Raw genomic sequence first — 115,343 nt, forward strand, 5'->3', positions numbered from 1 at the left:
ATGTGCCGGGCCAGGACGGGGCCGACTCCCGGGAGGGTGTCGAGCTGTTCGGCGGTCGCGGAGTTCAGGCTGATCGGGCCACCGGGTGCCCCCGGCCCGGCCGGTGCGTTGGGTGCGTTTGGCCCGTTGGGCGAGTTGGGCCCATTGGGTGCGTTGGGTGCGTTGGGCGCGTTGGGCGCGTTGGGCGCGTTGGGCGCGTTGGGTGCGTTGGGTGCGTTGGGTGCGTTGGGTGCGTTCGAGCCACCGGCCGCCGCGCCAGGCGCCGGTGGTCCGGCCGCGGGGGCGCCGACCACGATCTGTTCCCCGTCCACCAGCGGGCGGGCGCGGTTCAGCCCGCTCAGGTCGGCGCCCGGCCGTACCCCGCCCGCCGCTTCCAGGGCGTCGGCGACCCTCGACCCGGGCGGCAGCTTGCGCAGGCCGGGGCGGCGGACCTTGCCCGTCACATCCACCACGACCTTCCGGCCGCCGCCGGACGAGGTGAGCTGCCCGCCCGGCGTCGGGCCGGGTTCGGAGGGTGCGGCGCGCGGGGGCTCCGGGTCCGGGGCGCGCACGGTCTGGGGACGGCCGGTCCAGAAGTGGTAGGCCGCGAAGGCCACCGCGGTGAGCAGGGCGATCACCAGGGCGGCGACCGTCTTCAGCTCCATGCCGCAGCGCAGCTGAAGCCACAACGGCAGCCGCTCGCGCAGGGCCAGCCCTGCCCGGTCGCGTCTGCGCAGCGGAGCGCTCTCGGACGCGCTCTTGGACGCGCTCTTGGACGCGTTCTCGGGCCCCTCCTCGTGCCCGTCCTCGGGCCCCTCCTCGTGCCCGTCCTCGGGCGGCTCCTCGAGCCCGTCCTCGGGCGGCTCCTCGTTCCGTGCCTCCTCCGCCGCCACAGCCGACCCCGCGACGCCCTTCGGTCCGTCCCTGCTGCCCAGAGCGATGGACCCGACCGCCACCGGGGACGCCCGAGGCGCCGACGAGGCCGTGGCGAAGAGCGCCGCCGCACGGCTCGAGCGTGAGGATGCGGCAGGGTGCGGCTGGCCGTGGGCGCTGCGGTGGCGGCTTCCGGCGCTGACCAGACTCGTGCCGGACGGCGGGCGTGGGCGGCGGCCCGCCCCGCCGTCGCGATGGCGGCCCCGCCCCGGACCCGTGGTTACTGTGCGTGATCGTGACCTCATGCCACCTGACGGTAGGCACGTGGAGCCGATCGCGCTGGTCCGCATCAATTTCCGGGGATAACCCCCGCGTTGTGGACAACTCCGTCACCCCGCCGGGTGAAGAGCCTCCCCCACCCTCCGCTATCGCGGAGAGACCACCGCCCCCAGCAGCCCCGGCCCGGTGTGCGCCCCGATCACCGCACCCACCTCGCTCACATACAGCTCCGCCAGCCCCGGCACCCGCTCCCGCAGCCGCTCCGCGAGCGCCGCCGCCCGTTCGCCCGCCGCCAGGTGCTGCACCGCGATGTCCACCGGGCTCCGGCCGGCCCGCTCCACCACGATCTCCTCGAGCCGGGCGATGGCCTTCGAGGCGGTGCGGACCTTCTCCCGCAGCTCGATCCGCCCCTCGTCGAGCTGGAGCAGCGGTTTGACCGCGAGCGCCGAGCCGAGGAGGGCCTGGGCCGCGCCGATGCGGCCGCCGCGCCGCAGGTAGTCGAGGGTGTCGACGTAGAAGTAGGCGGCCGTGCCGTCGGCCCGCTTCTCCGCCGCCGCCACGGCCTCGTCCAGCGTGCCGCCGCCCTCCGCCGTCTCGGCCGCCGCCAGCGCGCAGAAGCCGAGCGCCATCGCGACCATTCCGCTGTCCACCACCCGCACCGGAACGGGCGCGTCCCGCGCCGCGAGCACCGCCGCGTCGTAGGTGCCGGAGAACTCGGCCGACAGATGCAGGGAGACGATGCCCGTCGCGCCCTCCTCGGCCGCGGCCCGGTAGGCGGCCGCGAACATCTCCGGACTGGGCCGGGACGTCGTCACCGGCTTCCGCTTCTGCAGCGCCTGCGCGAGGGACCGGGCCGAGATCTCGGTGCCCTCCTCCAGGGCCCGGTCTCCGAGCACCACCGTCAGCGGCACGGCGGTGATGCGGTGCCGCTCCATCGCATCCTGCGGCAAGTACGCCGTGGAATCGGTCACGATCGCGACATGGCGGGACATGACTGGGAGGTTATCGGGGGATGGCGCCTGCCGACAGCGCGACCCCACCGGGTGATCAATTGCCTTGCCGATCATGCCCTGTTCAGACGTGACTCAGATCCTGTTCTCAGACCGGGTTCGTTCCGGGGTTCCGGGGTTCCAGGGGTTCCCGGGTTGCGGATTCCCGGGTTCCCGGGTTCCCCGGTTCTCAGGCCGTGTTCTCGGGACGGGGGGACTGCTGCCAGGGCTTCTGCCACGCCTGGGGCTCCGTATTCGGCCTCGTCCCGAGCGATGGCGACGGCCGGGGCGGCTCCGGCTCCTGCCCCGCCTCGGACCCAGGGCGCATCCTCGCCTCGGACCCAGGGCGCACCCCCGCCTCGGGCCCAGGCCGTGAACCCGCCTCGGGCGCCGCCAGCGGCTCGTCGGGCTCCACCGCTGTCCAGTGCCGCAGCGCCCCCGCCTCCATCTCGATCTCGCGGCCCAGCGAGTCCAGATCGTCGTGCGCCATCCGATGCGTCCGCTCCTGCACCGCCCAGCGCAGCGAGTCGGCCGAATGGGTGATCCGCTGTGTACGCTCCCGCATCTCGGGCAGCAGGGCGGCGAGCCTGGCCCTGTCGGGCTCCTGCTCCAGCCGCTTCAGATCCGCTTCGAGGTCCAGCGCATGGGTGCTCAGCCGCTGGAACAGGCCCAACGACTCCGACAGGGAGCGGTCTTGCGGAGCGGCCGCCTGCAGCGCCTGCCCGGTGGCGCGCATCGAGCCGCGCAGGGAGAGCCGCAGCTGGGCGAGCTCACCGGCCGGGCCAGGCTGGGCGAGCTGCCGGGCCCGGAGTCTGGTCTCCTCCACCGTGACACGGGCCTGCTGCACCGTACGGTCGATACCGCGCTTGGCCGCCCTGACCCCGCGGACGACCCCATAGACCCCCGCCAGCATGATCAGGACGAAAAGCGTCAACAGGATCCAGATGGCTTCCATGTGCGCTCCTTGGGGCGGCGGTCACGGCACGGTGGCGGTCGTCCTCTCAGCGTAAACGCGGCGAGCGGGTCAGAGGTTCCTGATGAACCCCCAACCCGCCCACACGTGAGAAGCCGATCAGGCCGGAACGATGTTCACCAGCTTCGGCGCGCGCACGATGACCTTACGGATGCCGGCGCCGTTCAGCGCCGCCACGACCGCCGGGTCACCCACCGCCAGCGCCTCCAGCTCCTCGTCCGAGACCGAGGGCGCGACCTCCAGCCGGGCCTTGACCTTGCCCTTGACCTGCACCACACAGGTGACGGTCTCGTCCACGACGTACTCCGGATCGGCGACCGGGAAGGATTCATGGACGACCGACCCGGAGTGGCCCAGCTTGCGCCACAGCTCCTCCGCGACATGCGGGGCCAGCGGCGAGATCAGCAGCACCAGCCCCTCGGCCACCGAGCGGGGCACCTCGCGCACCTTGGTGACGTGGTTGTTCAGCTCGGTGATCTTGGCGATGGCGGTGTTGAAGCGCAGACCCTCCATGTCCTGCCGGACGCCGTCGATCGCCTTGTGCAGGGCGCGCAGCGTCGCCTCGTCGGGCTCGGTGTCGACGACGGTGACCTCTCCGGTGCCCTCGTCGACGACATTGCGCCACAGCCGCTGCAGCAGCCGGTACTGGCCGACGACCGCGCGGGTGTCCCAGGGCCGCGAGACGTCCAGCGGGCCCATGGCCATCTCGTACAGCCGCAGCGTGTCGGCCCCGTACTCGGCGCAGATCTCGTCCGGCGTGACGGCGTTCTTCAGGGACTTGCCCATCTTGCCCAGCAGCCGGGAGACCTTCTCGCCGCTGTACCAATAGGCGCCGTCCCGCTCCTCGACCTCGGCGGCCGGGACGGCGATACCGCGGCTGTCCCGGTAGACATACGCCTGGATCATGCCCTGGTTGTACAGCTTGTGGAACGGCTCGACCGAGGAGACATGCCCCAGGTCGAACAGCACCTTGGACCAGAACCGCGCGTACAGCAGATGCAGCACCGCGTGCTCGGCGCCGCCGACGTACAGGTCGACACCGCCGTGCGGCTGCCCCTCGCGCGGCCCCATCCAGTAGCGCTCGGCCTCGGGGTCGACCAGCCGCTCGCTGTTGTGCGGGTCCAGGTAGCGCAGCTCGTACCAGCAGGAGCCGGCCCAGTTGGGCATGGTGTTGGTCTCGCGGCGGAACGGCCGCGGCCCGCGCCCGTCACCCAGGTCCAGCACCACGTTGACCCACTCCTCGTTCCGGGACAGCGGGGTCTCCGGGGAGGTGTCGGAGTCGTCCGGATCGAAGGTGCGCGGCGAGTAGTCCTCGACCTCGGGCAGCTCCAGGGGCAGCATCGACTCGGGCAGGGGGTGAGCCACGCCCTCCTCGTCGTAGACGATCGGGAAGGGTTCGCCCCAGTAGCGCTGACGGCTGAACAGCCAGTCGCGCAGCCGGTAGTTGACGGTGCCCTCGCCGATGGAGCGGGCCTCCAGCCACTCGGTGATCCGGGCCTTGGCCTCGGTCACACCCAGGCCGTCCAGGGAGATGCCGTCACCCACCGAGTTGACGATCTTGGCATCGTACGAGCCGAACGCGTCGTCCCAGGTGGACGGGTCGGTGCCGCGATCGTCCGAGGGTTCGACGACGCAGCGCATGGGCAGCTCGAAGGCTCGGGCGAAGGCGAAGTCACGGCCGTCGTGGGCCGGGACGGCCATGATCGCGCCGGTGCCGTAGCCCATCAGGACGTAGTCGGCGATGAAGACCGGCACCCGCTCACCGCTGACCGGGTTGACGGCGTACGCGCCGGTGAAGACGCCGGTCTTCTCCTTGACCTCGGCCTGCCGCTCGACGTCGGACTTGGCCGCGGCCTGCTTGCGGTAGGCGTCGACGGCCTGGGCCGGGGTGGCGTGGCCGCCGGTCCAGACGTCGTGGGTGCCCTCGGGCCAGGCGGCCGGGACGATCTCGTCCACCAGGCCGTGCTCGGGTGCCAGGACCATGTAGGTGGCGCCGAACAGGGTGTCCTGGCGAGTGGTGAAGATCGTGATCTTGGCGTCGGGGTGCTCGGCCACCGGGAAGTCGACCCGGGCGCCCTCGCTGCGGCCGATCCAGTTGCGCTGCTGCAGCTTGATGGCCTCGGGCCAGTCCAGCTCGTCCAGGTCGTCCAGCAGCCGGTCGGCGTAGGCGGTGATGCGCATGTTCCACTGGCGCAGCTTGGCCTTGAAGACCGGGAAGTTGCCGCGCTCGGAGCGGCCGTCCGCGGTGACCTCCTCGTTGGCCAGCACGGTGCCCAGGCCGGGGCACCAGTTGACGGGCGCGTCCGAGGCGTAGGCCAGGCGGTAGTCGCCCAGGAGGTCGGCGCGCTCGTACTCGGTCAGCTCGGCCCAGGGGCGGCCGTCGGGGGTGGGATGCTCACCGGAGGCGAACCGCTGGACCAGGGTGTCGATGGGGCGCGCCGTCTTCGCCTCGGGGTCGTACCAGGAGTTGAAGATCTGCAGGAAGATCCACTGGGTCCACTTGTAGTAGTCCGGGTCGATCGTCGCGAACGAGCGGCGGTTGTCGTGACCCAGGCCCAGCCGGCGCAGCTGCCGCCGCATGTTCTCGATGTTGGCCTCGGTGCTGACCCGCGGGTGGGTGCCGGTCTGCACCGCGTACTGCTCGGCGGGCAGGCCGAAGGCGTCGAAGCCCAGGGTGTGCAGGACGTTGTGGCCCGTCATGCGGTGGTAGCGGGCGAACACATCGGTGGCGATGTAGCCCAGCGGATGGCCCACGTGCAGTCCCGCGCCCGAGGGGTACGGGAACATGTCCATGACGAACTTCTTTGGCCGGGCGACGGCCTCGGCGTCGCCGGCCAGGTCGCCGCTCGGATTGGGCGCCTCATACGTGCCGTGCGCGTCCCAGAAGTCCTGCCAGCGGGCTTCGACGTCGGCGGCCAGGGCGGCCGTGTAGCGGTGCGGCGCGGCCACCTCGGCCGCGGCATTGGTCTCGCTCATGGTCCTCAAAGCTCCATCGGTCGTCTCTGCCTGCGGCAACGCAGCGGATCCCTGCTTCCGAAACAAAAAGACCCCTCGCACAGGAGGGGACGCCGCGCTGATACCGACCGGAGCTGTACTCGGTTGGTACTGATCAGCGCGGCCCGCTAAGCAGAAGGCGTACGGCACGCATGGGGCCAGGTTACCGCAGGGCGCAGACGGGCCGCACGGAGGCGGTCCCTCGTCACGCGACGCAAAAGGCGGGGCGCCCTTACGGACGACCCGCCTCCTTGATGTGGAGCTAAGGAGAATTGAACTCCTGACCTCCTGCATGCCATGCAGGCGCTCTACCAACTGAGCTATAGCCCCAGGTCTCGCTCCGCCTGGTTTCCCCGGCGGCGACGCCTACATTACACGGACGCCCCGGCCTTCCGCCAAATCGATTAGCCGGAGGCCGGAGCAGATCCCCGTTACGCCGTCGCGAACGAATAGAAACGCTTCAGCGTGCAGTGGTCGTCGAGGAGCCGGCCGTAGATCGGCTCCCCTTCCAGCTCGCGGTAGGTCTCGATGGGATCGCCCCTGATGATCAGCGCCCGTGCGCACTCCGCGCACCAGTACTGGTAGTCGGAGTTGAGCGGCTCCATGTCGCGGACGATCGGTGTACCGGTGCCGCACCAGTCGCACTTCCGGCTGTGGGCTCCCATCTCACTCAGCTCCAGCTATGGCCGCAGGCCGTACACACGTAGGAAACACCGCCGTTGTCACCGAGGACCTGTGCCACGTGTCCGGAGCCGCAGGACGGGCACACGATGCCCGCTCGTGCCCTGCGGGACGGGTCCTCGATCGCATCGAGGATGCTGGTCCGCATCCCACCTGCCCTCCCCATCGGACGTGTCGGCCCCATCCCCCTCCGGCCGTCCGATTCTGCCACGGGACGACGCGCAGGTCAGCGGAGATGCCCCACTCGTCTCACCAGACTCATCAGCGCTCCGCACAGCGCGGCCCCGGCCAAGGCGACGCAGGTCACCCACAGGGCGTCCGCGGAGGCACCCGCACTGGGCACCGTACCGTCCGCAGCGCTCAGGAACACCGCCCCGAAGACCGCGACGCCGGTGAGCAGGCCGAGTTGAGCCGCAGTCACCAGCACCCCGCTGGCGTCCGCCGCGTCCTGCTGCCTTACGGTCGCCAACGTCCGCGTGAGCAGGGGGCTGTAGGCCAGCGAGAGCCCCGCGCCGGAGGCCGTAAGGGCGACGAGGAGCCATGGGCCGCCGTCCGTACCGTCGCGCAGGGCCAGACCGGCCCCGGTGAACGAGGCGGCCGCCAGCAGGAATCCGCCCGGGACGGTGGCGGCGTGCCAGCGGGCGGGCAGCCGCTGCCAGTTGAGGCCCACGACGCCGAACGCGACCGCCGTGGGGACGAATGTCAACCCCGCCCGCAGCGGGCTGTAGCCGAGCCCGCCCTGCACATGCAGGGTCAGGGCGAACAGGAACCCCGCGTTGGCCGCCATCCCCAGTGCGATACGGATCACCGCGAGCGGTATCCCCGGTGCCCGCGCCACGCTGGGGGAGATCAGCGGCGCACCGCCGCGCCGGGCCAGCCGGGTCTCGTACGCGGCGAAGAGCGCCACCAGGACCGCGCTCAGCCCGAGCGTGATCCAGCACCACAGCGGCCAGCCCCGCTCCTGCCCGAGCACCAGCGGCACGGTGAACAGCAGCACGGCGGCCGCGAGCAGCACCAGTCCGGGCAGGTCCAGGCCGCTCCGGCGGACGGCCGCGCCCTCCCCGCGAGGGCGCGGCGCGTCGGCCGGGCGCTGGGCCTCGGCGGGACGCGGCGGATCGGCCGGTTCGTGCAGCAGCCGCGGGCCAATGGCCAGCAGCGCGAGCCCGATCGGCACGTTCACCAGGAAGACCGGACGCCAGCCGGAGCCGAGGAGATCGGCCTCGACCAGCAGCCCGCCCAGGATCTGCCCGCCGGCGGCGCCGGAGGCCAGCACCGCGGAGTACGCGCCCAGCGCCCGTGCCCGCGAACCGCCCGTGAACGTCCGCTGGATCAGGCTCAGCACCTGCGGCAGCATCAGCGCCGCACCCGCGCCCTGGACGAACCGGAAGGCGATCAGCTGTCCGGTGGTGGCGGCGAGCCCGCAGGCCAGCGAGGCGCCGGTGAAGACCGCGAGCCCGGTCAGGAACATCCGCCGGTGGCCGATCAGAGCGCCCAGCCGCGCACCGGTGATCAGCAGCACGGCGTAGGAGACGGTGTAGCCCGCGATGACGAGCTGCAGCCCGGCGCCGGAGGCGTGCAGATCGGCACGCACGGTCGGGGCGGCGATATTGACGATGAAGACGTCGAGGACGGCCATGAGCTGGCCGGTGAGGACGATCGCGAGCAGCCAGCCGGGGCGCGGAGGGCGCCGGAGGACAGGGCGCCGGGGGGCAGGGCGCCGCGCGGCCCGGTGGTCGGCGGCCGAGCTGCCATTGGCCCGGTTGTCAGCGGCCCGGTTGTCAGTGGCCCGGTTGTCAGTGGCCTGGCCTTTACTGGATCCACCGAGGTCCCCCGTCGGAGGGAGGGTGGTCGGGGTGGTGTGTTTCATGGGTCGAGCCTGTGGCCGGGCGGATACCGGTAACGAGAGCCCGCCGATGCTGGTAGTGGCAGCACCTGGCAGCCGCCCGCCGCCCCCGGGAGCATGGGACCGTACGGCTCGACGGGGGAACCGTACGGCTCGGCGGGGGACCGACCGTGCGGCCCGACGGCACGGGGGATGGGGAGAGCGACCATGACCGCGAACACTCGGCGCAGAAGGCCCGAGCTGGCCGCCTTCCTGCGCAGCCGCCGTGCCCGGGTGACCCCCGCCGACGTGGGCATGGCACCCGGCCTGCGGCGCCGCACCCCGGGGCTGCGCCGTGAGGAGGTCGCCCAGCTCTCCGGCGTCGGCGTGACCTGGTACACCTGGCTGGAGCAGGGCCGCCCGATCAACGCCAGCGTGCAGGTGCTGGACGCGGTCGCGCGCACCCTGCGGCTGGACCAGACCGAGCGCGAGCACCTCTACCACCTGGCTGAGGTGCCGTATGTGCCCGGCCGGGAGCGCGATCCACGCAGCGTGAGCCCGGAGGTGCAGGGCATCATCGACGCGGTCGACCCGCTCCCGGCGGTGGTCTACAACGCCCGTTACGACGTCCTGGCCGCCAATGCCGCGTACGGCGGCCTGTTCCCGGAGATGCTGCTCTCCGCCGCCTCCGAGCGGAACGCCCTGTGGCAGCTGTTCGTGGCCCGCCGCTGCTGTGCCCCCTATGTGAACCTCGCCGAGGAGCTGCCGCTCCTGGTGGCCACGCTGCGCGGCGGGTACGGACGCCATGTGGGCGAGCCCGCCTGGGAGGACTTCATCGCCCGGCTGCTGGAGGCCAGCGACGACTTCGCCCGGCTATGGCAGAGCGGGGACGTGGCACCGCCGGGTTCCCGGATCAAGGTGGTGCGGCACGCCTCGGTCGGCGAGATCCGGCTGACCTCGACCTCGATGCAGGTCAGCGGGGTGCCGGAGACCCGGATCGTGGTCTACACGCCCTGCGACGAGGAGAGCCGCGACCATGTGCGGCGGGTGCGCCTCCTTCACGACCCGCTGATCGGCTGCACGATGCACGCCAAGCCGCTCTCCGTACTGCGGGAGGAGAGGGCCGCGGCGGAGACCCGGGGCGGAAGCGGTGCGGAAAGCAGCGATCCCGCCTCCCTGTGAGGGAGACGGGATCCTGGTCCTGTGGAGCTAAGGAGAATTGAACTCCTGACCTCCTGCATGCCATGCAGGCGCTCTACCAACTGAGCTATAGCCCCGCTCTTCTCCGCGCCGGAGCGCTTCGAACGAGAAGGAGCATAGCCGGTGACCTGCCGGGAAAGGAAATCCGCTCAGTCGTCGTCGCCGAGCACCGGCTCGGGCAGCGACCCGGCGTTGTGCTCCAGGAGCCGCCAGCCCCGCGCGCCCTCGCCCAGAACGGACCAGCAGCAGTTGGACAGGCCGCCCAGCGCCTCCCAGGTCCGGGGCTCCAGGCCGAGCAGCCGGCCGATGGTGGTGCGGATCGTGCCGCCGTGGCTGACCACCACGAGCGTGCCGTCGTCCGGCAGCTTGTCGGCGCTCTCGAGCACCACCGGCGCCGCCCGGTCGGCGACCTCGGTCTCCAGCTCACCGCCGCCGCGCCGGATCGGCTCCCCGCGCTTCCACGCCGCGTACTCCTCGCCGAAGCGCTCGATGATCTCCTCGTGGGTCAGCCCCTGCCACTTGCCCGCGTAGGTCTCCCGCAGGCCCGCGTCATGCGCGATCGACAAACCCGTGACGGCGGACAGCTCGGCGGCCGTGGCCGCCGCCCGCCTCAGATCGGAGGCGATGATCGCGTCCGGCTTCAGGGCTGCCAGCAGCCGGGCCGCGCGGTGCGCCTGGGCGACACCGGTGTCGGTCAGCTCGATGTCCAGGGAGCCCTGGAAGCGGCGTTCTATGTTCCAGGCCGTCTGGCCGTGGCGCCACAGGACGATGCGGCGGCCACGGGCGCCTTGGATGCCGTTCAGCTCAGCTCACCGCCCGCGCCGCCGTCCGGGCCTTGCGCCTGCGCGTACTCCTGCGCCTTGCCACGGGTGGCCTCGGCGTCGGCCGGGAGCTCCAGCTGCGGGCAGTCCTTCCAGAGCCGCTCCAGGGCGTAGAACACCCGCTCCTCGCTGTGCTGGACGTGCACCACGATGTCCACGTAGTCCAGCAGCACCCAGCGGGCCTCGCGGTCGCCCTCGCGACGCACCGGCTTGGCGCCCAGGTCCTTGTTCAGCCGCTCCTCGATCTCGTCGACGATCGACTTGACCTGGCGGTCGTTGGGCGCCGAGGCCAGCAGGAAGGCGTCGGTGATGGAGAGCACATCGCTGACGTCGTACGCGATGATGTCGTGCGCGAGCTTGTCGGCGGCCGCCTGGGCGGCGGCGTTGATGAGCTCGATGGAGCGGTCCGTGGCGGTCACAGGCAAGGCTTTCGGTCGGTGGTACCTCGAAGATCTGGCTCCCCCCAGGGTCTCACGCCCCACCGTCACGCCGGGCGGCCGAGGAACGACCGCCCGGAGTGCCCGGGGAGAACGCCCGGAGTGCCCGGGGAGAACGCCGGGAGTACCCCGGGGGAACACCCGGGGTGCCATGGGGTGCCCCGGGGCACCCCATGGCGGGCAGACGGCTCAGCCCGTGGCGTCGTAGTCCGGGCCGAGGAGGACCGTGATGTCCGCGTTGGCCGCGCCCTTGCCCTTCCGAACCGCCGACTCCGGCAGCCCGAGCGTCTTGGCGACCTCCTTGGCCTGGCCCGCCTGGGCGTTGTCCGCGTAGGTCACCCGCGAGGCCGACTGCGCATCGCCGCCCTCGGTGGCCGTGACGACCGTGAAGCCGCCGTTGACCAGCGCCACCCGCGCGGCGCTCGACGCGTCCTTGGCGCCTCCGGCGTTGGTCACGCTGACCCGGGGCGCGGTGCTCTTGTCGGAGTTCTTGACCGTACCGCCCAGGATGTCCTTGACCACATGGTCGGTCGCCTGGCTGCTGAGCGTCCCGTCCGGCTGGACCGGCAGCATCGCGGTGTCGTACGCACCGCTCTTGGCCTGCCCGGCCAGCTTCGCCAGCGACGCGCCCAGCTGCTGCTCGGACAGCGACGGGTCGGGGATCTGGGCCAGCGACTCCACGGTGCTGGTGGCGCCCTTCGCATCGCTGGAGAGCTTCTTCAGGGCCGCGTGCATCACCTGCCCGAACCGCGCGAGCTGCTTGGACTGTGCCTCGCCGGGGGCGCGGTAGGTGGCGTACGCCACGGCCGCCTGGCCGCTCACGATCTGGTCCTTGCCTCGCTTGACCAGGGGATCCTCGCCCTTCTGGGGGCTGGGGACGGTCGCGTCGGTGTCGATGCCGATCCCGCCGACCAGCTCTACGAGGTTCTCCAGATAGGGCGTGTCCAGCCGCCAGGTGCCCTGGATCCTCGACCCCAGCAGGGTACTCAGGGAGTCCCGGGTGGAGTCCGAGCCCTCGTCGGTCACGGACTTGCCGAGCGTGGTGGAGGCGCCGTCCTCGGTGGAGACGGCCAGCGAGTTCGGCAGCAGGACGGTGGTGCCCTTCCTGGTGGTCTCGTTGTCCACCAGGAGGGCCGTGGAGGTCCGGCCGCCCTTGGTCTCGCGCAGATGGACGACGATCACATCGCGCTTCTGCGGACCGCCCGCGGCCGCCTGGTCCTGAGCGTTGTCGGACAGCCCCGGGAGCTTGCCCGCGTGCCAGAGGTAACCGACCCCGCCCGCCGCGGCGAGGACCAGGACCACGACGAGCGCGATGAGCCGGTTGCGGCCCTTACGGCGGCGTTCGTCACGGCGCTCGGAGCGGGTCTCGGCGAACTTCAGCCAGTCGATGACATCGTCGGATTCCTCGTCCTGTTCCTCGACGAAGGAGAACTGCTCGGTGTGGTACTCCTCCTGATCGGCGCCCCCGGGACGCTTCCGCTCCGCGGACCGGGGCCCGGCGGAACGGGGCTCCCCGGCCGGAGGCGGTTCGGACCCGGGGCGCAGCTGCTCCGGGCTCAGCTCCTCGTAGGGGTTCGCCTCCGGGCTGGGCTCCTCGCGCTGCGGGGGGACGCTCGGGGCGGTGGCGGCCTCTGGGTAGCCGTAGCCGTAAGCCTGTGGTGGCTGTTGTTGGTACTGCTGTTGCTGTTGTTGGTACTGCTGCTGTTGTTGCTGCTGAACGTACGGGTCGTAGTTCTGCGTCCGGGACTGCTGCTGGGGCTGCTGGTGCTGGTGCTGCTGCGGCTGGCCGTAAGGGTCGTACCCGTACCCGTCGTGTTGCTGCTGTTGCTGCTGTTGCTCCCCGTACTGCGCCTGCTGCTGCGCGTACGGGTCGTAACTCTGCTGCTGTTCCGCCTGCGGCTGGTAAACCGGACGCCCATAGGCGTCATAGCCGTAGATCTGCGGCTCCTGGCCATACGGGTCCTGTGCGTACGGGTCGTACGGATCCTGCCGGTCGTTCACCGGTACCCCTTCAGCAGTCGTGCCGGTACAGCTCGCGCTTGTCGATGTAGCGCACCACGCCGTCCGGCACCAGGTACCAGACGGGGTCGCCATGAGCGACCCGCGCCCGGCAGTCCGATGACGAGATCGCCAGAGCCGGGACCTCCACCAGCGACACCCCGCCCTCCGGCAGCCCCGGGTCGGCCAGTATGTGCCCGGGTCTGGTCACCCCGATGAAGTGGGCCAGCGAGAAGAGCTCTTCGGCGTCGCGCCAGGTGAGGATCTGGTTGAGTGCGTCGGCCCCGGTGATGAAGAACAGATCGGCGTCACCGTTGAGCGCGCGCAGTTCCCGGAGCGTGTCGGTGGTGTAGGTGGGCCCGCCGCGGTCGATGTCGATACGGCTGACCGAGAACTGCGGGTTCGAGGCGGTCGCGATGACCGTCATCAGATAGCGGTCCTCGGCCGGGGAGACCTTCTTGTGACTCTTCTGCCAGGGCTGCCCGGTCGGCACGAACACCACCTCGTCGAGGTGGAACTGCGAGGCCACCTCGCTCGCCGCGACCAGGTGGCCGTGGTGGACCGGGTCGAAGGTCCCGCCCATCACACCCAGTCGCCGCTTGCCGGACCCTTTCTGCTCTTCCATGCGTGCAGACCCTACTGGGCCCGGCCCGGAGCCGGGGCCCATAGGGGCAATCGCCCAGGTCAGCGGTCCCGATTGAAGCGCGTGGTGATCCACAGCAGCAGGAAGAGGATCACCAGGGCCGCACCGCCGGTCATGAAGGGGCTGATGCTCGGGTGGGTGTCGGTGTGCTCACCGCCCTCGGACGCGAGCGTGGTCAGGGCGGCATGTGCGGTGCTGAAAGCGGTCATCGCGGCAGTACCTATCCGGGTCTAGGCGTCACAACACGTCGGCCACATCGTATGCGAGGCGGTTTTCGGTCCCGATGTCCGTCCTGCTGGTGGCAGCCCCGCACGTATCAGTCCTGCTTGTATCAGTCCTGCTTGTATCAGTCCTGCTTGTATCCGTCCTGCTGGTAACCGCTCAGTCCTGCTTGTAACCGCGCAGCAGGAACCAGGCGAGCAGAGCGGCGCCCACCACGCCGACCACGATGACGATGCGCAGCAGCGCTCCCGGGCCGTCGTTGCTGTGGGAGGTGGCGGCGAGGGCTTCGGTGAGGCCAGTCATTTCGGGCATGTCTCCACGCTAACCCCCAGGCGCTCAGGGCCTAGGCTGGGGGCCGCCGGACGAGGGGCCCGGACCGGGCGCCCCGTCGAGCGGGCAATCACGAGGGGGCGATATGAGCGACAGCCACGAGACCGGTGGTGGAAACGGGACGGGAGACGCCCGGGAGCATGTGCCCGGCCGGGAGCGGCGGCGGTTCCCCGGGATCTCCTCACGGGCGTACGAACATCCGGCGGACCGCTCCGCGCTGGTCGCGCTGCGCAAGCTGACCGGCTTCGACACCGTCTTCAAGGCGATGAGCGGTCTGCTGCCCGAGCGAAGCCTGCGGCTGCTCTATCTGTCCGACTCGGTGCGGGTCAGCGAGCGGCAGTTCACCCATCTCCACGACATGCTGCGGGACGCCTGCTACATCCTGGACCTGGAGCGGGTCCCGGCCATGTACGTCACCCAGAACCCGCAGCCGACCGCGATGTGCATCGGCATGGACGCGCCGATCATCGTGGTCTCCACCGGTCTGGTCGAGCTGCTCGACGAGGAGGAGATGCGGGCGGTCATCGGCCATGAGGTGGGCCATGCGCTGTCGGGGCACTCGGTCTACCGGACGATACTGCTCTTCCTCACCAGTCTCGCCATGAAGGTCGCCTGGATTCCGCTCGGCAATGTGGCGGTGCTGGCGCTGGTCACGGCGCTGCGCGAGTGGTTCCGCAAGTCGGAGCTGTCGGCGGACCGGGCGGGGCTGCTGGTCGGGCAGGATCTGCGGGCCTCGATGCGCGGGCTGATGAAGCTCGCGGGCGGCCACCACCTCCATGAGATGAACGTGGACGCCTTCCTGGAGCAGGCGGAGGAGTACGAGTCGAGCGGCGATCTGCGGGACTCCGTCCTCAAGATCATGAACATGCTGCCGCGCAGCCATCCGTTCACCACCGTGCGCGCCGCCGAGCTCAAGAAGTGGGCCGCGACCCGCGACTACCAGCGGCTCATGGACGGCCACTACCCGCGCCGCGACGAGGACCGGGACACCTCGGTCGGCGACTCGTTCCGGGAGTCCGCGAGCCACTACGCGGAGTCGGTCCGCAACAGCAAGGACCCGCTGTTCGCCTTCGTCAGGGACGTGGCGGGCGGCGCCGGGGACCTGGGCAGCAAACTGCGCGACCGGTTCACGGGTGGCGCGGGCAGGCACGGTGAGACCGCCGAGGAGGGCACGCCGCCCCGGGAGGAGCCCCGTGACGAGCCCCCGGGCGAGGCCGAGGGCGGGCCTCAGGGCGGGGCTCAGGACGCGGCTGAGGACCAGCGCCCCGGAGACGGGCCGGAGGAGCGACCGGGGAACGAGGGGAACGAGGGGCCCGGGGACACCCCGCCGCAGCGCTGAGACGGCCCCTGACGGCCCTCAGGACCGCCCGTCGACGGCGGGCTGGGTCCCGGGGGCCATGACGCCGCACAGCGAGACCGTGGTCCGGCCCGTCGTGTACGGGTCGGTGCCCGTCGGGGCGTCGCCCTTGGCGCTCTGACCGGCGAGCATCGGCCGCAGATAGCCGGCGGCGTTCGCGGCGCAGGCCTGCGGGCCCGCCAGCGCGGTGCTCTGCACCAGCTCCAGATGGTGGTCGCGCAGATCGTCCCGGTCGAAGCGGAACCGCGTCTCACGGCGCACGGTGAACAGCGAGGCATGGTCCGGTCCGCGCTCATGGGCCGGCTGGAGCGCGTAGACGAAGACGTGGTCGGCGGCGACCTCCAGGGTCGCGGCGCTGCGTTCGATGACCGTAAGGGTGCCGCGGACCCGCACCGGAGTGTCGGCCAGGGTCACCTCGGCCGGGTTGAAGCGGTTCAGCCAGCCGGTGGCCGCATGCCGTCCGTCGTCGACCGGGTGTTCGAAGCTCTGGTCGAACTGGGCCTGCTGGGCGGGATCCAGCAGCAGCCTTACGGCCTGCACCGGGCCGCCGGTGAGCACACCCGGGTCGATGGCGGACCTGACCAGGTAGTCCTTGGCGGTGGTGAGCGCCGTCATCACCTGGCTCTCGGAGAAGCTCTGGGTGCGGCGGGCGCCGGGCACGGTGACCCCTTCGGCGCCGGTGCGGAACTCGGCGGCCGGGCTGTTGCGGAACAGCCGGTCCGGCGGCCCTCCGGGCACCTCACCGCGCGGCGCGAGCGGCACCACGCTGCTGTGCAGTGGCTCCACGGTCTGCGGCTGCGGCGTCTGGTACGGGTGGCGCACCCCCATGTAGACGGCCGCCGCGAAGGCGATGGCGATCAGCAGGACGAGCGCGACGGCCTGGCGCGACGCCCCGGCCCTGGCCCAGGCGTGCCGACTGCGCACCGCCCGTGCGTGCTCGCCCATGCGCTCGTCGGCGGAGAACTCCTGGAGCCGGGCAGCACGGACGAACGACTCGTCGAACACGACGGAGCGGTACTCGTCCTCACCACCTCCCGGGACGCCCTCGGGTGTCCCCTCGGGAGGGTCTCCACGCCCGGTCATATCTCAAGAGTAGGTCGCCAGGGGCGACGGTAAACGCGGTGGTACTCCACAACTTGGGAGGCGAGTGCGGAGGAAACGTCCCATAGGCCGCGACGTGCTAGCGAGGTGCGAGGACGTCACCGCGACGGTGGTACGGCGGAGGCGGTCGGGCCCTTGGCCCCGGTCGGCTCCGGGGCCGACTCCGACCCCGAGGGCTCCAGGCGCGGCTGCCCCGCGGGCGAGCCGTCGACACCGCTGGTGGCGGGTGGCGGGGCGGGGTCCTGGCGGTTGCCCGAGGCGCCCCGGTAGACCGCCGTGAAGGCCAGGGCGACCACCCCGATGCCCATCAGGACGGCCAGCAGCCAGGCCACCGGGCGATGCCAGCGGGCATGGCCGCGGTAAGGGCGCCCCGCGCTGCCGTAGCGCCCATAAGGGCCGTAGGCGTCGTCCCCGTCCCGTCCGGGGCCGAAGCGCCCGTCGGGGTCGTCCGCGCCGTAGAAGTCGGCCTCCGCCCCGTACCCGTCCTCGAAGAGCTCGTCCTCGGGCGGGACACCGGCCCTGCGGCGCCGCGACGCCTCGGCCTCGGCACGGGCCTCGGCGGCGGCCAGCATCCGCTCGATGGCGGTGGGCTCATGGATCGGGGCCGACCGTACGAAGTCCTCGTCGAAGACCACGGCGGCGAACTCGTCGTTCGTCTCGCCGTGGCTGCGGTCGTCGGGCTCGTCGCCGTCCGGGAACGGCTTGCCCCCCACGTCGTCCGGCACCCATTCAGAGTAGACCGGACGGGTCAATTTGGGCAGGGTGAAATGGTATTCGGGGGAAGATCCACCCCAGCGGCGCCGGAAATCGACTATCCCCCGAACGGGTGACTCAGCGGGTGTGGCCGTCGCCGGTGACGATGTACTTCGTCGAGGTCAGCTCGGGCAGCGCCATGGGCCCCCGGGCGTGCAGCTTCTGGGTGGAGATGCCGATCTCGGCGCCGAAGCCGAACTGCCCGCCGTCGGTGAACCGCGTGGAGGCGTTCACGGCGACCGTGGTGGAGTCCACGAGCTGGGTGAAGCGGCGGGCGGCCTGCTGGGACGTCGTGACGATGGCCTCGGTGTGCCCGGAGGACCACAGGCGGATGTGGCTCACCGCGGCCTCCAGGGAGTCCACCACGCCCGCCGCGATGTCGTACGAGAGGTACTCGGTCTCCCAGTCATCGACCACCGCCGGGACCATCGTGGCCTTGGAGCCCTCCGCGAACGCCATGACCCGCTCGTCCGCGTGGACCGTGACCCCGGCCTCGGCGAGCGCGTCCAGGGCGCGGGGCAGGAACCGGGCGGCGATGTCCTGGTGCACCAGCAGCGTCTCCGCCGCGTTGCACACGCTCGGCCGCTGGGCCTTGGAGTTCACCAGGATCTCGACGGCCATGTCGAGGTCGGCTTCGGCGTCCACGTACACATGGCAGTTGCCGGTGCCGGTCTCGATGACGGGGACCGTGGACTCCTCCACGACCGTACGGATGAGGGACGCGCCGCCGCGCGGGATCAGCACGTCCACCAGGCCGCGGGCGCGCATCAGCTCACGCACCGACTCCCGGCTCTCGCCCGGCACCAGCTGCACCGCGTCCGCCGGCAGCCCCGCCCCGCCGACGGCGTCGCGCAGGACCTTCACCAGCGCGGCGTTGGAGTGGGACGCCGACGAGGAGCCACGCAGCAGCACCGCGTTGCCCGACTTCAGGCAGAGCGCCGCGGCGTCCACCGTCACATTCGGCCGGGCCTCGTAGATGATCCCGACGACGCCGAGCGGAACGCGCACCTGGCGCAGGTCGATCCCGTTGGGCAGTGTGGAGCCGCGCACCACCTCGCCGACCGGGTCGGGCAGCGCGATCACGTCGCGGACATCGGAGGCGATGGCCCGCACCCGCTCGGGGGTGAGCGTCAGCCGGTCCACGATGGCGTCGCTGGTGCCGGCCTCGCGGGCTCGCTCCACATCGGCCGCGTTGGCCTCCACGATCTCCTTGGTGCGCACCTCCAGGGCGTCGGCCATCGCGAGCAGCGCGTCGTCCTTGACGGCGCGCGGCAGTGGCGCGAGATCGGCGGCCGCGACCTGGGCCCGGTAGGCGGTCTGGAGGACCGGGGACTTCGGCCAGGGGTCGGTGAGCGGCGACGTGGGTGCGCTGGTCATGTCCGAAGCGTACTGAGCCGGGAGCGGGGATCCACGCACTATTCCGCAGTTCGAGATGGCATTCTCACATCTCGGCGTCGCACATCCGTCCTCAGAACGGATGTACGCCCACCGGAGAGGCCGGTGGCGGCCCATACCCCTCCGCGACCCGGTGGTGATACGTATCACGGTCGATGACCTCGAGCCCCACGATCTCCCAGGGCGGCAGCTTGGCCGAGGCCCGGTGCTCGCCCCACAGCCGCAGCGCGACCGCCGCGGCGTCATGCAGATCACGGGCCTCTTCCCAGTAGCGGATCTCGGCGTGATCGTTGGCATAGCGGCTGGTCAGCAGGAACGGATGGTCATGGGCCAGCTGCTCGAGCGCCCTGCGGACCTCCGGCAGCGGCGCCTCGCTCCCCGAGACACTGAGGGTGATGTGCCACAGCCGGGACGCCTCGCCACGCCCGGCATCGTGCGCCACGGCTTCGCCGACCCCGGCGTCACCCGCTCCGACACTGGTCAGCGTGCGCTCCGCCGCCCCTCTGGGCGACGCCCCCGGGCGCCCTCGTCTCACCGACGGCCTCCTGTAACTCGCTGCTCCGCTCACGCGCGGGCGGAGCATCTCGTGACGGTGCCATGGCCGCGGCCTTCCGCTCGGACTCCGCCGCGTCTCCCACAGCCGGCGCGCTGCCCCGCGCGACCCCGTTGAACAAAGTTGACCAGCCCACGCCCGCCCGCGGGGCGCTTTTGAGGTTTTTCGGAGGGGGGTTATTTTCCGGCGGCTCGGTCCGCCCCGAGGGCGCCCGTGCCGCCGGAGCGGCTCAGTCCAGGACGACGAGGTCGTCGCGGTGGACCACCTCGCGTTCATAGGCCGGACCGAGCTCGCGAGCCAGGTCCCTGGTCGAGCGGCCGATCAGCTGCGGGATCTCCTTGGCGTCGAAGTTGACCAGTCCACGGGCCACGGGGCGGCCCTCGGTGTCCCTCAGCTCGACCGGGTCACCGGCGGTGAATTCGCCCTCCACGGCCGCGATCCCGGCGGGCAGCAGCGAGGTGCGGCGCTCCACGACGGCCCGCACCGCGCCGTCGTCCAGGGTGAGGGCACCACGTGGCGCGGAGGCGTGGGCGAGCCAGAGCAGCCGGTTCGCCGAGCGGCGGCCGGTGCGGTGGAAGTACGTGCCCGTATGGCGGCCGAGCAGGGCGTCCCCGGCCCGGCTGGCGGAAGTGAGCACCACCGGGACCCCGGCCGCGGTGGCGATCCGGGCCGCCTCGACCTTTGTGACCATGCCACCGGTGCCCACCCCGGAGCGGCCCGCGCTGCCGATGGAGACGCCGTCCAGGTCCCGAGGACCCCGGACCTCGTCGATCCGGGAGGTGCCGGGCGTCCTGGGGTCCCCGTCGTACAGGCCGTCCACATCGGAGAGCAGCACCAGCAGATCCGCCCGGACGAGATGGGCGACCAGGGCCGCGAGCCGGTCGTTGTCGCCGAACCGGATCTCGTCCGTGGCCACCGTGTCGTTCTCGTTGACGATCGGCAGCGCGCCCATGGCCAGCAGCTGGTCCAGGGTGCGGGTGGCGTTGCGGTAGTGGGCGCGGCGGCTGGTGTCGTCCGTGGTGAGCAGCACCTGGCCGACCCGGCGCCCGTAGCGCGCGAAGGAGGCCGTGTAGCGGGCCACCAGGAGCCCCTGTCCGACGCTCGCGGCCGCCTGCTGGCGGGCGAGGTCGCGGGGGCGCCGGTCCAGGCCCAGCGGCGCCAGCCCGGCGGCGATGGCGCCGGAGGAGACCAGGACTATCTCCTTGCCGTTCGCGCCGCCCTTGCCGTCGCCGCCCTTACTGTCGCCGCTCCTACCGTCGCCGCCCTTACTGTTGCCGTCCCTGCCGCCGTCACCCTTACCGTCGCCGTCGAGCACCTTGGCGAGCACGTCGACCAGCGCGTCCACCCGGTCCGCGTCCAGGCCCCCCGCCGCGGTGGTGAGGGAGGACGAGCCGACCTTGACCACGATCCTGCGGGCGGCGGCCGCCTCGTCCCGTACCGCCGACCCGTCCTGCTCCGCCACGCCGCTCCCTCGTTCGTCCCCGTCTCACCACACGTCCCGAAGAAACGCATGCCCTACACACTCATCATGACAAGGGGGCAATCTACGACAGACGAGCCGCGCCCGCCTCGGCATTTCAGCCTCCGGACACCGCCCGCGCACACCGCCTCACCCACCGCCATGAGCGCCCCGCGGACACCTCACGGGGGACCTTTGACACCGATTGCGACCGGTTGGCACCGGCGCGGATTGTCACCGGGCGGGGCGTCGGCATACGGTCAGGGGTCCCCCCAGTCCGTTGCCCTCCTGCCAGGAGCCCACCCCGTGCCCTCTGCCGGAATCGCCCCACGCCGGGTCGTACAGCTGACGGCGCTGCTCGCGATGCTCGTGTTCTTCGCCACACAGCTCGTCGGCGCCGTGCTTCCGAACGTACCGCTTTTCATCGCCGCCTCGGCGTGCGGTCTCGCGCTCGATCTCTTCCTGCAGCACAAGCAGCCCGGTCTGCTGTCGCTGCTGGGGAAGATCCGCCTCGACGTCACGGTGCGCCAGCTGTTCCGCGACATGCTCATCATGGTCGGGCTGCTGCGCATCGAGGGCATCAATCCCCTGCACGAGCAGGCGCCCCTGACCGTGGGGCTGCTGCTCTTCTACCTGGTGCACTTCGCCTGCCAGGCGGCGGCCATCCTGGTCCGCCGGACCCGGCAGCTGCCGTTCGTCACCCGCAACATCGACGCGTCCGCGCTGCGCCTGAGCGACGCCCCGCCGCGGCTGTTCGCCCGTCAGCACGGGCGCCGTCTGCTGCGGCTGGCCGCGCCGGCCACCGCCGGTCTGCTGGTCACCGCCGCCACCAAGAACGCCGTCTGGGGCGGTGTCGGCCTGACGATCGCGCTGCTGATCGGCATCGGCGGCACGGCCCACCTGGCCAGCTGGATGCTGCCGCGCAAGCGCGTGGCGAACGAGGCCACGGCCCTGCGCTGGCTGGACCAGTGGCTGGCCGACTACCAGCCGACCGTGGGCATGTACTTCTCCGGCGGCAACTCCTCGGCGTACCAGGCGAACATGTGGCTCTCCACGCTCGCCGCGCTCGACGGCAAGCCGATCATCGTGCTCCGTGAGCGGTTCATGGTGCAGAAGGTCGAGGCGACGGACGTGCCGATCGTCTGCCTCCCCAAGGTCGCGCATCTGATGCGGCTGGAGCACTCGACGCTCAAGGTGCTGCTGCACCCGGCGAACTCCGGCAAGACCTCGCAGGTGCTGCGCATCCCCTCGATCAAGCACGCGTTCATCAACCACGGCGAGAGCGACAAGCTCTCCAGCTGCAACCCGTACGCCAAGGCGTACGACGAGGTGTGGGTAGCGGGCCCGGCGGCGCGCGAGCGCTACCAGCTCGCCGACATCGGCGTCGAGGACAAGGACGTCGTGGAGGTCGGCCGGCCGCAGCTGGCCCCCATCCGCCCCTACGCGGGCGTGCCCACCGGTGAGTTGACGACGGTGCTGTACGCGCCGACCTGGGAGGGCTGGGACGGGAACCCCGGCAACACCTCGGTGATCCTGGCCGGTGAGAACATCGTCCGCGAGCTGCTCGCCGACCCCAAGGTGCGCCTGCTGTACAAGCCGCACCCCATGACCGGCTCCGTGGACCCGCGCGCGGGCCGTGCCAACGACCGCATCAAGGCGATGATCGCCGAGGCGAACACCAAGCGCGGCGGCGACCGCCCCGGCGCGGAGGCCGCCGCCGAGCTGGCCCGGTGCGCCGATGAGCTCAACCGGCTCACCAGCGCCTCCTTCCGCCCCAGCGCGGACGAGTCCGAGCGTATGAAGCTCCAGGGGGCCCCGGACGGCGACCGCGCGGCGGCCGTCGCCGCGGCCACGGCCGCCTGGGAGAGCGCCTACTGGGCTTCGCTGCCGGTCTGGGAGCACCAGATCATCACCGGCCCGCGTCCGGCGATCTTCACCTGCTTCAACCAGGCCGACGTGCTGATCAGCGATGTCTCCAGCGTGGTCTCGGACTACCTGACGAGCGAGAAGCCGTACGCCGTGGCGAACACCAGCGGGATGACCGAGGAGGAGTTCCGGGCGGGTTTCCCGACCGTGCGCGCCGCCACGATCCTCACGCCGGAAGCCGTGGGTGTGACCGGGCTGCTGGAAGCGGTCCGCGACCCCGAGAAGGACACCCTCGCGAGCGCCCGCGCCGAGCTGAAGGTGCATCTGCTCGGCCCGTCCGACCCGCCGTCGCTGGTGCGCTTCGACCAGGCCACGCAGGATCTGTGCCGCAAGGCCGACGAGCGCAGGGCGCGGATGGCCACCCGGCTCACCGACGAGATCCCCTCGCAGCGCGAGGCCCGGGACGCGGCGGAGGAGATGGAGCTGGAGTCCGGCTCGGCGGAGCCGGAGGAGACCGCGGCGGTCTGACGTCCCACGGTCCGAGCCGACGACAGGCACCGAGAGCGTGACGAAGGGCCCGGGAGATCCCTCCCGGGCCCTTCGTCATGCCACCTGCCGCGCGGCGCCGAGAAGCCTGCTCAGAGCCCGCTCGGGGGCCCCTGAGCATCCGGGGCGCAGAGGCGGGCCCGGCTAACGGCCGCGCGGCCCTCAGAACGGCTTGAACGTGTCGAACTCCTCGTCCGCCTCGTCCCGCTCGGCATCCCGGTCCCGCCGCCGCTGCGCGGCCGGGCGCGGGGTGTCGAAGCGGTGGTCCTCGCCACGGCGGCCCAGCATCTCCGCGCCGGTCGCCAGGGTCGGCTCCCAGTCGAAGACGACCGCGTCGTCCTCGGGGCCGATGACGACCTCGTCGCCCGAGTGGGCGCCCGCCTTCATCAGCTCCTCCTCGACGCCGAGGCGCGCCAGGCGGTCGGCCAGGTAACCCACGGCCTCGTCGTTGGCGAAGTCGGTCTGGCGGACCCAGCGTTCGGGCTTCTCGCCCAGTACACGGTAGAAGCCCTCCTCGGCGACGACCCTGAAGCCCGCGTCGTCCACGGCCTTCGGCCGGATGACGATCCGGGTCGCCTCGTCCTTCGGCTTCGCCTCCCGCGCCTCCGCGACGATCTTCGCCAGGGCGAAGGACAGCTCCTTGAGGCCGAGATGGGCGACCGCCGAGGCCTCGAGGACCTGGTAGCCGCGGGCCTCCAGATCGGGCCGGATGATGTCGGCGAGGTCCTTGCCGTCGGGGATGTCGACCTTGTTGAGCACGACGACCCGCGGCCGGTCGTCCAGACCGCCGTACTGGGCCAGCTCCGCCTCGATGACATCGAGGTCGGTCAGCGGATCGCGCTCGGACTCCAGCGCCGCGGTGTCCAGCACGTGCACCAGCACCGAGCAGCGCTCGACATGGCGCAGGAACTCCAGGCCGAGGCCCTTGCCCTGGCTGGCGCCGGGGATCAGACCGGGGACGTCGGCGATGGTGTAGACGGTCGAACCGGCCGTGACCACACCGAGGTTGGGCACCAGCGTGGTGAAGGGATAGTCGGCGATCTTCGGCTTGGCCGCCGAGAGCACCGAGATCAGCGAGGACTTGCCGGCGCTCGGGTAGCCGACGAGGGCCACGTCCGCGACGGTCTTGAGCTCCAGGACGACGTCCCCGGAGTGGCCCGGCTCGCCCAGCAGCGCGAAGCCGGGGGCCTTGCGGCGGGCCGAGGCGAGCGCGGCGTTGCCGAGGCCGCCGCGGCCGCCCTGGGCGGCGATGTAGGTGGTGCCCTGCCCGATCAGATCGGCCAGGACGTCGCCCCGCTTGTCGAGGACGACGGTGCCGTCCGGGACCGGCAGGACCAGGTCGGTGCCGTCCTTGCCGGAGCGGTTGCCGCCCTCGCCGGGCTTGCCGTTGGTGGCCTTGCGGTGGGGGCTGTGGTGGTAGTCGAGCAGGGTGGTGACGGACTGGTCCACGACCAGGATCACATCGCCGCCCCGGCCGCCGTTGCCGCCGTCCGGTCCCCCGAGCGGCTTGAACTTCTCGCGGTGCACGGAGGCGCAGCCGTGGCCTCCGTTACCCGCGGCGACATGCAGTTCGACGCGGTCCACGAAGGTGGTCATGACGGGTGCCTCCAGTTACATACGGGTTCGGGGATGTGCTGATGTGCCTCACGCTCGTAACGCGCCGAGGGCGGACCCGCTTCCCGTCACGGGAAGAGCGGTCCGCCCTCGGAAAAGGCTGTGCGATATCGCCCCGGGCTGATTACTCAGCGACCGGAACGATGTTCACGACCTTGCGGCCACGGCTGGTGCCGAACTGCACCGAACCGGCGGCCAGTGCGAACAGCGTGTCATCGCCGCCGCGGCCGACGCCCGTGCCCGGGTGGAAGTGCGTGCCGCGCTGGCGGACCAGGATCTCACCCGCGTTGACGACCTGGCCGCCGAAGCGCTTGACGCCGAGCCGCTGGGCATTGGAGTCGCGACCGTTCCGAGTGGACGATGCGCCCTTCTTGTGTGCCATGTCTCCTCAGTCCCTTACTTCGCAGCCTGGTCGATGCCGGTGATCTTCAGCGCGGTGTGCAGCTGGCGGTGGCCGATCCGCTTCCGGTAACCGGTCTTGTTCTTGTACTTCAGGATGTCGATCTTGTCACCCTTGTGGTGATCGACGACCTCGGCGTGAACCTTCACACCGGCCAGGACCCACGGGTCGCTGGTGACGGCATCGCCGTCGACAACGAGCAGAGTGGAAAGCTCGACGGTGTCGCCGACCTTGTTGCTGGCCAGACGGTCGACCTCGATGACATCGCCCACGGCCACCTTCTGCTGGCGGCCGCCGGTGCGCACGATCGCGTACACGCGGTTCTCACTCTCTCGCTAGAAAACGGGACCTCTGATGCCAGCCGCCCAACACGGCCCACAAGGGTCGTGACAACCGAGTGATCATGCGATTCACCATCGGCCGAACGGCCTCTTCCGGCGAAGCGGAAGGGATCTGCTCAGGGGTTTGGCGTACAAACGCCGAAGGTTAAGGCTACCAGAGCCCGAAGGGCACAATGTCACGTGACAGTGTGCCCTTCGGGTCGGCCGGGCGACCGGGCGGCCGGTCGCCCGGGTCAGTCGTCGGCGGCGGCCGAGACCGACTGCGGAGTCTGCTGCTCCGCCGCCGCGGTCTTCTTCGCCGCCGTCTTCTTGGCGGTCGTCTTCTTGGCCGTGGTCTTCTTGGCGGCCGTCTTCTTCGCCGGCGTCTTCTTCTCGGCGGTCTTCTTGGCCGCCGTCTTCTTGGCGGGGGCCTTCGTGGCGGCCTTACGGGCGGTCTTCTTCGCCGGTGCCTCGGCCTCGGCCTCGCCCTCGGCGGACGCGCTCTCGGGCGCCGCCTCCGGCTCGGCCTTCGACTCCGGCTCCGACTCGGCGGAAGACCCGCTCACGACCACCACGGCCGTCTGCTCGGAGCCCGTCGGCGAGCCCGCGGGGGCGCTCACCTTACGGGTCGCACGGCGGCGCGTACGCGGCGCGGGAACGCCCTCGAGCGGGGCCGGCTCCTCGGCGGGAGCGGCGGCGGGGGCCTCGGCGGCCGCCTCCGGCTCCGCCTGGGCCGCCTCCCGACGCTCGTCGGTCACCACGACCACCACGCCCTCCGGCTCCCTGGCGGCCTTCGGGGCGCCCGCCGGGGCGGACACCTTACGGGTGGCACGGCGGCGCGTACGCCCACGGGTCGCGGCGGCCTCGGCCTCCGCGGCGCTGCTGTACAGCTCCTCGTCGGCCGCGAAGACCGGCTCGGGCAGCGGCTTGGGCTGGGTGGCCTCCGCCGCGATCTCGGCCGCCGCCTCGGTGACGTCCTCGGACTCCGCCTCGGCTTCGGCCTCGGCCTCGGCCGCAGCGGCGGCGGCCCGCTCCTGCTGCTGAGCGGCACCGGCAGCGGACTTCTTCTTCTTGCGCTTGCCGCCACCGCCACCGGCGGACGACGCCTGGTCCATGTGGACGATCACGCCGCGGCCATTGCAGTGCACACAGGACTCGGAGAAGGACTCCAGCAGCCCCTGGCCGACCCGCTTACGGGTCATCTGGACCAGGCCGAGCGAGGTGACCTCCGCCACCTGGTGCTTCGTACGGTCCCGGCCCAGGCACTCCAGCAGCCGCCGCAGCACCAGATCGCGGTTGGACTCCAGCACCATGTCGATGAAGTCGATCACGATGATGCCGCCGAGGTCGCGCAGCCGCAGCTGGCGCACGATCTCCTCGGCCGCCTCCAGGTTGTTCCTGGTGACCGTCTCCTCGAGGTTGCCGCCCTGGCCGGTGAACTTGCCGGTGTTGACATCGATGACGACCATCGCCTCGGTCCGGTCGATCACCAGCGAGCCGCCGCTGGGCAGCCAGACCTTGCGGTCCAGCGCCTTCATCAGCTGCTCGTCGATCCGGTAGGTGGCGAAGACGTCGACGTCCGAGGTCCACTTCTGGAGCCGGTCCGCGAGGTCGGGCGCCACGTGCGAGACATAGCCGTGGATGGTCTCCCAGGCGTCGTCACCGCTGACGATGACCTTGGAGAAGTCCTCGTTGAAGATGTCGCGGACGACCCGGACGGTCATGTCGGGCTCGCCGTAGAGCAGCGACGGGGCGTTACCGCTCTTCGCCTTCTTCTTGATCTCCTCCCACTGCGCCTGCAGCCGGGCGACATCGCGGGACAGCTCGTCCTCGCTCGCACCCTCGGCGGCGGTGCGGACGATCACGCCCGCGTCCTCGGGGACGATCTTCTTGAGGATCTGCTTCAGCCGGGCCCGCTCGGTGTCGGGCAGCTTGCGGCTGATGCCGGTCATGGAACCCTCGGGCACGTACACCAGGTAGCGGCCGGGCAGCGAGACCTGGCTGGTCAGCCGGGCACCCTTGTGGCCGATCGGGTCCTTGGTGACCTGCACCAGCACGGACTGGCCGGACTTCAGGGCGGTCTCGATGCGGCGCGGCCCGCCCGAGAGCCCCAGCGCCTCGAAGTTCACCTCGCCCGCGTACAGCACGGCGTTGCGGCCCTTGCCGATGTCGACGAAGGCGGCCTCCATCGACGGCAGCACGTTCTGGACCTTGCCCAGGTAGACGTTGCCGACGTAGCTGGTGGCCTGCTCCTTGTTGACGAAGTGCTCGACGAGGACGTTGTCCTCCAGCACCCCGATCTGGGTGCGATCGCCGTTCTGCCGGACGACCATGACCCGCTCGACCGCCTCGCGGCGGGCCAGGAACTCGGCCTCGGTGATGATCGGCACACGGCGGCGGCCCTGCTCACGGCCCTCGCGACGGCGCTGCTTCTTGGCCTCCAGACGCGTCGACCCCTTGATCGACTGCACCTCGTCGGCACCGGACTCGGTTTCCTTGCCGCGCCGCTCCCGGGGCTCGCGGACCTTGACGACCGTGCGCTCCGGGTCGTCACCGGTCGCCTCGGACTCGGCGGCGTCGCCGCTGCGACGGCGACGACGACGGCGACGACGGCTGCTGCTGGAGCCGCCGGGCTCATCGGCCTCGGCACCCGACTCGTCCCGGCCCTCGCCCTGCTCCTCGGCGCCCTCGCCCTCGGCGGACGACTCGTCCTCGTACCGCTCACCGGTCTCGGAACGCCCCTCGGCGCCCTCGCCCTCGGCGGTCTCGCCACGGCGGCGTCGACGGCCGCCACGGCGGCGGCGACGGGCCGGACGGTCGCCCGACTCCTCCTCGCCGGACTCGCCGTCGGGCTGACCGGCCTCGGCCTCTGTCTCGCTCTCCTCGGCGGCCTCGGGCTCCTCGGCCTCCGGCTGCTCCTCGGCGGGCGCGGCGCCACGGCGGCGGCGCCGGCGGCGGCCGGCGGGCGCCTCGGGCTCGACGGCCTCGGCCGTCGGCTGCTCCTCGTCCTCCTCCTCGGGCTCCTCCAGCGCGGCGGCGGCCTCGGCGGCGGCGCTCTCCGGCGTCTGGAAGACCGGCTCGGTGAAGACGGGCGCCTGGAACACGGCCGTCGGCGGGTGGGCCGCCCGGCGCCGCGAACGGGGCGCGGGCTCCGGCTCGGACGCGGCCTCGGCGGCCGGGGCCTCGCCCTCGGCGGCCTGCGACTCCTGAGCGCCGCTCGGCTCCTCGGCGGCGGGTGCGGTGCTCCGGGTGGCACGGCGGCGGGTACGGGCGCGCGGCGCCTCGTCCTCGGCCCGCGTACCGGCCGTCTCCTCGGCGCTCTCGCCGCGCTGCTCGGCGGCGGTCTCCTCGGCGGCCTCGCCCTCCGCGGGCGCTCCGGCGGGGGCGGTGGCCTTACGGATCGCACGGCGACGCGTACGGGCGGGGGCCGGAGGCACGGTCTCGGCCTCGGCCTCGGCAGCCGCCGGGGACTCCTCGGCCGCCGCCGGCTCCTCCGGCGCCACGACCTCCGCGGCCCCGGCCTCCGCGGGGGCACCGGCGGGAGCGGTCGCCTTACGGGCCGTACGACGGCGCGTACGGGCACGCGGGGCCTCATCGGCCTGGGCATCGGCTGCGACTGCGGCTGGGGCCGTGGCCTCGTCACCACTGCCGCCAGCGGCCGCCGCAGACGACGCGTCCGCGTCGGCCGCCTCCGCCTGTGGCGCGCCCTCGGGGGCGGTGGCCTTACGGGTCGCACGACGGCGTGTACGGGCGGGGGCCGGGGGCACGGTCTCGGCCTCGGCAGCCGCCGAGGACTCCTCGGTCTCTTCGGGCTCCTCCGCCGCCCCCGGCTCGTTCGACTCGTTCGGCGGCACGGCCTCCGACTCCGCGGGGGCACCGGCCGGAGCGGTCACCTTACGGGTGGCACGGCGACGCGTACGGGCGGGCGGAGCGGCCTCGGCGGCGGCCTCCACCACGGGCTCCGCCACAGGCTCGGCGGCGGCGTCGGTCTCCTCGCCGCCACGCCCGGCGTCGGCCGGGACCACGGTCTCCGCGGCATCCGGCGAACCCGCCGGGGCGGTCGCCTTGCGGGCGACCCGGCGCCGCGTACGGGCGGGCGGGGCCGGGGATTCGGTGTCGGACCCGGATACGGATCCACTCGCGGCGGCCATGGCGGCACCGGCGGCGACGGGCTCGGAAGCGGCCTCGGCGGCGGCGAAGGCACCGGTCTGCTCAGCGGCTATGGCCGGTACCGAGGGCGTGGTGACCTCGGCCTCGCCCACCGCGCCGGGCGGCGGACCGGCCGGGCGGGAGGCCGCGCGGCGGCGGCGCGGCGGCAGCGTGTCGCTGGGCGTGTTCTCGATGGGTTCCCCGGGTACCGCGACACGTGGCGCGGGCGACCCCAGGGGCTGGACAGGTTGGGTCGGCTCAATAGGTTCGAGCATGCGGGCGTTTCTCCCGTCACGCTCCCGGGCGCCGCGCCTGCTTCCGGCCGGTCACCCGCGCACTGTGCGCGGGTGCCGCCGTCCGGGGCGCGGGCGCCGCACGGGAGCTGTCGTCTCGCTCGCCGGGACCGGTTCTGTCGGGACCGGCGAAAGTCTTCTGGTCAGTGCGCCAGCCGGACCCAGGTGGCTCCCAAGTGCATCGGCGGCGCATCGACGGCGGCCCTACGCGGGACCTTCCGGCGCCATCGCGGCGGTCAGCTCGGCGGCCGTGGATAGTGCGGCCTGAGCTGCCTCGCGATCGGGCGCGAGCGGGTCGGTCACCGTGCCGGACTCCTCATCGAGCAGCCCCTGCGCCAGCCTGGTCACCGCTGCGGGGACCGGCGGCGCCAGGTCGGCCGTAGCGCGGAGACCGGACAGGACGTCGTCGGGTCGCACGGCAGGTGTCAGATGCCGTACCACCAGCCGCAGTATCGCACAGCCACCGTCGCCGGGCCTATCGGCCCGAGCCGGAACCGTCTCCAGCCGGGCCACCGCGGCACGGGCGTCGAAGGTTCGCAACCCGTTTTTCGTCCGGCGTTCCACCTCGACCGTGTCGGCCTCCAGGAAGGCCGCGACGGCCCGCTCGGCATCCGCCGGGGCGACCTGGTCGAGCCGGATCTCCCATACGGACGCCTGCAGCCGGTCGGCGAGCCCCGAGGTGCGGGCCTCCACGGACTCGATCACATCGAGTCCCTCGGGCAGCGACTCGTCGAGGATCGCCCGCAGCTTCTCGGGGTCGCGCTCCTCGGTCAGCTGGATCTCCAGGTACTCCGCCTCGCTGCCGGTGCCGGTGGGTGCGGCATTGGCGTAGGACACCTTCGGATGCGGGGTGAACCCCGCCGAGTACGCCATCGGCACCTCGGCGCGGCGCAGCGCCCGCTCGAAGGCGCGCTGGAAGTCGCGGTGGCTGGTGAACCGGAGGCGGCCGCGCTTGGTGTAACGCAAACGGATGCGCTGCACCGCGGGTGCGGGCGGCGGGCCTTCGGGCTGTCGCTTGCCCAGGGGACTGTCTCCTTGTGCTTCCTTGCCGTCGAACACCGGGGCCACGGGGCCCCGATGTCTTCCAGCCTACTTTGTGGGCGGCGCGGGCGGCCCGGTCACGGAGGGCCGCCGGGCGGCTACGTCACCGCCGGACCAGCTACGTCACCGCCGGTCGGGTACGTCACCGCTGGTCGGCTACTTCACCGACAGCGGCAGCAGCTTCCGTCCGGTGGGGCCGACCTGGATCTCGGTCTGCATCTGCGGGCAGACGCCGCAGTCGAAGCAGGGGGTCCAGCGGCAGTCGTCGACCTCGGTCTCGTCGAGGGAGTCCTGCCAGTCCTCCCACAGCCAGTCCTTGTCGAGGCCAGAGTCGAGGTGGTCCCAGGGCAGGACCTCCTCGTAGGTGCGCTCGCGCGTGGTGTACCAGTCGACGTCGAGGCCGAAGTCGGGCAGGGTCCGCTCGGCGCACTCCATCCACCGGTCGTAGCTGAAGTGCTCGCGCCAGCCGTCGAAGCGGCCGCCGTCCTCGTAGACGGCGCGGATGACCGCGCCCACCCGGCGGTCCCCGCGCGAGAGCAGGCCCTCGACGATGCCGGGCTTGCCGTCGTGGTAGCGGAAGCCGATCGAGCGGCCGTACTTCTTGTCGCCGCGGATCTTCTCGCGCAGCTTCTCCAGCCGGGCGTCGGTCTCCTCGGCGCTCAGCTGCGGGGCCCACTGGAAGGGGGTGTGCGGCTTGGGGACGAAGCCGCCGATGGAGACCGTGCAGCGGATGTCGTTCTTGCCGGACACCTCGCGGCCCTTGGCGATGACCTTGGTCGCCATGTCGGCGATCTGGAGCACGTCGTCGTCGGTCTCGGTGGGCAGACCGCACATGAAGTACAGCTTCACCTGCCGCCAGCCGTTGCCGTACGCGGTGGACACCGTACGGATGAGGTCCTCTTCCGAGACCATCTTGTTGATGACCTTACGGATGCGCTCACTGCCGCCCTCGGGGGCGAAGGTGAGGCCTGAGCGGCGCCCGTTGCGGGTCAGCTCGTTGGCGAGGTCGATGTTGAAGGCGTCCACCCGGGTCGACGGGAGGGACAGGCCGATCTTGTCCTCCTCGTACCGGTCGGCGAGGCCCTTGGCGATGTCTCCGATCTCGGTGTGGTCGGCGGAGGACAGCGACAGCAGGCCGACCTCCTCGAAACCGGTGGACTTCAGCCCCTTGTCGACCATCTCGCCGATTCCGGTGATCGACCGCTCGCGCACCGGGCGGGTGATCATGCCCGCCTGGCAGAAGCGGCAGCCCCGGGTGCAGCCGCGGAAGATCTCCACCGACATCCGCTCGTGGACGGTCTCGGCCAGCGGCACCAGCGGCTGCTTGGGGTAGGGCCACTCGTCGAGGTCCATGACGGTGTGCTTGGACACCCGCCACGGCACGCCCGAGCGGTTCGGCACCACGCGCGAGATCCGCCCGTCGGCCAGGTACTCCACGTCGTAGAACTTCGGAACGTAGACGCTGCCGGTGCGGGCGAGGCGGAAGAGCAGCTCATCGCGGCCGCCCGGACGGCCCTCGGCCTTCCAGGCGCGGATGATCCCGGTCATGTCGAGCACGGCCTGCTCACCGTCGCCGATCACCGCGCAGTCGATGAAGTCGGCGATCGGCTCGGGGTTGAACGCGGCGTGGCCGCCCGCGACCACCACGGGGTGGTCCTCGGTGCGGTCCACGGCGTCCAGGGGGATACCGGCGAGGTCCAGCGTGGTGAGCAGGTTGGTGTACCCCAGCTCGGTGGAGAAGGAGACGCCGAGGAAGTCGAACGCGGACACCGGGCGGTGCGAATCCACGGTGAACTGCGGCACCTTGTGCTCGCGCATCAGCTCCTCGAGGTCCGGCCACACGCTGTAGGTGCGCTCGGCGAGCACGCCCTCGCGCTCGTTGAGGACCTCGTAGAGGATCATGACGCCCTGGTTGGGGAGCCCGACCTCGTAGGCGTCCGGGTACATGAGCGACCAGCGGACGTCGCACGCCTCCCACTCCTTGACGGTGGAATTGAGCTCACCGCCTACGTACTGGATGGGCTTCTGCACATGCGGCAGCAGGGCCTCGAGCTGTGGGAAGACCGACTCGACAGACATCGCGGACTTTCGTGAAGCTGACAGGGGTGACCCTCAAGCGTACCTGCCCCGCCGGGCGCCCTCGCCACGGATCAGGCCTCCAGGTCCGCCCGGTGCTTCTTGCGCGAGATCTCGGCCCACAGGTCCGGCAGCTCACGCTCGCGGGCGGCCGCCCGCGCCTCCTCCCTGCCGTACAGCAGCCCGAAGGCGAAGTCGCTCTCCCCCGCCACATGCGCCTGGGTGGCCAGCTGCCGCAGCGCCTCGCGGGCCACGACGCTGTCCTGGTGGTCGCCGAGCACATCCTGTACGGCCCGCATACGGCGGGCGAACCGCTTGGCGGACTTGCCGAGCGCGGGCCGGGCCGTCTCGGCGGCGTAGCGCACGCGCTTGGCGGCCTTACGGGCCTGGTGGATGGCGATGTCGCGGTCCGGTCCCGGGGGCGTCTCCAGCGCGGTGGCCATACGGCCCGCCAGCCGCTCGTAGTCGCGCAGCACGGCCTTGGCGACCACCGGCGCGGCCGGCTTCGCGGCGTCGCGCCGCAGCGGCGGATCGGCCATCAGGGCGTCGAGGGTGTCCAGGAGCGTCAGGTAGCGCTCGCTGTCCAGCGCGCCCAGGACGGTGGCGCGGGCGCCGTCGCGCCGCCCGTGCGACCAGTGGTGCAGCCGTTCGCGCACCGGGCCGCGCCGGAGCTCCTCCAGCAGCTCGGCGAGACGGCCTTGGAGCCGCTCGGTGAGCACCTCGCGGTCGCGTTCCACGCCGAGCTCACCGGCCAGCCACTTCAGCTCGTCGCCGGTCGGATCGGTCACCGAACGGTCCAGGACCTTGCGGTAGGAGCGGAACGCGCTGCGCAGCCGGCGGGTGGCGACCCGCATCCGGTGCACCGCGTCCGGCACATCCCCGCGCACGGCCGGGTCGAGCCGCACCAGGGCGTCGATCTGACGGCGCATGTAGTCCAGGACGACATCGTCGGCGCCGAGCGGCCGACTGGGCTCCGACGCGGCCTGTGCGACCTGGCGGGCGGTCTTCGCGGGCTTACCGGGCTTGGCGGGCGTGCCGGGCTTGGCGGGCGCACCGGGCTTGGCAGGCGTGCCGGGCCCGCCTCCGCCGCGCTCGACCGCGACCGCGGCCTTCTCCGTCTCGACCAGGGCCTTGGCGAGCTTGGAGGGGGTGTCGGCACGGTGCAGACCGCCGTCGCGCAGCCGCGCCTCGACCGCGTCGAGCAGCCGCAGATCGTGGCCACGGCCCTCGGCCAGCTCGACCTCGACCTCGGTCCACCGGGCCGGCTCGCTCTCCTCTGGCGCCAGCCGCCGGGCCGTCACGCGGTCGACGGACACCTCGGCGAGCACCGTGCCGTCGGCGTCCACCAGATCCTTGCGGTCCCGCTCGGTGTGCAGATGGGCGAGCGGGCGCAGCGGATCGTGGCGGACCCGCGAGCGCAGCAGGGTGGCCATCTCGGCGGGCACCTCGTCGCCGAGCGGCGCCCGCAGCTCCTCCCGGGTGTCCGGGCCGACGGGCAGCTTCAGATGCCAGCCCTCGTCGTCGCCGCCGGTGCGGTGGCGCAAGGTGATGCCGTCGGCCAGCAGCCGCCGCCCCGGGGTGTCGTAGTAGGTGGCTTCCAGGGTGGCGACTCCCCGGCTCACCACGGTCGCGACCGGCCCCGCTCCGGTCAGTTCGGGCAGGCCCGGCAGGTCGGGCCGCCCGGACGGACCGGCTTCCTCGGCGGTGGCCTCGTACTTGCGCTCTATCTCCTGCTTCGTGTCCACCATGTGAGTCACGTACCCAAACTCGGGCTTATCAGCCCCAAGCGGAGACACCACGCCAGGCGGGCCAGGCGGACCCTATGCGGAGACAGGTCTCTGCACCCGGATGGACTGGAGCAACCCGATCGCGATCCATACGGCGAACATCGAGGACCCGCCGTAGGAGACGAACGGCAGCGGCAGACCGGCCACCGGCATGATGCCCAGCGTCATCCCGATGTTCTCGAACGCCTGGAAGGCGAACCAGGCGATGATCCCGGCCGCGACGACGGTCCCGTACAGCTCCGTGGTGTCGCGCGCGATCCGGCAGGCGCGCCACAGCACGACCCCCAGCAGCAGGATGATCAGGCCCGCGCCGAGGAAGCCGAGCTCCTCCCCCGCGACCGTGAAGACGAAGTCGGTCTGCTGCTCGGGGACGAACTGACCGGTGGTCTGGGTGCCGTGGAAGAGCCCCTTGCCGGTGAGCCCGCCCGAGCCGATCGCGATCCGCGCCTGGTTGGTGTTGTAGCCCACTCCGGCCGGGTCGAGCGCGGGGTTGGCGAAGGCGGCGAAGCGGTCGATCTGGTACTGGTCGAGGACGTGCAGCTGCCAGACGAGCAGCGCGCCCACCACGGCCGTGAGGATGAGCCCCGCGATCCAGCGGTTGGACGCGCCGGAGGAGAGCAGCACGGCGAGCACGATCATCGCCATGACCATCACCGAGCCGAGGTCCGGCATCAGCAGCACGATCGCGATGGGCAGCCCGGCCAGGCCGAGCGCCTGGACGACGGTGCGGTGGTCGGGGTTGAGCCGGTCGCCCGCGTCCACGCGCGCGGCCAGCAGCATCGCCATCCCCAGGATGATCGTGATCTTGGCGAACTCACCCGGCTGCAGGGAGAATCCGCCGCCGACCACGATCCATGCATGGGCGCCGTTGATCGTCGAGCCCAGCGGGGTGAGCACGGCGAGGACGAGGATGACGGACAGCCCGTAGAGGACCGGGACCGCGCCGCGCAGGGTGCGATGGCCCAGCCAGATGGTGCCGATGGCGAGCAGCAGCCCGATGCCGGTGTTGAGGGCGTGCCGGACCAGGAAGTAGTACGGGTCGCCCTGGTTGAGCTCGGTGCGGTTGCGGGTGGCTGAGTAGACGAGCGCCCCGCCGATCGCGGACAGGGCCAGAGCGGTGAGCAGCAGCACCCAGTCGAGGCGGCGGACGACCGAGTCGCGCGCCATGAGCTTGCTCCAGGCGCCGCGCTCCGGGGTGAAGCGGCGGACGGAGTACCCATGCGTGGACGCGCTCATGAATCAGCTCCCCGCCGCCGCTCCCGCGCGGCCGCCTCGAACTGCTTGCCGAGCGGCTGGGACTCGATGGAGCCGTCCGACGAGATCTTCGGCAGTTCGGCCTGCGGCTGGGGCAGCAGCGCCTTCTTCTTGTCGATGCCGCCCTTGGCGTCGACCCCGTACAGCGCGTTGTAGATTTTGCGCACGGCGGGGCCGGAGGCGCCGGAGCCGGTACCGCCCTGGGCGATCGTCATGACGACCGTGTAGTCCTTGGTGTACGTGGCGAACCAGGAGGTGGTCTGCTTGCCGTAGACCTCCGCGGTACCGGTCTTGGCATGCATCGGGATCTTGTTCTGCGGCCAGCCCTGGAACCGCCAGGCGGCGGTGCCCCGGGTGGCGACGCCCGCGAGCGCGCTGTCGATCTTGTCGCGGGTCTGGCCCTTCATCGGCAGCTTGCCGTGCGCCTGCGGCTTGATCTCCTGGATGTCCTTGCCGTCGGGGCTGACGATCGCCTTGCCGACGGTCGGGTCGTGGAGCGTGCCGCCGTTGCTGATGGCCGCGTAGATGGTGGCCATCTGGATCGGGGTGACGAGGGTGTCGCCCTGGCCGATGGAGTAGTTCACGGAGTCACCGGCGCGCATCTTCATGCCTTCGAGGCAGTTCTCGTAGGCGATCCGCTGGCCGTAGCTCCCGTCCTTCTTGCCGGTCTTGCACCAGGCGTCCTTGTTGGCCTTCCAGTAGTCCTTCTTCCACTGGCGGTCCGGGACCCGGCCGGTGACCTCGTTGGGGAGGTCGATGCCGGTCTCCTTACCGAGGCCGAACTGGTGGGCGGTCCGGTAGAACCAGTCCCCCGGCTTCTTCTTGGGCTTGTTGCCACCGTCCTTCTTCCACTGCTCGTAGGCGAGGTGGTAGAAGACGGTGTCGCAGGAGACCTCCAGCGCGCGGCCGAGGCTGATCCCGCCGTAGTTCTCGGACTCGAAGTTCTTGAAGACCTGGCTGCCGATGTTGAACGAGCTGGTGCAGGGATACGGCCCGTTGAAGGAGTAGCCGGCGTTGATCGCGGCGGTCGTCGGGACGACCTTGAAGATCGACCCCGGGGCCGCCTGGCCCTGGATCGCCCGGTTGAGCAGCGGGTAGTTGGACTTCTTGCCGGTGAGCTGCTTGTAGTCCTTGCCGGAGATACCGCCGACCCAGGCGTTGGGGTCGTACGTCGGGTTGGACGCCATGGCCACCACCCGGCCGGTCTTGGCCTCCATGACCACGACCGCGCCGGAGTCCGCCTTGTAGTTGGTGCCGGTGTTGCGGTCGTGCTGCTTGCGGGCGTCCCGCATCGCCTGGTCCAGCTCCTTCTCGGCGACGGCCTGGACCCGCGAGTCGATGCTGGTGACGACGTTGTCGCCGGGGCGGGCCCGCTGGCTCTCCCGCTGGCCGATGACCCGGCCGAGGTTGTCGACCTCGTAGCGGGTCACCCCCGCCTTGCCGCGCAGCTCGCTGTCGTACTGACGCTCGAGGCCATTGCTGCCGACCTGGTCGGAGCGGAGCAGGGGCGACTTGGTGTGCTCGGCCTCCTTCACCTGCTCATCGGTGACCGGGGAGAGATAGCCGAGCACCTGGGCGGCGTTGGAGCCGGCGGGCGCGGCATAGCGGCGCACGGCGGTGGGCTCGGCGCTGACGCCGGGGAAGTCCTCTTCGCGCTCGCGGATCTGGAGCGCCTGCTTGGCGCTGGCCTCGTCGGTGATCGGGATGGGCTGGTACGGGGAGCCGTTCCAGCAGGGCTGCGGGGTCTTGGCGTCGCACAGCCGTACCTTGTCCATGACGTCCTTGGGCTTCATGCCCAGGACGTCGGCGAGGCGGGTGAGGACGGCCTTGCCGTCGTCCGGCATCTTCATCAGCTCGGTGCGGCTGGCGGAGACCACCAGACGGGTCTCGTTGTCGGCCAGCGGCACCCCGCGGGCGTCCAGTATGGAACCGCGCACGGCGGGGTGGACGACCTGCTGGACGTGGTTGTTGGCGGCTTCGGCGGTGTACTCGTCGCCATTGCGGATCTGGAGGTACCACAGGCGTCCGCCGAGGGTCAGCAGCAGCGAGAAGACCAGGATCTGGAGGCCGACGAGCCGGATGGTGACCCGGGAGGTCCGACCGGTCTCAGGAATATTACTCATGGCGTCCCCTGAGGGCGGTGGCGGGAGACGGGTGGGCCGAGGGCGACGAGTGGGGGGCGGGAGACGGGCGGGCGGCGGGCGATGGGAGGGCATTGCTCACAGGCGCTTGACCCCCTTGATGCGTGCCGTCCTGTTCTTCCCCGTGCGGGGCAGCAGCCCGCCGCGCTGGCTGCCGATCCGGGGCGCCCGGCCCGTGCGCCTGAGCCGGCTCATCCGGCCGATCCGGCCGGTGCTGACGCCGCCCGCCGTGCTGATCCAGCGGGACGGGCTCTCGCCGCCGCCCGCGCTGTCGGCCATCGGATCGTTCTCACTCCGTCTGGCGATCCCCATGATCAGCGGCACCGTGAAGGGTGCCAGCAGCAGGTCGTAGAGGGCCGCGGTGAACAGCAGCTTGCCCAGGCCCACCTGACGGGCCGCGTCGTCGCCGACGAGGATGCCGACCCCGGCGTACAGCAGCGTGGCGCCGATGGCCGCCGCCACGACCACCAGCATCGGCCCGGTGGCCGACCTGAGCTGGCCGGTCTCCGGCTTGGCGAGCCCGGCCAGATACCCGATGACGCAGAGCACCAGGGCATAGCGGCCCGCGGCGTGGTCGGCAGGCGGGGCGAAGTCGGCGAGCAGCCCCGCACCGAAGCCGATGAGCGCGCCGCCGGTATGGCCGTAGACGAGCGCGAGACCGAGCACGACGAGCAGCAGCAGGTCCGGAACGGCGCCGGGCAGTTGGAGGCGGGCCAGTACGCAGATCTGGACGACGAGGGCGAAGACCACCAGGCAGGTCGACAGGACGATCCGGTTGAGGTGCAGCATCGGTCAGCTCCTGTTGGCGGCCGGGCTGGTGGCGGTGGCGGAGGGGTTGGCCGTGACGGTGACCGTGGGCGTCGGCTTGGGCTTCGCGGGCTTGGGCGGGAGCACGCTGTCCCGCGGGTTGACCCGCGGCGGCTGGACGACGACCCCGACGATGTCCAGCTTGCTGAACCGGACGTACGGGCGCACCCGGAGCGTGCGGGTCAGATCGCCTCCGGTGGGATCGACACCGACGACCTTGCCGACCGGGACGCCGGGGACGAACGGCTTGTCCGCCTGCGAGCCGAAGGTGACCATCCGGTCGCCCTTCTTGATCCGGGCCTTGCCGTTGAGGAGCTGCACATGGAGCGAGCGGTCGCCGCGCCCGGTGGCGAAACCGAGCTCGCCCGATCCCTCCATACGGGTGCCGACGGTGAAGTCCGGGTCGATCGCGAGCAGCACGGTGGCCGTCGAGGAGCCGACGGTGGTGACCCGGCCGACCAGCCCGTCGCCGTTGATGACGGTCATGTCGCGGCGGATGCCGTCGCCGCTGCCCATGTCGATGGTGACGGTCCAGGAGAAGCCCTGGGCGGCGCCGATGCCGATGACCTGGGCGCCCTTGATGCCGTATTGACCGGCGCCGGCGGTCTTGAGCAGCTTGTCGAGCTCGGCGGAGCGGGCGCGGTCGCGGGCGTTGTTGCCGAGCCGCTGCTTGAGCTTGGTGTTCTCCTCCTCCAGCCGGCGGACCCGGTCGTGCCGGTCACCGGATTCCCGTACGGCCGCGACCGCGTTGCCGACCGGATCCACGGCGGAGGCGACACCGTCCTCCACAGGCCCGAAGACGGAAGCGGCGGCATGCCGGGCGCCGTCGAGGGGTGAGTCCTCGCCGCCGCGGATATCCACCGTGATCAGCGCGAACGCGATGGCGACCAGCAGCACCAGGAGCAGCCGGCTCTCTCGTGTGTCCCTCACGTGCGGCGACGTGCCTTCCTCGTCGAAGTCGGACCGGTGCCGGAGATGTGATGACCGGTCGGTCCTGGGGAGCCTTATGCCTGTATATCAGCGTTCCGCCGCACGGGCAGCCAACCACCCGTACGGCCGGTCCGCCGGGTTGTCATCTGCGGGGCTGGGCGTCCAGCACCTGCTGGAGCGCCTCGAACTCCTCCACACACTTGCCGGACCCGAGTGCGACGGAGTCCAGCGGGTCCTCGGCGATGTGGATCGGCATCCCGGTCTCGCGGCGCAGCCGCTCGTCCAGGCCGCGCAGCAGCGCACCGCCGCCGGTGAGCACGATGCCGCGGTCCATGACGTCGCCGGAGAGCTCCGGGGGGCACTTGTCGAGGGTGGTCTTGACCGCGTCGACGATCGAGTTGACCGGCTCCTCCATGGCCTTGCGGACCTCGGCGGCCGAGATCACGACGGTCTTGGGGAGGCCGCTGACGAGGTCACGGCCGCGGATCTCGGTGTGCTCCTCCTCGTCGCCCTCGTACGCCGAGCCAATGGTGATCTTGATGTTCTCGGCGGTGCGCTCGCCGAGCAGCAGGCTGTACTCCTTCTTGATGTGCTGGATGATCGCGTTGTCCAGCTCATCGCCCGCCACCCGGATGGACTGCGCGGTGACGATGCCGCCCAGCGAGATGACGGCGACCTCGGTGGTGCCGCCGCCGATGTCCACGACCATGTTGCCGGTGGCCTCGTGGACCGGAAGGCCGGAGCCGATGGCCGCGGCCATGGGTTCCTCGATGATGTGCACCTGACGGGCGCCCGCCTGGGTGGACGCCTCGATGACGGCACGGCGCTCGACCCCGGTGATACCGGACGGCACGCAGACGACCACTCGGGGCCGGGCGAGATACCGTCGCTTATGGATCTTGAGGATGAAGTACCGCAACATCCGCTCGGTGATCTCGAAGTCGGCGATAACGCCGTCTTTGAGCGGACGCACAGCGACGATGTTGCCAGGAGTGCGGCCGATCATCTTCTTCGCCTCGGCGCCCACGGCGAGAATTCCGCCGGTGTTGGTGTTGATGGCGACGACGGATGGCTCGTTGAGGACGATCCCGCGGCCCCTGACGTACACCAGCGTGTTGGCGGTCCCGAGGTCGACAGCCATGTCACGGCCGATGAACGACATGTTGTTCCCCATGAGGATACGTCAGGCCTTCCCTGCTGGAGCGATTGCTTGCTAGAGGTCGGCAGGATGGGTGTGCGCTGCGAGGCGCAGAGACTTCATCGTAGTCACGCCCGCTCGAACACGCTGCGGGGGTCCTCCGCCATTGTCAGCAGAACACGACCCCGCCTCCTCTAATGGTGACGTCGTGTCGCGGAGATGCGTTCCCCCGATCGGCTCGCATATGCCAAAGGGCGGCCGGGTAATTCGGCCGCCCCCAGGTCAGCAGGGGTGTGGCAACCTGATGATCAAACTGATGGCCGATCAGTAACGATCGGATCGGGGTCAGGCGATCCCGGGAAAGAAAATCTTGATTTCCCGTTCGGCGGACTCCGCCGAGTCGGAGGCATGGATCAGATTTTCCCGAACGATGGTGCCGAAATCGCCACGGATGGAGCCCGGCGCCGCGGCGATCGGGTCGGTCGGCCCGGCCAGCGCCCGGACGCCCTCGATCACCCGCTCGCCCTCGACCACCAGCGCCACGGCCGGACCGGAGGCCATGAACTCCACCAGCGGCTCGTAGAACGGCTTGCCGACATGCTCGGCGTAGTGCTGCTCCAGAACCTCACGCTCCAGCTGACGCAGCTCGAGGGCGCTGATCGTCCAGCCCGCCTTCTTCTCGATCCGCCCCAGAATCTCGCCCACCAGTCCGCGTCGGACGGCGTCGGGCTTGAGCAGGACGAGCGTGCGCTGGCTCACGGTGCGGGCTCCTTTGGGAAAGACATGCGGCGGGGCTGTGAGGCAGAGGCTACATGGGGGAACGACGGCCACGTCACACAGCGTCAGGCGAGGCGGCCGAGGACGCGGCGAACCGCGCCTTGGCCTCGTCGACCTTGCGGCCGAAGTGGACCGAGGCCCACCACAGCGCGGCGAAGACCGCCCCGAGGAAGAACATGGTGGGCACCACGAAACCGCTCAGCACCAGCCCGATCTGCAGGGCCCAGCCGATCTGCACCGCACCCGGACGGCTCAGCAGCCCGCACAGCAGCACGCACAGCCCCATGGCGATTCCGCTGACCGTCCAGACGGTGCCCGTGGACAGCCCGGACGTCTTCATCGCGACCAGCCCGGCGAAGCCGATCACGAAGAACTCGCCGATGAGGGTGGAAGCGCACAGCGTTCGCATATCAGCCCTTTCCCAGGAGGAGCCGGGCCTCGCCGACCGTGATCACCGACCCGGTCACCAGAACGCCCGCTCCGGCGTATTCGCCCTCTTCCTCCGCCAGGGTGATGGCGGCCTCCAGAGCGTCGTCCAGCCGCGGCTCGACCTGGACCCGGTCGGAGCCGAAGACCTCGACGGCGATCGCGGCCAGCTCGTCCGGGTCCATGGCGCGATGGCTGGAATTGCCGGTCACCACGACCTCGGCGAAGATCGGCTCGAAGGCTTCCAGCAGACCGCGCACGTCCTTGCCGTCACTCGCCCCGACCACGCCGATCAGCCGGCTGAAGTCGAAGGACTCGGTGACCGCCGCGGCGGCGGCACGGGCGCCCGCGGGATTGTGCGCGGCGTCCAGCACCACGGTGGGGCTGCGGCGCACGACCTCCATCCGGCCGGGCGAGGTCACGGAGGCGAAGGCGGAGCGGATGGTGTCGATGTCGAGCGGACGGGCGTGCTGGGAGCCGACGCCGAAGAACGCCTCCACGGCGGCCAGCGCCATCGCCGCGTTGTGCGCCTGATGGGCGCCGTGCAGCGGGAGGAAGACATCGGTGTACTCCCCGCCGAGGCCGCGCAGGGTCAGCAGCTGACCGCCGACCGCCACCTCCCGGGACAGCACACCGAACTCCATGCCCTCACGGGCGACCGTGGCATCCACCTCGACCGCGCGCTTGAGCACCACCGAGGCGGCCTCCACCGGCTGCTGCGCGAGCACCACGGTGGCGTCCTGCTTCACTATCCCGGCCTTCTCGACGGCGATCTGCTCCGGAGTGGTGCCGAGCCGGTCGGTGTGGTCCAGCGAGATCGGCATGATCACCGCGACGCCCGCGTCGATCACATTGGTGGCGTCCCAGGAGCCGCCCATGCCGACCTCGACCACCGCGATGTCCACCGGCGCGTCCGCGAAGGCCGCGTACGCCATGCCGGTGAGCACCTCGAAGAAGGACAGCCGGTGCTCCTGCTGGGCGTCGACCATCTCGATGTACGGCTGGATGTCCTGGTACGTCTCGATGAACCGCTCGGCGGAGATCGGCGTCCCGTCCAGGCTGATCCGCTCGGTGATCGACTGGACATGGGGGCTGGTGTAGCGGCCGGTGCGCAGCTCGAAGGCGCCCAGCAGCGACTCGATCATGCGGGCAGCGCTGGTCTTGCCGTTCGTACCGGTGATGTGGATCGACGGATAGGCCCGCTGCGGCGAGCCGAGGATGTCCATCAGCGACTCGATCCGCACCAGCGACGGGTCCAGCTTGGTCTCCGGCCAGCGCCTGGCCAGCTCGCCCTCCACCTCCCGCAGGGCGCGGTCCACCTCGGGGTCGGCCGGGCGGGCCGGGATGCCGTCCCCCTGCGGCGGCCCGGACTGCGCACGCAGCGTCCGGCTGCCGGCCTCGATCACCGCCAGATCGGGGTCACGGTCGGTCTCGGCTCCGACGATCTCTTCGAACTCGTCGGACTCGTTCTGGGGACGCTCCTCGCTCACGCGGACCAGTCTACGAGGGAGGGGTGACAACCCGGCCCAGCGCCATCCCCACCCAGGTCACGAGCCGGTATCTGTGACAAGGCGGCTCGCCTCCGGGGCGCTTCAGTCTCCCCCAGCTACCGCTGGGAGGTGCCCCCTGTCGACGGTCGACGTGCTCGGTCGCCCACGCGGCGGAGCCGCACATCGATCGGAGCCCTCGCTCCCTGCGCGCGTCTCCCTTACGACAGCGACGCGCCCCTTCGGCTCACTCGCCGGCCAACGCCGCATTCATCATCGACTTGGCGATCGGCCCCGCCAGGCCGCCGCCGGAGATGTCGGCGCGGGCCGCGTCGCTGTCCTCGACCACCACCGCGACCGCGACCTTGTGGCCGCCGCCGGCGTCCGCGTAACTGATGAACCACGCGTACGGATTGGCGCTGTTGTTCTCACCGTGCTGGGCGGTGCCGGTCTTGCCGCCCACCGTCACCCCGGAGATCTTGGCGTTGGTCCCGGTCCCCTGGTCCACGACCGTCCGCATCGCGGACTGCAGCTCGGACGCGGTGTGCCGGGACATCGCCTGGCTGTAGGTCTTGGCCGAGCTCCGGTCCAGGGCGGACGCGCTGCCGTCCGTGGTGCGGTCGACCTCGTACGGGGTCATCAGCTTGCCGTCGTTCGCGATGGCCGAGGAGACCATCGCCATCTGCAGCGGAGTGGCCGTCACATCGAACTGCCCCATGCCGGTCAGGGCCGTCTGCGAGTCGTTCATACCGCTCGGGTAGGTGCTCTTCGCGGCGCGCACCGGGATGTCCAGCTCGGCATCGTCGAAGCCGAGCTTCTTGGCCTCCGCCGCCACCTTGGACTGGCCGAGGTCCACGGCCATCTTCGCGAAGACCGTGTTGCACGAGTACTGGAGGGCGGTGCGTATGTTCGCGTTCTTACAGGGCGCCGACCTGTTCTCGTTGTGCATATCGGTGACCGTGCCCGGCAGCCGGTACGGATCCGGGCTCTTGGTCGGCTCGTCCACCGACGAGTACAGCCCGTTCTCCAGCGCCGCGGCGGCGACCAGGACCTTGAAGGTCGAGCCCGGCGGGTACGTCTGGCGCAGCGCGCGGTTCAGCATCGGCTGCTTGTCGTCCTTCTGGAGCGCGGTCCACGCCTTCTGGTCCGCCGTGGAGGAGCCCGCGAAGGTGCCGGGGTCGTACGAGGGGGTGCTGGCCAGGCCCAGGACGGCGCCGGTGGTGGGGTCGAGCGCCACGGCCGCGCCGGTCTTGTTCCCCAGCCCCTCGTAGGCGGCCTTCTGCACGGCCGGGTTGACCGTGGTGATCACGTCGCCGGGCTTGGACCGCTCCCGCGTCACCGCCTCGAGCGGGTTCTTCAGCCGGCTGTCGGAGCCGTCGAGCACCTGCCGCTCCAGGGCCTCCACCTGAGTGCTGCCGTAGGACTGGGAGGCGTAACCGGTGACCGGCGCCCAGAGCTTCCCGTCCGGGTAGGTGCGCTTGTACTTCAGATCGCCCTTGGTGGCCGCCGAGCCGGTGACCGGCTTACCGCCGGCGATGATGTCGCCCAGCGGCCCGGCGTACTCGGAGATGGCCACCCGGGCGTTGCGCGGGTCCTCCCGGAGACTGTCGCCTCTCGCCAACTGCACATAGGTGACCCAGGCGAGCAGGGCCAGCACGAGCAGCAGCGAGAACACCGATGCCCTTCTCAGGGGCTTGTTCATGGAGGGGGAGCTCCTTCCGGGACGTACGGCCGGATAACTCCCTGAAGGCAGTGTTTGGTTCCCGGTGGGGTATTGCTGTGTGGCGCCTGTGAGGCGTCTGTGGGGCCTCTCCAAGGGCCCGTGAGGCTTCTCCGGGGTGTCTGTGGCATATCGCACACACCTCACGCGCGAGCGCCCCCGCCGGAATCCGGCGGGGGCGCTGTGGTGCGATCGGTACTCCTCGGTGGTCAGCCCTTGGGGAGGGCCGCCAACTGGGCGGTGATCCGGGCGATATCGGCCTCGGCGGTCGCCTGCCGGGTGCGGATCTTCTCCACGACATGGTCGGGGGCCTTGGCCAGGAAGCCCTCGTTGGACAGCTTCGCGGTCGTCTGCGCCTTGTCCTTCTCGGCCGCGGCGAGGTCCTTGGCCAGCCGCTTGCGCTCGGCCTCGACGTCGATCGCACCGGACAGGTCCAGCGCCACGGTCGCGCCCGCGACCGGCAGCGACGCGGTGGCCGTGAAGCCCTCACCGGCCGGCTGGAGCCGCAGCAGGGAGCGCATCGCGTCCTCGTGTGCGGCCAGCGAGGTGCCGGACAGCTCCAGCCGGGCGGGAACCCGCTGACCGGGCTGGAGGCCCTGGTCGGCGCGGAACCTGCGGACCTCGGTGACCACCTGCTGGAGGTTCTCGATCTCCCGCTCGGCCGCCTCGTCCCGGAAGCCGCTGTCGCCCGGCCAGTCCGCGATGACGACGGACTCCTGGCCGGTCAGCGAGGTCCACAGCTTCTCGGTGACGAACGGGACCACCGGGTGCAGCAGCCGCAGCGTGACGTCCAGGACCTCGCCGAGGACGCGCCGCGCGGCGTCGGCCTCCGCGCCGCCCTTGGCGAAGGTGGTCTTGGACAGCTCGACGTACCAGTCGAAGACCTCGTCCCATGCGAAGTGGTAGAGGACGTCGGAGAGCTTGGCGAACTGGTAGTCCTCGTAGTAGGCGTCGACCTCGGCAACCACCGCGTTCAGCCGGGACAGGATCCAGCGGTCGGTGGCCGACAGCCGCTCGGGGGCGGGCAGTTCGCCCTCGACCGTGGCGCCGTTCATCAGCGCGAAGCGGGTCGCGTTCCAGATCTTGTTGGCGAAGTTGCGGGACGCCTGGACCCAGTCCTCGCCGATCGGGACGTCCACGCCGGGGTTGGCGCCCCGGGCCAGGGTGAAGCGGACCGCGTCCGATCCATAGGTGTCCATCCAGTCCAGCGGATTGACCGCGTTCCCAAAGGACTTGGACATCTTCTTGCCGAACTGGTCACGGACCATGCCGTGCAGCGCGATGGTGTGGAACGGCGGGGTGCCGTCCATCGCGTACAGGCCGAACATCATCATCCGGGCGACCCAGAAGAAGAGGATGTCGTAGCCGGTGACCAGGACCGAGTTCGGATAGAACTTCTCCATGCTCTCGGTCCGCTCGGGCCAGCCGAGCGTGGAGAACGGCCACAGGCCGGAGGAGAACCAGGTGTCCAGGACGTCGCTGTCCTGGTGCCAGCCCTCGCCGCCCGGCGGCTGCTCGTCCGGTCCGACGCAGACGACCTCGCCGTTCGGCCCGTACCAGACCGGGATCCGGTGGCCCCACCACAGCTGGCGCGAAATGCACCAGTCGTGGAGGTTGTCGACCCAGTCGAAGTAGCGCTTCGACATGTCCTCCGGGTGGATCCTCACCCGGCCGTCGCGGACCGCGTCACCCGCGGCCTTGGCCAGCGGGCCGACCTTGACCCACCACTGCATGGACAGCCGCGGCTCGATGGTGGTCTTGCAGCGCGAGCAGTGGCCCACGGAGTGGGTGTACGGACGCTTCTCGGCCACGATCCGGCCCTCGGCGCGCAGGGCGCCGACGACGGCGCTGCGCGCCTCCAGCCGGTCCAGGCCCTGGAAGGGGCCGTGGGCGGTGATGACCGCGTGCTCGTCCATGACGGTCAGGTTGGGCAGGCCGTGCCGCTGCCCGATCTCGAAGTCGTTCGGGTCGTGGGCCGGCGTGACCTTGACCGCGCCGGTGCCGAACTCGGGGTCGACGTGCTCGTCGGCGACGACCGGGATCCGGCGGCCGGTCAGCGGCAGCTCGATCTCGGTGCCGACCAGGTGGCGGTAGCGCTCGTCGTCGGGGTGGACGGCGACCGCGGTGTCGCCCAGCATCGTCTCGGCACGGGTCGTGGCGACGACGATGGACGCATCCCCCTCGCCGTACCGGATCGAGACGAGCTCGCCGTCATCGTCGTCGTACTCCACCTCGATGTCCGAGATGGCCGTAAGGCAGCGCGGGCACCAGTTGATGATGCGCTCGGCGCGGTAGATCAGCTCGTCCTCGTAGAGCCGCTTGAAGATCGTCTGGACGGCCTTGGAGAGCCCCTCGTCCATGGTGAAGCGCTCGCGGTTCCAGGCCACGCCGTCGCCCAGGCGCCGCATCTGGCCGGAGATCTGCCCGCCGGATTCGCTCTTCCACCGCCAGACGCGCTCGACGAACGCCTCGCGGCCCAGGTCGTGGCGGGAGACGCCCTCCTTGGCCAGCTCGCGCTCGACCACGTTCTGCGTGGCGATACCGGCGTGGTCCATTCCCGGCTGCCAGAGCGTCTCAAAGCCCTGCATTCGCTTGCGCCGGGTGAGCGCATCGATGATCGTGTGCTCGAAGGCATGGCCGAGGTGGAGCGAGCCGGTCACATTGGGGGGCGGGATGACGATGGTGTAGGGCTCTTTGTCGCTCTTCGCGTCCGCCTCGAAGTAACCGCGCTCTACCCAGCGCTCGTACAGCGGCCCCTCTACATCGGCCGGCGCGTACTGGGTCGGCAGTTCGGGGTGGCTGTTCGGCCCGCTCGCGGGGCGCTGCGAAGAGTTCTCGGTCACCTCCGCAGTCTAAAGGGCCGCGGCCTTCCGTTACGAACCCGTTGTGGCCCCGGCGCCAAGGCCCCCGAGGGCGTCGGGAAGGATGTTTGGAACCTGTCATGCGCATAAGGAGAGGCACATGAGCCATCAGCAGCCGCCGCCGCAGCCCGGCCCCTACGGGGGCCAGCCAGGGCCGTACGGCGCCGGTCAGCCTCCCGTGCCCAATCCGTACGCGCAGCAGCCCGGTCCCTACGGACAGCCTCCGCAGCCGCCCCAGCCAGGCTACGGCTACCCCGGACAGCCGCAGGGCCAACCCGGCCCGTATGGACAGCCCGCGAACCCTTACGGTCAGCCGCCGCAGCCGCCCCAGCCGGGCCCCGCGCCCCAGCAGGGTCCTGGCTACTACGGCGGGCCGCAGACCCCGCCGCCCCCGGGACCGGCGGCCGGTGGCAACGGCAAGGGCAGGAAGGTGGGTCTCGCGGTCGGCGCGGTGGTGGTCGTGGCGGCACTGGGGGCGGGGGCGTTCGCGCTGTTCGGCGGCGGCAGCGGCGGCCCGTACAAGCTGACCACGCCCGACACCGTGGCCTCGGACTACGAGCGCCAGGGCTCGGGCACGGACGACAGCGATCTGTCCGCGGCGGGCCGGAAGGACCTCCAGCAGGTGCCGGTCGTCAAGGACCCGCATCTGGTGGCGGCCGACTACCAGACCTCCGGTAAGGAGATGCTGAAGTTCACCGGCGTCTGGGGCGAGGTGACCGACCCGGAGCGGGGCGCGGACCTCGCGCTGGCGGTCATCGTCAAGACGCTGCAGGACAACGGCACCGCGCAGGCCAAGGGCAGCCCCCAGACGTTCTCACCGGACGGTTTCGACGGGGACGTCCTGAAGTGCCAGTCCATGAAGTTCACCTCGGATCAGGGATCCATGGAGGCCCCCGCGTGCGTCTGGGGCGACAAGGACACCCTGGGCGTCACGGTCATGGCGGATCCGGCGGCCGCGGTGCTCGGTGGTGGCATGTCCCTTGAGGACGCCGCCGGCATCACGGCCAAGGTGCGCAAGGACGCGCGCGTCGAGATCGACGGCTAGCCCGCGGCCGGCGCACAGCAACACAACAGCACGATTTCTAACGAGGGATACAGATGAGCTACAACCAGCCGGGCCCCTACGGCCAGCAGCCCCAACAGCCGGGTCCCTACGGACAGGGTGGAGCGGCCGGCCAGCCCGGCTACGGCTACCCGCAGCAGCCGGGTCAGCCGGGTCCCTACGGACAGCCGCAGCAGCCGCCCCAGCAGGGCTACGGCTACCCCGGGCAGCCGCAGCAGGGCCAGCCGGGCCCCTACGGCCAGCAGCCGAACCCGTACGGCCAGCAGCAGCCGTACGGCCAGCCGGGCATGCCGGGGCCGTACCAGCCGGGTCCGGGCCAGGGCGGCGGCAAGAAGAAGGGCCTGGCGATCGCGATCGGCGCGGTGGTCGTGGTGGCCGCGGTCGTCGGCGGTGTCCTGGTGTTCAAGGGCGGGGACGACAGCGGTGGCGGCGGTAAGGTCGCCGACGACGGCAAGCGGTACAAGCTCACCACCCCCGCGACGGTGGCCGGCGACTACACCAAGAGCTCCTCCGGCGGTGGCGGGCTCACCTCCTCGGACGCGGACGACTTCGAGAAGTTCGGCGTCACCAACCCCAAGACCGAGAGCGCGGAGTACAAGTCCGGCGAGGGCATGAGCGCCAAGCAGCTGCAGCTCAACGGCGTCTGGGGCGAGGTGAAGGACCCCGAGGCGGTCGTCGACGGCGCCTTCTCGAAGATCGCGCAAGAGGCCGAGAAGGACCCCTCCACCAGCAATGGGATGAAGGCCGAGCTCGTGGGCAGCCCGGAGACGGTGACGCCCAGCGGCTTCGAGAACGCCGTGATGAAGTGCCAGAACACCAAGTTCACCCCGACCGGGGACTCCGGCTCCAGCGGCATACCCACCAAGGGCTTCTCGATCCCGATCTGCATGTGGGGCGACAACAGCACGGTGGCCTATGTGGTCGTCTCCGACGCGGCCGCGGCGCTGTCCGGCAAGAGCATGTCGCTCGACGAGGCCGGTGACATCACCGCGAAGGTCCGCAACGACGCGCGCGTGGAGATCAAGTAGCCGAGCGGGCCGCGCAGTTCACAGGCCACAGCCGATCCGGAGGGGGACCCCCACAGCCATGAGCCACAACCAGCCACCGCCGCCGGGGCCCTACGGCGGCGGACCCGGCCCGTACGGGGGCGCCCAGCCCAATCCGTACGGCGGGGGGCAGCAGCGGCCCGCGGAGCCCAACCCGTACGCGCAGACGCCGGGGTACGGCTATCCGCAGGCGCAGCCCCCGCAGGGCTACGGCTACCCGCAGCAGGCGGGTCAGCCGGGTCCCTACGGCCAGCCGCCCTACCCCGCGCCGCCCGCGGCCGGCGGGGGCGGCAACCGCACCAAGATCATCGCGGTGACGGTGGCCGGGCTCGTGGTGGTGGGCGCGATCGTCACCGGCGCCGTGGTGCTGTCCGGCGGCGACGACGGCCCGAAGGCGATGAAGCTGGTCACCCCCAAGACGCTCGCCGACGGCACCTACACGCTGGACAAGGGCACGGACGACCTCGACAACGAGGGCACCAGCGTGCAGGGCAGCATGCCCGAGGGCGCGACCTCGGTCCTGGCCCAGTACAAGCGGTCGGACGACGACAATTCGGGGCTCGCCTTCTCCGGTATGTACGGCGACATCAGCGACCCGGACACGGTCCGCGACGAGATGTTCAAGGGCTTCGCGGGCGGCGACGGCTCCCCCACGGTGGAGCGGAAGCGCAAGCGGTTCCAGCCGAAGGGCGCTGACGGCCCGTCGGTGGAGTGCGAGGTGGTCAAGCTCTACGACCGGGTCTACGCCCCGGCCTGCGTCTGGGCGGAGGAGACGGACGCGGCGATGGTGCTCGACGTCAACGCGGAGAACACCTCGGCGTCGGACGCCGACATGGAGTCCTTCGCCAAGGTGACCGCGGGCATCTACCAGGACACCCGCAAGCCCGCCTGAACCGCCCGCAAAGCGGCCACAGGGCGCGTACGACACGAAGAGGGCCCCGGGAGACCGGGGCCCTCTTCGTACGCCCTCAGCGGGGCGGCTACGCGTGCGGGGGCGGCTACGCGCTCTTCTCGTGCCGCTCGCCCGGCTCGGTGCCGCGGGTGCGGGGCACCAGCGTGGGGTTCACATTGGAGTGCACGACGTCCTCGGTGATGACGACGCGGGCCACGTCCTTGCGGGACGGCACCTCGTACATCGCCGACATCAGCACCTCCTCGATGATCGCGCGCAGGCCCCGGGCCCCGGTGCCGCGCAGGATCGCCTGGTCGGCGATGGCCTCCAGGGCCGGGCGGTCGAAGTCCAGCTCCACCCCGTCGAGCTCGAACAGCCGCTGGTACTGCTTCACCAGGGCGTTCCGCGGCTCGACGAGGATCTGCAGCAGCGCCTCGCGGTCGAGGTTGTGGACGGAGGTGATGACCGGGAGACGGCCGATGAATTCCGGGATCATTCCGAACTTCACCAGGTCCTCGGGCATGACCTCCTGGAACTGGTCGCTCGCCTCGATCTCGCGCTTGGAGCGGATCGTGGCGCCGAATCCGATGCCCTTGGCACCCGCCCGCGCCTCGATGATCTTCTCCAGACCGGCGAAGGCGCCGCCCACGATGAACAGCACATTCGTGGTGTCGATCTGGATGAACTCCTGGTGCGGATGTTTCCGGCCGCCCTGCGGCGGCACCGACGCCGTGGTCCCTTCCAGGATCTTCAGCAGCGCCTGCTGAACGCCCTCGCCGGACACATCGCGGGTGATCGAGGGGTTCTCGCTCTTGCGGGCCACCTTGTCGATCTCGTCGATGTAGATGATGCCCGTCTCGGCCTTCTTGACGTCGTAGTCGGCGGCCTGGATCAGCTTGAGGAGGATGTTCTCCACGTCCTCGCCGACATAGCCCGCCTCGGTGAGCGCGGTGGCGTCGGCGATGGCGAAGGGCACGTTGAGCATCCGGGCGAGGGTCTGCGCGAGCAGCGTCTTGCCGGAGCCGGTGGGGCCGAGCAGCAGGATGTTGGACTTGGCCAACTCGATGCCGTCGTCGCGGTTGCTGCCGCCGTTCTCGCCCGCCTGGACCCGCTTGTAGTGGTTGTAGACGGCGACCGAGAGGGCCTTCTTGGCGGCCTCCTGGCCGACCACATAGCCCTCGAGGAATTCATAGATCTCGCGCGGCTTGGGGAGTTCCTCCCAGCGCACTTCGGAGGTCTCGGCGAGCTCCTCCTCGATGATCTCGTTGCAGAGATCGATGCATTCATCGCAGATGTACACACCCGGGCCCGCGATGAGCTTCTTCACCTGCTTCTGGCTCTTCCCGCAGAACGAGCACTTGAGCAGGTCGCCGCCGTCACCGATGCGTGCCACGAGGTGCTTCCCCTTCGCCTTGGATCCGCTTTGCTGCGCGGAACCGGGTGCTTGCGCTGCGCTTTCTGCTTCTTTCCCGTGGGCCGGGGCCCTCAGCCCTCTACGACGGTACCTTGCCGGGCCCCCGGTTCGGGCCCCCCTTGGACCTACTCGGTCCAAGGGGGGTGTTTCCACCGAAGATTCAGCCGAGACCGACCGAGGTCTTACGGGTGGAGACGATCTGGTCGACAAGACCGTACGCCAGGGACTCCTCGGCCGTGAGGATCTTGTCCCGCTCGATGTCGTCGCGGATCTTCTCGATGGGCGTCGTGGAGTGCTTGGCCAGCATCTCCTCGAGCTGCGAGCGCATCCGCAGGATCTCGTTGGCCGCGATCTCCAGGTCGGAGACCTGACCCCGCCCGGTCTCACTGTACGGCTGGTGGATCAGGATCCGGGCATTGGGCAGGGCCATCCGCTTGCCCGGCGTCCCGGCGGCGAGCAGCACGGCCGCGGCGGACGCGGCCTGGCCCATGCACACCGTCTGGATGTCGGGCTTGACGAACTGCATCGTGTCGTAGATGGCGGTCAGCGCGGTGAACGAGCCGCCGGGAGAGTTGATGTAGACCGAAATGTCACGGTCCGGGTCCATCGACTCCAGGCACAGCAGCTGCGCCATGACGTCGTTGGCCGAGGCGTCGTCGATCTGGACGCCCAGGAAGATCACGCGCTCTTCGAAGAGCTTGGCGTACGGGTCGTACTCGCGGATGCCCTGGGAGGTGCGCTCGACGAAACGCGGAACGACATAGCGAGATTCGGCCATCGGGCCGTCGTACAGGCCGCTGCCGGGGAAGTTGCTCATCTGGGTCTTCACCATCCTGTGGCGATCTGGGGGCTGGAGGTCGGCTACGGGACGGCGGGCCTCAGGCCCCGGTGCCGCCCCCGCCCGGAACGCTGGAGGCGGACGTCATGACGTCGTCGACCAGGCCGTACTCCTTGGCCTCGTCGGCGGAGAACCAGCGGTCGCGGTCGGAGTCACGGACGATCTGCTCAACCGTCTGACCGGTGTGGAAGGAGGTCAGCTCGGCCATGCGCTTCTTGGTGTGCAGCAGTCGCTCGGCATGGATCTTGATGTCCGAGGCGGAACCCGCCAGACCCGCGGAGGGCTGGTGGATCAGGATCTCGGCGTTGGGGAGCGCGAAGCGCTTGCCCGGGGTGCCCGCGCTGAGCAGGAACTGGCCCATCGACGCGGCGAGGCCCATGGCGATGGTGACCACGTCGTTCTGGATGTACTGCATGGTGTCGTAGATCGCCATGCCCGCCGAGATCGAGCCGCCCGGGGAGTTGATGTAGAGGTAAATGTCCTTTTCCGGATCGGCGGCGAGCAGGAGCAGCTGAGCCGTGATCTTGTTGGCGATGTCGTCGTCGACCGGCTGGCCGAGGAAGATGATCCGCTCGCCGAGCAGCCGGTTGTAGACCTGGTCGCCGAGGCCACCGACGGTCGGCTCGCCGGCGGCGGAAGGCATCGTATTCGTCACGTATCCACCTGCTCGTCTCTGACGGCTGACTGGCCGTCTCAGCGTCTTCTTCTGGGGTGTGGGGGCCTGGCCGCCGATGGGCCGGCGGGCTCGCGAGACTCCCCTGCCCTCGTATCTACGGACCCTAACGCGCTGGTCGGCGGGCGCCATCCCGCATCAGGAACTGTTCGCTCTGAGCGCATGTCCCGGCACCGGACCGGCGTCGCGGAACACGAACGGGCCCGGACGCGTGCAGACGTTCGGGCCCGTTCGTACGGGCTGTGGAGCGGACCGGGATCAGCTCTCGGCCTTGTCCTGCTTCTCCTCGGACTCCGCGGGCGCCTCGACGGCCTCCGCCTCGACCTCGGCGGGCTCCTCGGCGGTCTCGGAGGTGGCCTCGACCGTCTCGCCGGTCTCGTCCTCCTCGTCGTCCAGGTCCACGGTCTCGCCCTTGTCGTCGACGACCTTGGCGGCCTCGACGACCACGGCCAGCGCCTTGCCGCGGGCGACCTCGCCGACGAGCATCGGCACCTGGCCGCCCTCGACGACGGCCTGGGCGAACTGGTCCGGGCTCATGCCGGAGGACTGCGCACGGCGCATGAGGTGCTCGGTGAGCTCCTCCTGGCCGACGGACAGCTGCTCCTTGTTGACCAGCTCGTCGAGGACGAACTGGGTCCGGATGCCCTTCTCGGCCTGCTCCTTGAGCTCGGCGTCGAACTCCTCGGCGGTCTTGCCCTGCATCTCCAGGTAAGAGTCGAGGTTGAGGCCCATCTGGCCCAGCTGGTGGTGCTCGAGGTTGTGCTTACGGGTGTTGATCTCGTCCTGGAGGAGCTTCTCCGGGACCGGCACCTCGACCAGCTCCAGCAGGGCGTCCAGCACCTTCTCCTGGGCCTGGGTGGCCTGCTCGAACTTCTTCGACTGCTCCAGGCGCTTACGGCTGTCGCCGCGGAGCTCCTCGAGGGTGTCGAACTCGCTGGCCAGCTGGGCGAAGTCATCGTCGAGCTCGGGCAGCTCACGGGCCTTGACCTCGGAGACCTTGACCGAGACCTCGGCCTCCTTGCCCTGGGCGGAGCCGCCCTTGAGCTCGGAGGCGAAGGTGGCCTCGACACCCGCCTCCAGGCCGGTCACGGCCTCGTCGATGCCGTCCAGCAGCTCGCCCGAGCCGATGGTGTAGGTGACGCCGGTGGCGACGCCGTCCTCCAGGACCTCGCCGTCCACCTTGGCCTCGAGGTCGATCACGACGATGTCGCCGTCGGCGGCGGCGCGCTCCACCGGGCTGGTGGTGGCGAAGCGCTCCCGCAGCTGCTCGACGGACTTGTCGATGTCCTCGTCCGAGACCTCGACGGAGTCGACGGTGACCTCGATGCCGGAGTAGTCCGGGATCTCGATCGCCGGGCGGATGTCCACCTCGGCGGTGAAGGTCAGCAGCTCGTTGTCCTTGAGCTCGGTGATGTCGACCTCGGGCTGGCCGAGCGGGTTCAGCTCACCCTCGTTGACCGCGTCGGTGTAGAACTTCGGGAGCGCCTCGTTGACGGCCTCTTCCAGCACGGCGCCACGACCGAACCGCTGGTCGATGATGCGGGCCGGGATCTTGCCCTTGCGGAACCCAGGCACCGTGACCTGCTGGTTGATCTTCTTGTACGCCGCGTCGAGGCTGGGCTTGAGCTCCTCGAAGGGCACCTCGACAGTGAGCCGAACCCGGGTCGGGTTCAGGTTCTCCACGGCGCTCTTCACGGTTCGGTCTCCTTGGGGGCTGACGTGTGGTGTTCAGCTGCGGTGCGCTGTCGCGTCGCAGCGGATTCGCGTCCGGTTAAAAAGACACAGACGCGCAGCTTGCATAGTAACCGCAAGCATGACGGGCCCCACAACGCGATCTTGACGTCTGTGGATGGTCGGGGTGGCCGGATTCGAACCGACGACCTTCCGCTCCCAAAGCGGACGCGCTACCAAGCTGCGCCACACCCCGTCGGTGCGACACGTAGGGTACATGCCCGCGGACGCCCCGGCTGCCGGTTATTCGACTGGTGGGCAAGGGTGTGCGGGGAACGGTCGGGAACCGCTACGATGCATGCCGTGCCGCGATCCGGGCGATCATGCCTGGGCGGAGGTGTCCGGGAGACCGGTCCATCCGTGTACGCGGCGTGTGCGGGCGTAGCTCAATGGTAGAGCCCCAGTCTTCCAAACTGGCTACGCGGGTTCGATTCCCGTCGCCCGCTCCACGGCTTTCGGCCCGGCCCGGGGAGTTCCCCGGAGCCGGGCCGTTCGCTTTTGCGCACACTCGCGCGTCCGGGCACCCGCTCCGCGGGACGCGGGGGCGGATGCCTCGGGAGCCGGTGCCAGGGGTCGGCGATCAGGGGTTGATGTCGGCGATGGCCTCGGCGGCCGAGTCGAGGAACTTCTGGATGTCCGGCGCGACATTGGACGAGGCGAGCAGGAACCCGAAGAGGATCGCGACCAGGGCCGGTCCCCACTTGACCCGGCCATTGCGGATCATGAACACCAGGATGATGCCCACCAGCAGTACCAATGACAGGGAAATGGCCACAACATCCCACCCTCGGTCGCACACGTCTCACAGGCCCCGGAAGCACGCGACCCCGCACACCCCCGCAGCCACCATCGTGCCATCAACTCCCGCCGCTCAGCAGTGGGGTGGAGCGATAAACGGTCACATGTGCACACGACACCCACCCTGCCGGTACCCGTCCGGTAACCGTTCATTCAAAGGGTTACGGGTGACGCTCCCCACAACTCGGCGAGCCGCCCGAGCGGTGAATTCCGATCACCCCGGATGATCTCGGGCAGGAATTCGGAATTCACTCGGCGGTCACTCGGCAGGGTGACAAAACATCAATGAATCAGACATTCCGCCAGAGCCTCCTGCGGGGCATATGCCCCAATTAATCAGGATGAAAGCCATCAGAACGGACAGTCTGCGCCCGGATATCGAATGATCACATCGCTTTGTCGACCCCTCGATCGACTTACCGGGGTCGACTATCGGCCGCGATACGAAGGCTATGAACGGAAAGCAAACAGAACGAGGTTTTACGCAATACAGGTTTCGGCGCTATCGTGCCTCAGATGTTTCACGCTGCCATGACTCCCCCACGCGCAGTGAGGTGCCGGGTCGTCTCCCCCAGTTCCTGGTGGGAGGGCCTGTGACCAACTCCCTGCGCCCGCACGGTTATCAGCGGACCCCGCTCCCCCAGGAGGCGGCGCCCACTCCCCCCTCGCCGCGGGCCGAAGAACCAGGGCAGCAGGCGACCACCCCGCCAGCCGCCTCCCCCGCCGGGCAGAAGCCCAAACAGCGGGACGCGTTCTTCGACAACGCGAAGTACCTCGCGATCGTGCTGGTCGCGATGGCCCACTCCTGGGAGCCGCTCACCGACAGCAGCCGCACCGCGGAAGCGCTGTACATGGTCGTGTACACCTTCCACATGCCGGCCTTCATCGTGATCTCCGGCTACTTCTCACGCAGCTTCGACATGCGGCCGGACCGGCTCAAGCGTCTGATCACCGGCATCGCGGTGCCCTATGTGATCTTCGAGGTCGCGTACACGCTGTTCAAGCGCTGGGCGGACGACGACCCGACGTACGACTTCAGCCTGCTGGACCCCTGGTACCTCACCTGGTTCCTGGTCTCGCTGTTCGTATGGCGGCTGACCACTCCGATCTGGAAGCTTGTGCGCTGGCCGATCCCGCTCGCGCTCGCCGTCGCCACGCTCGCGGCGGTCTCGCCCGACATCGGCGACGACCTGGACATGCAGCGGCTGCTGCAGTTCCTGCCGTTCTTCATCCTCGGCCTGTGCATGAAGCCCGAGCACTTCCAGATGATCCGCCGCCGCTCGGTGCGGATCGCGTCGGTGCCGATCTTCGCGTGTGCCCTCGTGTTCGCCTACTGGGCGGCACCGCGGATGAGCTCGGCGTGGTTCTACCACCGCGACAGCGTCCAGGAGCTGGGGGCGCCGCCGTGGACCGGCCCGGTGATGACGCTCGCCCTCTTCGGCTGCTCGGTCGTGCTCGTCAGCTGTTTCTTCGCCTGGGTGCCGCGGCGCCACATGTGGTTCACGGTGCTGGGCGCCGGGACGCTGTACGGCTATCTGCTGCACGGCTTCCTGGCCAAGGGCTCCCGGTTCTGGGGCTGGTTCGACGAGTACCAGTGGCTGCACAAGCCGCTGGGGGAGATCGCGGTCACGATCATCGCCGCCACCGTGGTCACCGCGTTGTGCACACCTCCCATCCAGCGCGCCTTCCGCTTCGCCATGGAGCCGAAGATGGCCTGGGCCTTCCGTAAGGACCCCGCCGAACAGGCGCGCAGCCGTACGAAGACGGCGGCCTAGCGCGCCAACGGCCGCCACGACGCGAAGGGCTGGACCGCGGATCCCCACGGGCCAGCCCTTTCTCGGCTCTTCCATGGCTCTTCCATGGCTCTTCCATCGCACTTGCATGGCTCTTCTACGGCTCTTCTACGGCCCTTCTACGGCTCAAGGCAGCACCGCACGTGCCCGGCGGTCGGCGAACCAGATGAGCGGCCCATCAGGCCCCCTCCACGGCCCAGGCGCCCGCGAGGGCGGGGTCCCGAGGCGGGCGCGGCGCAACGCGGTGAGCCTGTTCTCACTCATTCCGGTGATTTCCCTACCGGCGGCCGCGAGGCGCCCTTACTGGCGGCAGATCAGCAGCAGGGCGCGGTCGTCGTTGACGTCCTTCGCGACCGTCTCGATCAGATGCCAGGCCGCACCGTGGAAGCCGGAGCCGACATAGCGGTCCGCCTCGCCGGTGAGGCGGTCGATGCCCTCGCTGATGTCCCGGTCGGCGGTCTCCACGAGGCCGTCGGTGAAGAGCATCAGGACGTCGCCGGGCCGCAGCGTGCCCTTGGTGGGGTCGAATTGGGCGCCGTCGTAGACGCCCAGCAGCGGGCCATCGGCGGACTTCTCCTCCCACTTGCCGGTGCCCGCGCTCAGCTGGAGCGCGGGCAGATGTCCGGCGGAGAAGAGCTCGAAGTCGCCGCTGTCGAGGTCGAGGACGAGATGGATGGAGGTCGCGAAGCCCTCGTCCCAGTCCTGGCGCAGGAGATAGCCGTTGGCGGCCGGGAGGAAGCCGTGCGGGGGCAGGGAGCCGAGGAGGCCGCCGAAGGCGCCGGAGAGCAGCAGGGCGCGCGAGGCGGCGTCCATGCCCTTGCCGGAGACGTCGGTGAGGACGACTTCGAGGGTGCGGCCGCCGCCGGTGCGGGCGGCCACGACGAAGTCACCGGAGAAGGACTGCCCGCCGGCCGGGCGCAGCGCCATCTCGCGGTGCCAGCCGCGCGGCAGGTTGGGCAGCTTGCTCTGGACGCGGATGCGCTCGCGCAGGTCGAAGAGCATGGTGCCGCCGCGCCGCCAGGGCACTCCGACGCGGCTGCGGAACTGTGCGATCAGCAGGCCGAAGAAGCCGACGGCGGCGACGACCAGGATGGTGCCGGGAGTGACCCGGGAGGAGGCGTCCTCCTCGGTGTACGGGCCGAGCACGGCGGACTCCACGATCAGGGCCGTGGCGGCCGCCGCGTACAGGGCGAGCAGACTGGCGGGGCGCAGCAACAGCCCGCCCGCGACGATGGGCAGGACGAGGGCGGACGGGGAGCACCAGTCGGGCTGGGCGATGGTGCCTCCGGCGATGGCGGGGACGCCGAGCAGCAGCGCGGTCAGGGCGAGCCGGTCGGAGCCCTCACCACGGAAGTAGTCCACTCCGGCTTTGCGCACGCCTGTGCGAGCCCGGTGCAGAACTCTGCGCATCCGGGCCCACGGAGTGTCCACGCCGCCAGTCATTGCATCGGGACCCTACCCACCCGTTCGGACGCGCGTCGATTCGTGGCGCGTTGAACCACCCAGCCAGGGGGGCAATCGTAAGCGAAATTCGTTCGCGTGTACGGGAAACGGCTGCTAGGGATGGGAATATGAGGACTGAGCTGCGTGTGCTCGACCCATCGGTTTGGGATGATTGGTACGCAAAACTGGTACTCGCATTCGGAGGAGTTCCCGAAGCGCCGGAGGAATCCGCGCTCTGGCGGGAGTTGACCGAATGCGAGCGCTCGGTCGGCGCCTGGGACGGCGCCGACATCGTCGGCACGGCGGGGCTGTTCAGCTTCCGGCTGTCGGTCCCGGGCGGCGGCATCGTCCCGGCGGCCGGGGTCACGATGGTGAGCGTGCAGGCCACCCACCGGCGGCGCGGGGTGCTCCGGGCCATGATGCGGCGGCAGTTGGACGACATCCGCGCGGCGGGCGATGAGCCGCTGGCCGTTCTGACCGCGTCGGAACCGGACATCTACGGACGGTTCGGCTATGGCGCGGCCACTCAGAACGCCTCCGCCGAGATCGACACCACTCAGGTGCGGCTGACCGTCCCCGAAGGCGCCGACGACGTACGGCTGCGCGCCGTGCCCCTGGAGTCCGCCGCCGAGGCGTGCGAGGCCGTCTACGCCCGGCGGGTGCGCACCCGGCCGGGCATGCTGGAGCGGATCCCCGGCTGGGAGCGGGTGCCGCTGCTGGACCCGCCGGGCGACCGCGAGGGGGCGTCCCCGCTGCGCTGTGTGCTGGCCGAGTCGGGCGGCGAGGTCAGCGGCTATGCGCGGTTCGCGGTCAAGCCCGACTGGGATCTGGCCGGGCCGAAGGGCACGGTCCTCCTGCGCGACCTGGAGGCCCTGGATCCGGCGTCCTACGCGGCGCTGTGGCGCTTCCTCTTCGACCTCGACCTGACCTCGGTGATCCGGACCGGCTCCCGTCCGGTCGACGATCCCTGGCAGCTCCTGGTCTCGGACATCCGGCGGTGCGCCGTAAGGCTGCGCGACTCGCTGTACGTCCGCCTGGTGGACGTGGGGGCCGCGCTCGAGGCGCGGACGTACACCACGCCCGTGGAGACCGTCCTGGAGGTCACGGACCCCTTCTGCCCCTGGAACGAGGGGCGCTGGCGGCTGAGCGGCGACGCCAAGGGCGCCTCCTGCGAGCGCACGGACGACGCCCCCGATCTCCGGCTGGGCGTGCGGGAGCTGGGAGCGGCGTATCTCGGCGGCGTCTCGCTGACCGCGCTGGCGGGTGCGGGGCGCGTCCAGGAGGCCCGTCAGGGCGCCCTTACGGAGGTCACGACCGCGTTCGCGACCCCGGTCGCCCCGTGGCTGCCCCACGGCTTCTGAGGGCTCAGGTTCTGAGAGCTCAGGTTCTGAGAGCTCAGATTCTGAGAGCTCAGATTCTGAGAGCTCAGGCTCTCTGGCAGTCAGGGCACCAGAAGAGATTGCGGGCGGCGAGATCGGCGGCGCGGATCTCGCCACCACAGATGTGGCAGGGCTGTCCGGCGCGCCGGTAGACATAGACCTCGCCGCCGTGGTCGTCCACGCGCGGCGGGCGGCCCATCGCCTCGGGGGTGTGCTCGGGGCGGACCGTGTCGATCCGGTTGTTCCGCACCCCCTCGCGCATCAGCGCCACCAGATCGGCCCATATCGCGTCCCATTCGGCGCGGGTCAGCGCACGGCCGGGCCGGTAGGGGTCGATCCCGTGCCGGAAGAGCACCTCGGCGCGGTAGACGTTCCCGACCCCGGAGATCACCTTCTGGTCCATGAGCAGCGCGGCCACGCTGACCCGGCTGCGGGAGATCCGGGCCCAGGCCCGCTCGCCGTCGTCCGCCGGGCGCAGCGGATCGGGGCCCAGCCGGTCGTGGATCACCTGCTTCTCCCCGTCCGTGATCAGGGCGCAGGCGGCCGGGCCGCGCAGATCCGCGTATCCCTCGGGGTTGGCCAGCCGCAGCCGGACGGTGTCGGTGGGCGGCGGGGCCGGGGCCGGGCCGAAGGCGTACGTACCGAAGAGCCCCAGGTGGACATGGACCCAGCCGGTGGCCGCGAAGTCCAGGAAGAGGTGCTTGCCGTGCGCCTCGGCGTGGCGCAGCGGCTGGGCGTCGATCAGCCCGGCGCCGTCGGCGAACTTCCCCTGTGGGCTGGTGGCCCGGACGGGCCGGCCGCCGAAGGTCTCGAGGTGGTCGGCGGCCAGCCGGTGGATGGTGTGCCCTTCGGGCATCAGTCGCCTTGCGGGTGGTGGGCCGGGATGGGCGGCAGCTCGCCGGTGGTCTCGTAACCGTTGAGCATCTCGATACGGCGGGTGTGCCGCTCCTCGCCCGAATACGGGGTGTTCAGGAAGATCTCGACAAATTTGGTGGCCTCGTCCTGGGTGTGCATCCGGGCGCCGACGCTGATCACATTGGCGTCGTTGTGCTCACGGCCGAGGGCCGCGGTCTCCTCGCTCCAGGCCAGTGCCGCGCGCACCCCCTTGACCTTGTTCGCCGCGATCTGCTCACCATTGCCGGATCCGCCGATGACGATGCCGAGGCTGCGCGGGTCGGCGGCGGTCCGCTCCGCGGCGCGCAGGCAGAACGGCGGGTAGTCGTCCTGGGCGTCGTAGATGTGCGGGCCGCAGTCGACGGGCTCATGGCCGGCCGCCTTGAGCCACTCCACGAGGTGGTTCTTGAGTTCGAAACCGGCATGGTCGGAGCCGAGGTACACGCGCATGTACCGAGTGTGTCATGGCCGTGTGGTCCTCGCCGCCCAGGGTAGGCATCGCATAAATCCCTGTAATGCCAAAGAACCTCATGAAAACCTCAAGTAACAATCTGGATTCAAAGGTTCTACTGGCCGACCTCCTGAGATTCACTGGCGTCGCTCGTAACGCGAGAGCAAAGGAATCGAGCACATGAGCGCACAACCTGCGACCACGCCGGAGCAGCAGCGGCCCCCCGGCGACCCGGGCTCGCCCGACGGCCTCAAGGCGGGACTCAAGAACCGCCATCTTTCGATGATCGCGATCGGCGGCGTGATCGGCGCCGGCCTCTTCGTCGGCTCCAGTGCGGGTATCGCCAAGGCCGGCCCCGGCATTCTCGTCTCGTATGCGCTGGTCGGCCTCATGGTCGTCTTCGTCATGCGGATGCTCGGCGAGATGTCCGCCGCCAATCCCACCTCCGGCTCCTTCTCCGCCTACGCCGACCGGGCCCTCGGCCGCTGGGCCGGTTTCTCCATCGGCTGGCTGTACTGGTTCTTCTGGGTCGTGGTGCTGGCGGTCGAGGCCACCGCCGGCGCCAAGATCCTGGAGGGCTGGTGGCCGGCCGTCCCGCAGTGGGGCTGGGCGCTGATCGTGATGCTGGTGCTCACCGCGACCAACCTGGTCTCGGTCGGCTCCTACGGTGAGTTCGAGTTCTGGTTCGCCGGGATCAAGGTCGTGGCGATCGGCGCGTTCATCGTGGTCGGCGGGCTCGCGGTGTTCGGGCTGCTGCCGCATTCGAACAACGAGGGCGCGGGCCTGGCCCACCTCAGCGACCACGGCGGCTTCCTGCCGAACGGGCCCGGCGCCATCCTCACCGGTGTGCTGCTGGTGGTCTTCTCCTTCATGGGCAGCGAGATCGTCACCCTCGCGGCCGGTGAGTCCGAGGACCCGCAGCGGGCGGTCACCAAGGCCACCAACAGCGTGATCTGGCGTATCGCGGTCTTCTACCTGGGCTCAATATTCGTCGTGGTCACCCTGCTGCCCTGGGACTCCAAGGCGATCGCCGACAAGGGCAGCTATGTCGCGGCGCTCGACTCGGTCGGCATACCGCACGCCGGCGACATCATGAACGTGATCGTGCTGACCGCCGTGCTCTCGTGTCTGAACTCCGGCCTCTACACCGCCTCCCGCATGGCCTTCTCGCTCGGCCGGCGCGGCGACGCCCCGGCCGCCTTCGCCCGCACCAACTCCCGCGGCGTCCCGCAGGCCGCGATCCTCGGCTCGGTCGTCTTCGGCTTCGTCGCGGTGTGGTTCAACTACCAGTGGCCGGACACCGTCTTCACCTTCCTGCTGAACTCCTCGGGTGCGGTCGCGCTCTTCGTATGGCTGGTGATCTGCTTCAGCCAGCTGCGGATGCGCGGGATGATCCTGCGCGAGAGCCCCGAGAAGCTGATCGTCCGGATGTGGCTCTTCCCGTACCTGACCTGGGCGACGATCGCGATGATCTCGTTCGTCCTGGTCTACATGCTCACCGACAAGGACGGGCGCGAGCAGGTGATCCTCTCCGCGCTGGTGGCCGTGCTCGTGGTGGCCCTCGCCCTGGTCAAGGACCGCCTCACCGCCGGCCGCGGCCCCGCCCCGGCCGCCTCCTCGGAACCCGCTCCCAAGGAGCGGGCGGCCCCGTAGGAACCGCGCTCCGCTGATTCTGATTCCCCTGTGCCCCTGGGTGGCGGCTGCTACATCGCCGCCCGGGGGCACAGCCGGGTCTGTCGTGTCTGTCGTGTCTGTGGGCGCATCGGGCCCACAGAGCTCAGACGACGCGCGGAAGGACCCGCTCCGCGAAGCGCCGGACCGCGTCCAGCACTCCCATCCCCCGGTGCCCGACGCCGGGCACGATGTCGAGGGTGACGTCGATGCCCAGCTCGGTGTAGTTGTCCCGCAGCGCGCTGATGCGCTCCACGCGGGTGTGCCCGACGGCGTCGGCGCCGTCCATCCAGTTGGAGTCGCCGGGGTTGTTGATCTCCCAGGTCTCGGTGTCCTCCGCCCCGACCACCATGTGCACGGGCACCTTACGGATGTCCTGGAGTCGCAACGGGGTCCCGAAGCGCTGCTCGAACCCCTTCGTACCCAGCCACCACTCGCGGTCCGAGTCGATCAGCGTGACCCGGCCCGGCGCGCCGATGGACACTCCGCACAGCCGGTCGGGGTGCAGATACAGGAAGCGGTGCGCGAACTGCCCGCCGCCCGAGAAGCCCTGGAGCAGAAAGCGCTCGGTGTCGATGTGGAACCGCTCCCCCGCCTCGGCCACGATCGCGAGCAGCTGCTCGTCGTAGCGGATGCCGCGGTACTCGATGAACTTGAAGTTGTGCAGGTCCTCCGGGTCCTCGATGCCCGCCGGGAACATCGGGGTGAGCACGACGCAGCCGTGCCGCTCGGAGAACTCGGCCATCGCGTCCCGGTACTGGGACGCGGTGCGCCCGGTGCCGTGCTGGATCACCATGAGCGGCAGCGGGGTGTCGGCGGTCTCGTGGACGGACGGGATGTGCAGGCCGTACGAGAACCGCTGGTCGTGCCGGGAGGCGAACCAGGTGGTGGAGCCGGTGCGGTAGAACGCCTTGGTGGTCTTGACGCGGGGGGTGGTCACGTATCGCTTCCTTCTGCCGTCGCGGGTGCCGCCACGATCCGCAACGGTCGGCGCACGCTCAAGATGATTGCCGCCTGAGCGTCAATACCTCCGCCGACATTTCCCTCAACGCTCTGTCATCGGTGCAGCGCGGAGAGCAGGTCGACTCCGAGGTTGCGCACCGCCGCCTCGTCCAGCTGGTAGTGCACCCGCGCCCCCTCCCGGTGGGTGTGCACCATTCCGGCCTCCCGCAGCTTGCGCAGATGCCGCGACATCTGCGGCGGCGTCATCTCGAACTGGGTGGCCAGCTCCGTCGTCGTCATCGACTGCCGCAGCAGCGCCCGGCACATCCGGATGCGCAGCGGCTCGTCCAGCGCCCGCAGCCCGCGCATCACCACGTCCAGGGCGGTCGGCTCCGCGCCCGCCCCGTCGCGCACCGGGTACTGCACCACGACCGGGTAGCCGGGGTAGTGCTTGATCGCGAGATGCGGGTTGATGTGCAGCGACGGCACCAGCAGACAGGGGCCGTCGGCGAGGCTGGCCCGCGCGTTGTAGAGCTTGTCGAAGACCACCCGGGGCGGGTCCTGCTCCATACGGGCGGTGGGGAATCCGGCCAGCACCGCCGCCCCGTAGCGGGAGTGTTCATGGGAGCGGACCCGGGCGTCGGCCTCCAGGGCGGGGCGCAGCCGCGTCCACTCCGCCTCGAAGACCTCCTCGGCCACGGCGGACAGGAAGGCGAGGAGGCCGTCCCGGAATCCGGCCGGATCGGCCAGCAGCCGCAGCCCCAGGGCGAATCGGCGCTCGGAGAGCTGCCGCAGCCGGGCCAGGAAGCGCTCCGGCGAGCGGCCGCCGCGCCGGGAGCCGGAGCCCGGACCGTGGCCGGACCCCAGGGCGTGGCCGGAGCCCGGACCATGACCGGGCCCCGGGCCGTGGCCGTTCTTGCCGACGAGCGCCTGCTCGGTCATGGTCGCGAACGTCTCCTCGTCCAGCCGCGCCACCTCCGCCAGCTCCTCCTCCAGCTCGCGCTCCGGGCCCTGGGTGAGGGGCAGCAGATAGCGGGCGCGGAAGGCGCCCCACAGCGGCGCCCATCCGCCGGCCCGCTCCAGCAGCCGCTCGTCCGCGCCCTGCAGGACCGCACCCACCCAGCGCCTGCTGGCCGGATGGTGGCGTGGCCCGTCCAGCGCGTGCAGACAGGCGCACAGCTCGGCGAGCGGGGACAGACGGGTGCTGATGCGGTGCTCAGGGGCGGACCCCAGCTCGATCACGACGGGCATCCGGGCAGCGTCGGCCATTGATGCCTTCGAGTCAATCGTCTTGTCCGGGCCGCCGGCGGAGGCGCAAGCTCCAGCCCACTTCGGCTTCCCCTCCCCCGCCTGGAGCGTCCCCAATGCCTCCTCTCCTCAGGAACGGCCCTCGTCTGGCAGCGGTGGTCGCCCTCGTGGCCACGGTGAGCAGTGCGTGCACCATCGGTTCGCTGGACGACTCGGGCGCCGTCGCCGACTATCCGTCCCGGGGTCTGTCGATCCTCGCTCCCGGGAGCGTCGGCGGCGGCTGGGACTCGCGGGCGCGCGGCATCGGCTCCGCGCTCACCAGCTGCAAGATCATCGACGAGGACGTCACGGTCACCAACGCCCCGGGCGCGGGCGGCACCATCGGGCTCGCCCGGATGGCGGGGCGGGAGGGCGATCCGTACCAGCTGATGACCATGGACACGGTGACCATGATCGGCGGCGCCATCCAGAACCACTCCCCCGTGAAGCTGTCCGAGCTCACCCCCGTGGCGGGGCTCACGGTGAGCACCTCCGCGATCGTGGTGCCCGCCCGATCCCCCTTCCACGACCTGCGCTCGGTGCTGGCCGCCATGCGGAAGGACCCCAAGCGGACGTCCTGGGTGGGCGGGTCGCTGGGCGGCCCGGATCACATCATGGTGGCCGGCCTCGCCAAGGCCGAGGGCGTCTCGGCGCGCAAGGTCACCTATGTGCCCACCGGTGGCGGCGGTGAGGTGCTCAACCTGCTGCTGAGCGGGGCGTCGAAGGTCGGTATCTCCACGCTGACGGAGGTCCGGCCGCAGATCGAGGCCGGGAAGCTGCGGGTCCTCGCGGTCAGCGGCGACAAGGCTCCCGAGGGCATCGACGCTCCCACCTTCGGCGAACTCGGCTACGGGGACGAGTCCGTGGTGAGCGTCGGCGGGGTCATGGCCCCGCCCGGACTGAGCGACGACGAACAGCGGGCGATCGTGAGGGTGGTGGACCGGATGCGCCGGACTTCGTGCTGGAAACGGGCGTTGCGGCAGAACGACTGGAAGGACGTGTGGGTGCCGGGAAAGAAGTACGGCGCCCTGGTCGACAAGCAGCAGCGCCAGGTCGGCCAGGCGCTCACGGCCGTGGGACTCGGCTCATGAGCGGGCACGACGAAGCGGTGAGCGCCCGGGGCGGGACGGTGAGCGCGCGGAACAAAGCGGCGAGCACGCGCGACGAAGCGGCGAACCCGACGCAGGACGCCACGGCGAGCCCGGCAGAGGGCGGCGCGGCGAACAACGCCACCGACAGCACGGCCCCACCCCACGAGCGGCCCTGGAGCCCCCGGATAGCCGCACTGCTCTTCCTCGCGGCGGGCATGGCCGTGCTGGGCTGGGCCTTCGCCATCCCCGAAGGGGCCATCGACCAGGACGTGGGCCCCCGGGCGTTTCCCCTGCTGGTCGGCGTGGGGCTGTGCGTCGCGGCTTCGCTCGCCGTCGTCCAGGCGTTCCGCGGCAGCGACCCGGCGCTGACCGAGCAGGCGCGCGAGGAGGCCCGGCTGACCGAGTGGCGCCCGGTGGCGGCCATGCTGGCGCTGCTGGTCTGCTATCTGTTCGCGCTGGCCCCCTGCGGCTACTGGCAGTCGACGGCCGTGCTCTTCGCGCTGGTGGCGCGGGTGCTCGGCAGCCGCCGGATCCTCCGTGACGCCCTGATCGGCCTGGTGCTCGCGCTGGCCGTGTACTTCCTCTTCGACCGTCTGCTGGGCATCCACCTGCCGCCCGGCATCGTCCGATTGGCGTTCTGACCATGGATGTCCTCAACGACCTCATGGGCGGTTTCGGCAGCGCGTTCAGCCCCCTGCACCTGCTGCTGGCGTTCGCGGGCTGCACGCTCGGCTCGCTGGTCGGCGTGCTGCCCGGCCTGGGCCCCGCCACCACGGTGGCGCTGCTCCTCCCGCTCACCTTCGTCTTCGACCCCACCGGCGCACTGGTGCTCTTCGCGGGCATCTACTACGGCGGGATGTACGGCGGCTCCACCACGGCCATCCTGCTGAACGTGCCCGGCGAGACGGCGTCGGTCCCCACCACCCTGGAGGGCCATCCGATGGCCCGCTCCGGGCGCGCCGGGGCCGCGCTCGCCACGGCCGCCATCGGCTCGTTCGTGGCGGGCACGATCTCCACCGTGGGGATCACCTTCGCGGGCCCGGCCATGGCGCAGATCGCCGAGAAGATCCAGCCCGCGGAGTACTTCGCGGTGATGGTCCTCGCCTTCGCCACGGTCACCGCGGTCGTGGCCGACGCCCCCGCGCGCGGCCTGTGCAGCCTCTTCCTGGGCCTGGCCATCGGGCTCGTCGGCATCGACAGCCTGACCGGCCAGGCGCGCTACACCTTCGGGGTGCCGGAGCTGTACGACGGCGTCCAGATCGTGGCCGTCGCCGTCGGCCTCTTCGCGATCGGCGAGGCGCTCTACACCGCGGCCCGGATGCGACGGGCGCCCGAGGAACAGATGCTCCCGGTGGGCGGCAGGATCGGGATGAGCCCGGAGGACTGGCGGCGGTCCTGGAAGCCGTGGCTGCGGGGTACGGCGATCGGGCTGCCGATCGGCGCCCTGCCCGCGGGCGGCGCGGAGATCCCCACGTTCCTCAGCTACAACGTGGAGAAGCGGCTGTCCCGGCACAAGAAGCAGTTCGGCAAGGGCGCCATCGAGGGCGTGGCCGGCCCCGAGGCCGCCAACAACGCCGCGTTCTCCGGGGTGCTGATGCCCCTGCTCACACTGGGCATCCCCACCTCGGCGACGGCCGGTGTGCTGCTGATCGCGTTCCAGATGTACAACGTGCAGCCCGGCCCCCAGCTGTTCGAGACCCAGTCGGCGCTGGTCTGGACGCTGATCGCCAGCCTCTACATCGGCAATGTGATGCTGCTGGTGCTCAACCTGCCGCTGATCCCGCTGTGGGTGAAGCTCCTCCGGCTGCCCCGCCCGCTGCTCACCGCGGGCATCCTGGTCTTCGCCGCCCTGGGGGTGTACGCGCTCTCCCAGAACGCGGTCGACCTCGGCATCGCGGTGCTCTTCGGACTCCTGGGCTTCGGCATGCGCCGCACCGGCTATCCCGTCGCCCCACTGATCCTTGGCGCCGTGCTGGGCCCGATGGCGGAGACCCAGTTCCGCCGCGCGATGGCCTTCAGCGAGGGCGACTGGACGATCTTCTTCACCCGCCCGCTCTCCGCCGCGATCCTGTGCCTGTCCCTGATCGCCCTGGTCGGCCCGATGGCCGCCCGCGCACTACGCCGGACCCGGGAACGCGAGCCGGAACCGGCGGGCTGACCGCCGAACGGAACGGCAAGGGCCCGCGCGCGGTCGACCGCGCGCGGGCCCTTCGCGGAGATGACCGCCTTCGGGCTCAGCCGCGCGACCACCGCCCGCCGGGCCAACGGATGACCTGCCCCTCGTCCGGCGTCACGGTGATCTCGAACCGGTCCAGCGCCGGTGCGCCGTCCGAGCGCCAGCGTGCGACCTGGTCCTCCACCGCGTTCCAGAGCCGGCCGGGCCCGCCCTGCCGGACTGTCCAGCCTCCGTCGACCTCCGTCAGCACCGCCCAGGCTCCGGCCTCCACGTCGATGAGGATCTGCTGCGTCCGCCCCTCGATGGTCATGCTGATGTGCTGGGCGCGGGGGGCCGCGAGCTGGGCGACGAACCGGGCCGTCCAGTCCCCTGTCAGCAGGTTGGGGCCGAGTGTCGTCAGCCGCTCCTCCCCGCTGCCGAGGTCAGGGAGCAGACCAAGTGGCGGGGGCAGGTGCGGGCGGGCCAGCATGAACGAGATCTGTCCGCCTAGGAATCGGCCGGAGGCCGTGCCGTCGCCATGAACGGTGAGCCGGGCAAGTTCGGAGGCATACAGCCAGCCGCCCACTGTGGCGAGCACGATTCCGTCGGGCTTGGTCTGGTCGATCCAGCTCCCGGGCATGGTCAGGACCCCGCAAGTGGCGATCACCCGGTCGTAGGGAGCGCCCTCCCGGTGCCCGGCCAGACCGTCGCCGACTACCAGCTCTGGCTGGTAGCCGCAGGCTCCCAGGGGAGCGGCAGCTCGCCCGGACACCTCACGGTCCACCTCGACCGACACCACCGATCCATCGCCGAGCCGATGGCACAGCAGGGCGGTCGAGTAGCCGGTGCCGGTGCCGATCTCCAGGACACGGTGTCCGTACTCGACCCGTAGCTCTTCCAACATCCTCACGACGAGGCTCGGCATCGTGCTGGACGAGGTGGGGGCACGCATGATCTCTCCCCGGAGATCTCCGGGAACCACCGTGCCTGCGACCTGAGTGACCAGGGATTCATCGGCATAACAGCGTTCCAGCCACCGCCCGTCACCGTCCGGGAGTACAGGGCGCCATGCGGTTGGTGAGGCCCCTGGGAGCTGCTCGAAGAATCCGCCCCGCAGAAATTCATGACGTGGGACAGCCTCCACGGCCGCCTGCCATGGCGCGGTGCGCAGACAGCCTGCTTCCTTCAGACGCTCTCCGAGCCCCACCCGAAGCCTTTCGTCGTCCCTCATCGCGGCTTCCTCTCCAGCAGGTCGGCCATCGCCGCCACCATCGGCAGCCCGGTCTCCGGTTCCAGCCACGCCCACTGGCCTGAAGGATTGCATTCCAGAAACCACCATCGCCCGTCCCGGTCCACCGCGAAGTCAAAAGCTCCGAAGACCAGCCCGAAGTGGTTGAGGTAGCCGAACAGCGCCTCGGTGATCCCGTCCGGTGGCTGGACGACGTCGTACGTCAATCGGCTGTAGTCGATGCGCCAGTCCAACAGGTCGGAGCCGATTCGGACGCAGAACGCCTGCCTGCCGATCACCGTCACCCGGACGTCCGCCACCTTGTCCACGCGTTGCTGGAACAGATGGGCGGTACCGGCCACGCCCTGCTCGATCTCGTCAGCCGCGACATCGGCTACTTTCACCGTGCACGACACACCACCGACGCGGTACAGCGGCGTGGACAGCGGTTTGTAGATCACCGGGGCATGGCGCCTGACGAACGCCCGAGCCGCGTCCGGGGCACTGGTGATCAGCGTTGGCGGGATATGGAAACCGGCCTCGGCGGCAGCAGCGAGGCCGGAAGGTTTGAACTCGGCGTCTCCGATGCGGTGCGGATGGTTGACGTAGAAGCAGCCGGGCAGGGCGGCCAATACGCCGCCCAGGCCGTATCGGGCCTGGGCGATGGCGAAGCGTGCCGTCTGGTCGTCCAGATGCGGAAAGGCGAACCCGGAGGGCCTCCGGTAGTACAGAGACCGTATGCGGGTGAGATCGGCGGTCCTGGAAGGTGTGGTCAGCGTTCCGGCGATGCCGGTCCGTGTGACGGTGGCCGCGACCGACAGGGTGGAGGGGAAATCCCCGGAGTCGAAGCGCACGACCGGGACGCCCCTGCCGTGCAGTTCCTCGATCACCAAGTCGGTAGTGGGGTCGTCCAGATTGGTGACGACCATTACCGGGCGTGTGTCGATCACTGGTCGCTGTCGTTCCCGGTGTCCTGGTCGCCGCCGCCGGAACCGCCCGGCCCGGCGCCGTCCGACGGGTTGCCAGTGTTCGTGGCGGGATTGGTGCCCGTGCTGGTTCCATGGCCCGGCATCTCCATCACCTGACCGCAGGCGTTGAAATAGCGGGTCGTCTGAGTCACCGGATCCAGTTCCGCGCGAGCGTAGTCCGGGGCGAAGGCCGGATAGGGGGCCATACGTCGTAAGCCCCAGGGGACGGGACTGATGGTGCCCGAGGGCAGGGGCGTCCCGGCGGGGAGCCGGTCGGAGTGAGAGAACATGGCGTATGCCTCCTGGCGGTCGTGGATCACTTTTCTTCGCGGGGCGCGCGTAAATCGGCCCAGACGCGCTTCCCCCAGGGCAGCCGATCCGTGCCCCAACGGACACTGATGGCCTCGACGATCGCCAGACCCCGCCCGCTCTCGTCGTCGGCGTTCGCCGTGCGCTGCACCGGCTGGGCGCGGGACTTGTCGATGACCGCGACCCGCACCCAGCGCGCGTCCGGACGGGAGACGGTGACGCGAAGACAGCGGCTACCGCTGTGGGCCACGGAATTGGCGACCAACTCCGAGGCGATCAGCGCCCCCGCCTCGGCGAGAGGGGCCAGCCCCCATGCGGTGCACGCGGCACGCACCAGACGCCGGGCCCGTATCGCCGATTCCGCCTCGCACGGCAGGGACTGGCTGTAGGCGGGGTGGCCGGTCGCGGCGGGGCGCGTGCCATTCGAGGGCTGCACGGGCATGGTCGGTCCTTCCTGGAGAGCGGAGCATGGAGCGAAGCGCGTCCGCGGACAACCAGGTAACCGAGAGGAGTTCTTTGTGTGCATGCCGTATCCGTCGGTGGCCCGCAGGCTGAGCCCTGTCGTTTTGACGCTTTCGGAACCCCCGGCCGCGACTCGAATCCTCTAACGTTCCGTCATGGCGCGAACACGCAACGAGGCGCTTGCCGCCTGGATGGCCGAGCACAAGGTCACCACCACTGAGCTTGCCGAGCGGCTGAATTCCGTCATCGCCGAATTCACGGGCTCGTACGGCACATGCACCGAACGCGGCGTCTTCCGCTGGCTCTCGGGTGAAATCGCCTGGCCCCATGCCCGCCAGCGAATCGCCCTGGAACGGGTCACCGGCCACACGCCCGTCCAGTTAGGGTTCCAACCGAGGGGCCGCCCAACTGGCCCGATTCCTGCCTCTCCTGAGGAGGATCCCTTGTACCGACGCGCCTTCCTTACGGCGGCAGTCGCAGGCGCGCCCACCACTCCATTTCTGGGGCCGCCCCGTCGCGTTGGTATGTCTGACGTGGACCGCCTCCAGATCAAGCTGGACAAACTGATCGTTGCCGACCATCAGCAAGGCAGCAGTCCTGCTCTGGAAGCTGAGGCCCTGATCTACGCGCAACGCGCTCTCGACCTTCAGGAGGCTGGGACCGCGTCCCAGCGAGTGCGCGGACACCTGTACCGGCTGGCCGCCTCCTTCACCAACACTGCCATGTGGGCAGCCATCGACGCGCGTGACCCTGCGCGAGCGCGGCCCCAATTTGAGCGCACGCTGGCTTTGGCTGGTTTGTCCGGGGACGGTGCCGTGCAGCACCGCACTTGGCTGCGGGGGTCCATCCTCGCTGGACAGCTTGGGCGCGAAGCAGAAGCTACGGCTGCGATGGATGCCGCACGGTCCGCGTCGATCAATCGTCGAAATCCTCTGGTCACATCACTCAGCCATGCTCATGCGGGGACCCTCGCCGCATACCAGGGCGACCGGAGAACCGCACTTCGCTACTTGGACCATGCCCACGATGCGCTGACCCGCGCTGAACGAGAGCAGCCTCGACCCCTGTGGGTTCATACGTACGACCAGGCTGAGCTCGAAGGCTTGACGGCCATCGCGCGACTTCAACTCGGAGATGCAGTTGAAGCCGAGGCCCACGCTCATCGGGCTCTCTCCCTGCTCGGTCCTGGCTTGCACCGCAATCGCGCTCTTTACACGGTCCAACTTGCCCTGGCGCAGCTCGCTCAGGGAGACCTCGAACTGGCTGTCACCTCTGCTGCGGCTGTCCCCAGTGAGATAGCGCGACAGGGCCGCGTGCGCAATCTTCTCCGGGACTTCTCCCACCGGCTGAACGCCGCAGCCCCCAACACCCGGGAAGCCCGCGCCTGGCACGACCATAATGAGGCGACCACATGACCTGAGCGCCCACACATGTGCCGCCTAAAGAGCCAGCTCGCTCTCGGTGTAACACAGTGGTGCGTAGGGACTTCGGCATGTTGGATCGGCCCTTCTACGCCGTTGACCGCTTCGACGAACGCTTGAGCGGCTATGCCTCCCGTCCCGGCTGGGAAGCAGTTGTCGCCGAGGAAGCAGGCGAGCCGGTGGGCTACGTCTTCGCAACACCACTCGGCCCCAGCACCGCGTGGTGGGAGGACATGGAGCCGCCCCTCTCAGAGGACTACACCCAGGAGACGGGTGACCGGACTCTGGCCCTGAACGAAATCCTCGTCCGAGCCGCCTGGCGGGGTACCGGCATTGCCTATCGGCTCCACGAAGAACTGCTTGCCGGACGCGAAGAACAACGCGTCACGCTCCTGGTCAACCCGCAGACTGCGAACGGTCACCTGAAAGCCGTCTACGAGTCCTGGGGATACCGTCAGATCGGGACGCAGCAGCCGTTCCCCGACTCTCCGGTGTTCGCCGCCATGATGCGCGACCCGCTCCGCCCCTGACCCGAGGTCTCAGCCTCCACGCCGACCACTGTGTCAGTCCCGGTAGTCGGGGGCGACACGCTCCACCAGGCGGAGGAGGGCGGACCAGGCGAGGTCGTACGCCTGGTCGTCCTGGAAATCGGAGCCGTGGTCCTCGCCCGAGAGCTGGCGGGCGCTGAGCTCGCAGATGTCCGGGTGGGGTGTGATGAGCTTCGCGCCGCCCGCCATGGCCATGGTCTGGATCTCGCACGCCTTGTCCAGGTAGTACATCCGCAGGAATGCCTCGCCCGGGGTCCCGCCGACGGTCAGCAGACCGTGGTTGCGCAGGATCATCGCGGGGTGCTCGGCGAGGTCGGCGACGAGGCGGCGCTGTTCGGCGAGATTGAGGGCGACACCCTCGTAGTCGTGGTACCCGACCCTGCCGTAGAACTCCATGGAGATCTGGTTGAGCGGGAGCAGACCGTCTTCCTGCGCGGCGACGGCGCAGCCCGCCTTGGTGTGGGTGTGCAGCACGCAGTGGGCGTCCGGGCGGGCGGCGTGGATGGCGCTGTGGATGACGAAACCGGCGGGGTTGACGGGGTGCGGGATGCCCTCGACGGGCCGCCCGGAGAGGTCGACCTTGACCAGGTTCGACGCGGTGATCTCCTCGAAGAGCAGGCCGTACGGGTTGATCAGGAAGTGGTGCTCGGTTCCGGGGAGCCGGGCGGAGATATGCGTGAAGATCAGGTCGGTCATCCGGAAGTGGGCCACCAGGCGGTAGACGGCGGCGAGCTCGCGGCGCAGCCGCCATTCCTCGTCGAGGGACGCCTGGTCGGCGGGGTGGGGTGAAACGGGCACGGTAAGGACTCCCTCGGGGCGGGGTGACGTCAGGGGACAGTTTCCCCCCGCACACCTCTCGTCACCGAACTACCGGCTCCACGGAGCAAGGGCGGGGCCCCCGCGCGAGTCGACCGCGCGGGGGCCCCTTTTCCGCCTGCCCGGTGTTCGGTGAGAAGACGATCACGCAAGCAGGAGGTCCGGTGGTCGCTCCGGGTTACGGGGCGAGCAGCAGATTGTGGGCGCGCTCCTTGGCGGCCGTGTAACGGCGCGCCACATCCTGCCAGTTGACGACCTTCCACATGGCCTCGATGAAGTCCACCTTCTGGTTCTTGTACTGCAGATAGAAGGCGTGCTCCCAGGCGTCGAAGACCAGGATCGGCACCGAGCCCTGCCCTACGTTCCCCTGGTGGTCGTAGACCTGCTCGACCACCAGCCGCCCGCTGACCGGCTCGTACGCCAGCACTCCCCAGCCCGAGCCCTGGGTCGTGGCGGCGGCCTTGGACAGCTGGGCCTTGAAGCCCGCGAAGGAGCCGAAGTGCTCGGCGACGGCGTCGGCCAGCTCCCCGACGCCGTCCCGCTCCAGCGGCTCGCCGCCACCGTCACCGGTCATGTTGTGCCAGTAGATGCTGTGCAGGATGTGGCCGGACAGATGGAAGGCCAAGTTCTTCTCGAGCCCGTTGATCGAGCCCCACTGATCCTTGTCCCGCGCCTCCGCGAGCTGCTCCATCGTGTCGTTCGCGCCCTTGACGTACGCGGCGTGGTGCTTGTCGTGGTGCAGCTCGATGATCTCGGGGCTGATGACCGGGGCCAGCTCCGAGTAGTCATACGGAAGTTCAGGAAGTGTGTAGATGGCCATGCGAAGCCCTTCGGACCGCTTATTGCAATTGACTTGCAAGTACAGGCTAACAGCAAGAGCGTTTCCGGGCCCTGCGATGACGTGCGTCCGTAGTGGCTTGATCCGATCCCTGCGCGGGCAGAACGGCGCCCCTATGATCAAAGGTCGCTCGAAGGGGGAGGGCATGGATCCGCAGATCGCCGATCTCGCCAGGACGGCGGGCACCACCATGGTCACGCTGATGGCCACCACTGCCTGGGAGTCGGCCAGGGACGGCCTGGTCTCGCTCTGGCAGCGGGTCCAGCCCAACAGAGCCGACGGCATCGGCGAGGAGTTCGAGGCGAGCCGCGACGATCTGCTGCTCGCGCGCGAGACGGGCGACGAGGACTCCGAGGCGGAGCTGGCCGCCGAATGGCAGGGCCGGGTGCGCCGACTGCTGGTGGCCCAGCCCGAGGTGGCGGACGAGCTGCGCCGCATCCTGGACGAGTTGAGCCCCCGCATCCCCGATCAGCGCCCCGCAGTCGGTGAGATCCGTATGACGGCCGAGGCGTCCGGCAGCGGCCGGGTCTACCAGGCCGGCCGCGACCAGCACATCACCGAGCGGTGAGCGACCCCATGCCGATCGACGGCCGCGCGTCCGGCCAGGGCCGGGTCTTCCAGACCGGCGGCGACCAGTACATCCAGGAGCACCACCACCACTACGGGGCCGGAACCGGGTCCCTCCTCGCGCCGCAGCCGGTCGGTCCCAGGCCGCCCCAGGGCGCGACGGTCCCCGACTCCGTACGCGTGCCCCTCGTCGGGCGGACACCGGGCATCCTGCGGGACCGCGCCGACCTTATGGAGCGGCTCCGAGCAGCCGTCACCGGCCCCGGTGGCGACGTCCACGTCCTGCACGGCCTGGGCGGCTGCGGCAAGACGGCGGTGGCGCACGCCCTCTTCATGGAAGCCGTAAGGGACCACGGACGCGTCGGGCTCTGGGTGAACGCCTCGGAGCGGATCTCCCTGCGCGCGGGCATGCTCGCCGTCGCGGGCGACCGGGGCGCGACCACGGGGGAACTGGCCGCCGCGGCCAGCGGTCAGCGCGCGGCGGCCGACCTGGTCTGGCACTACCTGGACCACTCCGCCCAACGCTGGCTGCTGGTCCTGGACAACGCGGACGACCCGACGGTCCTGGAGGAGGGCGGCTGGCTGCGCACCAGCCCACTCGGCACGGTCCTGGTGACCACCCGGCACGCGGCCTCGCCGCTGTGGCGGGGCGCCGGGTCGGCGCGGCACCCCGTCGGCGTCCTTCCCGAGGCCGACGCGGCACAGGTCCTCTGCGATCTCGCCCCGGAGGCGGGCACCGTCGAGTCGGCGCAGAAGGTGGCGCGACGGCTGGGCTGTCTGCCACTGGCCCTGACCCTGGCGGGTTCGCATCTGTCGCATCAACTCCTGGAGTCGTGGTCGATGGACGAGTACGACCGGAAGCTGAGCGAGGACTCGACGGCGCTCGTCGACCAGGGCGCGACGGGCACCGGCAGCGGCCAGTCCCGCCATCTCGTCGGCCGTACCTGGCAGTTGTCCCTGGACGCCCTCGCCGGACAGGGCCTGCCGGAGGCCACGACCCTCCTACGGCTGCTGTCCTGCTGGGCGGCGGACCCGGTGCCGCTCTCTTTGCTGATGCCGGTGGCGCGGGGTGAGGTGGATTTCGGCCATCTTGACCCGCCGCTCGCGGCGGACCGGGTCGAGCCCGCCCTGCGCGGGCTGCTCGACCACTCGCTGATCGGCATGGTCGAGGCGGACGGGCGTCGGTGCGTAGAGGCTCATGGGGTGCTGCTGGACAGCGTCGCCGCCGGGGTTCCGGACGCGCAACGCACGGCGCTGGCCGAGGCGGCGGGGCGGTTGCTGGAGGCGGCGCTGCCGCCGGACGAGGCCGTGCCGTCCGAGATGTACACCGGTTGGGAACTGCTTGCCCCGCACGTCACCCAGCTGCTGCGGGCAGCCCCGGGGGAATGGTCGGCCGGACTGATGGTGCGCATCGCACGGCAGATGCAGCACGCGGGAAACTTCGCGGGCGCTGCGCGGCATGCCCGATACGCCGCGGACGTCGCCGAGCGGAGTTTGAGCGGAGAGCACTCCGTCACCTTGGCCGCGCACGACGCCGAGGCGCGGGCGTTGCTCTTCCTGGCACGGCGCGCGGATGCCGAAGCGCTGCACCGACGGATTTGGACCACGCGTAAGCGCGTGCTCGGCGAGGATCACCCCGAAACGCTGTGGAGCTGTGTGGGCCTGGGGATGTCGCTGAGGCTGCTCGACCGCCTGGAAGAGGCTGAGCAGCTGCTTCGTCAGGCGACCGCCGCCCAGCACCGGGTGCTGGCCCCGGACGCGCTGGAGACCTTCGTCAGCCGGTCCATGCTGGTCCTGACGCTGTCCGCGCTCGGCAAAAGGGAGGAGTTCGACGAGGCGGCCCGTGTCGTCGAGGACTGCGAGCGGTACCTGCCGCCGGGCCACCTCACGGCCCTCCTGGTTCGCCATGACTACGGCGACGGGTTACGGGCGCTCGGTCGCTACGCGGAAGCCGAACCGGTGGCTCACCGCGTGCTGGCCGACCGCGCCCGCGTCCAGGGGCCAAATCACCCCTTGGCCCTCGCCGCACTCAGCCTCACCGCCAGGGTCGCCCGCGGGCTGGGCAAGTACGACGAGGCCATCGCGACGCTCCAGGAACTCATCGAACGCCGCGAACAGGTGCTCGGGGCCGAGCACCTGTTCGTCATCGAGAACCGCGAGTGGCTCGCCGAATGGCAGGCCGAGGCCCAAGCCCAGCCCTGATCAGCCCTCCTGGCGGGCCAAAGCCCAAGCCCGCCCCTGATCAGCCCGGCTGCCGCTGCGCCGCCATCCGCTGCCGTACGAAGCCGATGATCGCGAGGGCGATCGCCATCACGGCCGTGGCGTAGAGCTGGCTGCGGGTGTCGCTCTCGCGGAGCATCAGCACCAGCACCCCGGCCGTGGCGGCCAGTGCGACCCAGGTCAGATACGGGAAGAGCCACATCTTCACCACGAGCTTCTCCGGGGCCTCCCGCTGCAAGCGGCTGCGCATCCGCAGCTGGGCGGCGGCGATGAAGCCCCAGACCACCAGCACCGCCGCGCCGACCATGTTGAGCAGCCACTTGAAGATGGTGTCCGGCCACCAGTAGCTGAGCAGCACCGCGACGAAGCCGAAGAAGGAGGAGGCGAGCACGGTGAGGCGGGGCACGCCGCCGGTGACCCGGCCCAGGAAGGCGGGGCCCTCGCCGCGGGTGACCAGGGAGTAGGACATCCGGGAGGCGCCGTAGATGTTGGCGTTCATCGCGGAGAGCAGCGCGATCAGCACGATCACGTTCATGATGTCGCCGGCCGCGGGGATGTCGAGGTGGTTGAGCACGGCCACGTACGGGCCCTCCTCGACCAGGGACTTGTCGTTCCACGGGATGAGCGTGACCACGACCAGCATCGAGCCGACGTAGAAGAGGGCGATGCGCCACATCGCGGTGCGCACCGCGCCCGCGACGCTCCTGACCGGGTTCTCGGACTCGGCCGCCGCGATCGTCACCGTCTCCAGGCCGCCGTAGGCGAAGACGGAGGCCAGCAGGCCGACGACCAGGCCGTTCACCCCGTTGGGCAGAAAGCCGCCGTCGCCGCTGAGATGGGAGCCGCCCGGGGCGTCGGTGCCCGGCAGGACGCCGAGGATCGCGAGCACGCCCAGGACGAGGAAGATCGTGATCGCGGCGATCTTCAGCGCGGCGAACCAGAACTCGAACTCGCCGAAGTTGCTGACCGCCGCGAGGTTCGTACCGCAGAACATCGCCATGAAGAGGGCGACCCACATCCAGGATTCGCTGCCCGGGAACCACTGGACCATGATCCCGGCCGCGCCGATCGCCTCGACGGCGATGCCCACGCACAGCAGGATCCAGAACATCCAGCCCACCGTGAACCCGGCCCACGGCCCGATCGCCCGCTCGGCGTGCACGGAGAACGAGCCGGAGGCCGGGTTGGCCGCCGACATCTCGCCGAGCATCCGCATCACGAGCATCACCAGCAGCCCGGACAGCGTGTAGGCGACCACGATCGACGGACCGGCGGCGGCGATTCCGGCGCCGGAGCCGACGAACAGCCCCGCGCCGATCACGCCACCGAGAGCGATCATCGACAGATGGCGCTGCTTGAGGCCGTGAGAGAGCGGCGGCGTGGCGGTCGCGCCGGTGCCGGTCGCCTCGGCGGTGCCGGATGGCGCCGAGGACGCGGGTGGGCGGTTCATTCTTCTTCTCTGTCCCTACGAGCGCCGGTGGCGGATGCAAAACGTCCCTAGTGTGAAGGGCGTGTCCCATGGGGACAACATCGCGGACAATCCTTTCTGGATATCGGACACTCGCGTCACGCTCCGTATGAGGGACCTCTGCCAGAAGCCGCCAAGCCGATGCGTCCGGCTTTGTGGTCATCCGACGGTGTCCGAGGCCCCCACTCTGGGTTAGCGTCCCGGTATTCACCCTCTGACCTGGGAGCATCGCTGATGAGCACTGTTTCTGCCGCCGCCACACCCGGTACGGTCCTCGCGGACGTGGTCTTTCCCGCCCGGCGCGTCCTGGCCCGCGACACCGCGCTGGTCATCGGGGGCGCCGTGCTCACCGGCCTCGCGGCCCAGATCTCGGTGCCCGTCCCCGGCTCGCCGGTGCCGGTGACCGGTCAGACCTTCGCCGCCCTGCTGGTGGGCACCTCGCTGGGCGCCCGGCGCGGCTTCCTGTCGCTGGCGCTGTACACCCTGGTCGGCATGGCGGGCGTGCCGTGGTTCGCCGAGGGCAGTTCCGGCGCCGCCATGCCGTCGTTCGGCTATGTGCTGGGCATGCTGCTGGCGGCCACCGTGGTGGGCGCGTTCGCCCGGCGCGGCGGCGACCGCGGGGTGCTGCGCACCGCGGGCACCATGGTGGTCGGCTCGGCGGTCACCTACGCCGTGGGCGTCCCGTACCTGGCGCTGGCCACCCATATCTCCCTCAGTGAGGCGATCGCGGCCGGGCTCACCCCCTTCCTGATCGGTGACGCCCTGAAGGCCGCCCTGGCGATGGGCGCGCTCCCGGCCGCCTGGAAGCTGGTGGGCCGCCGCGGCTGAGCCGGCGGAAGGCGACAGAAAAAGGCGACAGAAAAAGGGCCCCCGCGCGGTCGACTCCCGCGGGGGCCCTGCCGTGGCGGCGGAGGAGGGGTCAGTCGAAGATCGGGCCGACCGTGCGGGTCCGCTTGATCTCGTAGAAGCCGGGTATCGAGGCGACCATCAGGGTGCCGTCCCAGAGCTTCGCGGCGGCCTCGCCCTTGGGGGCCGGGGTGACCACGGGGCCGAAGAAGGCGATCTGCTCGCCGTCCGAGCCCGGGACGGCGATGACGGGGGTGCCCACGTCCTGGCCGACCAGGTCGATGCCCTCCTTGTGGGAGGCGCGCAGCTCGGTGTCGTACGCGTCGGAGTCGGCGAAGTCGGCGAGCTCGGCGGGAAGACCGGCCTCCTCGAGGGCGGCCACGATCGTCTCGCGGTTCTTCTCCAGGCCCTGGTTGTGGAAGCGGGTGCCGAGGGCGGTGTAGAGGGCGCCGAGAACCTCGCTGCCGTGCTTCTGCTCGGCGGCGATGCAGACCCGGACCGGGCCCCAGGCGGTCTTCAGCAGCTCGCGGTACTCCTCGGGCAGCTCATCCAGCTTGGGCTCGTTGAGCACGGCCAGGCTCATGACGTGCCATCGCACCTCGACCGGGCGCACCTTCTCCACCTCGAGCATCCAGCGCGAGGTCATCCAGGCCCAGGGACACAGCGGATCGAACCAGAAATCAGCGGGCGTCTTGACAGTCTCGGTCACGGTTTCTCCTCAAGCGGGCGCGTTGGTATCGCAAACGAATAGAGAGCTGGCTCCTTCAGCCAACGCGCGTGGGAAGGGTGCTCATTCCCCGATGCCGGGTGTCGGTGCCCCGTGACATGATTTCCGCTGTCCGATATCCGAGATGCGAGACATTGGCGAGGGAGCCGCGTCGTGCCCGGTGAGAACCTGACCCGTGACGAGGCCCGTGAGCGGGCGAAGCTGCTGGCCGTCGAGCGTTACGAGGTGGCGCTCGATCTGCGGTCCGCGGTGGGTGAGCACACCGGGTCCGGGCCGCGCACCTACCGCTCCACGACGGCGATCCGCTTCCGCTGCGCCGAGCCGGGCGCCACGACCTTCGCCGATCTGCTGGCGCCCTCGGTGACCTCGGTGCGGCTCAACGGGCGGGAGCTGGACCCGGCGGCGGTCTTCGACGGCTCCCGGATCGCGCTGGAGGGCCTCGCCGCGGAGAACGAGCTGGTGGTGGACGCGCAGTGCGCTTACAGCCGCACCGGCGAGGGGCTGCACCGCTTCGTGGACCCGGAGGACGGCGAGGTCTACCTCTACACCCAGTACGAACCGGCCGACGCCCGCCGGGTCTTCGCCAACTTCGAACAGCCGGACCTCAAGGCCCCGTTCACCTTCTCGGTGACCGCCCCGGAGGGCTGGACGGTGCTGAGCAACGGGGCGGTGGACCGGGTGGAGCCGTCCGGTGCCGACGACGCCGCCGCGACCAGCCACTTCGTGACGACCCGGCCCATCTCGACGTACATCACGGCCGTGGTCGCCGGTCCGTACCACTACGAGAGCGATCTCTACCGCCGCACGCTGCCGGACGGCTCGGCACTGGAGATCCCGCTGGGCGCGCTCTGCCGCAAGGGGCTGGCCAAGCACTTCGACGCGGACGACATCTTCACCGTCACCAAGCAGGGCCTGGACTTCTTCCACGACCACTTCGACTATCCGTACCCGTTCGGCAAGTACGACCAGGCCTTCGTGCCGGAGTACAACCTCGGCGCGATGGAGAACCCGGGCTGTGTGACCTTCCGGGAGGAGTTCATCTTCCGCGGCAAGGTCACGAAGGCGTCGTACGAGGGCCGGGCGAACGTCATCCTGCACGAGATGGCGCATATGTGGTTCGGCGACCTGGTGACCATGGAGTGGTGGGACGACCTGTGGCTCAAGGAGTCGTTCGCCGACTTCATGGGGGCCTTCTCGCTGGTCGGGGCGACCCGCTTCACCGACGGCTGGATCACCTTCGCCAACCGCCGCAAGGCATGGGCGTACCGCGCCGACCAACTGCCGTCCACCCATCCGGTCACGGCCGACATCCGTGACCTGGAGGACGCCAAGCTCAACTTCGACGGGATCACCTACGCCAAGGGCGCGTCCGTGCTCAAGCAGCTGGTGGCCTATGCCGGGCAGGACGCCTTCCTGGAGGGCGCACGGCGCTACTTCAAGCGGCACGCGTACGGCAACACCCGGCTGTCGGACCTGCTGTCGGTGCTCGGCGAGACCTCGGGGCGGGACATGGCCGCCTGGTCGCGCGCCTGGCTGGAGACCGCGGGGGTGAACGTGCTGACCCCGCAGGCCACCTATGACGCCGAGGGGCACATCACCGAGCTGGCGGTGGTCCAGGAGGCCGCCGACAGTCACCCGACGCTGCGGCCGCACCGGGTGGCCGTCGGGCTGTACCGCAAGGCGGCCCCGGCCGGGGAGAGCCCCGGGGCGCTGGTGCGCTACGCCCGCGCCGAGGTGGACGTCGACGGCCCCCGTACGGTGATCCCCGAGCTGGCCGGCGCCTCCCGGCCCGATCTGATCCTGGTCAACGACGACGACCTCACCTACTGCAAGATCCGCTTCGACGAGGGCTCGCTGGACACCCTGCGCGAGCACCTGGGCGAGCTGACCGATCCCCTCGCCCGCGCCCTGAGCTGGTCCGCGCTGTGGAACCTCACCCGTGACGCGCTGCTGCCCGCCCGCGACTACCTGGAGCTGGTGCGGCGGTTCGCCGGGGCCGAGAGCGATATCGGGGTGCTCCAGATGGTCCAGGCGTGGGCGCTGTCCGCCCTGCACCACTACTCGGCGCCGGACGCGCGCGAGGAGGCCGCCGCCCGGCTGGCCGGGGGCGCGCTGAGCGAGCTGCGGCTGGCCGAGCCGGGCAGCGGGCACCAGCTGGCCTGGGCGCGGTTCTTCGCGCAGGTGGCCGTCGCCGACTCCGAGCTGCGGCTGCTGCGCGGGCTGCTGGACGGCACGGCCCGGATCGACGGGCTGGATATGGACCAGGAGCTGCGCTGGACGTTCCTGGCAGCGCTGGCCTCGAGCGGCCAGGCGGACGAGGCGCTGATCGCCGCCGAGCTGGCCCGCGACGACACCGCCTCCGGCAAGCGCCACCAGGTGCGGTGCCTGGCCGCCCGGCCCTCCGCCGCGGTCAAGGCCGAGGCGTGGGACGCGGTGGTGGAGTCCGACCGGCTCTCCAACGCCCTGGTGGAGGCCACCATCTCCGGTTTCGACCAGCCGGGCCAGCGGGATCTGCTGGCGCCGTACGCACCGCGCTACTTCGAGGTGATCGAGCGCGTCTGGCAGGAGCGGTCGATCGAGATCGGGATGGCGATCGTGCGCGGCCTCTTCCCGGCCGCCCAGGGCGACACCCGCGCCCTGGACGCGGCCGACGCCTGGCTGGACGGCCACCCGGAAGCGGCCCCCGCGCTGCGCCGGCTGGTCCTTGAGGCCCGCGACGACCTCGCCCGCGCCCTGCGCGGCCAGGAGTGCGACGCGAGGGCGGCCGCCTGACGCAAACGTTCGACCGGAGCGGGAGCTCTCCCGGGAGAAGAGGGGAGCTCTTCCGGGAGAAGAGGGGAGCTCTTTCGGCATTCGAACTGCCGTACTTTAGTACGGCGTTGTCCGTTTTTGTCGACGACTGTGTAACAGCGGTTAGCCGGTGGAGCGGGCGCGGGAATGGCGGGGGCATGAGCCACAACACGCCGCTGTCCCCCCGCCCCCTCCACCACCTCTCGGACGTCCAGCGCCGAGTCCTGACCACACGTCAGCTGCGCGAGCACGGTGTGACCGCGTCCGTCGCCGCGGAGCGCTGCCGGGCCGGCGGGCCCTGGCAGCAGATCCTGCCGGGCGTCCATCTGCTCCACCCGGGCCCGGCCACCAGCGAGGAGCGGCTGCTGGCCGCGCTGCTGTACACCGCGAGCCGTGGCCAGGGGGCCGACGGGTCGGCGCCGGGCGGTGGCGAGCCGTGCGGCGAAGCGATGATCACCGGGCTGGCGGCGCTCGCCCTGCGCCACTTCTCCTCCGCTCCCCCGCTGGCCTCCCTCGACCACGTCGACGTCCTGGTGCCGCGCACCCGGCGGCTGCGCGCCACCGGCTTCGTCCGCTTCGTCCGGGCCGGCACCCTGCCCGCTCCCCAGTACCTCGCGGGCGTGCCCACCGCCCCGGTGGCCCGCGCCCTCGCGGACGCCGTCGCCCGGCTCACCGATGCCGTACTGGTCCGCAGACTGCTCACCGAGTCCGTACGCCACGGCCACTGCGAGGCCGCGGCCGTCGTCGCCGAGCTGAACTCGGCCCGGCTGCTGTCCCGGCCGCATGTCGTGGACGCCGTGGACGCGCTGCTCGCCGAGGGCCGGGCGATCGCCGAGGGGCGGCTGTACGACATGGTGCGCGGCCACCATCTGCCCGAGCCGCTGTGGAACGTGCGGCTGCGGCTGCCCGGCGGGCCCGCCCTCGGCGGGGTGGACGCCTACTGGCGTGAGCAGGCGGTGGCGGTGGAGATCGACACCCGGGCGCCGCGCCAGGACGAGGAGGTCTGGCGCGGTGGCTTCGGCCGCAAGCGCGAGCACCTGGAGCGGCTCGGGATCACGGTCGTGCGCGTGACCCCGAAGAAGCTCCGGGAGTCACCGGAGGAGCAGGCCGCGGTGGTCCGTACCGCGCTGATCGCGGCGGCCGACCGCGAACCGGCCTCCTATGTGGTGGTCCTGCCGCGCTGAAGTGCCCGCCGGACGGCTCAGGGCTTGCGCAGCAGCAGCTCGGTGTTGCGGTCCGTCGCGTCGCCGGCCAGCTTCTGGCTGGCGCCGGGCGCGTTGAGGGACAGCTCGCGGTAGAGGGCCGCGAGACCGGTCTGGGACAGGTCCGAGAAGTCCGTGCGGTGCGGCGCGGCCGACTCGATGAGCGTGGTGAACAGGGAGATCGTGCCGTCGTGGTTGTCCACGACCTCGAACACCCGGGCCAGCTGGGGGAAGTCCACATGCGAGGCGGTGGTGATCTCCCAGAAGGTGCCGTGCGGGATGATCTCGCATCGGTGGCTGTGGCCGTTGATCCAGGCCAGCACCTTGGGGTGGCGCTGGAAGAGGGCGACGACCTCGTCCCCGCCGTGCCGGGCCTCGCCCAAGCGGCCCGGGTCGTGGTTCATGTTGTCCAGACTGCGGCTGTAGTGGTGGCTGAAGACGATCACGTAGTCGTCCTTGTGCGCCTTCAGCGTCCGCTCCAGCCAGCGCAGCTGGGCGGTGCCGAGCGAACCGGTGTAGTGGCCGCCCGGGTCGGTGGTGTCCAGGCTGACGCCGATCATGTTCTCGGAGATCCGGAACGAGTAGTAGAGCGTGCCCTGCTCGAGGTTGGCCTTGGTGTAGCCGTGGCCGACCGGTCCGGAGCCGGTGGCGGCCGGGTCGAGGTGCGCGGCCAGGTACTCGGTCTGGGTGAAGGGCGCGCGGCGCTCGTCGGGGGTGACCGTGCGCATGTCCTTGGCGTGCGCGTCCAGCAGCGCCTTCATCTGGACGCCCTTGGGGTCGTCCCCGACGCGCGTGCCCTTGAACAGCCGCTCCGCGTCGGCCGCCGGGATGATCTCCAGCTTGCGCTTTCCGGTGGCGAAGTCCGTGTAGTAGTCGTGGCCGAGGGAGTAGACACCGCCCGCCAGATCGTCGTGGTTGCCGATGGTGGAGTACCACGGCAGCCGCAGCCCGGGGCTGTTGACGGTGCGCAGCGCGGCCTCGAGGAAGCCGTCGATGCGCGGGAAGCCGGCCTTCTTGTCGGCGTCGCGCAGCGCCTCCTCGGGGTGCCAGAACTCCTTGAGCCCGCTGTTCTGCACGCCCTCGTAGCGGCGCGGATCGCCGGTGTTGGGGGTGATCCGGCCGCCGTTCATGGCGGTCAGGAACCAGTCCAGCTCGATCTTGGCGTTGTTGTCGGTGTTGTCGCCGGTGGTCATGACGAACGACAGCGGCGCCCCGGTGGCCGGTCCGCCGCGCAGCCCGTTGATCCGCTCGATGAGCGAGGCGACCCCGGCGATGGTCAGCGCCTCGTGCGGCCGCCATGCCCCGGCGCGCCCGGCGCGCAGGTACTCGTACCGCATCGGGTGCTGGACGTCGGTCAGATGCAGATCCGTGAGCTGGACGAACGAGGCGAGCGCGGTGCGCCGGTCCTCGCGGCCGCCCTTGGCGCCGGTGATCTCGGTGCGGACCTCGCGGGCCCAGGCGGGGCCGTCGGCGAGCCGCCGGTAGCCGGTGGCGCCGTGTGCGGCCGAGAACGTCTCCAGCGTCGTACCGGCCGTCGAGGGCGCCGCCGGGGCCTGCACCACCCGGCGGCCCGCGGCGTGCGCGGTGGCGGGCTGCGCGGCACCGGCCGAGCCGCTGCCGGGACCGAAGGCGATCCCCAGGCCGGCCGTGGCACCGGTGGCGGTGGCGGCGGCGAGGAAGGTGCGCCGGTCGAGGGTGGCGACGGCAGCTGCGGCGGACCGTACGGACCGTATGCGGGACATGCTCGATCTCCCCGAGTGGACACGCGGTGACGGGCGGACAGCGAGGCTGTCCTCACCTGGGATCGTTGGCATCGGGGATGGCCTGGGAGTGAACGAGGCGGCAACGCGGGCCGCCGATCTCCACACGTGGATCTTGGCGGTGGCAAACGGTCATCGCGCCCTTGTGAACAGGAATTCTTCCGCTCACTCGGCGTTCATCAGATCTGGGAACCGCCCCCGCCGGATCCGGGAACCGCCCTCGCCGGATCCGGGAACCGCTCCTGCCGTGGGATAAATCACGGGACGGTAACGGACCCGCCTGAGACACTTGCGAGGAGGGTAGGCGCCTCGAACAGGCACAACCAAGGAAAAGGGCTGATATGAGGATCGGAATCGTCGGAGCGACCGGCCAGGTCGGCGGAGTGATGCGCAGGGTGCTCGCCGAGCGTGACTTCCCGGCCGAGCAGCTGCGGCTGTTCGCCTCCGCCCGCTCGGCCGGTCGCACGCTCCCGTGGCGCGGCACCGAGATCACCGTCGAGGACGCCGCCACGGCCGACTACTCCGGTCTGGACATCGTGCTGTTCTCCGCCGGCGGCGCCACCTCCAAGGCGCTGGCGGAGAAGGTCGCCGCCCAGGGCCCGGTCGTGATCGACAACTCCTCGGCCTGGCGGATGGACCCCGAGGTGCCGCTGATCGTCGCCGAGGTCAACCCGCACGCCGCGGTGGACCGCCCCAAGGGCATCATCGCCAACCCGAACTGCACCACGATGGCCGCCATGCCGGTGCTGCGCCCGCTGCACACCGAGGCCGGGCTCACCGCCCTGGTGGCCACCACCTACCAGGCCGTCTCCGGCTCCGGGCTGTCCGGCGTGGCCGAGCTCGACGGCCAGATCCGCAAGACCGCCGACCGCGCGGCCGAGCTGACCCACGACGGCGCGGCGGTGGAGTTCCCCGAGCCCGGGGTGTACGCCCGCCCGATCGCGTTCAATGTGCTCCCGATGGCCGGGAAGATCGTCGACGACGGCCGGTTCGAGACCGACGAGGAGCAGAAGCTCCGCAACGAGAGCCGCAAGATCCTGGAGATCCCGGAGCTGAAGGTGTCCGGCACCTGCGTCCGGGTCCCGGTCTTCTCCGGCCACTCGCTCCAGGTGAACGCCCGCTTCGAGCGTCCGATCAGCGTGGAGCGCGCCTATGAGCTGCTGGCCGCGGCCCCGGGCGTGGCGCTCTCGGAGATCCCGACCCCGCTCCAGGCCGCGGGCCAGGACCCCAGCTATGTGGGCCGGATCCGGGTGGACGAGACGGTCGAGCACGGTCTCGCGCTGTTCCTGTCAAACGACAACCTGCGCAAGGGCGCGGCGCTGAACGCGGTGCAGATCGCCGAGCTGGTGGCGGCCGACCTGACCTGACGCCCACGTATCGCCCGGGAGGGGAGCGGCCGGTTTGGCCGCTCCCCTCCCGGCGTCCGTTCGTGGACCAGCCGGTCTACCGGCACTGACCGTCCGACGTGCGAGGATGGCCATCCGCCTGACGCATGGCGTACCGCACATGACGAACGGGAGTTGGCCGACGTGCCTGGCACCAACCTCACAAGGGAGGAAGCGCAGCAGCGGGCGCGCCTCCTCACGGTGGACGCGTACGAGATCGAACTGGACCTGAGCGGCGCCCAGGAGGGCGGTACCTACCGCTCCGTCACCACGGTGCGCTTCGACGCCGCCGAGTCGGGCGCGGAGTCGTTCATCGACCTGGTGGCGCCCACGGTGCACGAGGTGGTGCTGAACGGCGACACGCTCGACCCGAACGAGGTCTTCAAGGACTCGCGGATCGCCCTGGCGGGGCTGCTGGCCGGGCACAACGAGCTGCGGGTGGTCGCTACTTGCGCCTACACCAACACCGGTGAGGGGCTGCATCGCTTTGTCGACCCGGTCGACCAGCAGGCGTACCTCTACACCCAGTTCGAGGTGCCCGACGCCCGCCGGGTGTTCGCCAACTTCGAGCAGCCGGACCTGAAGGGCACGTTCCAGTTCACCGTGACCGCGCCCGAGGGCTGGACGGTGATCTCGAACTCTCCGACGCCGGAGCCGAAGGACAACGTCTGGCGGTTCGAGCCGACCCCGCGCATCTCCACGTACATCACCGCCCTGATCGTCGGCCCGTACCACAGCGTGCACAGCTCCTACGAGAAGGACGGCCGCTCGGTGCCGCTGGGCATCTACTGCCGTCCCTCGCTCGCGGAGTACCTCGACTCTGACGCGATCTTCGCGGTGACGCGGCAGGGCTTCGCGTGGTTCGAAGAGAAGTTCGACTACGCGTACCCGTTCGCCAAGTACGACCAGCTGTTCGTGCCGGAGTTCAACGCGGGCGCGATGGAGAACGCGGGCGCGGTGACCATTCGCGACCAGTACGTCTTCCGTTCCAAGGTGACGGACGCGGCGTACGAGACGCGCGCCGAGACCATCCTCCACGAGCTGGCCCATATGTGGTTCGGCGACCTGGTCACCATGGAGTGGTGGAACGACCTGTGGCTGAACGAGTCGTTCGCCACCTACACCTCGATCGCCTGCCAGGCCCACGCGCCGGGCAGCAGGTGGCCGCACTCGTGGACCACCTTCGCCAACTCCATGAAGACCTGGGCCTACCGGCAGGACCAGCTGCCGTCCACCCACCCGATCATGGCCGAGATCAACGACCTGGACGACGTCCTGGTCAACTTCGACGGGATCACGTACGCCAAGGGTGCCTCGGTACTCAAGCAGCTGGTCGCGTACGTCGGGATGGACGAGTTCTTCCGTGGCGTCCAGGCGTACTTCAAGCGCCACGCCTACAAGAACACCCGGCTGTCGGACCTGCTCGGCGCGCTGGAGGAGACCAGCGGGCGCGATCTCAAGACCTGGTCCAAGCAGTGGCTGGAGACGGCGGGCATCAATGTGCTGCGGCCGGAGATCGAGACGGACGCGAGCGGCACGGTGACCTCCTTCGCGGTGCGGCAGGAGGCCCCGGCGCTGCCGCCCGGCGCCAAGGGCGAGCCCACTTTGCGGCCGCATCGCATCGCCATCGGGCTCTACGACCTGAACCCGACCGGCAAGCTGATCCGCTCCGAGCGCATCGAGCTGGACGTGGACGGCGAGCTGACCGAGGTACCGCAGCTGACCGGCACCAAGCGCTCCGCGGTGATCCTGCTCAACGACGACGACCTCACCTACGCGAAGGTGCGGCTGGACCCGGACTCGCTGGCCGTGGTCACCGAGCACCTCGGCGACTTCGAGGAGTCGCTGCCGCGCGCGCTGTCCTGGGCCTCGGCCTGGGACATGGTCCGCGACGGCGAACTGGCCACCCGCGACTACCTCGCGCTGGTGCTCTCGGGCATCGCCAAGGAATCGGACATCGGCGTCGTCCAGTCGCTGCACCGCCAGGTGAAACTGGCCCTGGACCTCTACGCCGCGCCGGACTGGCGCGAGACGGGCCTGGCCCAGTGGACCGAGGCCACGCTCGACCACCTGCGGGCGGCGGCGCCGGGCAGCGACCACCAGCTGGCCTGGGCACGGGCCTTCACGGCGACCGCCCGCACCGACGCCCAGCTGGACCTGGTCTCCGGACTGCTCGGGGGCACCGAGACGATCGAGGGCCTGGTCATCGACACCGAGCTGCGCTGGGCGCTGCTGGAGCGGCTCGCCGCCACGGGGCGTGCCGAGGAGGCCGCGATCGCGGCGGAGCTGGAGCGCGACAAGACCTCCGCGGGCGAGCGGCACGCCGCGACGGCGCGGGCCGCGCGGCCGACACCGCAGGCCAAGGCGGAGGCGTGGGCCTCGGTCGTGGAGAGCGACAAGCTGCCGAACGCGGTGCAGGAGGCGGTGATCGGCGGCTTCATCCAGACCGATCAGCGGGAGCTGCTGGCGCCGTACACGGAGAAGTACTTCGCGGCGGCGAAGGACGTCTGGAACAGCCGCAGCCATGAGATGGCGCAGCAGATCGTGGTGGGCCTGTACCCGGCACTGCAGGTCGCGCCGGAGACGCTGGACGCCACGGACGCGTGGCTCGCGTCCGCCGAACCCACGGCGGCGCTGAGGCGTCTGGTGACGGAGTCGCGGGCGGGCATCGACCGCGCCCTCCGCGCGCAGGCCGCGGACGCGAACGCGGGCTGACCGGCGCGGCGCCGTGCGGGGCCGTACGCCCCGCACGGCGCCCCGAAACCTTGTTGTGGGCAATCGTTCCGCGGGGCGGAACGGGTGGGCACAACCCACCCACCGGGGTGCACCCGGGAGCGATGGCTCAGCCAGGAACTAGCTCAGCCGGTGCGGGCGCGCCCGGCTCTGGTCAACGTTTCGTTGCCGGGTGCCGGCCGGTGGCCGTTTGTGCCCACCCGTTCCGCCCCGCGGAACGCATGCCCACAAACGGGTTACCCAGGGTCTCGTAAGGCTGGGCGGGCCATTTCGCCGTATTGGCGGAGGAGGTCCGGGTATGCCGAGGCGGCGACGCGGAGCCAGCGTTCCGCTTCCTCCGTCCGCCCCAGCCCCCGCAACGCTTCCGCCAGCCAGTACGGCGCCTCCTCATGCTTCCCCTCACACGCCACCCTCAACAACGGCTCCGCCTCCGCACACGCCCCCCGCCGCACCATGCTCCGCCCCGCCAGAAACGCGGGCGGTACAAGCCCGCTGCGCGCGGCACGCACATACCACCGCTCGGCGTGCTGCGGATCCCCGCCGCGCTCCTCCGACGTCCAGCCCAGCCACCACGCGGCGCGCCCATGCCCCAGGTCGGCCGCCCGGCGGAACCAGATCTGGGCAGTACGCCGGTCCCCGGCCTCGTCGTGGATCCGGCCTATGTCATACGCCGCACCGGCGTCGCCCTCCGCCGCCGCGGGCTCGTAGTACGGCACCATTCGCAGCCCCTTGGCGCCGCCCCCTTCGTACAGCATCCGCCCGAGGGCGAGCAGGGCGCGCGGGGTGCCCGCCTTGCGGTACCACTCGTCGGCCTCGGGCAGCCGGTACAGCCGGTCCAGCGCGTCGGCGTACGCGAACCAGGCGTCCGGGCCGCCCTCCTCGGCGCGGGCCCGCAGCCCGGACAGCCGCTCCTCCCACTCGGGGGGCGGCATCCGCTCGGGGTCGGCCCGGATCGCGGCGATGTCCCGAAGCGCCGCGACGATCCGCTCCTCGCCCTCGTCGAACAGGCTCGGGCCATCCTCCTCATCGACCCCGCCGACCCCGCCGACCCCGTCGACACCGTGGACCCCGTCGACACCGTGGACCCCGTCGACACCGTCGACCACGTCGACCCCCGTGGCCCGCAGCCACCGCTCCGCCTCCTCCAGCCGCCGCTGCCGCACGCACAGCACCCCGAGGTTGAAGCAGGCCCACATGTGGCCGCCGTCCGCCGCGTCGGCCGTGCGGTACCACTCCTCGGCCGTGCGCAGCTCGCCGTTCTCCTCGGCCCAGACGCCGAGGACGTACGCCGCGCCGTCGTAGCCCCGCTCATGGGCGCGTTCGACAAGGGCGCGGGCCTCGGCCCAGCGGCTGTCGTCGCGGGCGATGAAGAGGGCCTGGTCCACCAGCGCCTTGGCACCTCCGACCGCGGCCGCACGGGCGTACAGCGCCTCGGCCTCCGCGACCATCCGGGGGTAGCGCTCGAACATCGCCTTGCGCTCCGGGTCGAGCAGCTCGCGCAGCGCCTCGTACGCCTCCTCGGGGTCGCCCTCGGCCTCCGCGCGGGCGAGGGCCGCGCGCCAGCCGTCCAGGTCCCTCAGCATGCTCTGGATGGCCCGGCGGCTGTGGGCGGCGACGTCGTCGCCCTCGGCGGACGCCTCGGCCAGCCGCTCCAGGGCGGTGTCCCATGCGCCGCGGGCGGCCAGCAGCACGGCGCCGTTGGTCTTGCACTCGACGCTGCCGAGCGCGGCCCCGTGCTCGTACCACCGCTCGGCGCCGGCCGTGTCACCGGCCTCCTGCAGCAGCCGGGCCAGACCGAACGCACAGCCGCCGTCGCGATCGGCGGCCGTGCGGTACCACCGCTCGGCCTCGGCGAACTCGCCGCGGTCCTTATGACAGATCGCGAGCGTGCGCGAGGCGTCCGTGTCCCCGGCGTCGGCGGCCCTGGCCCACCATGGCAGGGCCTCGTCCAAGCGGCCCCGGCCGGTGAGGAGTTCGGCGTAGGCCCGGTACGCGCCCGGCTTCCCGGCCGCCGCCGCGGCCCTCAGCCGGGCCGCTTCGGCTTCCGGATCCACCGCCGCATCTTGCGATGAATGTTCGACCATCACCCGATGGTGCCAGAGTGATCACGCCCGTTCGGCACGGGCCCTGCGACGGGCCAGCAGCGCCTGGCGCCGCTCGTCGAACTTGGTGGCCTGATCGTCCAATCCGCCCATGTAGAGCCCCAGTTCCTCCTGCGCCTTGAGCCCCTCCGGGCCGAGCCCGCCGATCTCCAGGACCTTCAGGAAGCGCAGCACGGGCTGGAGGACGTCGTCGTGGTGGATGCGCAGGTTGTAGATGCCGCCGATGGCGATCTGGGCGGCGGCGCGCTCGAAGCCGGGCATCCCGTGTCCCGGCATGCGGAAGTCGACCACCACATCGCGGACGGCGCACATGGTCTGGTCGGGGGCCAGCTCGAACGACTTCCCGAGCAGGTTCCGGTAGAAGATCATGTGCAGGTTCTCATCGGTGGCGATACGCGCCAGCATCCGGTCGCAGACCGGGTCGCCGGAGTGATGGCCGGTGTTGCGGTGCGAGATGCGGGTGGCCAGCTCCTGGAAGGCGACATACGCCACGGTGTGCAGCATGCTGTGCTGGTTGTCCGATTCGAAGCCCTCGCACATGTGCTCCATGCGGAACCGCTCCAGCTGCACCGGGTCGACGGCGCGGCTGGTCAGCAGGTAGTCGCGCATCACGATGCCGTGGCGCCCCTCCTCCGCCGTCCAGCGGTGCACCCAGGTACCCCAGGCGCCGTCCCGGCCGAAGAGGGTCGCGATCTCGTGGTGGTAGCTGGGGAGGTTGTCCTCGGTGAGGAGGTTGACCACAAGCGCTATCCGGCCGACCTCGCTGACCTTGGACTGGTCGGGCGCCCATGCCTCACCGCCCATGACCCCGTCGAAGTTCCGGCCGTCGCTCCAGGGGACGTATTCGTGCGGCATCCACTCCTTGGCGACGTTCAGATGCCGGTTGAGCTCGGTCTCGACGACCTCTTCGAGTGCGTACAGGAGCTGGGTGTCGCTCCAGACGGCCTGACCGTGGCGATGGGAGGGGGCGAGTGTCACGGTGGGGCTCCAGGGGACGGGGGCGACGGGCTATACCTACGGCCCCGTAGGTTACGACACCGTAGGTTAAAGCGAAAATAAACAGGTCAGGGCCGGTGGATGGCACGCGATGAACTCGGCGTGACGCGCTCCCACTTGGCGATCCGGGCCGACGGGACGGGGAGTGACCGGGCGCGGCCGGGGCGACGACGGGGCACGGCCGGGACATGGCGGGGACGTGGCTGGGACATGGCGGGGACGTGGCCGGAAAGCGACTCGCCCCGTACACAACAAAAGCGCCCCGGCCAAATGGCCGGGGCGCTCCGCAGCGGCGTGCGGGCTTCGTCGATCGATCGCGTCAGTCGGTCTGCTTACGGGACTTCCTGTCTCCCGCCATGACCAGACCCGCGATCACCAGGAACAGGATGATCGGAGCAGCGACATAGAGGCCCAGTGTCTCGGCGACACTCAGGCCCGGACCCGGGTCGTCACCGTCGTCGCGGGTGAGCGCGAACGCGGGGGACGACATCAGCAGCATCGCCGTCGTCGCGGCGATGACTGCACCGGCGCGCACGGCGTTCTTTTTGACCTTGTTGCTCACGGACTCAAGTTATCCGACGCCCCCCGGCGCCGCGTGCCCGGGGTGGCCTTACACGGCGCTGAGATGACCATGACACGGTCCCGGATCGCCGGCTCAGCGGCGGCCCGCCTCGCTGAGGTGGACCGTGGGCGGCAGCAGCCGTGGCGCGGCGCGGGAGGCGAGGACGCGTATCCGCAGCCCGTCGGCGGTGACGGGCGCGGCCAGCGGGAGGATGCGCCGGGCCCCGATGGTCGTTCCGGAGGCGATGTCCCGCCAGGCCCCCGCCACCCGGGCCTGCACGGTGAACTCCTCCACCCGCTGCCCCTGGCGGATGTCCTCGCCGAGCCGCACCCGGTCGAAGGTCACCGGATGACCGGTGGCCGGCCGGGAGCCGGTGCCGTATGTCGTCCTTACGGCCTTGCCGAAGGCCGTAAGGGAGGCCATATCGGCGTCGTCGATCCGGCCGTTCTTCGTGGGCGGGACATTGAGCAGCAGCGAGGCGTTTCGGCCCACGCTGCGCTCGTACAGCGACATCAGCTGGTCCGGGGTCTTGGGCCGCTCCGCGGGGTCGTGGAACCAGCCGGGGCGGATCGAGACATCCGCCTCGGCCGGATACCACTGCAGATAGCGCACGCCCGGCGCGGTCAGCTTCGCGCGCGAGCCGATGTCGGCGTCGGTGGAGTCATTGGGCAGCCCGCCGCCGATGACGGTCCATGGGTCGACCGTGGACGGGGTCACCGACCACTCGGTCTCCCGGGCGATACCGTCCTCGTTGCCCACCCAGCGCACGCCCTGGGCGCCCTGGAAGACCACCGAATCCGGCGAGAGCGCGTGGATCAGCTCGAACCAGTTCCTGACGTTGTAGTGCTGGGTGACGCCCGCACCACCCCAGGGGTTGGCACCGTCCAGCCAGAACTCGTCGATGGGGCCGTACTGCGTCAGGATCTCGTAGATCTGGTTGAGGTAGTACGCGTCGTAGTCGTCGGCGGCGAAGCGGAAGGTGGGCAGCGCACCGGAGGCGACCTTGTCCGCCCGGTCGTCGCCGGGGACGAGGGTGGGGATGGTGCGCTCGGTGGGCTTGCTGCCGTTGCCGTAGCGGCCCTGGCCGGCGGGTGCGCGGTCGCCGTCCTCCAGGGCCATCCGCTCGGGCAGCGACAGCTCCTCGCCGTTCTGCTGCTTCTCGCGGATCTTCTCGACCCACCGGGCGTGCCAGGCGTGCGGCAGCTCGGCGCCGTCCGCGGGCGAGAGGTAGACGCCGACCTTGAGTCCCGCCTTACGGGCGGCCTTGACGTACGCGCCCAGGACGTCGCCGTCGGGATTCCGGCCACCGGGGCCCTTCGTCCACCAGGGGCTGGCCTCGACGTCGTGGTCGGTGTAGCGGCTCGGGTAGAGCGCGAAGCCGTCGTGGTGCTTGGCGGTGAGCATGACCTGCCGGGCACCGGCGGCCTTGTACGCCCGCATCCACTGGTCCATGGCGATCTCGGGCGGGTCGAAGAGCTTCTCGTCCTCGGCTCCGGAACCCCACTGGCGGCCGGTCATGGTGTTCATGCCGAAGTGAGTGAAGGCGGTGATCTCGCGCTGCTGCCAGGCCCGCTGCCCGGGGGTGGGGATGGTGTGGGCGGCCTTGTCGACGATGCGGGCGGGGGTGTCGCAGTCCTCGACGATCTGCTGTGGTGCGGGGGTGACGGGCCCCTCGCATCCGACCCGTGCGGGGGCCTGCGCGGCGGCCTCCGCGGGGGCGGGAGGGACGGCGGCGGCCGCGAGGGCGGCCAGGGCGAGGACGCGGAGCGCGAGCAGCGCGCGCCGCCGTCCGCGGGTTCTGTGGGTGCCGGGCGTTCCGGCCAGAGGTCGGGCCATGGTCCCCTCCAGGTCTCCGATCGGCATTGATCGGATCTCTATGGCGGTGTCCATGACAGCCTGACAGAGGAGAGGCGTTCTGGGGAGACTGCACACGACAGAGGTCCCACCTATGGGACGGAGCAACCACTACAAGGCGTCCACCGCACGCCAGGGGCCCCGCCCCTGAACCCCGAGGCCTGGGGCGAAGCCCCCGCTCCGGGGCCTGGGGGCGAAGCCCCGCTCCGGGGTCTGGGGCGAAGCCCCGCTCCCGGGCCTGGGGGCAGAGCCCCGCTCCCGGGTCTGGGGGCAGAACCCCACTCCGGGGTCTTGGGGCAGAGCCCCGCCCCGGGGCCTGGGGGCGGAGCGCCGCTCCGGGGTCTTGGGACGAAGTCCCGCTCCCGGGGCCTGGGGCGAAGCCCCACTCCCAGGCCTGGGGGCAAAGCCCCGCCCCCCGGGGCCTTGGGGCAGAGCCTCACTCCCAGGCCTGGGGACGGAGCCCCGCTCCGGGGCCTTGGGACGAAGTCCCGCTCCCGGGGCCTGGGGCGAAGCCCCACTCCCAGGCCTGGGGGCAAAGCCCCACTCCGGGGCCTTGGGGCAGAGCCCCACTCCCAGGCCTGGGGGCAAAGCCCCACTCCGGGGTCTGGGGGCGGAGCCCCGCTCTGGGGTCTGGGGGCAAAGCCCCGCTCCGGGGCCTGGGGGCGGAGCCCCGCTCTGGGGTCTGGGGCGGAGCCCCAGTTGTGGGAAGGGGCGGGGAGGGGAACAGCCCGCCGCAGGCGTCACGACCCGCCGGGCGCCCCGGAGTGGCTATGCGGCGTGGGGCCACGAGGCGCCAGCAGGGCCACCTCGTCCATCAGCGCACGCAGCCGGGGCGAGGCGACCAGCTCCTCCAGGGACATCGGGCGCCCCTCCGCGTCGGCGATCGGCAGCCGCCAGTTGGGGTACTGATCCCAGGTGCCCGGCAGATTCTGCGGTCTGCGATCCCCCACCGCGTCCGGCAGCCAGACACCCACCATCTTCGCCGGGGTACGCAGCAGAAAGCGGTGGACCGCCTTGACCGCCGCCTCCTCGTCGCCCGGCCCCTCCGGCAGCAGCCCGAGCCGCCCCAGCACCCCCAGCCACTCGGCGACCTCGACCGCGTCCGCCGCGCGCTCCTCGGCCAGGGGGCGGCTCAGCAGGCCCAGCCGGTGGCGCAGCTCGACATGGTCGCCGGTGAGCCGGGCGGCCGTGCTCGGCAGATCGTGGGTCGTCACGGTGGCCAGGCAGTCCGCCCGCCACTCCTCCGGCGCCAGCGGCCGCGCCGCGCCCGTCCCGTTGTAGTTCCGCTCGAACCACATCACCGAGGTGCCCAGCACCCCCCGCCGCTCCAGTTCCTCCCGCACACCGGGTTCGACCGTCCCCAGGTCCTCCCCTATGACGACCGCCCCGGCCCGGTGCGCCTCCAGGGCGAGCGCTCCGAGCATCGCCTCCGCGTCGTAGCGGACGTAACAGCCCTCGGTCGGCTCCCGCCCCTCCGGCACCCACCACAGCCGGAAGAGGCCCATCACATGGTCGATACGGAGCGCGCCCGCGTGCCGTAAGAGGCCGCTCAGCAGATCGCGGTAGGGGGCGTAGCCGGTGGCCGCGAGGGCGTCCGGGCGCCACGGCGGCAGGCCCCAGTCCTGGCCCCGGGAGTTGAAGGCGTCCGGGGGCGCGCCGATCGACATGCCGGAGGCGAAGACGTCCTGGAGCGCCCAGGCGTCGGCGCCCGAGGGATGGACCCCGACCGCCAGATCGTGCACGAGGCCGATGCCCATGCCCGCCTCGCGTGCGGCGCGCTGTGCGGCGGCCAGCTGGGTGTCGGTGAGCCAGGCCAGCCAGCAGTGGAAGTCGGTGCGGTCCAGATGCTCGGCCCGCGCCCGGACGGTGCCCGCCGAGCGCGGATCGGCCAGGCCGTCGGGCCAGGCACGCCATTCGGGGCCATGGGTCTCGGCGAGCGCGCACCACAGGGCGTGGTCCTCCAGGGCCTGACCGCGCTCGGCGAGGAAGTCGCAGTAGGCGGCGCGGCGGCCGGGGCTGAGCGGCACCGTCCGCACCAGCTCCAGCGCCTCCCGCTTGAGGGCCCAGACGGCGTCCCGGTCGATGAGGGCGCCCTCGCGCAGGACGGAGTCACGGAGGGCGGCGGCGGCCTCCAGCAGCTGATCGGCCCGCTCACGGGCGCGGCCGCGCAGATGGGCGTATTCGGGCACGTCCTCGATCCGCAGATGGACCGGGTCGGGGAAGCGCCGCGAGGAGGGGCGGTACGGCGAGGGGTCGGTGGGCGCGGCCGGGGTGCCGGGCACGGCGGCGTGCAGCGGGTTGATCTGGACGAAGCCGGCGCCGAGCGCCCGCCCCGACCAGGCGGCCAGATCGGCCAGGTCGCCGAGGTCGCCCATGCCCCAGGAGCGGGTGGAGAGCAGCGAATAGAGCTGTACCAGGAAGCCGTGGCTGCGGACCGGGGACAGCGGCATCCGGTCGGGGGCCACGATGAGGGGGGCACTGGCGCGGCGGCCGTCGGGGGCCTCGGCGAGCAGGGTGTGGGCGCCGGGCGGCAGTGCGGCGAGCGCGGTAAGGAGGCCATCGGCGGTGGCGCCATCCACAAAGACGCCATCCATAAGAACGCCGCCCGCAAGAACGCCGCCGGTAAGAAGGCCGCCCGTAAGAACGCCATCCGTAAGGGCACCGTCCAGGGCGCCGCTCTCGTGGGCGCCGCCCTTCTTCAGGGGGCCATCGGCCCGTAAGGCCCCCGCGGCCGCCCGCCCCCGTGGGTGCGGTGCGCCGTCCTCGGGGCACACCCGCAGCGCCGTGCCCTCGGGCAGGCTCAGGCGGGGCGCCTTGCCGGGGCGCACCACCACACAGGGGGGCAGCAGCCGGTCGCGCTGCCGGCCGTCATACCGGTCCAGCGCTTCGCGTACGGATCGGGGGGTGGAGGCGTCCACGCCGAGCGCGGCGAGCACGGCGACGACGGTGTCCTCGGGCACCTGGACGGTGCGGCCCGGGGCGGGGTCGTAGGAGGTGGCGACACCGTGCAGCTCGGCGAGCCGCGCTCTGCCCATCAGTACTCCATCGGCTCGCAGCCCGCGCCCGCGCCGGCGAGGACGGCGGTCGGCTCACTCGTCAGGGGAAGTTCGGCGGCGAGCGGAGGCTCGCTGGTCAGGGGGATGTTGTCGGCGAGCGGAGGCTCGCTGGTGAGGGGCGCTTCGGTGGCGCTTCCGGACCCGAGGCCGTCCAGGCCGCACAGTCCGCAGTCGGGGTCGGAGACCCCGTCGAAGGGATCTGGTTCGCTGGACGCCTCGGGGCCGGGTTTGGAAAGGGCGGAAGACAGAAGTTGAGCTGACGCGGCCACACGGACCTCCGTGGGGTTGTCGGCAGTGGGTCATCCCGAGCCCTACCCACTCCGAACGGGCGCAGACGTAAACGCCCCCCGGACGTGCTGTAGGTCACAACCCCTCTGGGCGGCGATTTCACTGCGCGAAGGGATCGGAGGCACAGAGTTTACGAACAGGACCGCCCTTCGTCCGTCAGACTTGCGCCGGGCGTGCCGCGCCCGGCGCGGGCCGCCCGAGGCCCGGCGCCAGGCGCCCGAGGCGCGGCGCCAGGCGCCCGAGGCCCGGCGCACGCGGCAATCACGCGGCAATGCCGACACTTCGGTCGTTCGCGTTGACACCTTCACCGGCCTGATGGTGGGCTCACGCCTATCGGCGCCTTAGTACGGGGACCGGCTATCTGGATCGAGGAGAGGCCCGTGCAGTTCGGGGGGAAGAGGCCCAGGGCAGCGGGCGCGACGGCCATGGCCGCCGCGGTCATCGGGGGGCTGCTCGGCGGTGCCCCGGCGGCCACCGCGGCACCGGTGGACCACGGCGCCCCGGGCGCCGCCACACCGGAGCGCGACAGCAGCGAGGGCACACCGCCCGTATGGCCGCGCCCCCAGTCGCTGCGGGCGCGGGGGTCGGAGGTGGCCCTGGGGGACGAGGCCACGCTCATAGCCGACGGCGACGCCGATCCGTACGCCCTGGACGCGCTGCGCGGCCTGCTGCACGACGCGGGGGTGCGCACCGTCAACGAGGCCACGCCCGGCGGCAAGGCCCCGGCGCGCGGGCTGGTGGTGCACGTCGGCGGTAAGGGCGCGACGAACGCGCTGCGCGCCCTGCGCGCGCCCGAGCGCGGCGACCTCCCCTCAGGCGGCTATCTCCTGGCCACGGGCCCGGTGGACGGGCACCCCACGGTCGCGCTGTCCGGCGTCGGCCCGGACGGGCTCTTCCACGCCGTCCAGACCCTGCGCCAGCTGCTGGTGAAGCGGGAGAGCCGGGGCTCCGCCTTCGCCGGGGTGACCGTCCGCGACTGGCCCGCGACGGCCGTAAGGGGGACGACGGAGGGCTTCTACGGCTCCCCGTGGTCGCATCGCGACCGGCTGGCCCAGCTCGACTTCATGGGCCGCACCAAGCAGAACCGCTATCTCTACGCGCCCGGCGACGACACCTACCGGCAGGCCCGCTGGCGCGACCCCTACCCGGCCGAGCGGCGCGAGGAGTTCCGCGAGCTGGCCACGCGCGCCCGAGCCAACCATGTGACCCTCGGCTGGGCGGTCTCCCCCGGCCAGGAGATGTGCTTCTCCTCCTCGAAGGACCTCAAGGCGCTGCTGCGGAAGGTCGACGCCATGTGGGCGCTCGGGGTGCGCTCCTTCCAGCTGCAGTTCCAGGACGTCAGTTACAGCGAGTGGCACTGCGGCGCCGACGCCGATGAATTCGGCTCCGGCCCGGAGGCCGCCGCCACCGCGCAGGCCAAGGTGGCAGGCGCCCTCGCCCGCCACCTGGCCGACCGCTATCCCGGCTCGGCCCCGCTGTCCCTGATGCCGACCGAGTACTACCAGGACGGCGACACCGAGTTCCGCCGCGCGCTGGCCGGGGCGCTCGACCAGCGTGTGGAGGTCGCCTGGACCGGGGTCGGGGTGGTGCCCAGGACCATCACCGGCGGTGAGCTGGCCGGTGCCCGGTCGGCTTTCGGCCACCGCCTGGTCACCATGGACAACTACCCGGTCAACGACTGGGCGCAGGACCGGATCTTCCTCGGCCCGTACACCGGACGCGACCCGGCGGTGGCCACCCAGTCCGCGGCTCTGCTGGCCAACGCCATGGAGCAGCCGACCGCCTCCCGGATCCCGCTGTTCACCGCCGCCGACTTCGCCTGGAACCCGCGCGGCTACCGCCCCCAGGAGTCCTGGCAGGCGGCCATCGACGACCTCGCCGGGAACGACACCAAGACCCGCGCCGCCCTGCGCGCGCTCGCCGGGAACGACGCCTCCTCAGTGCTCGGCGGCGACGAGTCCGCGTATCTGCGCCCGCTCATCGACGCGTTCTGGACGGCCCTGGGCGGTACGGACGTGGAGCGGCTGGAGCGCTCGGCCGAGCGGCTGCGCGAGGCCTTCACGACGATGCGTGACGCCCCCGAGCGGCTCTCCCGCACGCTGGGCGACGATGTGCGGCCCTGGCTCGACCAGCTGAGCCGGTACGGCGACGCGGGGGTGCGGGCCGTGGACATGCTCACCGCCCAGGCGCGCGGCGACGGGGCGGCGGCCTGGAAGGCCCAGCTCGCGGTGGAGGCGCTGCGCGAGAGGATCGGGGACAGCCGGGTCACGGTCGGCAAGGGCGTCCTCGACCCCTTCCTCGCCAAGGCCCTGGTCCGCGCGGACGCCTGGTCGGGCGTGGACCGGACCCCGAAGCTGGGGCTGCGGACCGGCAAGGAGGACCGCGCGGCGGCCGACGGTAAGGCGGCCACCGAGGTGTCCTCGCCCGGTCGCCCGGTCACCGTGCGCTTCGGCCGCAGCCGTCCGCTCGCCTCCGTCTCCGCGCTCACCGCACGAGTCCGGGACGCCGCGCCCGGCACCGTCGAGGCGCATGTCCCCGGTGCGGGCTGGCGCCGCATCGGCGCCCTCTCCGGCAGCGGCTTCACCCAGGTCAGGGCGGCGGAGGGGGACAAGGACCTGTCGGCGGACGCGATCCGGCTCAGCTGGCCGGAGGGCACCACCCCGCCGGCCGTGCACGAGATCACGCCCTGGTTCGGCGACACCCCGGACGCCGGGCTCACGCTGTCCCACAAGACGGCGGACGCACAGATAGGCGGCGACGCGGCCGTGGTCGAGGCCCAGCTGGTCTCCCACCGCCCCGGCGATGTGAACGGCGACCTCACGGTGAAGGCGCCGCACGGCATCACCGTCCGTGCCCCCGACGGGGTCACGGCCCCGCGCGGCGGTACGGCGACCGCCCGGCTGGAGATATCGGTGGCCAAGGGCACCAAGCCGGGCAGCTACTCCCTCCCGGTCCGCTTCGGGTCCGAGGAGCGCATGCTGACGTTAAGGGCGCATCCGCACACCGGTGGCCCGGATCTGGCCCGCGCGGAGGGCGCAAAGGCGACCTCGTCCGGCGATGAGACCGCCGATTTCCCGGCGTCCGCGGCGATCGACGGCAAGGCGGACACCCGCTGGTCCTCCCGGGCCGAGGACGGCGCCTGGCTCCAGCTGGAGCTGGCCCACCCGGCCCGGATCGGCCGCCTCGAGCTGAACTGGCAGGACGCGTACGCCTCCCGCTACCGCGTCCAGGTCTCCAAGGACGGCCGCACCTGGCGCGACGCGGCGACGGTCGCCCATGGGAAGGGCGGTCTGGAGTCGATCGGCATGGACGCCCCCGGCACGCGGTTCATCCGCGTCCAGGGCGTCGAGCGCGCCACCCGCTTCGGCTACTCCCTCTGGTCGGTCGCCGCCTACGCGGTGCGGAAGGACTAGGGGGTGCGGACGAATTGGGTCCTGTCCGGCGGATCTTCACGGGTCCGTGAAGATCCGCCGGACAGGACCCAGGGCTCCCGCGAGCAGACACAGTAATGGCCCGGTCTCTCAGGCAGATTTGCCGTCGATCCGGGCCATGGCGTCTTCCGCGCCGTATGCCTGGAGGTATGGCAGCCAGCGCGGGTCCCTATGGCCCGTGCCGATGATCCGCCACGCGAGCCCCGACGGCGGCGCGGGTTGATGCCGCAGCCGCCAGCCGATCTCGCCGACATGGCGGTCTGCCTTGACGTGATTGCAGCGACGGCACGCGGCGACCACGTTCTCCCAGGTGTGCTGCCCGCCACGGCTGCGCGGGATGACGTGATCGACGCTGGTTGCGACGCCACCGCAGTAGGCGCATCGGCCGCCGTCGCGGGCGAACAGGGCGCGGCGGGTGAGCGGGACGGGGCCGCGAAAGGGCACCCGCACAAAGCGCTTCAGCCGTACGACGCTGGGTGCGGGCATCACGCGGGTCGCGCTGTGCATCAGGGCGCCTGAGTCCTCGAGGCTGACGGCTTTGTCATTGAGGACGAGTATGAGCGCGCGGCGGAGCGGTACGACGCCGAGAGGCTCGTACGACGCGTTGAGGACCAGGACATGCGGCACGGGGGCCTCCTTGTACGCCGGCGGCGCGTGGCTCGCGCCGGGACGATCTCCCCCAGTTTCCCCTGAACCCTGGCCGGAACGCCACTATCACCGGGTTAACGGTTGAGAGGCATTTCCGCGTACCGCATGTATACCCTCCGTACACGGCGGGGACACCGACCGCTTGACCACTACCCTGTCGGCCTTCCGGCGCCCTTGCCAACGAGGTGCGCGGGGAGCGGGATACCACCGCGAAGTGGCAAGAATCACGGCCCGCTCCAGCTGGTGCCGCCGCACGGCCCCCGGCCGGGGCAGAGGGTGGAATTGCCGCCTCCGGACCCGCCCAAATGCGCCCCCTGACCGCGCTCGCGCGCTCTCGAACACAGGAACGGCGCATCTCGCGCCCGGCTACTGTGTGAGAGGTTGCGTGCGCGGGCGATCCGTGTGGGCATGTCGCATACGAAGGGTTTCTGCTGTGTTCTGGTCCGCTGCTCTGGCCGCTGACTCGACGCCTCGTCCCACGACTCTCGACGATGCGCAGAAGAGCGCCACGAACGCCGCGGGCTGGGTGGAGGAGAACTGGTCCACCTGGCTCGGCATCGGGCTTCGCATAGCCCTGATCCTGATCATCGCCTTCGTGCTCCGGTCCGTCGTCCGGCGGGCGATCACCAAGCTGATAGAGCGCATGAACCGCACGGCCCAGGCCGTCGACGGCACCGCGCTCGGCGGGCTGCTGGTCAATGTGGAGCGACGGCGCCAGCGGTCCGCGGCGATCGGCTCGGTGCTGCGCTCCGTGGCCTCGTTCCTGATCATGGGCACCGCGGGGCTGATGATCCTCTCCGCACTGGAGATCAATCTGGCGCCGCTGCTTGCCAGCGCCGGGGTCGCGGGGGTGGCGATCGGTTTCGGCGCCCGCAATCTGGTCACCGACTTCCTCTCCGGTGTCTTCATGATTCTCGAGGACCAGTACGGGGTCGGCGACACGGTCGACGCCGGGGTGGCCTCCGGCGAGGTGATCGAGGTCGGTCTGCGCGTCACCAAACTGCGCGGGGACAACGGCGAGATCTGGTACGTGCGCAACGGCGAGGTCAAACGGATCGGCAACCTCAGCCAGGGCTGGGCGACGGCCGCGCTCGATGTCCAGGTCCGGGCCGAGGAGGATCTGGACCAGGTCCGGGCCGTGATCACGCAGGTCGGTGTGGACATGGCCAAGGAGGAGCCGTGGAACGAGCGGCTCTGGGAGCCGATCGAGGTCCTGGGTCTCGACGCGGTCTATCTGGACTCGATGATCGTCCGGGTGTCGGCGCGGACCATGCCCGGCAAGGCGCTCGGCGTCGAGCGGGAGCTGCGCTGGCGGATCAAGAAGGCGCTGAACGAGGCGGGCATCCAGCTCGTCGGCCGGCCTCTGGATCCGGAGCTCCAGACCGACGCCGTCGATCCGAGCGCCACCACGGCGGCGCCGTCGGCGCTGGCCAACCCGGACTCGCCGCAGTCGGCGGCGGCCAGCCCGATCGCTCCCGGCGCCGGTCCGGCCGCCACCCCCTCCGCGACGGTGCCGCCGCCCGCGACGAAGTGAGCGCGGCGGGCGCGACACGGCGGACATGACACGGCTGACATGACGAGGCGGACATGACGAGGCTCCCGCCCCGGTGAGGGACGGGAGCCTCATGCGAACCGTAAGGAGCTCAGGCCTGTGCGAGCCGTAAGGAGCTCAGCCCCGTGCGAGCCGTAAGGAGCTCAGCCCCGGCCGCTCAGCGGCGGTGGTGTCCGCCGAACGAGGTGAGGTAGCCGGCCGCGGGCGTGCCCACACCGGTCACGTCGTCATAGCCCACGACCGCGTGGAGCGAGCTGTCCCGGCCGAGGCTGCGCAGCGAGGTCACCAGCCCGTCGGTGTCGTCGTGGCTGTTGACGTAGTCGACCCGGACCACGCCCAGCGAGACACCGGCGCCCAGCGGGTGGTCGGTCACATCGTGGTACGAGGCGGTGCCGTACCGGTCGTACAGCGACGGGTTGGCGAAGCCGATCGGCTGGCCGCCGCGTGCCTGCTGGGCGAGCGCCTGGACACCGGCGATCACGGGCGCGGCCAGCGAGGTGCCGCCGATGCGGTACTCGCCGTACTGGAGCGACCCGTCCGGGAAGGTCTGCGTCTGGCCCACCAGGAAGCCGGTGTTGGGGTCGGCCACGGCCGCGATGTCCGGGGTCACCCGCTGCTTGGCCGTGCCTCCATTGGCCAGGGCGAGCGCGTCCGGCACCACACCGCGCTGGTAGAAGGGCTGGGCGACGGTCTTGCTGGTGCCGCCCCCGGCGCCGGAGGTGTACGCGCCGGGCAGCGCGTCCCAGTTGGTGCCGTCGGCCGAGAGGGTGGCCTTGGTGGTGCCCCAGCCGGTCTCCCACTGATACTTCTCGCCCTTGCCGACGGCCAGGGAGGTGCCGCCGACCGCCGTCACCCATGCGGAGTTGGCCGGGGTGTCGACCTGCTTGGTGCCGGTGGACGCCACGTTGTCGCCGTTGTCACCGGAGGAGAAGTAGAAGCCGATGCCCTCGACCGCGCCCTGCTGGAAGATCTGGTCGTAGGCGGCGGCCACGTCCGGCGTCTCGTTGGCCTCCACATCGCCCCAGGAGTTGGAGACGATGTCGGCCAGCCGGTTGTCGACGACCTTGGCGAGCGAGTCGAGCAGATCGTCGTCGGTGCAGGAGGCTCCGCCGACGTAAGTGATGTCGGCCGCGGGCGCCACCGCGTGCACCGCCTCGACGTCGAGGGTCTCCTCGCCGTACCAGCCGCCGGCGTCGCACTCCTCGGTGTACCGGTAGTCGGCCGGCAGCACCTGCGTCAACTGGCCCTTGCGGTAGCCCGGGTCGCCGTTGCGCTTGGCGTACTGGGCGGCGTCCGCGGCGATGGTGGGCGAGGCGAAGGCGTCGGTGATGGCCACGGTGACGCCCTTACCGGTGTTGCGGCTCTTGGCGCCGTAGGCGGCGCGCAGCTGCTTGCCGGTGTACCCCTTGATCGCGTACGGCTGCTTGGCGCCGTAGGCCGAGGGCAGGCCCCGATCGGTCCGGGAACCGTAATAGGAGGAGAACGGCCCGGCGTTCTTGAAGACCGGCCCGGGGGGCGGAAGGGTCTCGTCGTGCTTCGCCCGCTTGGGCGCGTTGTCCAGGCCGACGACGGTCAGCACGGCGCCGTGGAGCGAGGCGGGCACGGTGGCCGCGTCCGACGGCGCCCGGTAGACCTTGCCGTCCTTGGTGTAGTTGTGCAGCTGGGTGCCGAACGCCCGCTCGGCGGCGGAGACTTCGCCGGTGACCGACAGATAGTGCTGGTTGCCGCCGGTGACCTCGAGTCCGGCGCCCTTCAACCAGGTGGTCACGGCGTCCTTCTGCTGCCGTGTCGCTCCGAAACGTGCCTCGGTCTGCCGGGCCGACAGGAACTTGCCGTAGTCCGGCGAGGAGGGGTCGGACACGGCCTTGGCGTAGTCGGCCAGACCCTTGGCGTCCTGTCCGGCCAGATAGACGCGCGCCGTGACCTTATTGCCGTCATCGGTCGCGCCGCGGTCCGAACGCGCCGTCGCCCAGGCGGGCTTGGTGCCGTTCAGGCTGTCACGGCCGTGCGGTGCGGAGTCGGCCTGGGCCGTGGGTATGCCGAGCGCCAGCGCACCGGCCACCAACGGCAGCGCCGCCGCCAGCCCCAGGGCCGTGCGTTTTCTGGAACGGGCCGTGCGCTTCCGGGAAGAAATAGATCTCACCTAGCCCCCTTGCGATTCGAGTCGTCGCATGACAGTGGGGGCCGACGATCACAGTCACCCCACCGGAGGCCACTCTTACGGTGACTTGTCCATGCCAGGTACATGGATGATCCATCTCTTCGCCAAGAACCCGCCAAGGAAAGCCCGCCTTTGACCCATTGACGCCGCCCCGGTCCGCCCCCTAGCTTGCTGTTCATCAATAGGAAACTTTCTTAACAGAGTGAGACGGGGGCACCACCATGGCCGCATCACCCGGCAGCAATACGCAGGGCGGCACACCCGGGACCCCCCGCGTCCTCCGCGCCATGAACGACCGCGCCGCACTGGAGCTGCTGGCCGCCCACGGACCGCTGACCCGGACCCGGCTCGGGGAGCTGACCGGGCTGTCCAAGCCCACCGCCTCCCAGCTGCTGACCCGCCTGGAGTCCGTCGGCCTGGTCCGCACCACCGGGAACGTCACCGGACGCCCGGGGCCCAACGCGCAGCTCTACGAGATCGATCCGGCCGCCGCCCATGTGGCCGCACTCTCCGTGGACCAGGAGGGCATCACCGCCGCCATCGCCGACATCACCGGCCAGGCGGTCGGTGAACACCGGGTGACGGCCCCGGCGACCGACGCGAGCCTGACCAACCGGACCGGCGAGCTGGTCGCCGAGGCGGTGGACGGGGCGCTGGCCGCCGCCGGGCTCGGCCGGGACGATCTGCACTCCACCGTGATCGGCACCCCCGGCGCGCTCGACCCGCGCACCGGGACGCTGCGCTACGCCCCGCATCTGCCCGGCTGGCAGTCCCGCACCCTGCGGGACGACCTGGCCGAGGTGCTGCACACGCCGATCGTCATCGAGAACGACGTCAACCTCGCCGCCATCGCCGAACAGCACCACGGCACCGCCCAGGACTTCGACGACTTCGCACTGGTCTGGGCCGACGAGGGGGTCGGCGCGGCCATCGTGCTCCACGGCACCCTGCTGCGGGGGGCCACCGGCGGGGCCGGGGAGATCGGCTACATGCCGCTGCCGGGCGCCCCGCTGGCCCGGGGCGGACCGGACGCCGCCGCCCGGCCGGACGGGGGCGGGGGGTTCCAGAAGCTGGTCGGCTCACCCGCCGTCGTGGAGCTCGCCCGCGACCACGGGATCAACGCGCCCACCGCCACCAAGGCGCTCTCCGCCGCGCTGCGCACCCCCGGGCCGGGCGACGAGGTGCTGACCGAGCTGGCCCGCCGGCTGGCCACCGGGCTGGCCTCCGTCGTCGCCGTGGTCGACCCGGAGCTGGTCGTCCTTTCGGGTGAAGTCGCGCAGGCCGGCGGGGACCGGCTGCGTCAGCTGGTCGAGGCCGAGATGACCGGTCTCGCACTGCCCCGGCCGCAGCTGCGGATCAGTGAGATCGAGGGGGATCCGATTCTCATCGGCGCGCTGCGGACGGCGGTCGCCGATGCCCGTCAGACCGTTTTCGACACCGCCCGGTTCGACGCCTGAGTCACCGGGCGCCGCTCCACCACCCCGTACGCCCCTCCCCCTTTCTCCTCTGTCCGTATCCCAGGCTCTGTCCGCTCTCCCCTTTGTCCGCTCTCCCCTTTGCCCGTTGTCCGGCGCCCCTCACCGCCGCTTCCCCTGCCGTCCCCCTCGTACCGCAGTAAAGGAAGTCTCCCCATGGCACGAAAACTGGCCGCTCTCGCCGCAGCGCTGAGCGCCGGCGCCCTGCTCCTCACGGGCTGCGCCAATCCCAGTACCGGCAGCGCCGAGGACGATCCGACCAAGCCCGTCACGCTGAAGTTCTGGCACGGCTGGTCGGAGGACAGCGAGGTCAAGGCGATCGATGCCGGCATCGCCCGGTTCGAGAAGCTCCACCCCAATATCAAGGTGGAGGCCACCGGGAATGTCACCGACGCCACCGTCAACCAGGCGCTGCGGGCAGGCGGCGGCGACGCCCCCGATGTCGTCTCCTCCTTCACCACCAACAATGTGGGGCAGTACTGCTCCTCCGGAATGTGGGTGGACCTCGATCCGTTCATGAAGAAGACCGGTCTTGACAAGGCCAAGGTCTTCCCGAAAACGCTGCTGGACTACACGAGCTATCAGGGCGCCCAGTGCGCCCTCCCGCTGCTCGCCGACGCGTACGGCATGTACTACAACAAGGACGCCTTCGCCGAGGCGGGTATCAAGCGGCCGCCCCACACCATGTCGGAGCTGCGGCGCGACGCCGTGAAGCTGACCAAGCGCACCAAGAGCGGCGGCTATGAACGGGTGGGCTTCATGCCCAATTTCCGGCTCTACCAGAACAGCCCGGACCGGTTCCTCGCCCAGTGGGGCCCCACGTACTTCGGCAAGGACGGCAAGGCGCGGCTGGCGAAGGGGAAGGCAGCCAAGGATTTCTACGCCACCACCGCGGACCTGATGCGGAGCCAGGGCGGGTATGGCCCGCTGGAGACGTTCCGTACCTCCTTCGGCGATGAGATGTCGTCCCAGAACGCCTTTCTCACCGGAAAGCTCGCCATGCACATGGACGGCGAATGGCGCGGGCTCTTCATGAAGGGCGCGAAGTTCAAATGGGGCACCGCGCCGCTGCCCGTGCCCGACGACCGGCCCGAGACCTATGGCCGGGGCTATCTCACCGGCACGGTGGTCGGCATCGCGCACAGCAGCACCCATCAGAACGCCGCGTGGGAGCTGGTGAAGTTCCTGACCGCCAACACCGATCAGGTGGTCGCCTTCGCCAACGCCATTCACAATGTGCCGTCCACCAAGGCGGCGCTCACCTCCCCGAAACTGGACTCGGATCCCACCTTCCGGGCCTTCCTCGATATCGCGCAGAACCGCTACAGCACCGCCCTGCCGCCCTCGATCAACGGTGGTCAGTACGTTGTCTCGCTGCAGGACTTCTCCTACGGCGTCGAGGCGGGCAAGGTGCACGATCTGGACGCGGGGCTACGAAAACTCGATGACGAGATAGACGCCGACAATCTCCAGGCACAGAACTGACGGAGTGCGACATGGCCACCTTGACGAACGCCCCCGCCCTGCGCCGTAAAGCCCGGCGCGAGCGGCTGCGCACCCTCGGTTTTCTCTCCCCCTGGCTGGTCGGCTTCACCGTCTTCTTCGGCTATCCGCTGGTCGCCACCGTCTACTTCTCCTTCATGCACTACAACCAGATCAAGGCCCCGACCTTCGTGGGGCTGCGCAACTGGCGTTATGTGCTGGAGCAGATGCCGCTGTTCGGACCGGCGCTGTGGAACACGCTCTGGCTGGTCGTGGTCATGGTGGCGCTGCGGGTTGTCTTCGGCCTCGGCATCGGGCTGCTGGTCACCAAGGTGAAGTCCGGGGTGGGATTCTTCCGCACCGCCTTCTATCTGCCGTATCTCGCCCCTCCGGTGGCGGCCACCGTCGCCTTCGTCTTCCTTCTCAATCCCGGTACCGGCCCGGTGAACGACATTCTCGGCAGCGTCGGGATCCACGCCCCGAACTGGTTCAACGACCCGGCCTGGGCCAAGCCGTCCCTCGTACTGCTCTCCCTGTGGGGCATCGGGGATCTCATGGTCATCTTCATGGCGGCCCTGCTGGACGTCCCCAAGGAGCAGTACGAGGCGGCCGACCTGGACGGCGCCGGGGCGTTCCACAAGTTCCGCTATGTGACCTGGCCGTCGATCACCCCGATCGTGATGTTCGCGGTCGTGACGGGCGTCGTCCAGACCATGCAGTACTACACCCAGGCGCTGGTCGCCGGAAAGCTCGCCTCCGGGGTCAGCGTCGGGCCCGGATCGGTCATCCAGCCCGGCTATCCCGATCACTCCACACTCACCGTGCCGCAGCTCGTCTATTCGCTCGGCTTCCAGAACTTCAACACCGGAGCCGCCTGCGTGCTCTCGCTCGTGCTGTTCGCGATCGCGATGGCCGTGACGACGCTGCTGATGCGCAAGCGTGCCGGACTGCTGTCGGCCGATGACTGAGCCGAGGACTGAGAGGACCGATTCACCATGACCGCCACCACCGCCCTCTCGGCGCCGTCCGCGCCCGCGCGCCCCGGCGCCGGACGCTCCCCCGCCCCCGCCGCCCGCCGCCGCGCCGCGCTGCACTGGATCGCCGTGCACACGGTCGCCATCGCCGCCGCGCTCTTCTTCGTCCTGCCCTTCGTCTTCGTCTTCCTGACCTCGGTGATGAGCGACGACCAGGCGCTGAGCGGCGACCTGTGGCCCACCGAATGGAACTGGTCGAATTACACCGAGGTCTTCAACACTCCGGGCTTCCTGGACTGGTGGCGCAATTCGCTGATGTACGCCGGGCTCGGCACCCTCTTCACCGTCTGTTCCTCCATTCCGGTGGCCTACGCCCTGGCCAAATTCCGCTTCCGCGGCCGCCGCACCGCCATGATCCTGGTGATCTCCACGATGATGCTGCCGCCGCAGGTGATCGTGATACCGATGTATCTGGTCTGGGCCCAGCAACTGCATCTGTCGGGTTCGCTGTGGCCGCTGATCATCCCGATGGCGTTCGGCGACGCGTACTCCATCTTCCTGCTGCGCCAGTTCCTGCTGACGATTCCCCGGGAGTACCTGGAGTCGGCGAAGGTGGACGGCAGCGGCGAATTCGGCACGCTGCTGCGCATCGTGATCCCGATGGCCAAACCGGGGATCGCGGCCGTCGCGCTGTTCCAGTTCTTCTACTGCTGGAACGACTACTTCGGCCCGCAGATCTACGCCTCGCAGAATCCGGGCGCCTGGACGCTCAGTTACGGCCTGGAGAGCTTCAAGAGCGCGCACAGCGTCAACTGGAATCTGACGATGGCCGCGACCCTGCTCGTCATGGCCCCCGTCATCATCGTCTTCTTCTTCGCTCAGAAAGCCTTCGTCGAAGGCGTCACACTGACAGGAGTCAAGGGTTGAAGCTCGCAGTCGTGGGGGGTGGGTCCACCTACACCCCCGAACTCATCGACGGATTCGCCCGGTTGCGGGACGTGCTCCCGCTGGAGGAGCTCGTCCTGGTCGACCCGGCCGCCGACCGGCTGGAACTGGTCGGCGGGCTGGCGCGCAGGATCTTCGCCAAGCAGGGCCACCCGGGCACCATCTCCTGGACCGACGACCTGGACGCGGGCGTGGACGGCGCGGACGCGGTCCTGCTCCAGCTGCGCGTCGGGGGCCAGGCCGCGCGGAACCAGGACGAGACCTGGCCGCTGGAGTGCGGCTGCGTCGGCCAGGAGACCACCGGCGCGGGCGGGCTGGCCAAGGCGCTGCGCACCGTCCCGGTGGTGCTGGACATCGCCGAGCGGGTGCGCCGCCGCAACCCCGACGCATGGATCGTGGACTTCACCAACCCGGTCGGGATCGTGACCCGGGCGCTGCTGACGGCCGGGCACCGGGCGGTCGGCCTGTGCAATGTGGCCATCGGCTTCCAACGGAAGTTCGCCAAGCTGCTGGGCGTGGACCCCGGCGAGGTGACGCTGGAGCACGTCGGCCTCAACCACCTCACCTGGGAGCGCGCGGTGCGCGTCGGCGGCACCGACGGCGAGGACGTGCTGCCCAAGCTGCTCGCGGAGCACGGCGAGGCGATCGCCGAGGACCTGCGGATGCCGCGCACGCTGGTCAGTCGGCTCGGCGTCGTCCCCTCCTACTATCTGCGCTACTACTACCAGCACGACGCGGTGGTGCGGGAGCTGCGCAGCAAGCCGTCCCGGGCGGCGGAGGTCGCGGCGATCGAGCGGGAGCTGCTGGAGATGTACGGCGATCCGGCGCTGGACGAGAAGCCCGAGCTGCTCGGCAGGCGCGGCGGGGCGTTCTACTCGGAGGCGGCGGTCGATCTGACCTCGTCCCTGCTGGGCGACACCGGCGAGGTGCGGATCGTCAATACGTTCAACGAGGGCACCCTGCCCTTTCTCCCGGACGACGCGGTGATCGAGGTCCCGGCGGCCGTCAACGCGCAGGGCGCGAAACCACTGCCTGCGCGCCCCCTCGAGCCCCTGTTCGCCGGCCTGGTCGCGAATGTCACCGCGTACGAACACCTGGCGCTGGAGGCGGCGTTGAAGGGCGGCCGGGAGCGGGTCTTCCAGGCGCTGCTGTCCCACCCCCTCATCGGCCAGATCGAATACGCCGAGAAGCTGACCGACGACCTCATCGCGCACAACCGGGAGCATCTGGCGTGGGCCTGACCCAGTCCGTATCGACCCCTTCTCCTTCCTCTTCGTCTTCCTCCCCCTCGTCCGCCTCCCCGCCGGACGGGTCGGTCCTGGCGATCGACGCGGGCAACAGCAAGACGGATGTGGCACTCATCGGCCCGGACGGCTCCGTCCTCGGCACGGCCCGCGGCGGCGGCTTCCGGCCGCCCGTCGTGGGCGCCGAGCAGGCCGTCGGATCGCTCGCGCCCCTGGTGGAGGAGGTGGCGCG

Annotated in this window: 90 protein-coding genes and 4 tRNA genes (2 of these 94 running past the window's edge); 30 read left to right on the top strand and 64 right to left on the bottom strand. The window is 70.7% G+C overall.

The features are described from left to right. The 7 genes from J2Z30_RS30490 to J2Z30_RS30520 all read right to left on the bottom strand — a co-directional run. On the bottom strand, positions 1–935 hold the 5' portion of the coding sequence (locus tag J2Z30_RS30490) for a ComEA family DNA-binding protein (protein ID WP_308280124.1). Its footprint begins 112 nt before the window's first position; the window shows 935 of its 1,047 coding nt (coding positions 1–935); its start codon is at positions 933–935; its stop codon lies beyond the left edge, outside the window. Between the two features lie 342 nt (positions 936–1,277). Then, positions 1,278–2,123 carry a DegV family protein gene (locus tag J2Z30_RS30495; protein WP_044575412.1) on the bottom strand — a complete coding sequence of 282 codons (846 nt, stop codon included), beginning with the start codon at positions 2,121–2,123 and terminating at the stop codon, positions 1,278–1,280. A gap of 187 nt (positions 2,124–2,310) precedes the next feature. After that, positions 2,311–3,075: a hypothetical protein gene (locus J2Z30_RS30500; protein WP_044575407.1), complete on the bottom strand. Its 765-nt coding sequence runs from the start codon at positions 3,073–3,075 to the stop codon at positions 2,311–2,313. A 117-nt stretch (positions 3,076–3,192) separates the two neighbouring features. Continuing rightward, complete coding sequence (gene leuS / locus J2Z30_RS30505) at positions 3,193–6,069, bottom strand: leucine--tRNA ligase (protein WP_044575404.1); 2,877 nt, start codon at positions 6,067–6,069, stop codon at positions 3,193–3,195. Between the two features lie 275 nt (positions 6,070–6,344). Continuing rightward, positions 6,345–6,417 (bottom strand) — tRNA-Ala (locus J2Z30_RS30510). 101 nt (positions 6,418–6,518) lie between these two features. Then, positions 6,519–6,752 (bottom strand): hypothetical protein, encoded by a 234-nt coding sequence (locus J2Z30_RS30515; protein ID WP_044575402.1) that lies wholly within the window; start codon positions 6,750–6,752, stop codon positions 6,519–6,521. A gap of 242 nt (positions 6,753–6,994) precedes the next feature. Then, a complete protein-coding gene (locus tag J2Z30_RS30520; protein WP_044575399.1) occupies positions 6,995–8,635 on the bottom strand; it encodes an MFS transporter in 1,641 nt (546 codons plus the stop codon). Positions 8,636–8,818: 183 nt separating this feature from the next. Here J2Z30_RS30520 and J2Z30_RS30525 point away from each other — a divergent pair, with 183 nt between their 5' ends. Continuing rightward, positions 8,819–9,772 (top strand): helix-turn-helix transcriptional regulator, encoded by a 954-nt coding sequence (locus J2Z30_RS30525; protein WP_107073358.1) that lies wholly within the window; start codon positions 8,819–8,821, stop codon positions 9,770–9,772. 22 nt (positions 9,773–9,794) lie between these two features. Here J2Z30_RS30525 and J2Z30_RS30530 read toward each other — a convergent pair. From J2Z30_RS30530 to J2Z30_RS30560, 7 genes are all read right to left on the bottom strand, one after another. Beyond that, positions 9,795–9,867, bottom strand: a tRNA-Ala gene (locus J2Z30_RS30530). 72 nt (positions 9,868–9,939) lie between these two features. Continuing rightward, positions 9,940–10,593, bottom strand: coding sequence for a histidine phosphatase family protein (locus J2Z30_RS30535; RefSeq protein WP_044575393.1), 654 nt, complete (start codon positions 10,591–10,593; stop codon positions 9,940–9,942). Beyond that, the gene (gene rsfS, locus J2Z30_RS30540) at positions 10,590–11,030 is read right to left on the bottom strand and encodes a ribosome silencing factor (RefSeq protein WP_044575389.1); all 441 of its coding nucleotides are present in this window, start codon (positions 11,028–11,030) and stop codon (positions 10,590–10,592) included. Before rsfS ends, J2Z30_RS30535 begins: the two co-directional genes overlap by 4 nt. Before the next feature lie 207 nt (positions 11,031–11,237). After that, positions 11,238–13,049 carry an LCP family protein gene (locus tag J2Z30_RS30545; RefSeq protein WP_044575386.1) on the bottom strand — a complete coding sequence of 604 codons (1,812 nt, stop codon included), beginning with the start codon at positions 13,047–13,049 and terminating at the stop codon, positions 11,238–11,240. Between the two features lie 10 nt (positions 13,050–13,059). After that, on the bottom strand, positions 13,060–13,671 hold the full coding sequence (gene nadD / locus J2Z30_RS30550; RefSeq protein WP_044575383.1) for a nicotinate-nucleotide adenylyltransferase: 612 nt from the start codon (positions 13,669–13,671) through the stop codon (positions 13,060–13,062). A gap of 59 nt (positions 13,672–13,730) precedes the next feature. Next, entirely contained in the window at positions 13,731–13,898 is a 168-nt protein-coding gene (locus J2Z30_RS30555; RefSeq protein WP_037945979.1) for a hypothetical protein, read from the bottom strand. A gap of 172 nt (positions 13,899–14,070) precedes the next feature. Further along, a complete protein-coding gene (locus tag J2Z30_RS30560; RefSeq protein ID WP_044575378.1) occupies positions 14,071–14,223 on the bottom strand; it encodes a hypothetical protein in 153 nt (50 codons plus the stop codon). A 103-nt stretch (positions 14,224–14,326) separates the two neighbouring features. Between J2Z30_RS30560 and J2Z30_RS30565 the strand changes: the two genes are divergently transcribed. After that, entirely contained in the window at positions 14,327–15,580 is a 1,254-nt protein-coding gene (locus J2Z30_RS30565; RefSeq protein WP_044575375.1) for a M48 family metallopeptidase, read from the top strand. An 18-nt stretch (positions 15,581–15,598) separates the two neighbouring features. Here the strand turns inward: J2Z30_RS30565 and J2Z30_RS30570 are convergent, their stop codons facing one another. The 5 genes from J2Z30_RS30570 to proB form a co-directional block, all read right to left on the bottom strand. Next, the gene (locus J2Z30_RS30570) at positions 15,599–16,681 is read right to left on the bottom strand and encodes an SCO2583 family membrane protein (protein WP_044575372.1); all 1,083 of its coding nucleotides are present in this window, start codon (positions 16,679–16,681) and stop codon (positions 15,599–15,601) included. Between the two features lie 116 nt (positions 16,682–16,797). Then, a complete protein-coding gene (locus J2Z30_RS30575; RefSeq protein ID WP_044575368.1) occupies positions 16,798–17,424 on the bottom strand; it encodes an SCO2584 family spore wall biosynthesis protein in 627 nt (208 codons plus the stop codon). A 106-nt stretch (positions 17,425–17,530) separates the two neighbouring features. Further along, on the bottom strand, positions 17,531–18,829 hold the full coding sequence (locus J2Z30_RS30580) for a glutamate-5-semialdehyde dehydrogenase (RefSeq protein WP_044575365.1): 1,299 nt from the start codon (positions 18,827–18,829) through the stop codon (positions 17,531–17,533). A 91-nt stretch (positions 18,830–18,920) separates the two neighbouring features. Beyond that, complete coding sequence (locus J2Z30_RS30585) at positions 18,921–19,382, bottom strand: DUF8830 family protein (RefSeq protein WP_044575363.1); 462 nt, start codon at positions 19,380–19,382, stop codon at positions 18,921–18,923. 247 nt (positions 19,383–19,629) lie between these two features. Next, entirely contained in the window at positions 19,630–20,805 is a 1,176-nt protein-coding gene (gene proB, locus J2Z30_RS30590; protein ID WP_044581937.1) for a glutamate 5-kinase, read from the bottom strand. 360 nt (positions 20,806–21,165) lie between these two features. Between proB and J2Z30_RS30595 the strand changes: the two genes are divergently transcribed. Continuing rightward, entirely contained in the window at positions 21,166–23,253 is a 2,088-nt protein-coding gene (locus tag J2Z30_RS30595) for a CDP-glycerol glycerophosphotransferase family protein (protein ID WP_044575361.1), read from the top strand. A gap of 180 nt (positions 23,254–23,433) precedes the next feature. On the opposite strand, the gene obgE is transcribed toward J2Z30_RS30595, so the two are convergent. From obgE to J2Z30_RS30680, 17 genes are all read right to left on the bottom strand, one after another. Further along, positions 23,434–24,867, bottom strand: a complete 1,434-nt coding sequence (gene obgE / locus J2Z30_RS30600; protein WP_044575358.1) for a GTPase ObgE — start codon at positions 24,865–24,867, stop codon at positions 23,434–23,436. A 142-nt stretch (positions 24,868–25,009) separates the two neighbouring features. Continuing rightward, positions 25,010–25,267: a 50S ribosomal protein L27 gene (rpmA, locus tag J2Z30_RS30605; RefSeq protein ID WP_044575355.1), complete on the bottom strand. Its 258-nt coding sequence runs from the start codon at positions 25,265–25,267 to the stop codon at positions 25,010–25,012. Positions 25,268–25,281: 14 nt separating this feature from the next. Further along, the gene (gene rplU / locus J2Z30_RS30610) at positions 25,282–25,602 is read right to left on the bottom strand and encodes a 50S ribosomal protein L21 (RefSeq protein WP_044575352.1); all 321 of its coding nucleotides are present in this window, start codon (positions 25,600–25,602) and stop codon (positions 25,282–25,284) included. A gap of 257 nt (positions 25,603–25,859) precedes the next feature. After that, positions 25,860–30,029 (bottom strand): Rne/Rng family ribonuclease, encoded by a 4,170-nt coding sequence (locus J2Z30_RS30615; RefSeq protein ID WP_078956885.1) that lies wholly within the window; start codon positions 30,027–30,029, stop codon positions 25,860–25,862. A gap of 222 nt (positions 30,030–30,251) precedes the next feature. After that, the gene (locus J2Z30_RS30620) at positions 30,252–31,028 is read right to left on the bottom strand and encodes a TIGR03936 family radical SAM-associated protein (protein ID WP_044581935.1); all 777 of its coding nucleotides are present in this window, start codon (positions 31,026–31,028) and stop codon (positions 30,252–30,254) included. Between the two features lie 216 nt (positions 31,029–31,244). Then, positions 31,245–33,167, bottom strand: a complete 1,923-nt coding sequence (locus J2Z30_RS30625; protein ID WP_044575349.1) for a TIGR03960 family B12-binding radical SAM protein — start codon at positions 33,165–33,167, stop codon at positions 31,245–31,247. A 71-nt stretch (positions 33,168–33,238) separates the two neighbouring features. After that, complete coding sequence (locus J2Z30_RS30630) at positions 33,239–34,912, bottom strand: CYTH and CHAD domain-containing protein (RefSeq protein ID WP_044575346.1); 1,674 nt, start codon at positions 34,910–34,912, stop codon at positions 33,239–33,241. 72 nt (positions 34,913–34,984) lie between these two features. Further along, entirely contained in the window at positions 34,985–36,187 is a 1,203-nt protein-coding gene (rodA, locus tag J2Z30_RS30635) for a rod shape-determining protein RodA (RefSeq protein WP_020871344.1), read from the bottom strand. Next, positions 36,184–38,328 (bottom strand): penicillin-binding protein 2, encoded by a 2,145-nt coding sequence (mrdA, locus tag J2Z30_RS30640; protein WP_044575337.1) that lies wholly within the window; start codon positions 38,326–38,328, stop codon positions 36,184–36,186. Before mrdA ends, rodA begins: the two co-directional genes overlap by 4 nt. 96 nt (positions 38,329–38,424) lie before the next feature. Next, positions 38,425–39,132, bottom strand: coding sequence for a rod shape-determining protein MreD (gene mreD / locus J2Z30_RS30645; RefSeq protein ID WP_107073561.1), 708 nt, complete (start codon positions 39,130–39,132; stop codon positions 38,425–38,427). 6 nt (positions 39,133–39,138) lie between these two features. Further along, a complete protein-coding gene (gene mreC, locus J2Z30_RS30650) occupies positions 39,139–40,083 on the bottom strand; it encodes a rod shape-determining protein MreC (RefSeq protein ID WP_044575318.1) in 945 nt (314 codons plus the stop codon). Between the two features lie 142 nt (positions 40,084–40,225). Then, complete coding sequence (locus J2Z30_RS30655; RefSeq protein WP_037946248.1) at positions 40,226–41,245, bottom strand: rod shape-determining protein; 1,020 nt, start codon at positions 41,243–41,245, stop codon at positions 40,226–40,228. 321 nt (positions 41,246–41,566) lie between these two features. Beyond that, a complete protein-coding gene (gene ndk, locus J2Z30_RS30660; protein WP_044575308.1) occupies positions 41,567–41,980 on the bottom strand; it encodes a nucleoside-diphosphate kinase in 414 nt (137 codons plus the stop codon). 73 nt (positions 41,981–42,053) lie between these two features. Beyond that, a complete protein-coding gene (locus tag J2Z30_RS30665; protein ID WP_044575305.1) occupies positions 42,054–42,407 on the bottom strand; it encodes a DUF4233 domain-containing protein in 354 nt (117 codons plus the stop codon). A gap of 1 nt (position 42,408) precedes the next feature. After that, entirely contained in the window at positions 42,409–43,914 is a 1,506-nt protein-coding gene (folC, locus tag J2Z30_RS30670) for a bifunctional tetrahydrofolate synthase/dihydrofolate synthase (protein ID WP_044575302.1), read from the bottom strand. Between the two features lie 244 nt (positions 43,915–44,158). Further along, positions 44,159–45,613, bottom strand: a complete 1,455-nt coding sequence (locus J2Z30_RS30675; RefSeq protein ID WP_044575299.1) for a peptidoglycan D,D-transpeptidase FtsI family protein — start codon at positions 45,611–45,613, stop codon at positions 44,159–44,161. Positions 45,614–45,840: 227 nt separating this feature from the next. After that, on the bottom strand, positions 45,841–48,474 hold the full coding sequence (locus J2Z30_RS30680) for a valine--tRNA ligase (protein ID WP_044575296.1): 2,634 nt from the start codon (positions 48,472–48,474) through the stop codon (positions 45,841–45,843). 118 nt (positions 48,475–48,592) lie between these two features. Between J2Z30_RS30680 and J2Z30_RS30685 the strand changes: the two genes are divergently transcribed. From J2Z30_RS30685 to J2Z30_RS30695, 3 genes are read left to right on the top strand one after another with little or no spacing between them, the layout of a single operon-like run. Beyond that, entirely contained in the window at positions 48,593–49,537 is a 945-nt protein-coding gene (locus J2Z30_RS30685; protein ID WP_044575292.1) for a hypothetical protein, read from the top strand. Positions 49,538–49,590: 53 nt separating this feature from the next. Continuing rightward, complete coding sequence (locus tag J2Z30_RS30690; protein ID WP_044575286.1) at positions 49,591–50,583, top strand: hypothetical protein; 993 nt, start codon at positions 49,591–49,593, stop codon at positions 50,581–50,583. Between the two features lie 58 nt (positions 50,584–50,641). Continuing rightward, on the top strand, positions 50,642–51,493 hold the full coding sequence (locus J2Z30_RS30695; RefSeq protein ID WP_044575284.1) for a hypothetical protein: 852 nt from the start codon (positions 50,642–50,644) through the stop codon (positions 51,491–51,493). Positions 51,494–51,599: 106 nt separating this feature from the next. Here the strand turns inward: J2Z30_RS30695 and clpX are convergent, their stop codons facing one another. The 5 genes from clpX to J2Z30_RS30720 all read right to left on the bottom strand — a co-directional run bounded on the left by clpX (position 51,600) and on the right by J2Z30_RS30720 (position 56,345). After that, entirely contained in the window at positions 51,600–52,886 is a 1,287-nt protein-coding gene (gene clpX / locus J2Z30_RS30700; protein ID WP_044575272.1) for an ATP-dependent Clp protease ATP-binding subunit ClpX, read from the bottom strand. A gap of 181 nt (positions 52,887–53,067) precedes the next feature. Continuing rightward, on the bottom strand, positions 53,068–53,724 hold the full coding sequence (locus J2Z30_RS30705) for an ATP-dependent Clp protease proteolytic subunit (protein WP_044575269.1): 657 nt from the start codon (positions 53,722–53,724) through the stop codon (positions 53,068–53,070). A gap of 61 nt (positions 53,725–53,785) precedes the next feature. Beyond that, positions 53,786–54,400 carry an ATP-dependent Clp protease proteolytic subunit gene (locus J2Z30_RS30710; protein WP_044575266.1) on the bottom strand — a complete coding sequence of 205 codons (615 nt, stop codon included), beginning with the start codon at positions 54,398–54,400 and terminating at the stop codon, positions 53,786–53,788. Positions 54,401–54,676: 276 nt separating this feature from the next. Then, positions 54,677–56,113, bottom strand: coding sequence for a trigger factor (gene tig, locus J2Z30_RS30715; protein ID WP_044575263.1), 1,437 nt, complete (start codon positions 56,111–56,113; stop codon positions 54,677–54,679). Between the two features lie 155 nt (positions 56,114–56,268). Beyond that, positions 56,269–56,345: transfer RNA gene (locus tag J2Z30_RS30720), tRNA-Pro, on the bottom strand. A gap of 179 nt (positions 56,346–56,524) precedes the next feature. Here J2Z30_RS30720 and J2Z30_RS30725 point away from each other — a divergent pair. Beyond that, positions 56,525–56,598 (top strand) — tRNA-Gly (locus tag J2Z30_RS30725). A 131-nt stretch (positions 56,599–56,729) separates the two neighbouring features. On the opposite strand, the gene J2Z30_RS30730 is transcribed toward J2Z30_RS30725, so the two are convergent. Beyond that, positions 56,730–56,924, bottom strand: coding sequence for a hypothetical protein (locus tag J2Z30_RS30730; protein WP_037945927.1), 195 nt, complete (start codon positions 56,922–56,924; stop codon positions 56,730–56,732). A gap of 616 nt (positions 56,925–57,540) precedes the next feature. On the opposite strand from J2Z30_RS30730, the gene J2Z30_RS30735 reads away from it, so the two are divergent. After that, a complete protein-coding gene (locus J2Z30_RS30735) occupies positions 57,541–58,722 on the top strand; it encodes an acyltransferase family protein (protein ID WP_044575255.1) in 1,182 nt (393 codons plus the stop codon). A 318-nt stretch (positions 58,723–59,040) separates the two neighbouring features. Here the strand turns inward: J2Z30_RS30735 and J2Z30_RS30740 are convergent, their stop codons facing one another. Then, positions 59,041–60,183 (bottom strand): PP2C family protein-serine/threonine phosphatase, encoded by a 1,143-nt coding sequence (locus tag J2Z30_RS30740; protein ID WP_044575252.1) that lies wholly within the window; start codon positions 60,181–60,183, stop codon positions 59,041–59,043. Positions 60,184–60,311: 128 nt separating this feature from the next. On the opposite strand from J2Z30_RS30740, the gene J2Z30_RS30745 reads away from it, so the two are divergent. Further along, on the top strand, positions 60,312–61,544 hold the full coding sequence (locus J2Z30_RS30745) for a GNAT family N-acetyltransferase (RefSeq protein WP_044575249.1): 1,233 nt from the start codon (positions 60,312–60,314) through the stop codon (positions 61,542–61,544). A gap of 64 nt (positions 61,545–61,608) precedes the next feature. On the opposite strand, the gene J2Z30_RS30750 is transcribed toward J2Z30_RS30745, so the two are convergent. Continuing rightward, positions 61,609–62,418, bottom strand: coding sequence for an Fpg/Nei family DNA glycosylase (locus tag J2Z30_RS30750; protein ID WP_044575246.1), 810 nt, complete (start codon positions 62,416–62,418; stop codon positions 61,609–61,611). Continuing rightward, positions 62,418–62,906: a ribose-5-phosphate isomerase gene (locus J2Z30_RS30755; RefSeq protein WP_044575243.1), complete on the bottom strand. Its 489-nt coding sequence runs from the start codon at positions 62,904–62,906 to the stop codon at positions 62,418–62,420. The genes J2Z30_RS30750 and J2Z30_RS30755 overlap by 1 nt, the downstream gene beginning before the upstream one ends. Positions 62,907–63,087: 181 nt before the next feature. Between J2Z30_RS30755 and J2Z30_RS30760 the strand changes: the two genes are divergently transcribed. Continuing rightward, a complete protein-coding gene (locus tag J2Z30_RS30760) occupies positions 63,088–64,560 on the top strand; it encodes an amino acid permease (RefSeq protein ID WP_044575240.1) in 1,473 nt (490 codons plus the stop codon). A gap of 124 nt (positions 64,561–64,684) precedes the next feature. Here J2Z30_RS30760 and J2Z30_RS30765 read toward each other — a convergent pair whose 3' ends face one another. Together J2Z30_RS30765 and J2Z30_RS30770 are read right to left on the bottom strand one after the other, a co-directional pair. Beyond that, complete coding sequence (locus J2Z30_RS30765; RefSeq protein WP_044575237.1) at positions 64,685–65,518, bottom strand: hydrolase; 834 nt, start codon at positions 65,516–65,518, stop codon at positions 64,685–64,687. Between the two features lie 116 nt (positions 65,519–65,634). Then, entirely contained in the window at positions 65,635–66,771 is a 1,137-nt protein-coding gene (locus tag J2Z30_RS30770) for a DUF5937 family protein (RefSeq protein WP_044581934.1), read from the bottom strand. A 113-nt stretch (positions 66,772–66,884) separates the two neighbouring features. Here J2Z30_RS30770 and J2Z30_RS30775 point away from each other — a divergent pair, with 113 nt between their 5' ends. Genes J2Z30_RS30775 through J2Z30_RS30785 form a run of 3 tightly spaced genes read left to right on the top strand, consistent with a single transcriptional unit; the run spans position 66,885 to position 70,056 of the window. Further along, complete coding sequence (locus tag J2Z30_RS30775) at positions 66,885–67,898, top strand: Bug family tripartite tricarboxylate transporter substrate binding protein (protein ID WP_052701586.1); 1,014 nt, start codon at positions 66,885–66,887, stop codon at positions 67,896–67,898. Further along, positions 67,895–68,539, top strand: coding sequence for a tripartite tricarboxylate transporter TctB family protein (locus J2Z30_RS30780; protein WP_078956884.1), 645 nt, complete (start codon positions 67,895–67,897; stop codon positions 68,537–68,539). The genes J2Z30_RS30775 and J2Z30_RS30780 overlap by 4 nt, the downstream gene beginning before the upstream one ends. Before the next feature lie 2 nt (positions 68,540–68,541). Then, entirely contained in the window at positions 68,542–70,056 is a 1,515-nt protein-coding gene (locus J2Z30_RS30785) for a tripartite tricarboxylate transporter permease (protein ID WP_044575233.1), read from the top strand. 76 nt (positions 70,057–70,132) lie between these two features. Here the strand turns inward: J2Z30_RS30785 and tgmC are convergent, their stop codons facing one another. The 4 genes from tgmC to J2Z30_RS30805 are packed head-to-tail and all read right to left on the bottom strand — an operon-like array spanning position 70,133 to position 73,000. Beyond that, positions 70,133–71,392: an ATP-grasp peptide maturase system methyltransferase gene (gene tgmC, locus J2Z30_RS30790; RefSeq protein WP_308280131.1), complete on the bottom strand. Its 1,260-nt coding sequence runs from the start codon at positions 71,390–71,392 to the stop codon at positions 70,133–70,135. After that, positions 71,281–72,231, bottom strand: a complete 951-nt coding sequence (gene tgmB, locus J2Z30_RS30795) for an ATP-grasp ribosomal peptide maturase (protein WP_209468908.1) — start codon at positions 72,229–72,231, stop codon at positions 71,281–71,283. The genes tgmC and tgmB overlap by 112 nt, the downstream gene beginning before the upstream one ends. Next, positions 72,228–72,539: a putative ATP-grasp-modified RiPP gene (gene tgmA / locus J2Z30_RS30800; protein ID WP_044581930.1), complete on the bottom strand. Its 312-nt coding sequence runs from the start codon at positions 72,537–72,539 to the stop codon at positions 72,228–72,230. The genes tgmB and tgmA overlap by 4 nt, the downstream gene beginning before the upstream one ends. A 26-nt stretch (positions 72,540–72,565) precedes the next feature. After that, positions 72,566–73,000, bottom strand: a complete 435-nt coding sequence (locus tag J2Z30_RS30805) for an ATP-binding protein (RefSeq protein ID WP_044575228.1) — start codon at positions 72,998–73,000, stop codon at positions 72,566–72,568. Positions 73,001–73,175: 175 nt separating this feature from the next. Between J2Z30_RS30805 and J2Z30_RS30810 the strand changes: the two genes are divergently transcribed. Beyond that, positions 73,176–74,435 (top strand): NsdA family TPR-like regulatory protein, encoded by a 1,260-nt coding sequence (locus tag J2Z30_RS30810; protein WP_078956883.1) that lies wholly within the window; start codon positions 73,176–73,178, stop codon positions 74,433–74,435. 77 nt (positions 74,436–74,512) lie between these two features. Further along, positions 74,513–74,971: a GNAT family N-acetyltransferase gene (locus J2Z30_RS30815; protein ID WP_078957375.1), complete on the top strand. Its 459-nt coding sequence runs from the start codon at positions 74,513–74,515 to the stop codon at positions 74,969–74,971. 33 nt (positions 74,972–75,004) lie between these two features. Here the strand turns inward: J2Z30_RS30815 and J2Z30_RS30820 are convergent, their stop codons facing one another. Then, the gene (locus J2Z30_RS30820; protein ID WP_044575220.1) at positions 75,005–75,787 is read right to left on the bottom strand and encodes a class II aldolase/adducin family protein; all 783 of its coding nucleotides are present in this window, start codon (positions 75,785–75,787) and stop codon (positions 75,005–75,007) included. 196 nt (positions 75,788–75,983) lie between these two features. Further along, positions 75,984–76,625, bottom strand: coding sequence for a superoxide dismutase (locus J2Z30_RS30825; RefSeq protein WP_044575217.1), 642 nt, complete (start codon positions 76,623–76,625; stop codon positions 75,984–75,986). A gap of 163 nt (positions 76,626–76,788) precedes the next feature. Between J2Z30_RS30825 and J2Z30_RS30830 the strand changes: the two genes are divergently transcribed. Both J2Z30_RS30830 and J2Z30_RS30835 read left to right on the top strand, forming a co-directional pair. Then, entirely contained in the window at positions 76,789–77,211 is a 423-nt protein-coding gene (locus tag J2Z30_RS30830) for a hypothetical protein (RefSeq protein ID WP_044575215.1), read from the top strand. Next, a complete protein-coding gene (locus tag J2Z30_RS30835) occupies positions 77,208–79,412 on the top strand; it encodes a tetratricopeptide repeat protein (protein ID WP_044575212.1) in 2,205 nt (734 codons plus the stop codon). Before J2Z30_RS30830 ends, J2Z30_RS30835 begins: the two co-directional genes overlap by 4 nt. A 40-nt stretch (positions 79,413–79,452) precedes the next feature. Here the strand turns inward: J2Z30_RS30835 and J2Z30_RS30840 are convergent, their stop codons facing one another. Further along, complete coding sequence (locus J2Z30_RS30840) at positions 79,453–80,880, bottom strand: amino acid permease (protein ID WP_044575209.1); 1,428 nt, start codon at positions 80,878–80,880, stop codon at positions 79,453–79,455. A gap of 252 nt (positions 80,881–81,132) precedes the next feature. Here J2Z30_RS30840 and J2Z30_RS30845 point away from each other — a divergent pair, with 252 nt between their 5' ends. Continuing rightward, positions 81,133–81,726, top strand: a complete 594-nt coding sequence (locus tag J2Z30_RS30845) for a biotin transporter BioY (protein ID WP_044575206.1) — start codon at positions 81,133–81,135, stop codon at positions 81,724–81,726. 91 nt (positions 81,727–81,817) lie between these two features. On the opposite strand, the gene J2Z30_RS30850 is transcribed toward J2Z30_RS30845, so the two are convergent. Continuing rightward, complete coding sequence (locus J2Z30_RS30850) at positions 81,818–82,453, bottom strand: mycothiol-dependent nitroreductase Rv2466c family protein (protein ID WP_044575203.1); 636 nt, start codon at positions 82,451–82,453, stop codon at positions 81,818–81,820. Positions 82,454–82,624: 171 nt separating this feature from the next. On the opposite strand from J2Z30_RS30850, the gene pepN (J2Z30_RS30855) reads away from it, so the two are divergent. After that, positions 82,625–85,243: an aminopeptidase N gene (gene pepN / locus J2Z30_RS30855; RefSeq protein ID WP_044575201.1), complete on the top strand. Its 2,619-nt coding sequence runs from the start codon at positions 82,625–82,627 to the stop codon at positions 85,241–85,243. Between the two features lie 176 nt (positions 85,244–85,419). Beyond that, positions 85,420–86,445 (top strand): putative endonuclease domain-containing protein, encoded by a 1,026-nt coding sequence (locus tag J2Z30_RS30860; RefSeq protein ID WP_044575198.1) that lies wholly within the window; start codon positions 85,420–85,422, stop codon positions 86,443–86,445. Positions 86,446–86,462: 17 nt separating this feature from the next. On the opposite strand, the gene J2Z30_RS30865 is transcribed toward J2Z30_RS30860, so the two are convergent. Continuing rightward, positions 86,463–88,205 carry a TIGR03767 family metallophosphoesterase gene (locus J2Z30_RS30865; RefSeq protein WP_044575195.1) on the bottom strand — a complete coding sequence of 581 codons (1,743 nt, stop codon included), beginning with the start codon at positions 88,203–88,205 and terminating at the stop codon, positions 86,463–86,465. A gap of 359 nt (positions 88,206–88,564) precedes the next feature. Between J2Z30_RS30865 and J2Z30_RS30870 the strand changes: the two genes are divergently transcribed. Together J2Z30_RS30870 and pepN (J2Z30_RS30875) are read left to right on the top strand one after the other, a co-directional pair. Further along, positions 88,565–89,590: an aspartate-semialdehyde dehydrogenase gene (locus J2Z30_RS30870; protein WP_044575191.1), complete on the top strand. Its 1,026-nt coding sequence runs from the start codon at positions 88,565–88,567 to the stop codon at positions 89,588–89,590. A 162-nt stretch (positions 89,591–89,752) separates the two neighbouring features. Then, positions 89,753–92,323, top strand: a complete 2,571-nt coding sequence (pepN, locus tag J2Z30_RS30875) for an aminopeptidase N (RefSeq protein WP_044581929.1) — start codon at positions 89,753–89,755, stop codon at positions 92,321–92,323. Between the two features lie 254 nt (positions 92,324–92,577). Here the strand turns inward: pepN (J2Z30_RS30875) and J2Z30_RS30880 are convergent, their stop codons facing one another. The 6 genes from J2Z30_RS30880 to J2Z30_RS30905 form a co-directional block, all read right to left on the bottom strand. Beyond that, on the bottom strand, positions 92,578–94,425 hold the full coding sequence (locus tag J2Z30_RS30880; RefSeq protein WP_044575188.1) for a tetratricopeptide repeat protein: 1,848 nt from the start codon (positions 94,423–94,425) through the stop codon (positions 92,578–92,580). Between the two features lie 21 nt (positions 94,426–94,446). Then, positions 94,447–95,421, bottom strand: a complete 975-nt coding sequence (locus J2Z30_RS30885) for an acyl-ACP desaturase (protein ID WP_044575186.1) — start codon at positions 95,419–95,421, stop codon at positions 94,447–94,449. 337 nt (positions 95,422–95,758) lie between these two features. Further along, complete coding sequence (locus J2Z30_RS30890; protein ID WP_014060726.1) at positions 95,759–96,001, bottom strand: hypothetical protein; 243 nt, start codon at positions 95,999–96,001, stop codon at positions 95,759–95,761. A gap of 93 nt (positions 96,002–96,094) precedes the next feature. Continuing rightward, positions 96,095–97,837, bottom strand: a complete 1,743-nt coding sequence (locus J2Z30_RS30895; RefSeq protein WP_209468909.1) for an alpha-L-fucosidase — start codon at positions 97,835–97,837, stop codon at positions 96,095–96,097. Positions 97,838–98,595: 758 nt separating this feature from the next. After that, complete coding sequence (gene malQ, locus J2Z30_RS30900; RefSeq protein ID WP_044575181.1) at positions 98,596–100,890, bottom strand: 4-alpha-glucanotransferase; 2,295 nt, start codon at positions 100,888–100,890, stop codon at positions 98,596–98,598. Next, positions 100,890–101,180 (bottom strand): hypothetical protein, encoded by a 291-nt coding sequence (locus tag J2Z30_RS30905; protein ID WP_044575178.1) that lies wholly within the window; start codon positions 101,178–101,180, stop codon positions 100,890–100,892. Before J2Z30_RS30905 ends, malQ begins: the two co-directional genes overlap by 1 nt. Positions 101,181–101,624: 444 nt before the next feature. Between J2Z30_RS30905 and J2Z30_RS30910 the strand changes: the two genes are divergently transcribed. After that, positions 101,625–104,612 (top strand): glycoside hydrolase family 84 protein, encoded by a 2,988-nt coding sequence (locus J2Z30_RS30910; protein ID WP_044575176.1) that lies wholly within the window; start codon positions 101,625–101,627, stop codon positions 104,610–104,612. Positions 104,613–104,720: 108 nt separating this feature from the next. Here J2Z30_RS30910 and J2Z30_RS30915 read toward each other — a convergent pair whose 3' ends face one another. After that, positions 104,721–105,257 carry an HNH endonuclease gene (locus J2Z30_RS30915; protein ID WP_044575174.1) on the bottom strand — a complete coding sequence of 179 codons (537 nt, stop codon included), beginning with the start codon at positions 105,255–105,257 and terminating at the stop codon, positions 104,721–104,723. A gap of 454 nt (positions 105,258–105,711) precedes the next feature. Here J2Z30_RS30915 and J2Z30_RS30920 point away from each other — a divergent pair, with 454 nt between their 5' ends. Next, positions 105,712–106,812 (top strand): mechanosensitive ion channel family protein, encoded by a 1,101-nt coding sequence (locus J2Z30_RS30920; protein ID WP_044575172.1) that lies wholly within the window; start codon positions 105,712–105,714, stop codon positions 106,810–106,812. 175 nt (positions 106,813–106,987) lie between these two features. Here the strand turns inward: J2Z30_RS30920 and J2Z30_RS30925 are convergent, their stop codons facing one another. Then, a complete protein-coding gene (locus tag J2Z30_RS30925; protein WP_372453336.1) occupies positions 106,988–108,973 on the bottom strand; it encodes a S53 family peptidase in 1,986 nt (661 codons plus the stop codon). 239 nt (positions 108,974–109,212) lie between these two features. On the opposite strand from J2Z30_RS30925, the gene J2Z30_RS30930 reads away from it, so the two are divergent. The 6 genes from J2Z30_RS30930 to J2Z30_RS30955 all read left to right on the top strand — a co-directional run. Further along, entirely contained in the window at positions 109,213–110,448 is a 1,236-nt protein-coding gene (locus J2Z30_RS30930; protein WP_044575169.1) for an ROK family transcriptional regulator, read from the top strand. A gap of 174 nt (positions 110,449–110,622) precedes the next feature. Beyond that, the gene (locus J2Z30_RS30935) at positions 110,623–111,951 is read left to right on the top strand and encodes an extracellular solute-binding protein (RefSeq protein WP_044575167.1); all 1,329 of its coding nucleotides are present in this window, start codon (positions 110,623–110,625) and stop codon (positions 111,949–111,951) included. A gap of 11 nt (positions 111,952–111,962) precedes the next feature. Continuing rightward, the gene (locus tag J2Z30_RS30940; protein ID WP_044575164.1) at positions 111,963–112,916 is read left to right on the top strand and encodes a carbohydrate ABC transporter permease; all 954 of its coding nucleotides are present in this window, start codon (positions 111,963–111,965) and stop codon (positions 112,914–112,916) included. A gap of 27 nt (positions 112,917–112,943) precedes the next feature. Then, on the top strand, positions 112,944–113,849 hold the full coding sequence (locus J2Z30_RS30945; RefSeq protein ID WP_044575162.1) for a carbohydrate ABC transporter permease: 906 nt from the start codon (positions 112,944–112,946) through the stop codon (positions 113,847–113,849). After that, a complete protein-coding gene (locus tag J2Z30_RS30950; protein WP_044575159.1) occupies positions 113,846–115,108 on the top strand; it encodes a 6-phospho-beta-glucosidase in 1,263 nt (420 codons plus the stop codon). The genes J2Z30_RS30945 and J2Z30_RS30950 overlap by 4 nt, the downstream gene beginning before the upstream one ends. A 77-nt stretch (positions 115,109–115,185) precedes the next feature. Then, positions 115,186–115,343 carry the beginning of an N-acetylglucosamine kinase gene (locus J2Z30_RS30955; protein ID WP_245388649.1) on the top strand. It continues 889 nt past the right edge of the window, so 158 of the gene's 1,047 nt are visible here — the first part of the coding sequence; the start codon lies at positions 115,186–115,188; the stop codon falls past the right edge of the window.

Source organism: Streptomyces iranensis (assembly GCF_017874715.1).
GTDB classification, from domain to species: domain Bacteria; phylum Actinomycetota; class Actinomycetes; order Streptomycetales; family Streptomycetaceae; genus Streptomyces; species Streptomyces iranensis.

Bases quoted from the DNA above. Each gene is read 5' to 3' on its own strand.
- J2Z30_RS30495 (WP_044575412.1), bottom strand. From the start codon at position 2,123: ATGTCCCGCCATGTCGCGATCGTGACCGATTCCACGGCGTACTTGCCG.
- J2Z30_RS30500 (WP_044575407.1), bottom strand. From the start codon at position 3,075: ATGGAAGCCATCTGGATCCTGTTGACGCTTTTCGTCCTGATCATGCTG.
- leuS (WP_044575404.1), bottom strand. From the start codon at position 6,069: ATGAGCGAGACCAATGCCGCGGCCGAGGTGGCCGCGCCGCACCGCTAC.
- J2Z30_RS30515 (WP_044575402.1), bottom strand. From the start codon at position 6,752: ATGGGAGCCCACAGCCGGAAGTGCGACTGGTGCGGCACCGGTACACCG.
- J2Z30_RS30520 (WP_044575399.1), bottom strand. From the start codon at position 8,635: ATGAAACACACCACCCCGACCACCCTCCCTCCGACGGGGGACCTCGGT.
- J2Z30_RS30525 (WP_107073358.1), top strand. From the start codon at position 8,819: ATGACCGCGAACACTCGGCGCAGAAGGCCCGAGCTGGCCGCCTTCCTG.
- nadD (WP_044575383.1), bottom strand. From the start codon at position 13,671: ATGGAAGAGCAGAAAGGGTCCGGCAAGCGGCGACTGGGTGTGATGGGC.
- J2Z30_RS30555 (WP_037945979.1), bottom strand. From the start codon at position 13,898: ATGACCGCTTTCAGCACCGCACATGCCGCCCTGACCACGCTCGCGTCC.
- J2Z30_RS30560 (WP_044575378.1), bottom strand. From the start codon at position 14,223: ATGCCCGAAATGACTGGCCTCACCGAAGCCCTCGCCGCCACCTCCCAC.
- J2Z30_RS30565 (WP_044575375.1), top strand. From the start codon at position 14,327: ATGAGCGACAGCCACGAGACCGGTGGTGGAAACGGGACGGGAGACGCC.
- J2Z30_RS30570 (WP_044575372.1), bottom strand. From the start codon at position 16,681: ATGACCGGGCGTGGAGACCCTCCCGAGGGGACACCCGAGGGCGTCCCG.
- J2Z30_RS30580 (WP_044575365.1), bottom strand. From the start codon at position 18,829: ATGACCAGCGCACCCACGTCGCCGCTCACCGACCCCTGGCCGAAGTCC.
- obgE (WP_044575358.1), bottom strand. From the start codon at position 24,867: ATGACCACCTTCGTGGACCGCGTCGAACTGCATGTCGCCGCGGGTAAC.
- rpmA (WP_044575355.1), bottom strand. From the start codon at position 25,267: ATGGCACACAAGAAGGGCGCATCGTCCACTCGGAACGGTCGCGACTCC.
- J2Z30_RS30615 (WP_078956885.1), bottom strand. From the start codon at position 30,029: ATGCTCGAACCTATTGAGCCGACCCAACCTGTCCAGCCCCTGGGGTCG.
- J2Z30_RS30625 (WP_044575349.1), bottom strand. From the start codon at position 33,167: ATGTCTGTCGAGTCGGTCTTCCCACAGCTCGAGGCCCTGCTGCCGCAT.
- J2Z30_RS30630 (WP_044575346.1), bottom strand. From the start codon at position 34,912: ATGGTGGACACGAAGCAGGAGATAGAGCGCAAGTACGAGGCCACCGCC.
- rodA (WP_020871344.1), bottom strand. From the start codon at position 36,187: ATGAGCGCGTCCACGCATGGGTACTCCGTCCGCCGCTTCACCCCGGAG.
- mrdA (WP_044575337.1), bottom strand. From the start codon at position 38,328: ATGAGTAATATTCCTGAGACCGGTCGGACCTCCCGGGTCACCATCCGG.
- J2Z30_RS30655 (WP_037946248.1), bottom strand. From the start codon at position 41,245: ATGTCGTTCATCGGCCGTGACATGGCTGTCGACCTCGGGACCGCCAAC.
- J2Z30_RS30665 (WP_044575305.1), bottom strand. From the start codon at position 42,407: ATGCGAACGCTGTGCGCTTCCACCCTCATCGGCGAGTTCTTCGTGATC.
- J2Z30_RS30675 (WP_044575299.1), bottom strand. From the start codon at position 45,613: ATGAACAAGCCCCTGAGAAGGGCATCGGTGTTCTCGCTGCTGCTCGTG.
- J2Z30_RS30685 (WP_044575292.1), top strand. From the start codon at position 48,593: ATGAGCCATCAGCAGCCGCCGCCGCAGCCCGGCCCCTACGGGGGCCAG.
- J2Z30_RS30690 (WP_044575286.1), top strand. From the start codon at position 49,591: ATGAGCTACAACCAGCCGGGCCCCTACGGCCAGCAGCCCCAACAGCCG.
- J2Z30_RS30695 (WP_044575284.1), top strand. From the start codon at position 50,642: ATGAGCCACAACCAGCCACCGCCGCCGGGGCCCTACGGCGGCGGACCC.
- J2Z30_RS30705 (WP_044575269.1), bottom strand. From the start codon at position 53,724: ATGAGCAACTTCCCCGGCAGCGGCCTGTACGACGGCCCGATGGCCGAA.
- J2Z30_RS30740 (WP_044575252.1), bottom strand. From the start codon at position 60,183: ATGACTGGCGGCGTGGACACTCCGTGGGCCCGGATGCGCAGAGTTCTG.
- J2Z30_RS30745 (WP_044575249.1), top strand. From the start codon at position 60,312: ATGAGGACTGAGCTGCGTGTGCTCGACCCATCGGTTTGGGATGATTGG.
- J2Z30_RS30750 (WP_044575246.1), bottom strand. From the start codon at position 62,418: ATGCCCGAAGGGCACACCATCCACCGGCTGGCCGCCGACCACCTCGAG.
- J2Z30_RS30755 (WP_044575243.1), bottom strand. From the start codon at position 62,906: ATGCGCGTGTACCTCGGCTCCGACCATGCCGGTTTCGAACTCAAGAAC.
- J2Z30_RS30760 (WP_044575240.1), top strand. From the start codon at position 63,088: ATGAGCGCACAACCTGCGACCACGCCGGAGCAGCAGCGGCCCCCCGGC.
- J2Z30_RS30770 (WP_044581934.1), bottom strand. From the start codon at position 66,771: ATGCCCGTCGTGATCGAGCTGGGGTCCGCCCCTGAGCACCGCATCAGC.
- J2Z30_RS30775 (WP_052701586.1), top strand. From the start codon at position 66,885: ATGCCTCCTCTCCTCAGGAACGGCCCTCGTCTGGCAGCGGTGGTCGCC.
- J2Z30_RS30780 (WP_078956884.1), top strand. From the start codon at position 67,895: ATGAGCGGGCACGACGAAGCGGTGAGCGCCCGGGGCGGGACGGTGAGC.
- J2Z30_RS30785 (WP_044575233.1), top strand. From the start codon at position 68,542: ATGGATGTCCTCAACGACCTCATGGGCGGTTTCGGCAGCGCGTTCAGC.
- tgmC (WP_308280131.1), bottom strand. From the start codon at position 71,392: ATGGTGGTTTCTGGAATGCAATCCTTCAGGCCAGTGGGCGTGGCTGGA.
- tgmA (WP_044581930.1), bottom strand. From the start codon at position 72,539: ATGTTCTCTCACTCCGACCGGCTCCCCGCCGGGACGCCCCTGCCCTCG.
- J2Z30_RS30805 (WP_044575228.1), bottom strand. From the start codon at position 73,000: ATGCCCGTGCAGCCCTCGAATGGCACGCGCCCCGCCGCGACCGGCCAC.
- J2Z30_RS30810 (WP_078956883.1), top strand. From the start codon at position 73,176: ATGGCGCGAACACGCAACGAGGCGCTTGCCGCCTGGATGGCCGAGCAC.
- J2Z30_RS30815 (WP_078957375.1), top strand. From the start codon at position 74,513: ATGTTGGATCGGCCCTTCTACGCCGTTGACCGCTTCGACGAACGCTTG.
- J2Z30_RS30825 (WP_044575217.1), bottom strand. From the start codon at position 76,625: ATGGCCATCTACACACTTCCTGAACTTCCGTATGACTACTCGGAGCTG.
- J2Z30_RS30830 (WP_044575215.1), top strand. From the start codon at position 76,789: ATGGATCCGCAGATCGCCGATCTCGCCAGGACGGCGGGCACCACCATG.
- J2Z30_RS30840 (WP_044575209.1), bottom strand. From the start codon at position 80,880: ATGAACCGCCCACCCGCGTCCTCGGCGCCATCCGGCACCGCCGAGGCG.
- J2Z30_RS30845 (WP_044575206.1), top strand. From the start codon at position 81,133: ATGAGCACTGTTTCTGCCGCCGCCACACCCGGTACGGTCCTCGCGGAC.
- J2Z30_RS30860 (WP_044575198.1), top strand. From the start codon at position 85,420: ATGAGCCACAACACGCCGCTGTCCCCCCGCCCCCTCCACCACCTCTCG.
- J2Z30_RS30865 (WP_044575195.1), bottom strand. From the start codon at position 88,205: ATGTCCCGCATACGGTCCGTACGGTCCGCCGCAGCTGCCGTCGCCACC.
- J2Z30_RS30870 (WP_044575191.1), top strand. From the start codon at position 88,565: ATGAGGATCGGAATCGTCGGAGCGACCGGCCAGGTCGGCGGAGTGATG.
- J2Z30_RS30880 (WP_044575188.1), bottom strand. From the start codon at position 94,425: ATGGTCGAACATTCATCGCAAGATGCGGCGGTGGATCCGGAAGCCGAA.
- J2Z30_RS30895 (WP_209468909.1), bottom strand. From the start codon at position 97,837: ATGGCCCGACCTCTGGCCGGAACGCCCGGCACCCACAGAACCCGCGGA.
- malQ (WP_044575181.1), bottom strand. From the start codon at position 100,890: ATGGGCAGAGCGCGGCTCGCCGAGCTGCACGGTGTCGCCACCTCCTAC.
- J2Z30_RS30910 (WP_044575176.1), top strand. From the start codon at position 101,625: ATGGCCGCCGCGGTCATCGGGGGGCTGCTCGGCGGTGCCCCGGCGGCC.
- J2Z30_RS30930 (WP_044575169.1), top strand. From the start codon at position 109,213: ATGGCCGCATCACCCGGCAGCAATACGCAGGGCGGCACACCCGGGACC.
- J2Z30_RS30935 (WP_044575167.1), top strand. From the start codon at position 110,623: ATGGCACGAAAACTGGCCGCTCTCGCCGCAGCGCTGAGCGCCGGCGCC.
- J2Z30_RS30940 (WP_044575164.1), top strand. From the start codon at position 111,963: ATGGCCACCTTGACGAACGCCCCCGCCCTGCGCCGTAAAGCCCGGCGC.
- J2Z30_RS30945 (WP_044575162.1), top strand. From the start codon at position 112,944: ATGACCGCCACCACCGCCCTCTCGGCGCCGTCCGCGCCCGCGCGCCCC.